The 113,236-nt window shown below is 66.8% G+C and carries 101 protein-coding genes, 1 tRNA gene and 1 pseudogene (2 of these 103 running past the window's edge); 57 read left to right on the plus strand and 46 right to left on the minus strand.

Features of this window, described 5'->3' with window-relative positions; all coding sequences use genetic code 11:
• The 8 genes in view from AC1DDA_RS19415 to AC1DDA_RS19450 are tightly spaced (at most 51 nt apart) and all read left to right on the plus strand, a layout consistent with a single transcriptional unit that may run on beyond the window.
• Positions 1-1,020, plus strand: the 3' portion of a protein-coding gene (locus AC1DDA_RS19415; RefSeq protein ID WP_476796991.1) for a DUF917 domain-containing protein. Its footprint begins 78 nt before the window's first position; 1,020 of the gene's 1,098 nt are visible here — the last part of the coding sequence; its start codon lies beyond the left edge, outside the window; the stop codon is at positions 1,018-1,020.
• A gap of 51 nt (positions 1,021-1,071) precedes the next feature.
• Positions 1,072-2,421 carry a dihydroorotase gene (locus AC1DDA_RS19420; RefSeq protein ID WP_476796992.1) on the plus strand — a complete coding sequence of 450 codons (1,350 nt, stop codon included), beginning with the start codon at positions 1,072-1,074 and terminating at the stop codon, positions 2,419-2,421.
• Positions 2,422-2,426: 5 nt separating this feature from the next.
• Positions 2,427-3,671: a hydantoinase/carbamoylase family amidase gene (locus AC1DDA_RS19425; RefSeq protein ID WP_476796993.1), complete on the plus strand. Its 1,245-nt coding sequence runs from the start codon at positions 2,427-2,429 to the stop codon at positions 3,669-3,671.
• A gap of 4 nt (positions 3,672-3,675) precedes the next feature.
• Positions 3,676-4,338: a flavin reductase family protein gene (locus AC1DDA_RS19430; protein ID WP_476796994.1), complete on the plus strand. Its 663-nt coding sequence runs from the start codon at positions 3,676-3,678 to the stop codon at positions 4,336-4,338.
• Complete coding sequence (locus tag AC1DDA_RS19435) at positions 4,335-5,018, plus strand: aspartate/glutamate racemase family protein (RefSeq protein ID WP_476796995.1); 684 nt, start codon at positions 4,335-4,337, stop codon at positions 5,016-5,018. The genes AC1DDA_RS19430 and AC1DDA_RS19435 overlap by 4 nt, the downstream gene beginning before the upstream one ends.
• A gap of 3 nt (positions 5,019-5,021) precedes the next feature.
• Positions 5,022-6,446 carry an FAD-binding oxidoreductase gene (locus AC1DDA_RS19440; protein ID WP_476796996.1) on the plus strand — a complete coding sequence of 475 codons (1,425 nt, stop codon included), beginning with the start codon at positions 5,022-5,024 and terminating at the stop codon, positions 6,444-6,446.
• Between the two features lie 8 nt (positions 6,447-6,454).
• Positions 6,455-7,384, plus strand: a complete 930-nt coding sequence (locus AC1DDA_RS19445; RefSeq protein WP_476796997.1) for a dihydrodipicolinate synthase family protein — start codon at positions 6,455-6,457, stop codon at positions 7,382-7,384.
• On the plus strand, positions 7,384-8,169 hold the full coding sequence (locus AC1DDA_RS19450; RefSeq protein WP_476796998.1) for an SDR family oxidoreductase: 786 nt from the start codon (positions 7,384-7,386) through the stop codon (positions 8,167-8,169). The genes AC1DDA_RS19445 and AC1DDA_RS19450 overlap by 1 nt, the downstream gene beginning before the upstream one ends.
• 201 nt (positions 8,170-8,370) lie before the next feature.
• On the opposite strand, the gene AC1DDA_RS19455 is transcribed toward AC1DDA_RS19450, so the two are convergent.
• Positions 8,371-8,445: transfer RNA gene (locus AC1DDA_RS19455), tRNA-Gly, on the minus strand.
• A gap of 235 nt (positions 8,446-8,680) precedes the next feature.
• Between AC1DDA_RS19455 and AC1DDA_RS19460 the strand changes: the two genes are divergently transcribed.
• The 4 genes from AC1DDA_RS19460 (at position 8,681) to AC1DDA_RS19475 (ending at position 12,275) form a co-directional block, all read left to right on the plus strand.
• Entirely contained in the window at positions 8,681-9,205 is a 525-nt protein-coding gene (locus AC1DDA_RS19460) for a prolyl-tRNA synthetase associated domain-containing protein (RefSeq protein ID WP_476779545.1), read from the plus strand.
• An 81-nt stretch (positions 9,206-9,286) separates the two neighbouring features.
• Positions 9,287-10,186 (plus strand): thioredoxin, encoded by a 900-nt coding sequence (gene trxA / locus AC1DDA_RS19465; protein WP_476796999.1) that lies wholly within the window; start codon positions 9,287-9,289, stop codon positions 10,184-10,186.
• 23 nt (positions 10,187-10,209) lie between these two features.
• On the plus strand, positions 10,210-10,881 hold the full coding sequence (locus AC1DDA_RS19470) for an LON peptidase substrate-binding domain-containing protein (RefSeq protein WP_441511657.1): 672 nt from the start codon (positions 10,210-10,212) through the stop codon (positions 10,879-10,881).
• Complete coding sequence (locus tag AC1DDA_RS19475; RefSeq protein ID WP_476797000.1) at positions 10,878-12,275, plus strand: MFS transporter; 1,398 nt, start codon at positions 10,878-10,880, stop codon at positions 12,273-12,275. Before AC1DDA_RS19470 ends, AC1DDA_RS19475 begins: the two co-directional genes overlap by 4 nt.
• A gap of 15 nt (positions 12,276-12,290) precedes the next feature.
• Here the strand turns inward: AC1DDA_RS19475 and AC1DDA_RS19480 are convergent, their stop codons facing one another.
• From AC1DDA_RS19480 to AC1DDA_RS19495, 4 genes are all read right to left on the minus strand, one after another.
• Positions 12,291-13,727: a homospermidine synthase gene (locus AC1DDA_RS19480; RefSeq protein ID WP_476797001.1), complete on the minus strand. Its 1,437-nt coding sequence runs from the start codon at positions 13,725-13,727 to the stop codon at positions 12,291-12,293.
• Positions 13,728-13,878: 151 nt separating this feature from the next.
• On the minus strand, positions 13,879-14,415 hold the full coding sequence (locus tag AC1DDA_RS19485) for a GNAT family N-acetyltransferase (RefSeq protein WP_476797002.1): 537 nt from the start codon (positions 14,413-14,415) through the stop codon (positions 13,879-13,881).
• 233 nt (positions 14,416-14,648) lie between these two features.
• Positions 14,649-15,794: a type III PLP-dependent enzyme gene (locus tag AC1DDA_RS19490; protein WP_441511653.1), complete on the minus strand. Its 1,146-nt coding sequence runs from the start codon at positions 15,792-15,794 to the stop codon at positions 14,649-14,651.
• 793 nt (positions 15,795-16,587) lie between these two features.
• Positions 16,588-17,148: a glyoxalase superfamily protein gene (locus AC1DDA_RS19495; RefSeq protein WP_441511652.1), complete on the minus strand. Its 561-nt coding sequence runs from the start codon at positions 17,146-17,148 to the stop codon at positions 16,588-16,590.
• A gap of 278 nt (positions 17,149-17,426) precedes the next feature.
• Here AC1DDA_RS19495 and AC1DDA_RS19500 point away from each other — a divergent pair, with 278 nt between their 5' ends.
• Together AC1DDA_RS19500 and AC1DDA_RS19505 are read left to right on the plus strand one after the other, a co-directional pair.
• Positions 17,427-19,046 (plus strand): OpgD/OpgG family glucan biosynthesis protein, encoded by a 1,620-nt coding sequence (locus AC1DDA_RS19500; protein WP_476797003.1) that lies wholly within the window; start codon positions 17,427-17,429, stop codon positions 19,044-19,046.
• 16 nt (positions 19,047-19,062) lie between these two features.
• Positions 19,063-19,335 (plus strand): GNAT family N-acetyltransferase, encoded by a 273-nt coding sequence (locus tag AC1DDA_RS19505; RefSeq protein WP_476779553.1) that lies wholly within the window; start codon positions 19,063-19,065, stop codon positions 19,333-19,335.
• Between the two features lie 24 nt (positions 19,336-19,359).
• Here the strand turns inward: AC1DDA_RS19505 and AC1DDA_RS19510 are convergent, their stop codons facing one another.
• Positions 19,360-19,827: a Fur family transcriptional regulator gene (locus tag AC1DDA_RS19510; RefSeq protein ID WP_441511649.1), complete on the minus strand. Its 468-nt coding sequence runs from the start codon at positions 19,825-19,827 to the stop codon at positions 19,360-19,362.
• A 154-nt stretch (positions 19,828-19,981) separates the two neighbouring features.
• Positions 19,982-20,989, minus strand: coding sequence for an LLM class flavin-dependent oxidoreductase (locus tag AC1DDA_RS19515; protein WP_476797004.1), 1,008 nt, complete (start codon positions 20,987-20,989; stop codon positions 19,982-19,984).
• A 190-nt stretch (positions 20,990-21,179) separates the two neighbouring features.
• On the opposite strand from AC1DDA_RS19515, the gene AC1DDA_RS19520 reads away from it, so the two are divergent.
• Positions 21,180-21,356, plus strand: a complete 177-nt coding sequence (locus AC1DDA_RS19520) for a hypothetical protein (RefSeq protein ID WP_476779556.1) — start codon at positions 21,180-21,182, stop codon at positions 21,354-21,356.
• An 18-nt stretch (positions 21,357-21,374) separates the two neighbouring features.
• On the opposite strand, the gene serA is transcribed toward AC1DDA_RS19520, so the two are convergent.
• The 4 genes from serA to AC1DDA_RS19540 all read right to left on the minus strand — a co-directional run bounded on the left by serA (position 21,375) and on the right by AC1DDA_RS19540 (position 25,952).
• Positions 21,375-22,634 (minus strand): phosphoglycerate dehydrogenase, encoded by a 1,260-nt coding sequence (gene serA / locus AC1DDA_RS19525; protein ID WP_476797005.1) that lies wholly within the window; start codon positions 22,632-22,634, stop codon positions 21,375-21,377.
• A gap of 107 nt (positions 22,635-22,741) precedes the next feature.
• Positions 22,742-23,188, minus strand: coding sequence for an NfeD family protein (locus AC1DDA_RS19530; protein ID WP_476797006.1), 447 nt, complete (start codon positions 23,186-23,188; stop codon positions 22,742-22,744).
• Between the two features lie 7 nt (positions 23,189-23,195).
• Positions 23,196-24,176, minus strand: coding sequence for an SPFH domain-containing protein (locus tag AC1DDA_RS19535; protein ID WP_476779558.1), 981 nt, complete (start codon positions 24,174-24,176; stop codon positions 23,196-23,198).
• A 774-nt stretch (positions 24,177-24,950) separates the two neighbouring features.
• Positions 24,951-25,952 (minus strand): DMT family transporter, encoded by a 1,002-nt coding sequence (locus tag AC1DDA_RS19540; RefSeq protein ID WP_476797007.1) that lies wholly within the window; start codon positions 25,950-25,952, stop codon positions 24,951-24,953.
• Positions 25,953-26,507: 555 nt separating this feature from the next.
• Here AC1DDA_RS19540 and AC1DDA_RS19545 point away from each other — a divergent pair.
• Both AC1DDA_RS19545 and AC1DDA_RS19550 read left to right on the plus strand, forming a co-directional pair.
• Positions 26,508-27,005 carry a c-type cytochrome gene (locus AC1DDA_RS19545; RefSeq protein WP_476797008.1) on the plus strand — a complete coding sequence of 166 codons (498 nt, stop codon included), beginning with the start codon at positions 26,508-26,510 and terminating at the stop codon, positions 27,003-27,005.
• Between the two features lie 178 nt (positions 27,006-27,183).
• Positions 27,184-28,236 carry an acyltransferase family protein gene (locus AC1DDA_RS19550; protein WP_476797009.1) on the plus strand — a complete coding sequence of 351 codons (1,053 nt, stop codon included), beginning with the start codon at positions 27,184-27,186 and terminating at the stop codon, positions 28,234-28,236.
• A gap of 99 nt (positions 28,237-28,335) precedes the next feature.
• Here AC1DDA_RS19550 and secA read toward each other — a convergent pair whose 3' ends face one another.
• On the minus strand, positions 28,336-31,119 hold the full coding sequence (secA, locus tag AC1DDA_RS19555) for a preprotein translocase subunit SecA (RefSeq protein WP_476797010.1): 2,784 nt from the start codon (positions 31,117-31,119) through the stop codon (positions 28,336-28,338).
• Between the two features lie 370 nt (positions 31,120-31,489).
• Here secA and AC1DDA_RS19560 point away from each other — a divergent pair, with 370 nt between their 5' ends.
• The 5 genes from AC1DDA_RS19560 (at position 31,490) to mutT (ending at position 35,669) form a co-directional block, all read left to right on the plus strand.
• Positions 31,490-32,347 carry a peptidylprolyl isomerase gene (locus AC1DDA_RS19560; RefSeq protein ID WP_476779563.1) on the plus strand — a complete coding sequence of 286 codons (858 nt, stop codon included), beginning with the start codon at positions 31,490-31,492 and terminating at the stop codon, positions 32,345-32,347.
• 233 nt (positions 32,348-32,580) lie between these two features.
• Positions 32,581-33,831, plus strand: a complete 1,251-nt coding sequence (gene argJ / locus AC1DDA_RS19565; RefSeq protein WP_476797011.1) for a bifunctional glutamate N-acetyltransferase/amino-acid acetyltransferase ArgJ — start codon at positions 32,581-32,583, stop codon at positions 33,829-33,831.
• Positions 33,812-34,741: a DMT family transporter gene (locus tag AC1DDA_RS19570; RefSeq protein WP_476797012.1), complete on the plus strand. Its 930-nt coding sequence runs from the start codon at positions 33,812-33,814 to the stop codon at positions 34,739-34,741. The genes argJ and AC1DDA_RS19570 overlap by 20 nt, the downstream gene beginning before the upstream one ends.
• Positions 34,742-34,782: 41 nt before the next feature.
• Positions 34,783-35,253, plus strand: a complete 471-nt coding sequence (locus tag AC1DDA_RS19575) for a carboxypeptidase regulatory-like domain-containing protein (RefSeq protein WP_441511636.1) — start codon at positions 34,783-34,785, stop codon at positions 35,251-35,253.
• Positions 35,254-35,264: 11 nt separating this feature from the next.
• Positions 35,265-35,669, plus strand: coding sequence for an 8-oxo-dGTP diphosphatase MutT (gene mutT, locus AC1DDA_RS19580; protein WP_476797013.1), 405 nt, complete (start codon positions 35,265-35,267; stop codon positions 35,667-35,669).
• Between the two features lie 12 nt (positions 35,670-35,681).
• Here the strand turns inward: mutT and AC1DDA_RS19585 are convergent, their stop codons facing one another.
• The 5 genes from AC1DDA_RS19585 to AC1DDA_RS19605 form a co-directional block, all read right to left on the minus strand.
• Positions 35,682-36,380: a DUF930 domain-containing protein gene (locus tag AC1DDA_RS19585; protein WP_476797014.1), complete on the minus strand. Its 699-nt coding sequence runs from the start codon at positions 36,378-36,380 to the stop codon at positions 35,682-35,684.
• A 103-nt stretch (positions 36,381-36,483) separates the two neighbouring features.
• Entirely contained in the window at positions 36,484-37,686 is a 1,203-nt protein-coding gene (locus AC1DDA_RS19590; protein ID WP_476797015.1) for a winged helix-turn-helix domain-containing protein, read from the minus strand.
• A gap of 198 nt (positions 37,687-37,884) precedes the next feature.
• A complete protein-coding gene (locus tag AC1DDA_RS19595; protein ID WP_476797016.1) occupies positions 37,885-38,409 on the minus strand; it encodes a CAP domain-containing protein in 525 nt (174 codons plus the stop codon).
• 4 nt (positions 38,410-38,413) lie between these two features.
• The gene (locus AC1DDA_RS19600; RefSeq protein ID WP_476797017.1) at positions 38,414-41,026 is read right to left on the minus strand and encodes a DUF3772 domain-containing protein; all 2,613 of its coding nucleotides are present in this window, start codon (positions 41,024-41,026) and stop codon (positions 38,414-38,416) included.
• A 220-nt stretch (positions 41,027-41,246) separates the two neighbouring features.
• Entirely contained in the window at positions 41,247-42,344 is a 1,098-nt protein-coding gene (locus AC1DDA_RS19605; protein WP_476797018.1) for an ROK family protein, read from the minus strand.
• 182 nt (positions 42,345-42,526) lie between these two features.
• Here AC1DDA_RS19605 and AC1DDA_RS19610 point away from each other — a divergent pair, with 182 nt between their 5' ends.
• On the plus strand, positions 42,527-43,003 hold the full coding sequence (locus AC1DDA_RS19610; RefSeq protein WP_476797019.1) for a DUF2938 domain-containing protein: 477 nt from the start codon (positions 42,527-42,529) through the stop codon (positions 43,001-43,003).
• A gap of 102 nt (positions 43,004-43,105) precedes the next feature.
• Here AC1DDA_RS19610 and AC1DDA_RS19615 read toward each other — a convergent pair whose 3' ends face one another.
• The 3 genes from AC1DDA_RS19615 to gloB are packed head-to-tail and all read right to left on the minus strand — an operon-like array spanning position 43,106 to position 45,094.
• Positions 43,106-43,864 (minus strand): GNAT family N-acetyltransferase, encoded by a 759-nt coding sequence (locus AC1DDA_RS19615; protein ID WP_476797020.1) that lies wholly within the window; start codon positions 43,862-43,864, stop codon positions 43,106-43,108.
• A 1-nt stretch (position 43,865) separates the two neighbouring features.
• Complete coding sequence (locus AC1DDA_RS19620) at positions 43,866-44,321, minus strand: cupin domain-containing protein (RefSeq protein WP_476797100.1); 456 nt, start codon at positions 44,319-44,321, stop codon at positions 43,866-43,868.
• 8 nt (positions 44,322-44,329) lie between these two features.
• Complete coding sequence (gloB, locus tag AC1DDA_RS19625) at positions 44,330-45,094, minus strand: hydroxyacylglutathione hydrolase (RefSeq protein WP_476797021.1); 765 nt, start codon at positions 45,092-45,094, stop codon at positions 44,330-44,332.
• A 160-nt stretch (positions 45,095-45,254) separates the two neighbouring features.
• Here gloB and AC1DDA_RS19630 point away from each other — a divergent pair, with 160 nt between their 5' ends.
• From AC1DDA_RS19630 to AC1DDA_RS19645, 4 genes are all read left to right on the plus strand, one after another.
• The gene (locus tag AC1DDA_RS19630) at positions 45,255-46,022 is read left to right on the plus strand and encodes a class I SAM-dependent methyltransferase (protein WP_476797022.1); all 768 of its coding nucleotides are present in this window, start codon (positions 45,255-45,257) and stop codon (positions 46,020-46,022) included.
• A gap of 102 nt (positions 46,023-46,124) precedes the next feature.
• The gene (locus AC1DDA_RS19635; RefSeq protein ID WP_476797023.1) at positions 46,125-47,078 is read left to right on the plus strand and encodes an acetyl-CoA carboxylase carboxyltransferase subunit alpha; all 954 of its coding nucleotides are present in this window, start codon (positions 46,125-46,127) and stop codon (positions 47,076-47,078) included.
• A 198-nt stretch (positions 47,079-47,276) separates the two neighbouring features.
• Entirely contained in the window at positions 47,277-48,689 is a 1,413-nt protein-coding gene (locus AC1DDA_RS19640; RefSeq protein ID WP_476797024.1) for a L,D-transpeptidase family protein, read from the plus strand.
• A gap of 213 nt (positions 48,690-48,902) precedes the next feature.
• A complete protein-coding gene (locus AC1DDA_RS19645; RefSeq protein ID WP_441511623.1) occupies positions 48,903-49,808 on the plus strand; it encodes a TorF family putative porin in 906 nt (301 codons plus the stop codon).
• A 75-nt stretch (positions 49,809-49,883) separates the two neighbouring features.
• On the opposite strand, the gene AC1DDA_RS19650 is transcribed toward AC1DDA_RS19645, so the two are convergent.
• The 4 genes from AC1DDA_RS19650 to AC1DDA_RS19665 are packed head-to-tail and all read right to left on the minus strand — an operon-like array spanning position 49,884 to position 56,970.
• Positions 49,884-50,555, minus strand: a complete 672-nt coding sequence (locus tag AC1DDA_RS19650) for an AroM family protein (protein WP_476797025.1) — start codon at positions 50,553-50,555, stop codon at positions 49,884-49,886.
• 59 nt (positions 50,556-50,614) lie between these two features.
• The gene (locus AC1DDA_RS19655; protein ID WP_476797026.1) at positions 50,615-52,285 is read right to left on the minus strand and encodes an OPT/YSL family transporter; all 1,671 of its coding nucleotides are present in this window, start codon (positions 52,283-52,285) and stop codon (positions 50,615-50,617) included.
• 54 nt (positions 52,286-52,339) lie between these two features.
• On the minus strand, positions 52,340-56,188 hold the full coding sequence (locus AC1DDA_RS19660) for a hydantoinase B/oxoprolinase family protein (RefSeq protein WP_476797027.1): 3,849 nt from the start codon (positions 56,186-56,188) through the stop codon (positions 52,340-52,342).
• Entirely contained in the window at positions 56,185-56,970 is a 786-nt protein-coding gene (locus tag AC1DDA_RS19665; protein WP_476797028.1) for an IclR family transcriptional regulator, read from the minus strand. The genes AC1DDA_RS19660 and AC1DDA_RS19665 overlap by 4 nt, the downstream gene beginning before the upstream one ends.
• 203 nt (positions 56,971-57,173) lie before the next feature.
• On the opposite strand from AC1DDA_RS19665, the gene AC1DDA_RS19670 reads away from it, so the two are divergent.
• Positions 57,174-58,142 (plus strand): ornithine cyclodeaminase family protein, encoded by a 969-nt coding sequence (locus AC1DDA_RS19670; RefSeq protein ID WP_476797029.1) that lies wholly within the window; start codon positions 57,174-57,176, stop codon positions 58,140-58,142.
• A gap of 2 nt (positions 58,143-58,144) precedes the next feature.
• Here the strand turns inward: AC1DDA_RS19670 and AC1DDA_RS19675 are convergent, their stop codons facing one another.
• A complete protein-coding gene (locus AC1DDA_RS19675) occupies positions 58,145-58,573 on the minus strand; it encodes a DUF1810 domain-containing protein (RefSeq protein WP_476797030.1) in 429 nt (142 codons plus the stop codon).
• A 131-nt stretch (positions 58,574-58,704) separates the two neighbouring features.
• Between AC1DDA_RS19675 and AC1DDA_RS19680 the strand changes: the two genes are divergently transcribed.
• A complete protein-coding gene (locus AC1DDA_RS19680) occupies positions 58,705-59,742 on the plus strand; it encodes a DmpA family aminopeptidase (protein ID WP_476797031.1) in 1,038 nt (345 codons plus the stop codon).
• Between the two features lie 134 nt (positions 59,743-59,876).
• On the opposite strand, the gene AC1DDA_RS19685 is transcribed toward AC1DDA_RS19680, so the two are convergent.
• Together AC1DDA_RS19685 and AC1DDA_RS19690 are read right to left on the minus strand one after the other, a co-directional pair.
• Positions 59,877-61,127, minus strand: coding sequence for an aminopeptidase (locus AC1DDA_RS19685; RefSeq protein WP_476797032.1), 1,251 nt, complete (start codon positions 61,125-61,127; stop codon positions 59,877-59,879).
• 107 nt (positions 61,128-61,234) lie between these two features.
• A complete protein-coding gene (locus AC1DDA_RS19690) occupies positions 61,235-62,125 on the minus strand; it encodes a GntR family transcriptional regulator (protein WP_476797033.1) in 891 nt (296 codons plus the stop codon).
• A gap of 82 nt (positions 62,126-62,207) precedes the next feature.
• On the opposite strand from AC1DDA_RS19690, the gene AC1DDA_RS19695 reads away from it, so the two are divergent.
• The 3 genes from AC1DDA_RS19695 (at position 62,208) to AC1DDA_RS19705 (ending at position 66,752) form a co-directional block, all read left to right on the plus strand.
• Positions 62,208-63,350, plus strand: coding sequence for a C45 family autoproteolytic acyltransferase/hydolase (locus AC1DDA_RS19695; RefSeq protein ID WP_476797034.1), 1,143 nt, complete (start codon positions 62,208-62,210; stop codon positions 63,348-63,350).
• 213 nt (positions 63,351-63,563) lie between these two features.
• Positions 63,564-65,117 (plus strand): ABC transporter substrate-binding protein, encoded by a 1,554-nt coding sequence (locus AC1DDA_RS19700; protein WP_476797035.1) that lies wholly within the window; start codon positions 63,564-63,566, stop codon positions 65,115-65,117.
• Between the two features lie 93 nt (positions 65,118-65,210).
• Positions 65,211-66,752 (plus strand): ABC transporter substrate-binding protein, encoded by a 1,542-nt coding sequence (locus tag AC1DDA_RS19705; RefSeq protein WP_476797036.1) that lies wholly within the window; start codon positions 65,211-65,213, stop codon positions 66,750-66,752.
• A 19-nt stretch (positions 66,753-66,771) separates the two neighbouring features.
• Here the strand turns inward: AC1DDA_RS19705 and AC1DDA_RS19710 are convergent, their stop codons facing one another.
• Entirely contained in the window at positions 66,772-67,437 is a 666-nt protein-coding gene (locus tag AC1DDA_RS19710) for a GntR family transcriptional regulator (protein WP_441511610.1), read from the minus strand.
• 107 nt (positions 67,438-67,544) lie between these two features.
• Here AC1DDA_RS19710 and AC1DDA_RS19715 point away from each other — a divergent pair, with 107 nt between their 5' ends.
• From AC1DDA_RS19715 to AC1DDA_RS19735, 5 genes are read left to right on the plus strand one after another with little or no spacing between them, the layout of a single operon-like run.
• The gene (locus tag AC1DDA_RS19715; protein WP_476779593.1) at positions 67,545-68,429 is read left to right on the plus strand and encodes an alpha/beta hydrolase family protein; all 885 of its coding nucleotides are present in this window, start codon (positions 67,545-67,547) and stop codon (positions 68,427-68,429) included.
• Positions 68,430-68,458: 29 nt separating this feature from the next.
• The gene (locus AC1DDA_RS19720) at positions 68,459-70,000 is read left to right on the plus strand and encodes an ABC transporter substrate-binding protein (RefSeq protein WP_476797037.1); all 1,542 of its coding nucleotides are present in this window, start codon (positions 68,459-68,461) and stop codon (positions 69,998-70,000) included.
• Positions 70,001-70,060: 60 nt separating this feature from the next.
• Complete coding sequence (locus AC1DDA_RS19725; RefSeq protein ID WP_476779595.1) at positions 70,061-71,005, plus strand: ABC transporter permease; 945 nt, start codon at positions 70,061-70,063, stop codon at positions 71,003-71,005.
• A gap of 50 nt (positions 71,006-71,055) precedes the next feature.
• On the plus strand, positions 71,056-71,874 hold the full coding sequence (locus AC1DDA_RS19730) for an ABC transporter permease (RefSeq protein WP_441511862.1): 819 nt from the start codon (positions 71,056-71,058) through the stop codon (positions 71,872-71,874).
• Complete coding sequence (locus AC1DDA_RS19735; protein ID WP_476797038.1) at positions 71,871-73,589, plus strand: ABC transporter ATP-binding protein; 1,719 nt, start codon at positions 71,871-71,873, stop codon at positions 73,587-73,589. Before AC1DDA_RS19730 ends, AC1DDA_RS19735 begins: the two co-directional genes overlap by 4 nt.
• Positions 73,590-73,694: 105 nt before the next feature.
• On the opposite strand, the gene AC1DDA_RS19740 is transcribed toward AC1DDA_RS19735, so the two are convergent.
• Genes AC1DDA_RS19740 through AC1DDA_RS19750 form a run of 3 tightly spaced genes read right to left on the minus strand, consistent with a single transcriptional unit; the run spans position 73,695 to position 76,694 of the window.
• Positions 73,695-74,888: an extracellular solute-binding protein gene (locus AC1DDA_RS19740; protein ID WP_476779597.1), complete on the minus strand. Its 1,194-nt coding sequence runs from the start codon at positions 74,886-74,888 to the stop codon at positions 73,695-73,697.
• Between the two features lie 31 nt (positions 74,889-74,919).
• The gene (locus tag AC1DDA_RS19745; protein WP_476797039.1) at positions 74,920-75,954 is read right to left on the minus strand and encodes an N-acetylglucosamine-6-phosphate deacetylase; all 1,035 of its coding nucleotides are present in this window, start codon (positions 75,952-75,954) and stop codon (positions 74,920-74,922) included.
• Between the two features lie 2 nt (positions 75,955-75,956).
• Entirely contained in the window at positions 75,957-76,694 is a 738-nt protein-coding gene (locus AC1DDA_RS19750; RefSeq protein ID WP_476797040.1) for a glucosamine-6-phosphate deaminase, read from the minus strand.
• A gap of 125 nt (positions 76,695-76,819) precedes the next feature.
• Between AC1DDA_RS19750 and AC1DDA_RS19755 the strand changes: the two genes are divergently transcribed.
• From AC1DDA_RS19755 to AC1DDA_RS19805, 11 genes are all read left to right on the plus strand, one after another.
• A complete protein-coding gene (locus tag AC1DDA_RS19755; protein ID WP_476797041.1) occupies positions 76,820-78,004 on the plus strand; it encodes an ROK family transcriptional regulator in 1,185 nt (394 codons plus the stop codon).
• 149 nt (positions 78,005-78,153) lie between these two features.
• Complete coding sequence (locus AC1DDA_RS19760) at positions 78,154-79,329, plus strand: extracellular solute-binding protein (RefSeq protein WP_476779601.1); 1,176 nt, start codon at positions 78,154-78,156, stop codon at positions 79,327-79,329.
• Between the two features lie 2 nt (positions 79,330-79,331).
• On the plus strand, positions 79,332-80,354 hold the full coding sequence (locus tag AC1DDA_RS19765) for a Gfo/Idh/MocA family protein (protein ID WP_476797042.1): 1,023 nt from the start codon (positions 79,332-79,334) through the stop codon (positions 80,352-80,354).
• Positions 80,355-80,366: 12 nt separating this feature from the next.
• A complete protein-coding gene (locus AC1DDA_RS19770) occupies positions 80,367-81,377 on the plus strand; it encodes a Gfo/Idh/MocA family protein (protein WP_476797043.1) in 1,011 nt (336 codons plus the stop codon).
• Positions 81,378-81,544: 167 nt separating this feature from the next.
• On the plus strand, positions 81,545-83,071 hold the full coding sequence (locus tag AC1DDA_RS19775) for a xylulokinase (protein ID WP_476797044.1): 1,527 nt from the start codon (positions 81,545-81,547) through the stop codon (positions 83,069-83,071).
• Between the two features lie 12 nt (positions 83,072-83,083).
• Positions 83,084-83,896: an SDR family NAD(P)-dependent oxidoreductase gene (locus AC1DDA_RS19780; RefSeq protein ID WP_476797045.1), complete on the plus strand. Its 813-nt coding sequence runs from the start codon at positions 83,084-83,086 to the stop codon at positions 83,894-83,896.
• Between the two features lies 1 nt (position 83,897).
• The gene (locus AC1DDA_RS19785) at positions 83,898-84,854 is read left to right on the plus strand and encodes an ABC transporter permease (RefSeq protein ID WP_441511596.1); all 957 of its coding nucleotides are present in this window, start codon (positions 83,898-83,900) and stop codon (positions 84,852-84,854) included.
• 32 nt (positions 84,855-84,886) lie between these two features.
• Positions 84,887-85,849, plus strand: a complete 963-nt coding sequence (locus AC1DDA_RS19790) for a sugar ABC transporter substrate-binding protein (RefSeq protein WP_476797046.1) — start codon at positions 84,887-84,889, stop codon at positions 85,847-85,849.
• A 159-nt stretch (positions 85,850-86,008) separates the two neighbouring features.
• On the plus strand, positions 86,009-86,773 hold the full coding sequence (locus tag AC1DDA_RS19795) for an ATP-binding cassette domain-containing protein (RefSeq protein ID WP_476797047.1): 765 nt from the start codon (positions 86,009-86,011) through the stop codon (positions 86,771-86,773).
• Positions 86,774-86,925: 152 nt separating this feature from the next.
• Entirely contained in the window at positions 86,926-87,855 is a 930-nt protein-coding gene (locus AC1DDA_RS19800) for a nucleoside hydrolase (protein ID WP_476797048.1), read from the plus strand.
• Positions 87,856-87,866: 11 nt separating this feature from the next.
• The gene (locus tag AC1DDA_RS19805; protein WP_476797049.1) at positions 87,867-88,388 is read left to right on the plus strand and encodes a hypothetical protein; all 522 of its coding nucleotides are present in this window, start codon (positions 87,867-87,869) and stop codon (positions 88,386-88,388) included.
• A gap of 27 nt (positions 88,389-88,415) precedes the next feature.
• Here the strand turns inward: AC1DDA_RS19805 and AC1DDA_RS19810 are convergent, their stop codons facing one another.
• Positions 88,416-90,236: an ABC transporter ATP-binding protein gene (locus AC1DDA_RS19810; RefSeq protein ID WP_441511591.1), complete on the minus strand. Its 1,821-nt coding sequence runs from the start codon at positions 90,234-90,236 to the stop codon at positions 88,416-88,418.
• Positions 90,237-90,356: 120 nt separating this feature from the next.
• Here AC1DDA_RS19810 and AC1DDA_RS19815 point away from each other — a divergent pair, with 120 nt between their 5' ends.
• Together AC1DDA_RS19815 and AC1DDA_RS19820 are read left to right on the plus strand one after the other, a co-directional pair.
• Positions 90,357-91,493: a DSD1 family PLP-dependent enzyme gene (locus tag AC1DDA_RS19815; RefSeq protein ID WP_441511590.1), complete on the plus strand. Its 1,137-nt coding sequence runs from the start codon at positions 90,357-90,359 to the stop codon at positions 91,491-91,493.
• A 66-nt stretch (positions 91,494-91,559) separates the two neighbouring features.
• Positions 91,560-92,336, plus strand: a complete 777-nt coding sequence (locus tag AC1DDA_RS19820) for a hypothetical protein (protein ID WP_476797050.1) — start codon at positions 91,560-91,562, stop codon at positions 92,334-92,336.
• A 133-nt stretch (positions 92,337-92,469) separates the two neighbouring features.
• Here AC1DDA_RS19820 and obgE read toward each other — a convergent pair whose 3' ends face one another.
• Together obgE and AC1DDA_RS19830 are read right to left on the minus strand one after the other, a co-directional pair.
• Positions 92,470-93,513, minus strand: coding sequence for a GTPase ObgE (gene obgE, locus AC1DDA_RS19825; protein ID WP_476779613.1), 1,044 nt, complete (start codon positions 93,511-93,513; stop codon positions 92,470-92,472).
• Between the two features lie 147 nt (positions 93,514-93,660).
• Positions 93,661-94,527, minus strand: a complete 867-nt coding sequence (locus AC1DDA_RS19830) for a LysR family transcriptional regulator (protein WP_441511587.1) — start codon at positions 94,525-94,527, stop codon at positions 93,661-93,663.
• Between the two features lie 166 nt (positions 94,528-94,693).
• On the opposite strand from AC1DDA_RS19830, the gene AC1DDA_RS19835 reads away from it, so the two are divergent.
• Positions 94,694-95,596, plus strand: a complete 903-nt coding sequence (locus tag AC1DDA_RS19835) for a DMT family transporter (protein WP_476797051.1) — start codon at positions 94,694-94,696, stop codon at positions 95,594-95,596.
• A 9-nt stretch (positions 95,597-95,605) separates the two neighbouring features.
• On the opposite strand, the gene AC1DDA_RS19840 is transcribed toward AC1DDA_RS19835, so the two are convergent.
• Positions 95,606-96,163: a dihydrofolate reductase family protein gene (locus AC1DDA_RS19840; protein WP_476797052.1), complete on the minus strand. Its 558-nt coding sequence runs from the start codon at positions 96,161-96,163 to the stop codon at positions 95,606-95,608.
• 98 nt (positions 96,164-96,261) lie between these two features.
• Here AC1DDA_RS19840 and AC1DDA_RS19845 point away from each other — a divergent pair, with 98 nt between their 5' ends.
• The 3 genes from AC1DDA_RS19845 (at position 96,262) to AC1DDA_RS19855 (ending at position 98,617) form a co-directional block, all read left to right on the plus strand.
• Positions 96,262-96,765, plus strand: coding sequence for a winged helix-turn-helix transcriptional regulator (locus AC1DDA_RS19845; protein ID WP_476797053.1), 504 nt, complete (start codon positions 96,262-96,264; stop codon positions 96,763-96,765).
• Positions 96,766-96,833: 68 nt separating this feature from the next.
• A complete protein-coding gene (locus AC1DDA_RS19850; RefSeq protein WP_476797054.1) occupies positions 96,834-97,955 on the plus strand; it encodes a hypothetical protein in 1,122 nt (373 codons plus the stop codon).
• An 83-nt stretch (positions 97,956-98,038) separates the two neighbouring features.
• Positions 98,039-98,617 carry a hypothetical protein gene (locus AC1DDA_RS19855; protein WP_476797055.1) on the plus strand — a complete coding sequence of 193 codons (579 nt, stop codon included), beginning with the start codon at positions 98,039-98,041 and terminating at the stop codon, positions 98,615-98,617.
• 4 nt (positions 98,618-98,621) lie between these two features.
• Here the strand turns inward: AC1DDA_RS19855 and AC1DDA_RS19860 are convergent, their stop codons facing one another.
• The 3 genes from AC1DDA_RS19860 to AC1DDA_RS19870 form a co-directional block, all read right to left on the minus strand.
• Positions 98,622-101,843, minus strand: a complete 3,222-nt coding sequence (locus tag AC1DDA_RS19860; protein ID WP_476797056.1) for an efflux RND transporter permease subunit — start codon at positions 101,841-101,843, stop codon at positions 98,622-98,624.
• An 11-nt stretch (positions 101,844-101,854) separates the two neighbouring features.
• Positions 101,855-103,042, minus strand: a complete 1,188-nt coding sequence (locus AC1DDA_RS19865; protein ID WP_476797057.1) for an efflux RND transporter periplasmic adaptor subunit — start codon at positions 103,040-103,042, stop codon at positions 101,855-101,857.
• 76 nt (positions 103,043-103,118) lie between these two features.
• A complete protein-coding gene (locus AC1DDA_RS19870) occupies positions 103,119-103,757 on the minus strand; it encodes a TetR/AcrR family transcriptional regulator (RefSeq protein ID WP_441511579.1) in 639 nt (212 codons plus the stop codon).
• A 247-nt stretch (positions 103,758-104,004) separates the two neighbouring features.
• On the opposite strand from AC1DDA_RS19870, the gene AC1DDA_RS19875 reads away from it, so the two are divergent.
• Both AC1DDA_RS19875 and AC1DDA_RS19880 read left to right on the plus strand, forming a co-directional pair.
• Complete coding sequence (locus AC1DDA_RS19875; RefSeq protein ID WP_476797058.1) at positions 104,005-104,808, plus strand: glutamine amidotransferase; 804 nt, start codon at positions 104,005-104,007, stop codon at positions 104,806-104,808.
• Complete coding sequence (locus AC1DDA_RS19880) at positions 104,805-106,046, plus strand: NAD(P)/FAD-dependent oxidoreductase (RefSeq protein WP_476797059.1); 1,242 nt, start codon at positions 104,805-104,807, stop codon at positions 106,044-106,046. Before AC1DDA_RS19875 ends, AC1DDA_RS19880 begins: the two co-directional genes overlap by 4 nt.
• A 267-nt stretch (positions 106,047-106,313) precedes the next feature.
• On the opposite strand, the gene AC1DDA_RS19885 is transcribed toward AC1DDA_RS19880, so the two are convergent.
• The 8 genes and pseudogenes from AC1DDA_RS19885 to AC1DDA_RS19920 form a co-directional block, all read right to left on the minus strand.
• Positions 106,314-107,111, minus strand: a complete 798-nt coding sequence (locus AC1DDA_RS19885; protein ID WP_476797060.1) for a succinate dehydrogenase iron-sulfur subunit — start codon at positions 107,109-107,111, stop codon at positions 106,314-106,316.
• Between the two features lies 1 nt (position 107,112).
• Positions 107,113-107,358: a hypothetical protein gene (locus AC1DDA_RS19890; RefSeq protein ID WP_476797061.1), complete on the minus strand. Its 246-nt coding sequence runs from the start codon at positions 107,356-107,358 to the stop codon at positions 107,113-107,115.
• Positions 107,359-107,390: 32 nt separating this feature from the next.
• The gene (sdhA, locus tag AC1DDA_RS19895; protein ID WP_476797062.1) at positions 107,391-109,223 is read right to left on the minus strand and encodes a succinate dehydrogenase flavoprotein subunit; all 1,833 of its coding nucleotides are present in this window, start codon (positions 109,221-109,223) and stop codon (positions 107,391-107,393) included.
• A gap of 4 nt (positions 109,224-109,227) precedes the next feature.
• A complete protein-coding gene (gene sdhD, locus AC1DDA_RS19900; RefSeq protein WP_441511574.1) occupies positions 109,228-109,620 on the minus strand; it encodes a succinate dehydrogenase, hydrophobic membrane anchor protein in 393 nt (130 codons plus the stop codon).
• Between the two features lie 11 nt (positions 109,621-109,631).
• The gene (gene sdhC, locus AC1DDA_RS19905; RefSeq protein WP_476797063.1) at positions 109,632-110,033 is read right to left on the minus strand and encodes a succinate dehydrogenase, cytochrome b556 subunit; all 402 of its coding nucleotides are present in this window, start codon (positions 110,031-110,033) and stop codon (positions 109,632-109,634) included.
• Between the two features lie 151 nt (positions 110,034-110,184).
• On the minus strand, positions 110,185-111,246 hold the full coding sequence (locus tag AC1DDA_RS19910; protein ID WP_476797064.1) for a MaoC family dehydratase: 1,062 nt from the start codon (positions 111,244-111,246) through the stop codon (positions 110,185-110,187).
• Between the two features lie 93 nt (positions 111,247-111,339).
• Positions 111,340-112,293, minus strand: coding sequence for a threonine/serine dehydratase (locus AC1DDA_RS19915; protein ID WP_476797101.1), 954 nt, complete (start codon positions 112,291-112,293; stop codon positions 111,340-111,342).
• A 135-nt stretch (positions 112,294-112,428) separates the two neighbouring features.
• Positions 112,429-113,076, minus strand: a pseudogene (locus AC1DDA_RS19920) (DUF429 domain-containing protein); the annotation flags it as partial.
• A gap of 91 nt (positions 113,077-113,167) precedes the next feature.
• Here AC1DDA_RS19920 and AC1DDA_RS19925 point away from each other — a divergent pair.
• A protein-coding gene (locus AC1DDA_RS19925; RefSeq protein WP_441511570.1) for an HpcH/HpaI aldolase/citrate lyase family protein crosses the window boundary here: on the plus strand, positions 113,168-113,236 show its beginning. 807 nt of this gene lie beyond the right edge of the window; the window shows 69 of its 876 coding nt (coding positions 1-69); the start codon lies at positions 113,168-113,170; its stop codon lies off the right edge, out of view.

The following is a 113,236-nucleotide window of genomic DNA, read 5'->3' on the forward strand; positions in this document are numbered from 1 at the left end:
TGGGCCGATCACGGCCGCATGCTCGGCACCGCAGCCGTCAATACCGGCAAGCCCGAGCTCGTCACCATGGACGAGATTCCCGACGACGCGATCATCGCCACCGCCGCCGCCATCGGCGCGCCCGCCGGCACGACCGAATGGGAGATGTGGGGCATCGACTACGTCAAGGCGGTGCAGCTCCTGCAGGAGGCGTTGGGCAAGCCGATCTACGGCCTGATCATCGGCCAGAACGGCATGTCGAGCACGCTGAATGCCTGGCTCCCCAGCGCGATCCTCGGCGTGAAGGTGGTCGATGCGGTCGGCGACATCCGCGCCCATCCCACCGGGGACATGGGCTCGATCGGCCTCGCTAACAGCCCGGAAGCGACGATCCAGGTCGCGGTCGGCGGCAATCGCGCGAAGAACCAGTATATCGAACTGGTGACGCGCGGCGCGACGGCCAAGGTCTCGCCGATCCTGCGCACGGCGTCTGACATGTCCGGCGGCTTCATCGCCTCCTGCCGCAATCCTGTCTCGGCTGCCTATGTGCGCAAGAACGCCGCGCTCGGCGGCATCTCGATGGCGCTGGCGCTGGGCGAGCGCATCCTCGATGCCAAGCCGAAGGGCGGTACGGCCGTCATCGACGCCATCTGCGACCAGACCGGCGGCTCGATCATCGCGCGCGGCCCGGTTGCCAAGAAAGATGTGCGCTACACCAACGAGGCCTTCGACATCGGCACGATCCAGGTCGGAGCCGGCGCAGCCGCACGCGTCATCCATGTCATGAACGAGTACATGGCCGTCACCGATCTCGATGGCGCCCGGCACGCCTGCTTCCCGGACGTGATCACCACCCTCGGCTCCGACGGCCAGCCGGTCAGCGCCGGCCATGTCCGCGAGGGCATGGATCTTTCGGTGCTGCGCGTGCCCAAAAGCAAGATCCCGCTGAGCTCCAGCGTGACCGATCCCAGCGTCTATCCGATCGTCGAGAAGGCGCTCGGCATGAATTTCACCGACTACGCGCTCGGCCGCGCAGACTAGTCGGCGCTCGCCCTTCCGCACACCCCGCAGGATCGACCGGATACCCCGACCATGAGCGATTTCGATCTCGTCCTCCGCGGCAACATCGTGCTGTCCGACCGGATCATCGAGGACGGCTATGTCGCCGTCACCGGTGGCAAGATCAGCAAGGTCGGGTCCGGCGCGCCGCCCTCGGCTCGCGAGACCCAGGATTTCCGGGGCCAGTGGATCATGCCGGGCGTCATCGACGGCCAGGTCCATTCCGGCAGCCAGGCCGACCACGAGGGCATCGGCATGTGCTCGCGCGCGGCGGCGGCCGGCGGCGTCACCGTCATGGTCGACATGCCCTATGACGAGCCGGAGCCCGTCACCAGCGCCAAGCTCTTCAACGAGAAGGTCGCGGTGGTCGAGCGCGACGCCCATGTCGATGTCGCGCTTTACGCCACGATCACCATCGAGAACGGCCTCCATGCCATTCCCGGGCTGGTCGAGGCCGGCGCCTGCGCCTTCAAGTTCTCGACCTTCGAGGCCAATCCGACGCGCTTTCCGCGTATCGGCGACGACACGCTCTACGAAGCCTTCAAGTTGATCGAGCCGACCGGCCTGCTCTGCGGCGTCCACAACCAGGACCAGGAGATGACCCGGCGCAATATCGCGAGGCTGATCGAAGCCGGCGATACCGGCCCCGACGCTTTCCTACGCGCCCATACCCCGCTGATCGAGAACCTCGCCACCGCCCGCATCTACGAGATCGGTGCCGAGACGGGCGCGCGCGCCCACGCCGTCCACGTCTCGACCTCGCGCGGTTTCGAGATCTGCAACATGTACAAGCGCGCGGGCACCAAGGCGACGGTCGAGAGCTGCGTGCAGTACTTCATGCTCAATGCCGAGGAGCACGGCCCACGCTTCGGCGCCAAGATCAAGCACTATCCGCCGATCCGCCCGAAGGCCGAGAGCGACCTGCTCTGGAGCCACCTCGCCGCCGGCCATTGCGACTTCATCTCGTCCGACCACGTCTCCTGGGGTCTGGAGAAGAAGGGCGATCCGATGATCTTCAAGAACACCTCGGGCGGTCCGGGCATCGAGACGCTGCTGCCGGCGCTCTGGACCGGCTGCGAGGAGCACGGGCTTTCGCCGACCATCGTGGTGAAGCAGCTCTGCGAGGGGCCGGCCAAGGCCTTCCTGCTCGCCGACAAGGGCCGGCTCGAAGCCGGCGCCGATGCCGACATCACCGTGCTGGAGCCCGGCCGCTTCATCCACGACCCGAGCAAGAGCCTCGCGGCGGTGAAGTGGAGCTCCATGGAGGGCCGCGAGTTCCGCGTCCGCGTCGCCGCAACTTACGTGCGCGGCCAGCTCGCCTGGGATGGCCAGCAGATCCGCAACAAGGCCGGCGACGGCCGCTTCCTGCGCCCGGCGGCGTGACCGCCATGGCGATCGATCAGGACCGGCTCTGGCGGCGCATCGAGGCGCTCTCTGGGATTACCGACCCGGAGCGTCCGTGGACGCGCCGTTCCTTCACCTCGCGCTTCCTCGAAGGACGAGAATGGCTAGCCGCGGAGTTCCGCGAGGCCGGGCTGGAAACAGAGCTCGACGCCGCCGGCAACCTGATCGGCCGGCTCGCGGGCGCCGATCCCACGCTGAAGCCGATCCTGATCGGCTCGCATTCGGACACTGTGCCCTCCGGCGGCCGTTATGACGGCATCCTCGGCGTGCTCGCCGCGCTGGAGGTGGCGCAGAGCTTCAGCGAGCGTGGCGACAGGCTGCGCCACACGCTGGAGGTCGTCGATTTCCTCGCGGAGGAGCCGAGCGAATTCGGCCTCTCCTGTATCGGCAGCCGCGCGCTCGCAGGCGCCCTGAACGAGCAGCATCTCGCCCTCGCCCGCCCGGACGGCATGACATTGCGCGAGGGCATCGCCTTCGTCGGCGGGCGGCCCGAGGAATTGGCCTCCGTCAAGCGCACTGCCGGCGACGTCGCGGCCTATGTCGAAGTCCATATCGAGCAGGGCCGCGTGCTCGAAAATGAGCGCATCCCGGTCGGCATCGTCTCCGACATCGTCGGCATCCGCCGCGAGCGCATCACCGTGACCGGCCGGGCCGACCATGCCGGCGCGACGCCGATGCCGCTCCGGGCCGACGCGTTGGTCGGCGCCGCGAGGCTGGTCGAGGCCGCCTATAAACGGGCGCTCGCGACCGCGCGCGACAACCAGCCGCTGGTCGCCACCTTCGGGCGCATCGAAGTCAGCCCCAATGCAGCGAATGCCGTCCCCGGCGAGGCCGTGCTGACGCTGGAAGTCCGCTCCGGCAACGAAGCGGCGGTGAAGACCTTTGGCGAAGCGCTGGTGCGCGACCTCCGCCCTGCCCTTGAGGAGTTGCGCCTCACCATCGCGGTCGAGCCGATCAGCCATGTCGCGCCAACGGCCTGTGCGCCTGAAATCCGTTCGGCCATCGCCAATGCCGCGACCTCGCTCGGGCTCGCCACGCGCGACCTGCCGAGCGGCGCCGGGCATGACGGTGTGCAAATCGCCCATATCGGTCCGGTCGGCATGATCTTCGTGCCCTGCCTCGACGGGCGCAGCCATGCGCCCGAGGAATCGATCACGCCCGAGCAGGCCGGAGACGGCGCCCGCGTGCTGGCCGAGACCGTGCGTCTGCTCGATGTGAGCCTGGGCTGAGCCGATGGACTGGGCTGCGGGCGACCTCAAGGAACGCGATCTCTACAAGCTGCTCGTCAACACCGTGCTGCCGCGCCCGATCGCGCTCGTCACCACCGTCGATGCGCAAGGGCGCGCCAACGCCGCGCCCTTCAGCTTCTTCAACGTCTTCAGCCACGCGCCACCGCTGGTCGTGCTCGGCATCGAGGGGCGTGATGGCGCGGTTTCGCCGCTGAAGGATACGATGCGGAACATCCGCGACACCGGCAGCTTCGTCGTCAATCTCGTCGATCGTGCCATGGTCGAGGCGATGCAGGTCTGCGCGATCGACTTTCCCGGCGAGGTCGACGAGATCGAGGCCGCTGGGCTCACGACCGCGCCGAGCGCCGCGATTGCAGCGCCGCGGCTCGCCGCCTCCCCCGTCCAGCTCGAATGCCGCGAGACGGTCTCGCTCTCGCTCGGCACGCGGCATCGCAATCTCGTCGTCGGCGAGATCGTCCATCTCCACATCCGCGACGGCATCGTCGACGAGCGCCTGCATGTCGATGTCGACAAGCTCGACCTCGTCGGCCGCCTGCATGGCGCCGACTGGTATGTCGGGCTGCGCGATCGTTTCCAGGCTCCGCGCCAAACGCTCGCAGGCTGGCGCGAACGGACGCGGTCCACCCCGGAAGGAGAGGCGTCGTGAGCGGCACGATCTACGTCATCAATCCCAATTCGACCGAACGCGTGACGCGGGAGATCGACGTCGCCGTCGCGCCGCTGCGCATGGCCGGCGGACCCGCCATCGAATGCCTGACTCTGGCCGAGGGACCGCCCGGCATCCAGTCCCAGCGCGATATCGACGGGCTGATCCCGGCCCTGCTGAAGCGCGCCGCCGGGCTGGAGAACGAGGCGGCGGCTTTCGTCGTCGCCTGCTTCTCCGATCCCGGCATGCATGCGCTGCGCGAGCAAAGCGAGAAGCCGGTGCTCGGCATCGCCGAATCCGGCGTGCTGACGGCGCTGACGCTGGGCCAGCGCTTCGGCATCGTCGCCATGCTCCAGAACTCGATCCCGCGCCATCTGCGCTATCTCGGCGCGATGGGGATGACGGACCGCTTCGCCGGCGACCTGCCGGTAAACCTCACCATCGCCGAGATGGCCGACGACGAACTCACGCTTGGCCGCATGATCGGCGTCGGCCGCAGCCTGCGCGATACGCATCATGCCGATGTGCTGGTCATGGGCTGCGCCGGCATGGCGCGCTTCCGCGAGCCGCTGGAGCAGGAACTGGGCATTCCCGTCGTCGAGCCGACGCAAGCCGCGGTGACGATGGCGATCGGGCGCGTGCGTTTGGGCTGGGGCGGGCGCCCCCTTCGCAAAGGCTGAACCATGGACGATCTGATCGCCGAACTCGCCGGGGTTCTCGGCGAGGCGAATGTCTTCGTCACCCCAGAGGACCAGGCGCCTTTCCTCACCGACTGGCTCGGCAAATATCATGGCGCCGCGCGAGCCGTCATTCGGCCGGGCTCGACCGAGGAGGTCGCCGCCGCGATGCGTCTCTGCGCCCGCCACGCCGCGCCCGTCGTTCCCCAGGGCGGCAACACCAGCATGTCGGGCGGTGCGACGCCGGATGAAACCGGCAAGGCCGTCGTCCTCTCGCTCGCACGGCTGAACAGCATTCGCGACATCGACGCTGTCGGCAACACGATCACGGTCGATGCCGGCGTAATTCTGGCGAAGGTGCAGCAGGCGGCCGACGCAGCCGGGCGCTTCTTCCCGCTCAGCCTCGGCGCCGAGGGCAGCTGCACCATCGGCGGAAACCTCGCCGCCAATGCCGGCGGCGTCGCCGTGCTGCGCTACGGCACCATGCGCGAACTCACGCTGGGCCTGGAGGTCGTCCTCGCCGATGGCCGCGTCTGGGACGGGCTGACGGCGCTGCGCAAGGACAATACCGGTTACGCCCTGCGCGATCTCTTCATCGGCTCGGAAGGCACGCTCGGCGTCATCACCGGAGCGGTGCTCAAGCTCTTCGCCCGACCGCATGCCCGCGCCAGCGCATTCGTTGCCGTTGCGGACGCTGCCGCCGCTCTCTCGCTCCTTGGCGCGGTGCGAGACCGCTGCGGCGACCGGCTGACGGCCTTCGAGTTCATGACCGGCGATTGCCTGTCGCTGATCCTGCGCCATATCGGCGACGCGCGCCTGCCGCTCGCAGCGATGCCGCCGGCTGCCGTGCTGATCGAGCTCTCCGGCCAGGACGATGAATCCGGACTGCGCGAACGTCTCGAAGCGGCGCTCGCCGACGGCATTGAGGCGGGTCTCGTGCTCGACGCCGCCATCGCGCAGGACGGCGCGCAGGCCAAGGCGTTCTGGCGCATCCGCGAGGGCGTGTCGGAAGCGCTGGTGCGCGAAGGCAAGGCCGCCAAGCACGACGTCTCGATGCCGGTCTCCGCCATGGCCGATTTCGTCGCCGCGGCCGATGCCGCCGTCCACGCCGTGGCGCCCGGGATCAGGCCGATCGTCTTCGGCCATCTTGGCGACGGCAACCTGCACTACAACCTCTTGCCGGCCGAGGGACAGGATCCCGCAGCCTTCGCGGCACTTGCACCCGAACTCACCCGCATCGTCCACGACGAGATCGGCCGGCGTCGCGGCTCGATCAGCGCCGAGCACGGCATCGGCCAATTGCGCGTCTCCGAGATGCCGCGGCGCAAGGCGCCGCTGGAACTCGAACTGATGCACCAGCTCAAGCACCTGCTCGATCCGGCAGGTCTGCTCAATCCCGGCAAGCTTCTGCCGCCATCCACCAAGAACTGAGGACGATCATGGCTCTGCTCGATGAAACCGCTGAGGGCGTTTACGTCATCGCGGTGACGCCCTTCACCGAAACCGGCGCGCTCGACCTCGACAGCACCGACCGCATGGTCGATTTCTATCTGGAGAAGGGCGCGACCGGCCTCACCGTGCTCGGCATGATGGGCGAAGCACCCAAGCTGACCGCCGACGAAGCCCGCATCTTCGTGCGCCGCGTGCTGGCGCGGGTGCAGGGCCGCGTCCCGGTCGTCGCCGGCGTCTCCGCGCCCGGCTTCGCAGCGATGCGCGAGCTCAGCGACAGCGTGATGGATGACGGCGCCGCCGGCGTCATGGTCGCACCGCCCTCCAACCTGCGCACCGACGACCAGATCGCCTCCTACTACGCCATGGTAGCCGAGACGCTGGGGCCGAAGACGCCCTTCGTCCTGCAGGATTTCCCGCTGGTCACCCAGGTTCAGATCACCCCGGCGGTGATCCTCAAGATCGTCGCTGCCCATCCCAGCTGCGTCATGCTCAAGCATGAGGACTGGCCGGGCCTGGCCAAGATTTCTGCTCTGCGCGCGGCCAGCGACCAGGGCGGCCGGCGCATCTCGATCCTCGTCGGCAATGGCGGGATGTTCCTGCCGGAAGAGCTCTCGCGCGGCGCCGACGGCGCCATGACCGGCTTCGCCTATCCCGAGATGATGGTCGATGTCTGGAAGGCGCATGCCGCCGGCAACGTCGAGCGGGCGCATGACCTGTTCGACGCCTATCTGCCGCTCGCTCGCTACGAGCAGCAGCCCGGCCTCGGCCTCGCCATCCGCAAGCACATCCTGGCGAAGCGCGGCGCCATCGCCTCCGGCGCGCTCCGCAAGCCCGGCGGAGCATTGTCGAAGGCCGATATCGCCGATATCGAGCGGCTCATCGCGCGGCAGGAACTGCGCCTGAAGGAGATCGGCTGATGGATCTGGGACTTGTCGGAAAGCGCGCGCTCGTGCTGGGCGCCAGCCGCGGCCTCGGCGCGGCGATCGCACGGACGCTCGCCGCGGAAGGCGCGACCGTGATCGCCGCAGCCCGCAGCGCCGATGTGACGGAAAGCTGGATCGCCGGCCTGCCGCCGGACCAGCGCGGCCGCGTCAGCGCCGTCAAGCTCGATCTCGCCGATCTTGCTTCGGTCGACGCACTCTCCGACCGCCTCGTCGCGGAAGGCGGGGTCGACATCCTGATCGGCAATTCCGGCGGCCCGCCGCCCGGCGAGGCGCGGGACGCCAAGCGCGACGACTGGCTGAAGCATTTCGAAGGCATGGCCGCGAATCTCTTCCATCTGACGCAGCGCATGCTGCCCGGCATGGCGGAGCGCGGCTGGGGTCGCATCGTCACCATCGCTTCCTCCGGCGTCGAACAGCCGATCCCGCGCCTCGCTCTCTCCAACGGCATCCGCGCCGCCGTGATCGGCTGGTCGAAGACCCTCGCCTCGGAGGTCGCCGGTAGTGGCGTCACGGTCAACGTCGTCCTGCCCGGCCGCATCCACACCGAGCGCGTCGACCAGCTCGACGATGCCGCGGCCACACGCAGCGGCGGGACACGCGATTCCGTCGCGCAGGCGTCGATGGCGACGATCCCGGCCGGGCGCTACGGCAAGCCGCAGGAATTCGCCGATGTCGTCACCTTCCTCGCCAGCGAGCGGGCAAGCTACGTGACCGGCGCGAAGATCCGCATCGATGGCGGCCTGATCAGAGGCATCTGAGTGCGCCCGTCTGCGTCAGCGACAAGAGCGCTGGCGCAGATTCAAGGACATGACGCCCCCATATCGGTCGGCGGGATGGCATATCGGTGGCTCGTCGCCGGCACAGGCGCGAATGGCCTCACCCGCCCCGACACAGCGCCCAAAAAGCAAAAAGCGCCGGAAGATCCGACGCTTGCATGCTTCTCAAGGCTTGAGATTGTCTGGAGCGGGCGAAGGGATTCGAACCCTCGACCCCAACCTTGGCAAGGTTGTGCTCTACCCCTGAGCTACACCCGCATCCGAGACAGTCGCGCCGTGGCGGCGCGGTCGGGTTATTGCCCCAAAGCGCGGCGGAGCGCAAGCACCTGGCGAAAGTTTTTTGCCGGCCGTTGATAACTGCCCCACCGACAGGGCAGCTTGCCGTCGGCCAGAGGCGAGGCTAGGCATCCCAAATAGCGCCGCCTCCCGCTCCAGCGGCGGATAAGCGCCATGCCCGACCTGTTCCGACGCTTGCGACCACCGGCTTGCCATGATGAACACGCCCATCACGCCCGCTCAGCTCTGCCAACATCTGTCCGAGCGCGGCATCGCCTTCCACCGCACCGATCATCCAGCCGTGTTCACCGTGGCCGAAACGGCGCCGCACCGCGACGAGATGATCGGCCACCACACCAAGAACCTGTTCCTCAAGGACAAGAAGGGGCGGCTGTTCCTGGTCTCGGCCGAGGCTCACGCGCGCATCGATCTCAAGCGGCTGCACGAGACGATCGGCGCCAGCGGCCGGCTCTCCTTCGGCTCCGCCGAGCTCTTGATGGAGAAGCTCGGCGTCACGCCGGGCTCGGTCACCGCCTTCGCCGTGGTCAACGACCGTGCCTGCGACGTCACCATGGTGCTGGATGCCAATCTGATGACCGGCGAGGACGTCAACTTCCACCCGCTGATCAATACGGCCACGCTCAGGGTCGGCCGCGACGATTTCCTCGCTTTCCTCAGGCAGACCGGCCATGACCCGCTGATCGTCGATTTGCCCGTCCCGCCCGATGGACAGAACGGCTGAAGCATCCCATCTATGGGGCAACTGCGCAGGCGCCCGTTCCGGCGCGCCGGCGCCTCTACGAAGCATCACGAAGGGCGACCCATGCTGGTCAATGGCGAGGCGGCCGAGCAACCCGGCCTGATCAAGGACACCACGACGCAGGGCTTCCGCGAGGACGTCATCGCCGAATCGATGAAGCAGCCGGTGCTGATCGATTTCTGGGCGCCCTGGTGCGGCCCCTGCAAGCAGCTCACCCCCGTCATCGAGAAGGTGGTCAAGGCTGCCGGCGGCAAGGTCAAGCTCGTCAAGATGAACATCGACGATCACCCGCAGATTCCCGGCCAGCTCGGCATCCAGTCGATTCCGGCGGTCATCGCCTTCAAGCAGGGCCAGCCCATCGACGGCTTCATGGGCGCCCAGCCGGAAAGCCAGGTGAAGGCCTTCATCGAGCGCCTCGTCGGCCCGATGGGCCCCGGCGCGACGGAGGAACTGATCACGGCTGCGCAGGCCGCCATCGAGGCCGGCGACCCGGCCGGCGCCAGCGAGCTCTATGCCGGCGTGCTGCAGGTGGAGCCTGACAATCTCGCCGCCATCGCCGGGCTGTCGCGGCTGCATCTCGACAACGGCGATATCGAAGGCGCCAAGGGCATCCTCGCCATGGCACCGCAGGACAAGGCTGCGGACCCGGCCATCACGGCCCTGCGCGCCGCGATCGAACTCGCCGAGCAGGCTGCCTCGCTCGGCGACACCGCCGAGCTCGAGGCGAAGGTCGCGGCCAATACGAAGGATCATCAGGCCCGCTTCGATCTGGCGCTGGCGTTGAATGCCCGCGACAGGCGCGACGAGGCGGTCGACCATCTGATCGCCATCATCGGGGCCGACAGGAAGTGGAACGATGATGGCGCGCGCAAGCAGCTCCTGCAGTTCTTCGAGGCCTGGGGCCCGATGGACGACGCGAGCGTCGCCGGCCGCCGCAAGCTGTCGACCTTGTTGTTCTCCTGACCGCCGAGAGGACGGAACCGCACATGGGCATAAACGCCGTCTATGAGGGGGCCGGGGATTGCCCTGAGGTGATCCCGCTCTTCCCCTTGAGCGGCGCGCTGCTCCTGCCGCGCGGCCAGATGCCTCTCAACGTCTTCGAACCGCGCTATCTTGCCATGATCGACGACGCACTGAAGAGCGAGCGCGTCATCGGCATGATTCAGCCCGAGCCAGAGGTTGGCCGCCAGCCGGAAATCCCTCCTCTGCTCAAGGTCGGCTGCCTCGGCCGGATCACTCAGCTCGCGGAAACCGGCGACGGGCGCTACATCATCACCCTGACCGGGATCAGCCGGTTCCGGCTGCTGGATGAATTGTCGGTCACAACCCCCTACCGGCAGGCACGCGTCGATTACGAGCCCTTCGCCGCGGATTTCGTCGCCCGCACCGGCGAGGAGGAGGTCGATCGCAAGGGCCTGCTCAAGGCGCTCAAAGACTTCGCCAAGGCGAACGACCTCAAGATCGACTGGAAGGGCGTCAACGAGGCTCCCAATGAGGCTCTCGTCAACGCGCTCTCGATGATGTGCCCGTTCGGGCCGCGCGAGAAACAGGCCCTTCTCGAGGCGCGGACGCTGAAGGATCGGGCGGAGGTGCTGGTCGCGATCACCGAGATCGAGCTGGCCCGCGGCGGCAGCGACCCGGACACCACCCTGCAGTGACCGTCGCCACGCCACCTGCCGAAGCTCCGCCGACAGTCTGGCCGCCGCGCCGCGCGGTCGTGGCGTGGATCTTCTTCGACTGGTCGGCGCAACCTTTCTTCACGCTGATCACCACCTTCGTCTTCGCGCCGTTCTTCGCCTCAGTGCTGACGAGCGATCCGGCGGAGGGGCAGGCGCTGTGGGGCTATGCGACCGGGCTAGCGGGCCTTTGCATTGCTCTGCTCTCGCCCCTGCTCGGCGGCATCGCCGACCGGACAGGGCCGCGCAAGCCCTGGATCGCGGCTTTCGGGGCGCTGCTGGTGATCGGCTCGGCGATGCTCTGGTTCGCGGTGCCGGGCTCGGCCTTCGCGGTGACGATCGCACTCGCCGGTTTCGTCATCGCGACGATCGGCGCCGAGTTCGCGACGACCTTCAACAACGCGATGATGACGCGGCTCGTGCCGCCGGAGCGGCTGGGCTGGCTCTCCGGCACAGGCTGGGCCGTAGGCTATCTCGGCGGGCTCTTGTCGCTCGCGATCACGCTCGGGCTGCTTGCGGCCGATCCGCATACCGGCAAGACGCTGGCAGGCATCGCGCCGATCTTCGGGCTGGACGCGGCCGCGCGCGAGGGCGACCGCTTCTCCGGCCCGCTCACGGCGCTATGGTTCGTCATCTTCGTCACGCCGATGTTCCTGCTCACCCCGGATTCGCGCAAGACGGGCCTGAGCCTCGCCGAGGCGGCCAGCGGTGGCGTCGGGCGGCTGAAGGCGACACTGGCCGAGCTGCCGAAGCTGCCCTCGCTCGGCCGCTTCCTGCTCGCCAACATGATCTACCAGGATGCGCTGGTCGCGCTCTTCGCCTTCGGCGGAATCTATGCGGCCGGCGTCTTCGGCTGGCAGACCATCGAGCTCGGCGTCTTCGGCATTCTGCTCACCCTCACCGGCACGCTCGGCGCCTGGCTCGGCGGCAAGCTCGACGACGCCATCGGAGGCAAGCCGGTTATTCTGGGGGCGATCGCCTGCCTGCTCTTTGCCTGCCTGGGCATCCTCTCGCTGAGTGCCGACCATATCCTGTTCGTGATCCCGGCCACCCCGCACGCTCCCGGCGACGGGCTCTACGCTTCGCTGCCGGAGCGGGTCTATCTCGGTCTCGGCCTGCTGATCGGCCTCGTCGCCGGCCCGTTGCAGGCGGCTTCCCGCAGCCTGATGGCGCGGCTCGCGCCGCCCGGCCGCATCGGCGAGTTCTTCGGGCTCTTCGCCCTGTCGGGCAAGGTCACGTCCTTCATGGGCCCGACGCTGGTCGCAATGGCGACGAGCGTCTTCGCCAGTCAGCGGGCTGGGCTTGCCGTCCTGATCGTCTTCTTCCTGGCAGGCGCGGCGTTGCTCGCCGGCGTCACAGTGAAACGGGCGCCGTAGCGCCCGTTCTGGTCGTCAGCGAACCAGGATGTTCCTGAACTGCCAAGGATCGCTCTCGTCGATATCCTCCGGGAACAGCCCCGGACGGCCATCGAGCGGGGTCCAGTCGGTGTAATAGCCGTTCACCGGCCCGAGATAGGGTCGTTGGATCTCGAGGCAGCGGTTGAAGTCGAGCTCTTCGACCTCGACGATCCCGGCGCGCGGATTCTCCAGCGCCCAGACCATGCCGGCGAGCACGGAAGAGGTCACCTGCAGACCGGTCGCGGTCTGGTAGGGCGCGAGCGAACGCGCCTCCTCGGTCGAGAGCTGCGAGCCGAACCAGTAGGCGCCCTTCTCATGGCCGTAGAGCAGCACGCCGAGCTCGTCGATGCCGTCGACAACCTCGTTCTCCTCGAGGATGTGCTGCTCCTCCTGCGGGCGGCCGGCATTGCCGAACATCTCGTGCAGCGAGAGCACGGCATCGTTCGCCGGGTGGTAGGCGTAATGGCAGGTCGGCCGGAAGATGGCCTTGCCGGTCTCGTCGCGCACAGTGAAATAGTCCGCGATCGAAATCGACTCGTTATGCGTGACCAGGAAGCCATACTGCGCGCCCGGCGTCGGGCACCAGCTGCGGACCTTGGTCTCGGCCCCGGCCTGCATCAGATAGATCGCCGCCTGCGAGCCTGTCTCGTGGCCATGCGCATTCGCCGGCATCCACTTCTCGTGGGTGCCCCAGCCGAGTTCTGCGGGCTGCACGGCTTCCGCGATGAAGCCCTCGACCGACCAGGTGTTGACGAAGACGCCCGGCGGCTTGGGGTTCTTCGAACGCTGCGTATCGCGCTCGGCGATATGGATGCCCTTGACGCCGACGCGCTGCATCAGCGCCGCCCATTCCTCACGGGTGTTCGGCTGCGTCGCATTGAGACGCATATCGGCGGCAAGGTTCGTCAGTGCCCGCTTCACCAGCGAGGAGACCATGCCGGGATTGGCGCCGCAGCAGGAGACGGCCGTCGGGCTGCCCGCCGGGCGCGCCCGCTTGGCGGCGAGCGTCATCTCGCGCAGCGCGTAGTTCGAGCGCTCGGCCGGGCCCTTGCTCTCGTCGAAATAGAAGCCGAGCCAGGGCTCGTTGACCGTATCGATATAGAGCGCACCGAGGCTGGAGGCGAGTTCCATCAGATCGCGCGAGCCGGTATCGCAGGACAGGTTCACGCAGAAGCCCTGCCCGCCGCCGGCGGTCAGCAGCGGCTCCAGGATCTCCTTGTAATTAGCCGGCGTCAGCGCTTCCTGGATGAAGCGGATGCCGCGCTCGTCGAGCAGGTGGCGATTGGAATCATCGGGAGCAATGACGACGAAGCGGCTCTTGTCGAACTTGAAGTGCCGTTCGAGCAGCGGCAGCGTACCGCGGCCGATCGAGCCGAAGCCGATCATCACGATCGGGCCGGTGATCTCGCCGTAGACGGGCCAATTCGTCATTCTCTGTAACTCCTGGGTTCTGGGGGCAAAAAAGGTCGAAAGGGTCGTATGGGCGCAAAATCGCGCCGTCAATCGCCGGAACGCCTTCCATGCGGGTGAGCGCATGGAAAGCGCCGGGCGATGACGGCGCGATGACGATGGATGTGAAGCGTCAGGCGGCCTGCGCCACCTCGTCCGCTTCCACGGCCGCTGGGATCATGGCACCGCCGGCTACGAGCACGCCGCTTGCACCGTCGAGCGCGCCCTCGCGCAATTCGATGGCGAGGAAGCGCTCGCGCTCGACCGGGCCGGGCATGGCTAGGTCGCGGGTCAACGCCGCATCGAAGCCGAACCGTGCGTAATAGGGCGCGTCGCCGACGAGGATGACCGCGCCATGCCCGCGGCAGGCCGCACGCCAGAGCGCCTCGCGCATCATCGCCTTGCCGAGCCCCTCGCCTTGGAGTTCCGGCTTGACCGCGAGCGGGCCGAGCAGCAGCGCCGGCACGCCATCGGCTTCCACATGCCAGAGGCGGACCGTCGCCAGCAGCTCGCCGTCACGCTCGGCGGTCAGGGCAAGCCCCTCCGCCGGCAGACGGCCCTCGCGCAGGCGCTCGCTGGACTTGGCGGTGCGGCGCTCGCCCAGGCACCGGTCGAGCAGCGCCTCGCGGGCGGGAATGTCGTTGGCGATCTCGTCGCGGATCGTGATCATGACGCACCTCCTGCCGGAGCGCCTGCGCTCACGCAGACCTTCCCGGCGCCGCGCGAGCGCGGCCACAAGCGGATGGATTGTGTGGAAGGGGATCCGGCGGGAGCCACGCCCGCATCTCCGTTCTGGAGATACGAACGCTCCACCCGACTGGCGTCGGACAGCCTGCCATGCGGCAGGGCGCTTCGCCGGACCCGATTGGCATGGGGGCGGCGGAAGCCGCCCCGTACTTTCCGTCAGATGACGTACTGCTTCAGCGGCGGGAAGCCGTTGAAGGCGACGGACGCATAGGTCGTCGTATAGGCTCCCGTGCCTTCGATCAGCACCTTGTCGCCGATCTCCAGCGAGAAGGGCAGCATGTACGGGGTCTTCTCGTACATGACGTCGACAGAGTCGCAGGTCGGGCCGGCGAGCACGCACGGGACGGTCGCATCGCCGTCGCGCGTCGTGCGGATGGGGTAGCGGATCGCCTCGTCCATGGTCTCGGCGAGACCATTGAACTTGCCGATGTCGAGATAGACCCAGCGGACCTCGTCCGACTCGGCCTTCTTCGAGATCAGCACGACCTCGGCCTCGATCAGGCCGGCTTCGCCGACCATGCCGCGGCCCGGCTCGATGATCGTCTCGGGCAGCTGGTTGCCGAAATGCTTCGACAGCGCCCGGAAGATCGCGTCGCCATAGGACGGCACGCCCGGAATCGGCTTCAGGTAGCGCGCCGGGAAGCCGCCGCCCAGGTTGACCATCGACAGCGAGATGCCGCGGGTGGCGCACTCCTTAAAGATCGCCGAGGCCGAGGCCAGGGCGGAATCCCAGGCGTTCACATTCGCCTGCTGCGAGCCGACATGGAACGAGATGCCATAGGCCAGCAGGCCGAGGCGATGGCCGTGCTCGAGCACGTCCGCGGCCATTTCGGGCACGCAGCCGAACTTGCGCGAGAGCGGCCAGTCGGCGCCCGCGCCGTCGCAGAGGATACGGCAGAAGATGCGCGCGTCCGTCGTGCCGGTCTTCTCGGCAGAACGAGCGACCTTCTCGACCTCGGCCGTGCAGTCGACGGCGAAAAGACGCACGCCGAGCTCCATGGCGCGCACGACGTCGCGCTCCTTCTTGATGGTGTTGCCGAAGGAGATGCGGTCGGCGGTGGCGCCGGCAGCGAGCGCGAGCTCGATCTCGACGACCGAAGCGCAATCGAAGCAGGAGCCGAGCTTGGCCAGCAGGGCGAGCACTTCCGCCGCCGGATTAGCCTTCACCGCGTAGAAGACGCGGGTGTCGGGCAGCGCGCGGGCGAAGGCATGATAGTTCTCGCGCACGACATCGGTGTCGATGACGACACAGGGCCCGTCCTCACGTCGGGTGCGAAGAAACTCACGGATGCGGTCGGTCATGAGACGCGACTCCCCTACGACGCAAGCGGCGTCGATGCGATGTATCGCCGAATGAATCGCTGTCATCGCAAGGCGCTGTGGAGACGCCTTCGACAACGGACGAAACGTCCGGACCCGAAACACCGTTCGATTGGGGAAGACCCCGCACGGCCGGCAATGAAGGACAAGCCTCTTCGGTGCCGGCCTGTGGAAAGCCGGCGAGACCAAAAAAGCCCGCTCCGTCGTTGCTTTAAGCTGCGTCCCCCGTGGAGATTCGGGGTTCGCCGGTTTTGCCTCCGGCTGCTGGTCTGTGTCGGGGAACGCCTCTCTTGCGAGAAACGGGAAGCGTGATTTGAGGGATGTCCATCCCCTCCATCCGTCTTCCAACCCCTGGCGGCTGTCCGGCCTCTTGTCCGGATGCCCACCGACCAGCACGCGGCCACAGGCACGTGCGAATTGGGTGAACGCGATATACGGATGCCGGCCCCGGACCACAAGTGTTTTGTGCACCCTGAGCCGCATTTTTTTGCAGGGTCGATCCGAGCCCATTCGGGAACGGATTAACGGCAAAAAGCTCTTCGCCGGCTATGGGTTAGCATGTGCCATGTCGATGCGGAATTCATGCCGTGCGCTCCGGGCTTCGCTGAGAGAGAAGCACGGAGTCTATGAACACGTCCCTCCGGTCATGGTCGGGCTTGTCCAGACCATCCACGTCTTCGCTGGTCGAACACCGGGTTCAAGACGTGGATGCTCGCCAGAAGGGCGAGCATGGCGGTGCGGTGCGCGCTTCGGCACCGATCATTCGTCGAACGCGTCAGCCACGCTTTTCGCAGAACCGGATTCGGTTGCCGAAGGGGTCCGGCACCTGCAGGGTGCGCCCGCCCGGCCCATCCTCCTCGATGCCCGGCTTCGAATAGGTATAGCGCTTGCCGATCAGCTCGGCATGGAGGGCATGGATCCCCACCATCCAGACGAAGACGGTCGATCCGGGGCTGGCGTCGCCGTGATGCTCGGAGAGATGGAGCTGCAGGCCGGAGCGCGACACCTGCATATAAAGCGGCATGTTCGGTCCGAAACGATGGTCCCAGTCCATCGTGAAGCCGAGGAAGTCGAGGTAGAACTCCTTCGCCTTGGCCTCGTCGAAGATCCTGAGGACCGGAATCCCCATCTGCAGACGTACGGCCCCGTCGGTCGCCGCAGCCGGCGCATCGGGCGCGGTGTCCCCGATCTTCGCCGCCAGCACGTTCCAGTCGTCATAGCCGAACTGGCGCGCCACGATTTCGAGGGTTTCGGAATGGGAGAGCGTCACCTGCCTCGCGGCCATGGTCTCGCGCAGGCTCTTCGCCATCTGCTTCGCATCGCGGAAGCTACGCATCGTCGTGATCCTTCTCGCTGCGGACGGGAGTGATCGGGGCTCGCCTTGCCGATATCCGTCCACGAGTCGATCGGGATCAGGACAGGGACTTCATCTGGATGCGTTCACCTTGCCCCTTCGGGGCGCGAGCGGCTGGCCGCATCCGGCCGGTCGCGAAGGTTGCGATATCTTCATCTCCTGTCAATGGCGGATGCCCTAGACCGGCCCCATTTGATGGCCTTAAGTCTCGGCTGCTGCTCAATTTCGCGGACAGCCGCGACGGGGAATACGGACCACGCATGACCATGACAGATCGCCGCCGGGTTTTGGGGGGACTCTCAGCCGCGCTCTGCCTTTCGGCAGCGCCCTCCGTCCTTCTGGCGCAGCAGCCGCGGCCTCAGACACCGCCGCAAGGCCAGCCCCAGCCGCCGCCGCCTCAGAGCGCGGCGCCGCAGCCGCGCTTCAGCTTCGAGGACGTGCAGCGCCGGGCGCGCGAGATCGCCGCCGTCGCCTATGAGCCGAGCGCGAGCCTGCCCGAGGCGCTGGCGAAGCTCGACTACGATGCCTGGCGCGACATCCGCTTCCGGCCCGAGCGGGCATTGCTCGCTCAGAACGGCTCGCCCTTCCGCATGCAGATGTTCCATCCGGGCTTCCTGTTCACCCGGCCGGTCACGGTGAACGTAGTCCGCGACGGCGTGCCGACCCCTGTGCCCTATGCCGCCAACCTGTTCGATTACGGCAAGGTCAAGTTCGACAAGCCGCTGCCTGTCAATCTCGGCTTCGCCGGCTTCCGGCTGCACTATCCTCTCAACGACCCCCGCGTCTTCGACGAGCTGATCTCCTTCATTGGAGCGAGCTATTTTCGCGTGCTCGGCCGCGGCCAGCGCTACGGCCTCTCGGCACGCGGGCTTTCGATCGGCGCCGGCACGGCAAACGAGGAATTCCCGGTCTTCCGCGAGTTCTGGATCGAGCAACCCACGGCCGATGCCGAGCGCGTCATCATCCACACGCTGCTCGACTCCCCCTCGGTGACCGGCGCCTTCCGCTTCACCATCTATCCCGATCTCGACACGGTGATCGATGTTGCGGCGACACTCTATCCGCGCGTCCCGATCGAGAAGCTCGGCCTTGCGCCGCTGACCTCGATGTTCTTCACGGGGGAGAACGACCGCCGCTTCTTCGACGATTTCCGCAGCGAGCTGCATGATTCAGACGGGCTGATGATCCATTCCGGCAGCGGTGAGTGGATCTGGCGCCCGCTGCGCAATCCCAAGCAGCAGGCCGTCTCTTCCTTCGTCGAGCGCAATGTCCGCGGCTTCGGCCTGATGCAGCGCGACCGCACCTTCGAGCACTATCAGGATCTCGACCTCGCCTATGAGCTGCGCCCGTCCTACTGGATCGAGCCACAGGGCGACTGGGGCGAGGGCGTCGTCGAGCTGATCGAGATGGCGACCTCGGACGAGACCAACGACAATGTCGTTGCGCTCTGGGCGCCGAAGACGCCGCTCGAACCCGGCAAGGAATTCTCTTTCGCCTACAAGCTCACCGCCATGCTTGACTCCAGCGATCTGCATCCGGGCGGGCGGGTGATCAACACTTACCAGGCCAAACCGAAGGCGCTGGGTTCGGGCGAGCCGGTGACGGAGGGCGCCCGCCGCTTCATCGTCGACTTCGCCGGCGGCGACCTCGACTATCACGTCAAGCAGCCGGAAAAGGTCGAGATCGTGCCCTCGATCGCCTATGGCCGCATCGATCGCGCCTTCATCGTGCCGAACCAGAAGACCAAGGGCTTCCGCGCCTTCATCGATGTCGTGGTCGAGCCCGGCCAGCTCGCCGAGATGCGCGCCTTCCTCAAGAGCGGCGGCAAGGCCCTGACCGAAACCTGGAGCTACCCCTGGCGTTCGGACGCGCAAGGCTGATCTGAAGGAGCCGACCATGGACGTCGTCGAGAGACCCGAACAGAACCGATTCGAACTGGCGCTCGATGGCGGCACGGCCCTCGTTGCCTACAGGCTGGACGGCGATCGGGTGGTGCTTGTTCATACCGAGGTGCCCGAGCAGTTCGCCGGGCAGGGCGTCGGCTCGCGCCTGGCGAAAGGCGTCTTCGAGCTGCTCCGCGCGAGCGGACGCAAGGCCGTGGTCCGCTGCGAGTTCCTCAAGGGCTGGATCGCGAAGCATCGCGAATACGACGACGTCATCGACGGCTGAAGCATCGGCCCAGGCCGGAGCGCGTCAGCTCTGCTTGCGGCTCTTACGCTGCGCCGGCGTCTTGGCCGGCGGCATCTTGCGACCATAGAGCTCCAGCCGATGCCGGACGAGCTCATAGCCGAGCTCGGCAGCGATACGACGCTGCAGCTCCTCGATCGCGTCCGAGGAGAATTCGATCACCTCGCCGGAATCGATGTCGATCAGATGGTCGTGATGTTCCTGGCCGGCATGCTCATAACGCGAGACGCCGTCCTCGAAGGCGTGGCGTTCGATCGCCCCTTGCGACTCCAGCACCTTCATCGTGCGATAGACTGTCGAGAGCGAGAGTGTCGGATCGAGGGCGAAGGCGCGCGTGAAGATGCCTTTCGCATCGGGGTGATCATCCGCCTCCGCCAACACGCGCAGGATCAACCGCCGCTGCTGCGTCATGCGCAGCCCGGCCCCCTTGAGCTGGTTTTCGAAAACGGCGACGCGCCGGTCCACTTCGATCATGTCACGGAGATACCGCGAACGGGTGATTTTGCAAATTCACCTATATGATAATCACTCTCATTTGCATTATTATTGCAAATGATTTTCTATTGCAATAGCTGCCGCGGCCGTCATGTTGCGCAACATGACGGACCATCCGGCAGATTTTCCGCTCTCAGGCTGCGCTCCGCGCCGCGCGGAGATCAGCCGCGATTCCCGCCACCAGCTCGAAGGAGCGCTTGCGCTTCTCGTGGTCGAAGATCGGCGCGGTGATCATGATCTCATCGGCGCCGGTCTCACGGATGAAGGCGCCGAGCGAACGCTTCAGCGTCTCCGGCGAGCCGATGAAGGCATAACGCAGCATCTGCGAGACATGCGCCTTCTCCGCCGGTGACCAGTACTGCTCGATATCGTCGATCGGTGGCTGGAGCTTGCCACGCGCGCCGCGGACCATTCCGACGAAACGCTGCTGCAGGGAGGTCGCGAGATGGCGCGCCTCCTCGTCGGTCTCGGCGGCGACGACATTGATGCCCGGCATCGCATAGGACGTTGCAAGCTGCTCGGAAGGCTTGAAGCGTTCGCGATAGACCGCGAGCGCCTGCAACAGCGCATCGGGCGCGAAATGCGAGGCGAAGCTGTAGGGCAGGCCAAGCTCCGCCGCGAGCTGCGCGCCGAAGAGGCTGGAACCGAGGATCCACAGCGGCACGTTCAGCCCCTCCCCCGGCACGGCGCGGATCGCCTGGTTGGGACCGGCCGGCGCGAACAGCGCCTGCAGTTCCAGTACGTCCTGAGGGAAGCTGTCTGATGACATCGGGCTGCGGCGCAGCGCCCTGAGCGTGAGCTGGTCGGTGCCGGGCGCCCGGCCGAGACCGAGATCGATGCGCCCGGGGAAGAGCGCTTCCAGCGTGCCGAACTGCTCGGCGATCACGAGCGGAGCGTGGTTCGGCAGCATGATGCCGCCGGCGCCGATGCGCATCGTGCTGGTCGCCGCCGCGAGCTGGCCGATCACGACCGAGGTCGCCGCGCTGGCGATGCCGACCATATTGTGGTGCTCCGCCACCCAGTAGCGGGTGTAGCCGAGCTTCTCGGCATGGCGCGCCAGATCGATCGACTTGAGCAGCGCCTGGCGCGGCCCCTCCCCTTCGACGACTGGAACGAGATCGAGGACGGAGATCGCGACCATGACGGCCCCTGCTGGCTGGCGCCGGACGAAGTGCCGGCGGGAAGGCTGAGCTTCACCAGATGGGAAGGCTGCGCGCCCTGGTCCAGAGGCAGGCGCGGCTCGTCATGGCGCGCCTGCGCTGACGTTATGGCGGAACGCCCCTCGCCCTGCGGAGTTGATTTGCAAAGCCACCCACGCCGAAGGAGCGACCATGACCACGACCGCCAATCCGGCCAAGGAAAGCCTGCGCAAGGAGCAGAAGGAACAGCGCAAGGCTGAGCGCAAGCACGGCAAGGACGCCGATCTCAACCAGGCATTGAAGGACACCTTCCCCGCCAGTGACCCTGTCGCCTTGGAAACGCCGACCAAGCCGGGCGGCCGCGACTGAAATGCCTTCCCCGGCGTGTCAGTCGCGCTGATAGAGCAGCCGGGCGCGGATCGTGCCGTCGAGGGCACGAATCTCGCGCAGGATGTCGCGCGCCTCGGTGATCGAGACCTTGTCGGCCTCAATGACGACATAACCGACCTCGCCGTCGGTATGGTAATTCTGCGCGGCGATGTTGACCTGCCGGTTCGCGAAGACGTCGTTGAGGCGCCGCAGCATGCCCGGCACGTTTCTCTGGACATGGATGAAGCGCGTGCCCACAGCGCGCACAGGGATCTGCACCTGCGGAAAGTTCACCGCGCCGACCGTCGAGCCGACATCGGAATAGTCGACAAGTTTGCGTGCGACCTCTGCGCCGATACGCTCCTGCGCCTCCTCGGTCGAGCCGCCGATATGCGGCGTCAGGATCACGTTAGCGCAGCCTTGCAGCGGCGAGACGAAGCGTTCCGCGTTGGAGGCGGGTTCGACCGGGAAGACATCGACCGCAGCCCCCGCAAGATGACCGCTCTTCAGCGCCGCCGCGACCGCGTCGAGATCAACGACGGTGCCACGCGAGTTGTTGATGAGGTAGGCGCCCTGCTTCATCTTGGCGACCTGGGCGGCGCCCATCATGCCGGCGGTCTGCGGCGTCTCCGGCACATGCAGCGAAACGATGTCGGCGGCGCCGAGCAGGGCGTTCAGGCTCTTCGTCGGCTCGGTGTTGCCATGGCGCAGGCGGTCGGTGTGATCGTAGTAGATCACGCGCATGCCCATCGCCTCGGCCAGCGTCGAGAGCTGGCTGCCGATATTGCCGTAGCCGATGATTCCGAGCGTCTTGCCGCGCACCTCGAACGAGCCGTTGGCCGACTTGTCCCAGCCGCCATCATGCGCCGAACGCGAGCGGTCCGGAATGCGCCGGAGCAGCATCACGATCTCGCCGATGGTCAGCTCCGCGACGCTGCGGGTGTTGGAGAACGGCGCATTGAACACCGGCACGCCTTGCTGGCGCGCCGCCTCCAGATCGACCTGATTGGTGCCGACCGAGAAGCAACCGACGGCGAAGAGCCGGTCGGCAGCGGCGAAGACCTCCGGAGTCAGTTGCGTGCGCGAGCGGATGCCGAGCACATGCACGCCCTGGATCGCCTTGAGCAGCGCCTCGCGATCGAGCGCCTTGGGCAGCCGCTCCAGATTGGAGTAGCCGGCCTGCTGCAGCAGTTCGACGGCGGAATCGTTGATACCTTCCAGCAGCAGGACCTTGATGCGGTCCTTCGGAAGGGAAAGGCGTTCGCTGAGGCTGGTCATGGCTGCTGCGCTCGTGAGGGAGCGGTTGCTATAGTCCTCGTGGCGCGCGAGGCCAACGCCTTAGACGCAACGCCGACGCGAAAAACCCCGCATCGGATGCAAAAACCTCATGCCTTCTCCACGACCAGCGTGGAGCCCTCAACGCGCACGACCTTGATCTCCGTCCCTGCCAGCAGCTCCGGCCCGATGATCCGCCAGGACGAATCGCCGACGCGGATACGGCCCTCGCCGGCGGTCATCGTCGCCTCCAGCCGGAACACCTTGCCGATCAGCTGGCGGCCACGGTCGTTGAGGCCGGTCGCGGCATCCGGCTCCTCGCTCCGGCGGCGGGTCAGCAGACGTCCGGCGAGGACGCAGATGACGGCGAGCACAGCGAAGACCAGCATCGCCGCCTGCCAGCCCATGCCGGTGAGGCCGGCGAGAGCACCGGTGACGAGCGCGGCAAGGCCGAGCCAGATCAGGAAGACGCCGGGCGCCAGCATCTCGCCGCCGATCAGCAGCAGGCCGAGGATCGCCCAAAGCCAGCCGCTATGGTTCATCAGCCACTCCGGCATGGCCGCCTCAGCCGCCCGTCCGGCTCGCGGCCGGCACCGAACCCGAGCCGCGGCGCTGCGCCACCGCCTCCTCGCCGAACACGGCCTTGGTGAGCTGGGCGATGCCACCGACCGTGCCGGCGAGCGCTGCGGCCTCGATCGGCACGATCACCACCTTGCTGTTGTTGCTGCTGGCGATCGCCTTCAGCGCATCGGTATAGCGCTCGGCGATGAGGAAATTGGCGGCCTGGATGTCGCCGCGGCTGATCGCCTCCGAAACCATGGCGGTCGCGGTCGCCTCCGCCTGGGCCAGCCTTTCGCGCGCCTCGGCGTCGCGCAGCGCCGCTTCCTTGCGGCCCTCGGCGGCGAGGATCTGCGCCTGCTTCTGGCCCTCGGCCTTGAGGATCTCGGACTGCCTCTGCCCCTCGGCCTCCAGCACGGTGGCGCGCTTCTCGCGCTCGGCCTTCATTTGCCGGTTCATCGCGCCGGCGATGTCGGCCGGCGGCAGGATGTCGCGGATCTCGATGCGCGTGACCTTGACGCCCCAGGGCGAAGCGGCGGCGTCCATGACGCGCAGCAGCCGCTCATTGATCTCGTCGCGGTGGGAGAGGAGCTGGTCGAGGTCCATCGAGCCGACGACGGTGCGGATATTGGTCATGGTCAGGAGCATCAGCGCATCGTGGAGCGCGGCGACCTCGTAGCTGGCTTTTGCCGCGTCGAGCACCTGGAAGAAGGCGACGGCGTCGATGCGCACGCCGGCATTGTCCTTGGTGATCGCCTCCTGCGAGGGAATGTCGAGCACCTGCTCCATGACATTCACCTTATGGCCGATACGGTCGATATAGGGCACGATCAGGCCCAGCCCCGCGCTCAGCGTGCGCGAATAGCGGCCGAAGCGCTCGACGGTGTAATTGTAGCCCTGCGGAACGGTGCGGACGCCGCGCGCGATCGTCAGGATGACCAGCGCCACGACGACGACGACTGCGATATTGTAGCCCGACAGATCCATCCCATACCCCTCGCGGCGCTGTCGGCGCCGGCCCTGCCCGTGACAGCGCCCAAACTGGCGGTTGCCGCGAGCGGATGCAAGGAGGGCTGGCAGCCAAACGCTGCCTTCCGCTGGCCGGCCTGCGCCATCGAACGGAACACCACCGTCATGCTCGCCCTCGTGGCGAGCATCCATGTCTTGCGCGCGTCGATCGGCAGTCCGGTTCTAAGACGTGGATGGTCGGGACAGGCCCGACCATGACGGCAGCGCCTCCCGCCCATAGGTCTTCACCCGCCCGTGCTCGCGCGCGGTCGTTTCAATCTGAGGGGCAGCGGAGCGCCGCGAGGCGCGTGGGTATCGGGCCGCTTCCATTGAGCCAGGATGCGGCGCGGAAGGATCGAGCCACCTTCCGCACGCCCCGTGGCGCTCCGCTCATCGGCGATTTCTGACTCCGGGCCGCGCTTATACGGCTGGGGCACTCGTGCCCGGCGCCTCGCGGATCAGTTCGGCTCATCGCCTTGTCATCCGTTCCGCGCCAGACCCTGGTTGCCCCAACCTTCCAGCGAGCTCCTCGCACAGGGGCCGTAGTACCCCCAGGGCGGTGCCCCGAAGCCTCCCGGGAGTGGATCGTAACTCCACCCGCAGGCGCCGAACCTCCTCCCGCCCCTGGCATACCTCCGGATGGCCGCCCCTCGGGGATGAGGTGGGCCGAGCATAGGCATGGATTGTGAGGGCGAGGATAAGTTCGTACGAAAACCACCGCCATGGTCGCACAGTGGGAGTCCGCTTTCGACCCTAAGCGGACAGCTGCCCCTTCCGCTTCGTCGCCACCGTGAGCGTCAACCCCGCGAGCACGAGGACGACACCGACGATGAAGAGCGGTCCCAGCCGGTCCCCGAAGATCAGGGCGGCGGCAGCCACGCCGATGATCGGCTGGAGATATTGGATGCTGGCGGCAATCCGGGCAGGAAGCGTGCGTAGCAGATGTAGCCAGAGGAAGAGCCCGGCAACCGTGACCATGACGCCGAGATAGAGAGCGGACGACACTCCGACGACCGTCAACTGGAACGGCACTTCTATCAATTCCCAGATCGTCCAAGGCGAGAGTGCGAGGAAGCCGAACAGCGTGCTCCACGCAGCGACGACAACTGTGCCGTGCCGCTCCGACAGTTCGACACTCCAGACATAGTAGAAGGCGATCGTCAGCGCTGAAAGCAGTACGAGCGCGGCACCGGACAGGCTCGTTTGCGTCGCGGCCGAGGAAGCGTCACCGCGCCCCCAAGCGACAAAACCGATGCCGATGAAGGCCGCGGCAATGCCGAGCGCCTGCACGATCGTCACCGGTTGCCGCAACCGCAGGGCCGCGAAGATGACGACGAAAGCCGGGATAGCCGCCGAGATCGTCGTGCCCACCGAAGCAGATGTACCGGCTACGCCGAATGTTTGTGCGACTTGGCCGATGCCAATGCCAAGAATTCCCAGCGCCGCTACGCGAGGTAAAGCCTTCAAAGGCAATCGCTGCTTCCCGACTACGAGAAGAAACATCAGCGGTATCGCAATCAGGAACCGCAGCCCGGTAAGAACGAGCGGCGGCAAGGTCAACAGGCCCAACTTCGTGATCGGGATCGACAAGCCCCACATGACCGCGAGCAAAAGCGCGGCCCCAAGGCTCCGTGCGGAGACGACGGAGGCAGATACAGAGGCATCGTTCATGAGGGGCAGTCGCCGGTGGCAGGATGATCCGAGCGTTATCGCAGGCCAGTCGCTACGCCAACAGCATGGCAGCTCCCGACTCAAACCGGACCTCGGTCATGTCTGCTCTCGATTGTCACCGTTGCGCGCCTGCCATCATGCGACAGCGAAATTCGATCTCCTGTCGCAGATCGTCCCAAGGGACAGCTTTCCAGCTTCAAGGCGTACGAATAATAGGAGAAATGCGGAGCGCTCCGAAGAAGGCGCCTGGCGCTGGTTCCGAAATGTAACGATGGAGTTCGCCGTGCTGAAACTTTGTGTCGCCGTGGTGCTCATCCTTCTCGGGCCAGTCGGTTGCGTCACGCAAGATACCGTTCCCAGCAAAAGGGCGGACGGGCCGGCCTATATGCAGCCGGGCATTGGTGCGCCGGCTCGTCAGACAGATATGTTCGGGAATGCCTTTCGTTAGTTGAGGAGCGCAATCTGCCCGCCCCGGACGGTGAAAGCCAGTCGCGGGACAATTCTGACAACGATGAAGCCAGCCTCGGCCGGCAGGCGCTGTTCGCCCCTCCATCATTCAGGTAGCATCGATCAGCCGCAGCATAACGGTCGCCCGGCGACGAAGCGACAGCCGGGCCGCATCCCGCGCGGGAGGGCGCCATGCGATTCATCGCCGGTTTCGTCTCAGCCTTCATCCTCCTGGCCATCGCCGGCCTCGCCGTCGTCTTCGGCGGCTTCGTCAATATCGCCGCCCGCGAGCCACACAGCGCTCCGGTTTTCTTCCTGCTGAAGACCGCCATGCGCCAATCGGTGGCTCGCCAGGCGGCCAGCGTGCCCGCGCCGGCACCGTCCACCGACATGGCCCGCGGGTTCCGCCTCTACAACGAGACCTGCGTTTATTGCCATGGCGGCCCCGGGAAAGACCCGGTCGATATCGGCAAGGGCCTCAATCCAGAGCCACCATTCCTGCCTGACACGATCCAGCGCTGGAGCGCTGCCGAGATCTTCTGGATCGTCAAGAACGGCGTTCGGATGACGGGGATGCCGGCCTTCGCCGAATCCCATAGCGACGAGGACCTGCGGGCCGTCGTCGCCTTCGTGCAAAAGCTTCCGGGCATGTCGGCCGAGCAATATGCCGCCTATGAGAAGGAGCAGTGAGCACAATCCCGGCCGGATTGTCGGCTCGAAGCGGCCGGGCCATCCAAGCCGTGTCTGCCCCTCACAAGGCTGCTCGCCACCCTTGCTGGAAGCTTAACGGCACCCGATCCTGTCCGGCAGCGATGCTAACCCCCCGCTAATCCGGCCGTGCCAAGCTCCGCTTGGAGGAACCGGCATCATGGCTGACACGACTGCAACGCCCCATCGCCCGGCCAGCCGCATCGGCTGGGTCGATACGGGCAAGGGCATCTGCATCATCCTGGTCGTGCTGATGCATGTGGCCGGCGGGCTCGAAGGCGCCACGGGGCAGGAGAGCTGGATCGACCCGCTGATCGCCTGGGCGAAGCAGTTCCGCATGCCCGGCCTGTTCCTGCTCTCGGGCCTGTTCGTGCCACGTCTCGTCGGGCTCGGCTGGAACGCCTTCCTCGACCGGAAGATCGTGCCGCTGAGTTACTTCTACCTGCTCTGGTTCTCCATCAACGCGCTCATGCGCTTTCCGCCCTGGGGCGAGGCAGGCTTCTCCGGTTTCGCGCAGGATTATGCGCTCGGTCTCGTCGATCCCTTCGGCGTGCTCTGGTTCATCTATCTGCTCACCGTGTTTTTCGCCGTTGCCAAGGCCGTCTGGCGCTGGCGCCATGCGGCGCTGATCGCGGCCGCGCTGCTGGCGCTCGCCCCGCTGAGCACCGGCTGGATGGTGCCCGACCAGTTCACCGCCTATTTCGTCTTCTTCCTGGCCGGAGCCGTGTTCTCGGCGCAAATCCGCGCCGCCGCGGACAGGGCCGCTGACCATCCCCGCAAGACCTTCGCGATCTGGGCCGGCTGGTTCGCCCTCAGCGCGCTCGCTACGCCCTTTCTCGGCCACGACGTCCAGAATGCGGCGCCGGGCGTGCACCTGCTCCTGGGCATCGCCGGAGTGGCCGGGATCCTGCTCAGCGCGGTGCTGCTGGCCGGGCAGCTGCCCTGGCTCGACTATTGCGGACGCAACTCCTTACCGATCTATCTCGCCTTCTTCCTGCCGATGGTAATCGGGCGGGCCGTGCTGCTGCGCTCCGGCATCCCGCTCGACCCCGGCGTCGCCGCGCTGCTGCTGACCGCGATCTCAGTTGCCGTGCCGCTGCTGCTGCACCGGCTGGTCAGGGGCACGCCGCTGGCTTTTCTTTTCGCACGCCCGGCATGGCTCGGCACGCGGCCCCGCTCGGCGAGACAGCAGGAGATCGGCTCCTCGCTCTGATCGGCGGCAAATGTCGCCACGAAACGTCGCAAGCGGCCCTGAAACGCATTGCGCCCGGCACAGGGCCGGGCGCGGGGATCGTCAGCGGGAAAAGCTGCCTCAGACGAACTGGCCGTGGCAGTGCTTGAACTTCTTGCCGGAACCGCAGGGGCAGGGCTCATTGCGGCCGACCTTGCCCCAGGTCGCCGGATCGGCCGGGTTGCGGTCCAGAACCTCCGTATCGGCATCGACCGCGGCGAACTGCACGCCGCCGCCCCCGTAGTCGCCGCCGCCGAAGCCCGACCCGGCACCGTCCTGCGCGAATTGCTGAGCCTGCTGATCTTCCGGCTGCTCGAAGCGGACCTCGACGCGCGAGAGATGGCCGGTGACCTGCTGGCGCAGCTGGCCGATCAGCCCGTCGAACAGCTCGAAGGCTTCCTGCTTGTATTCCTGCAGCGGGTCGCGCTGGGCGAGGCCGCGCCAGCCGATGACCTGCCTGAGATGGTCGAGCGTGACCAGATGCTCGCGCCAGAGATGGTCGAGCGACTGCAGCAGCACCTGCTTCTCGACATAGGTCATGACCTCGTCGGTGTTGCGCTCGATGCGGCCGGCATAATCCTCGTCGGCGAGCTTGCGGATGCGCTCGCGGATCTCGCTGTCGGCGATGCCCTCTTCCTTGGCCCAATCCTCGACCGGCAGGTCGAGGTTGAGGGACTGGATCACCTCCTGCTTGAGGCCGGCAGTGTCCCACTGCTCGGGATAGGCGTCTTCCGGGATGTGACGGGCGACGACATCCTCGACCACGCCGTGGCGCATGTCGTCGATCGTCTCGCGCACGCTGGCCTGGCGCATGAAGTCGCGGCGCTGCTCGAAGACCACCTTGCGCTGGTCGTTCATGACGTCGTCGTACTTCAGGATGTTCTTGCGGATGTCGAAGTTGCGCGCCTCGACCTTGCCCTGCGCCTTCTCGACCGCCTTGTTGATCCAGGGGTGGACGATCGCCTCGTCCTCCTTGAGGCCGAGCTTCGTCAGCATGCCGTCCATCCGGTCGGAGCCGAAGATGCGCATCAGATCGTCCTGCAGCGACAGGAAGAACTTCGAGCGGCCGGGGTCGCCCTGGCGGCCGGCGCGGCCGCGCAGCTGGTTGTCGATGCGCCGGCTCTCATGGCGCTCGGTGCCGACGATGTAGAGACCGCCGGACTTCAGGACGCGCTGCTTGAAATCGGCCACCTCGGCGCGGATCGCTGCCGCCTTGGCGTCGCGCTCCGGGCCCGGCTCGATGCCGGCAAGGTCGTGATTGATCCGCATATCGGCATTGCCGCCGAGCTGGATGTCGGTGCCGCGGCCGGCCATGTTGGTGGCGATGGTGATCGCGCCAGGCACGCCGGCCTGCGCGACGATATAGGCCTCCTGCTCGTGGAAGCGGGCGTTCAGAACGGCGAAGGCCTTTGTCGTCTTGCCCTCGCGCGCCGCCTGGTAGACCGGCTCCAGCGCTGTCGGGTCGGTGAAGTCGAGCAGCTTGTAGCCCGCCTTCTCCAGCATGCCGGCGACGAGCTCGGAGCGCTCGATCGAGGTGGTGCCGACCAGGATCGGCTGGCCGTTGGCCTGCGCCGCCTGGATCTCGCGGATGATGGCGCGGACCTTCTCCTCGAAGGTGCGGTAGACCTCGTCGTCCTCGTCCTTGCGGGCGATCGGGACGTTGGTTGGAATCTCGACGACCTCGAGCTTGTAGATCTGGAAGAACTCGTCGGCCTCGGTCGCCGCCGTGCCGGTCATGCCCGCGAGCTTGCCGTAGAGCCGGAAATAGTTCTGGAAGGTGATCGAGGCCAGCGTCGCGTTCTCGGGCTGGACGGTGACCTGTTCCTTGGCTTCGAGCGCCTGGTGCAGACCTTCCGAATAGCGCCGCCCCGGCATCATGCGGCCGGTGAACTCGTCGATGATGACCACCTCGTCATTGCGGACGATGTAGTCCTTGTCCCGGGTGAAGAGCGAATGCGCGCGCAACGCCTGGTTGACGTGGTGGACCAGCGTGACGTTATGGGCGTCGTAGAGATCGCCCTCCTTCAAGATCTCGGCCTCGCGCAGCAGCTCCTCGATATGATCGTTGCCGGCCTCGGTCAGTGCCACCGTCCGCTGCTTCTCGTCGACCTCGTAATCGCCGGCGACGAGGCCCGGCAGCACCTTGTCGATCGCGACATAGAGTTCGGACTTGTCGTCGAGCGGGCCGGAAATGATCAGCGGCGTGCGCGCTTCGTCGACCAGGATCGAGTCGACCTCGTCGACGATGGCGAAGTGGTGGCCGCGCTGGCTCATCTGCGCGACGTCGTACTTCATGTTGTCGCGGAGATAGTCGAAGCCGAATTCGTTGTTCGTGCCATAGGTGATGTCGCAGGCATAGGCCCGCTGGCGCTCCTCGTCGTCGAGGCCGTGCACGATGATGCCGACCGTGAGTCCGAGGAAGTTGTAGAGCTTCGCCATCCACTCGGCGTCGCGCCGGGCGAGGTAGTCATTGACGGTGACGACGTGGACGCCCTTGCCTTCGAGCGCATTGAGATAGGTCGGCAGGGTCGCGACCAGCGTCTTGCCTTCGCCGGTCTTCATCTCGGCGATGGCGCCCTCGTGCAGCACCATGCCGCCGACGAGCTGGACGTCGTAGGGGCGCTGGCCGAGCACGCGCTTGGCCGCCTCCCGAACGGTGGCGAAAGCCGGCACGAGCAGGTCGTCGAGCTTGGCGCCATTGGCAAGCTGCTGCCTGAACTCGTCGGTGCGCGCCTTCAGCGCCTCGTCACTCAGCGCGGCGATCTCGTTCTCGAGGGCGTTGATCGCGGCGACGCGGGGCTGGTAGCCCTTGACGCGGCGGTCATTCGACGAGCCGAAGAGTTTCTTTGCGAGCGCGCCAAGCATGTTGGGCCTTTCAGGTGATGCTTGAGCCCCCGGCCGGCGCGGACCTCTTTCGCGCCTGGGTCGGAAGCCCGGTATTCTCGAAATGCGACCGCGTGTTTAGACGCGTGCGCGGGCAGGGTCCAGCGTGCGTTTCGTCCAATCGGCAGCGAAACGGCAAGTGAATTCGGCTCTGGATGTGGGTGTTTTCCCGGCTGCTTCCAAGGGCGGAAGCTTGAGATCGCACGACGTTGCGGCATCGCGCGCCCCTCCGGGCGGTGCAAAGCTGCGTGATCGGTCGCTGCAATCGCTTGAACCGCCTTGCCTTTGCCGCGTTCAGCTGGCAGTGCAGCCGCCAAAGCGTCTCGGGTTTTCCGACGAAAGGCCGTCACTCATGAACTCAGCCCGTCTCATTGCCTTCCTCGGCTTCGCGCTGCTGACTGGACCGGCCTTCGCCCAGGCCGACAAGGTCGTCGCCAAGGTCGACGGCATCGCGATCACCGAGAAGGACATCCAGCTTGCCAGCGAGGATCTCGGCGAGCGCCTCGCCCAGCTCCCCGATGACCGCAAGCGCGACGAGGTCATCAACTATCTCGTCGACCTCAAGCTCGGGGCCAGGGCCGCGGCCGACGCCAAGATCACCGATACGCCCGATTTCGCGGCCCGCCTCGCCTATTATCGCGAGAAGGTGCTGCTCGACGAGTACCTGACGCGCGAAGGCAAGAAGGCCGTCACCGCCGACGCCGCCAAGAAGCTCTTCGACGAGACCACCAAGGCGATGACGCCCGAGGAAGAGGTTCATGCTCGCCACATCCTCGTCGAGGACGAGGCCCAGGCCAAGGCCGTGGTCGAGCGGCTGAAGAAGGGCGAGGATTTCGCCAAGGTCGCCGCCGACGTTTCGAAGGATCCCGGCTCCGGCAAGGAAGGCGGGGATCTCGGCTGGTTCACCAAGGACCGCATGGTGCCGGAATTCGCCGAGGCCGCTTTCAAGCTGAAGAAGGGCGAGGTCTCTGAGCCGGTGAAGAGCCAGTTCGGCTGGCACGTCATCAGGCTCGAGGACAAGCGCTCCAAGCCGCTGCCCGACTTCGCCTCGGTGAAGCCGCAGATCGACCAGTATCTCGAGCGCAAGGCCCAGCAGGACCTCGTGCTTGCCATGCGCGAGAAGGCCAAGATCGAGCGCCTCGACAAGCCGGCGGTGCCCGCCGCTCCGGCCCCGGATGCCGCCAAGCCTGCCGAGCCGAAGAAGAACTGATCCGACGTCGTCATTCTCGGGCGAGGCAAAGCGCAGACCCGAGAATCTCCGGGAAGAGATGCGCGGGTCGAGCCCGAGCATGGCGCAAACCCTCAATTTTGCGGGCGGCCCTTGCGGCCGCCCTTCTTGTTTTCGTCATCGGCCTGCGGCAGACGGCTTCTGAACGAGACGCACTGCCCCGGCGAGCAAACGATTCGCCGGTCTTCGAGCAGTGCTCCGCAGGAGGAGCTCCGATGGCCGGCAAGGATGTCCCCGTTTCCCCGCTCGCGCCGAAGCGCCAGCCCAAGGTGCCGCCGGTTCCGGGCGTGCGCTTCGCCACCGCCGAGGCGGGCATCCGCTACAAGGGCCGCCAGGACGTCTGGTTCGCGCTGCTCGACGAAGGCACCCAGGTCGCCGGCGTCTTCACGCGCTCGAAATGCCCGTCGGCCCCGGTCGATTGGTGCCGCGAGAACCTCGCGCAAGGCTCTGCCCGCGCCGTCGTCGTCAATTCCGGCAACGCCAATGCCTTCACCGGCCTGAAGGGGCGTGACGCGGTCAAGCTCACCGCCGAGATCGCCGCCAAGGCTGCGGCTTGCAAGCCGCAGGAGGTCTTCATCGCCTCGACCGGCGTGATCGGCGAGCCGCTCGACGCGACCAAATTCAAGGGCGTGCTCGACGATTGCGCCAAGCGTGCCGCTGAGGGCCCCTGGATCGACGCCGCCAAGGCGATCATGACCACCGACACCTTCCCGAAGGCGCTGACCCGCAAGGCCAAGATCGACGGCAAGGAAGTGGTCATCGCCGGCATCGCCAAGGGCGCCGGCATGATCGCGCCGGACATGGCGACGATGCTCTCCTTCGTCTTCACCGACGCGCCGATCGCCGCCCCGGTGCTCCAGGCATTGCTGTCGAAGGGCGTGAAGGGTTCGTTCAATGCGGTCACCGTCGACAGCGACACCTCGACCTCGGACACCCTGATGCTCTTCGCCACCGGCAAGGCGGCCGAGCGCGGCGTGCCCGCCATCACCGAAATCAACGATTCCCGGCTCTCCGGCTTCAAGCGGGCGCTGAATTCGATCCTGCTCGAACTCGCCCATCTCGTCTGCAAGGACGGCGAGGGCGCGCGGAAATTCGTCGAGGTGCGCGTCAGCGGCGCGGCCTCGGCCCGCTCGGCCAAGCGGGTCGCGCTCTCGATCGCCAATTCGCCGCTGGTCAAGACCGCCATCGCCGGCGAGGACGCCAATTGGGGCCGCGTCGTCATGGCCGTCGGCAAGGCCGGCGAGCCGGCCGATCGCGACAGGCTCGATATCGGCTTCGGCGACATCGTCGTGGCGAAGCAGGGCGCGCGGGCTCCGTCCTATGACGAGCAGGCGGTGTCGGACTACATGAAGGGCGACAGTATCGTCATCACCGCCGATCTCGGCATCGGACGCGGCAAGGCCACGGTCTGGACCTGCGACCTGACCAAGGCCTATGTCGAGATCAATGGCGACTATCGCTCCTGAGGCCGCGCCGCAGCAGGAACCCAGCCGCAGCTTCATCGCCGTCAACCTCGCGATCTGCTCCCTGCTCTGGGGGTCGAGCTACCTGTTCATCAAGCTGATGAGCGGCGAGGTTTCGGCGCTGGCGATCGCCGCCAGCCGCGGCCTGCTCGGCGCTGCCGTGCTGTCGCTCTGGAGCCTAGGGCGGGGGCGCAGCCCCTTGCCGCGGCGCGCCGAAATCCTGCCCTGGTTCGTGCTGGGCACCACCAATGGCTGGCTGCCGAACGTGCTCGTCGGCTACGCGCTGATCCAGCTCGCCAGCGGGCCCGCAGCGATGATCCAGTCGGCGGGGCCGCTCGTCACCGCGCTTGCCGCCCACCTCATCTTCTCCGAGGAGCGGCTGAGCCGGCGTCGCTTCGGCGGCATCCTGCTTGGAATGACCGGCGTCGCGCTGCTGATCGGCCCTCGGCTGTTCGAGGGCGGCGGCACCGCGCTGAGCGTCCTCGCCATGATCGGCGCGACGCTGAGCTACGCCGTCGCCAATCTCTATGTCCGCACCGTGCCGACCGCGACGGGCGATCCGGCCCGGCTCGCATTGGGCCAGCAGATGTTCTCCGGCACCATCGCGACCGCGCTGACGCTCGTCGTGCTTGGCCCCGCGGCCTTCGTCCCGCTTGGCGGCCATCTGCCGGCGATGCTGGCCCTCGGCATCGTCGCCACCGCTATCCCGGTGACCGTCTTCATGCGGCTGATCCGGGCGGCGGGGCCGACGCGGGCCGCGATGACCGGCTATCTCGTGCCAACGGTGGCGGTGATCCTCGGCGTCATCGTCCTGCATGAACACCTGGGGTTGCGTCAAATCCTGGGCGGTTGCATCATCCTGGCCGGCGTCTTCCTCGTCACGACGGCGCCGCGCAAGGTGGGGGCCTCATGAGGATCGGGACTATCGCGGCGGCCATCTTGGCTGGAGCCGCCATGGCTGGCTGCGTCGAGCGCCAGCCGGCAACTGTGGCGTTCTCCACGGACGAGGCTGCCGTCATCAAGAAGCCGGGCAACGGCGTCATCGCCGGACATGCCTTCCGCACCAAGCCGAGCGGCACGGTGGTCAACGCCGCCGGCCAGGTCGTGCGCCTCATCCCCGCCACCGGTTTTGCCCGCGAGCGCTTCGCCAATCTCTACGGCCAGGGCAAATACGTCCCGCATCACGCCTACCCGGCTGCTGACACGGTCGATCCGGCCTATGCCGAATACACCCGCACGACCAAGGCCGAGGCCAATGGCCGCTTCGCCTTCGACAAGGTCGCGCCGGGCTCCTATTTCGTCACCACCCAGGTGATTTGGGGCGATGAGAACGCCTTCACGCGGGAGGGCGGCTTGGTCTATGACAGCGTCACGCTGACGGGCAAGGAAACCGAGCCCGTCCAGGTCATCCTCTCCGGCAACTGAGTCCCACCTCCGTGAAGCTGCTCCTCGTCGTCGCCTGCGCTTTGATCGATGCCGACAACCGCGTGCTCGTCACGCGGCGCCCCGAGGGCAAGGCGCTCGCTGGCCTCTGGGAATTCCCCGGAGGCAAGCTCGAAGCGGGCGAGCGGCCGGAGCCGGCGCTGATCCGCGAGCTTCATGAAGAACTCGGCATCGCCGTGAAGGAGGACTGCCTCGCGCCGCTGACCTTCGCCAGCTACGCCTATCCCGAATTTCACTTGCTGATGCCGCTGTATATCTGCCGGCGCTGGGAAGGCAGCGTCGCCTCCCGCGAGGGCCAGGCTTTGAAATGGGTCCGCCCCGGCAAGCTGCGCGATCTCGCCATGCCGCCGGCCGACGAGCCGCTGATTCCGCCGCTGATCGACTTGCTGGGCGCCTGACGACGCGCTGCCTCAGTGCACGGCCGGCAGGCCGAGCGCCTCCCAGCGGGCCTGCGGAATCGGATCGCCAACCTGGAAGGCGAACGCCGTCACCCGCTTGAGATCGGGGGAAATCGTGCACTCGAAACGCAATCCGTACCAGCGACGCCTGCTACGGAAAGCCGCCCCCTCCGCCCGCATGATATGGCCGGCATAGCGGGTGTCGGCCGTTGCATAGGCACTGACGCGGTCGGGCTCGTAGCTGCGTTGCCAGGCATGGATCTGGCCCATCGCCTCCAACCCGCAAAGCTGCTCGGCGCGCTCATCTGGCGCCAGCCGCGGCAGCAGCGCCAACGCCTCCCGGCTGCGCGGATCGGCCAGAACCTGCTGCGACAGCAGGCGCCGCGGCCGGACCAGCCCGTCCGTTTCGGCCGAGGCCCGCGGCTCCGCGGGTGCCGGGGCTGACGGCAGGGGCAGTTGCGGAGCCGGCTGCAGCACCGGAGCAGGCTCGGCCGGCGGCGCGGGTGGCGGCGGCGGCGGGCGCATCATCGCCTCGAACTGCTCGGGCGTCTGCAGCTCGACATCGACGCTCTGCTCGACGAAGGCCGGCATCTTGTCGAACTGCTGGATAGCGACGGAGGCGAGCCACGCCAGCAGCGCCGCATGGACGAGCAATGCGGTTGGCAGGCCGGGATCGGGCATCGCCCGGCGCATGCGGCTCGCGGCCGGCATGGCTCAGGCCGCAGCCCGCGGCGGCACGAAATCACCGGTCCGGAAATTCGCCGTCATCCGCTCGTTTCGCGCCTTCCGCCCCCGATGGGCGCAACAGCGCCGATCAAGCCGACATTTTTGTGATCTCGGGCAGCGCCTCCAGCTCGGCTTCGCCCCGCCCGAGCTGGAAGCGCTCGAAGCGCTGCAGCTCCTCCTCGATCGCGGCCTTCAGCGCCGGCGTCTCACAACCGTCGAGCCAGCTCCATTGCTGCATCAGGAGCTTGCCGGCGGCGCGGTCGGTCTTGAGGTCGAGCACCGCGACGATACGGTCCCCCGCCAGTACCGGGAGGCCGAAATAGCCGTAAACCCGCTTCTCCTTCGGCAGATAGGCCTCGAAGATATGGGCGTAATCGAAGAAGAGCTTCGCCCGCTTGCGCTGGATCATCAGCGGATCGAAGGGCGAGAGGATGTGGATCAGCGTCTCTTCCGGCGCCTCCGACAACTCCAGCGATGCGGGCGTCGCCCAATGCTGCGTCTTGCCGGCGCCCTCCACCGCAACCTCGACAAGTTCCCTGCGCTTGACGCGGGCCGCGATCAGCTCGGCCACCGCCTTCTTGCTGGGCGCGTCGAGATGGCAGGCGGAATCGAGGCTGACGAGCCCCTGCGCGCTCAGGGCACGGTCGAGCTTGTAGGCGGTGACATGCCGCTCGCTCGCCGGTGTCGGCTTTTTCTCCCACTGGAAGTGCCGGTCGAACAGCTCATAGGTCTTGAGCATGCCGGAGCGCGCGGAAATCGCGAGCTCGCCATCGTAGAAGGCGCGCTCCAGCAAGCCCTTGGACGGCTTCTTGCTGGCCCATAGATGCGCCTTCTCGATCAGCTCCTCCTCGATGTCGCGGATCGTCAGCGCACCGTCCCTGCGGATGCGGCGCAGGAGCTTGCGCGTCTCCTCGCGCGCGCCGACTGCCGACCAGCGCTTCGGTTCCGCGCGATGCGCCTTCATCTCCGGCAGCAAATAGCGGATGTCGCGGGTCGGCACGTAGGAGAGGGCGTGCGTCCAGTATTCGAAGACGCTCTTCTCGACCGATTGCAGATGGGCGAGATCGGCCCGGCGATAAGCGGGAATGCGGGCATAGAGAATGTGGTGGTGGCAGCGCTCGATCACGTTGATCGTGTCGATCTGCACATAGCCGAGTTGCTCGACTGCCGCCCGCGCCGCGGCAGGCCCGGCCCCGAAGGGCTCGCGCGTATCAAGACGCTGGGCGTGCAGCCAGATGCGCCGGGCCTGTTGGGTCGTCAGGGAAAGGGGCTTGCGGGGTCGTGGAGGCATGATCCGCAGGCTAGCCTCGTCCGCGCCGCGCCGTAAGGGGCGCAGCCCGCAGCCGCTGACAGCCCGTGGCGGGAGCGAGAGCCCCCGACGCCAGAGCATTTTCGAGCGAAGCGAACGCCGGTTCGCGTGAAGAAAATGCAGCAAAATATAGAGATGGAGCACGTCCACGCTTCTGCGAAACGTGGAAGTGCTCCTGCGTCACGGCGCGACGATCAGCGCCCAGTAGACCTGATATTTCGAGCCCGGCGCATAGGCGGTCGCGATGCCCATGCGCTTGGCCCTGGCATCCTTCATGACGCGGTCGTGCTGGGGCGAGTCCCGCCAGCCGGAGAAGGCTTCGGCGAGGCGCCGGTAGCCGGCGGAGAGATTGGCCTCGGCCCCCGGTTGGCCTTCCCTGGCAAGCCGGGCCTTGACCGCATCGGCCTGCACCGGCTTGTCGGAGGCGGCCATCGCCGCCGCCTCGCGCTGCGCAGCCTCCACCAGCGCCGGGTCGAGCTTCAGCGTGCCGAGCCCGGCATTGAGACGATAGGCCGAGATCATCGCCCGCGCCTGCTCCGAATCGACCTGGGCCGAGGCGGAACCGAGGTCGCGATAGAACGCCGGCTGGCCCTGGCGCTGCGGCTCGGTGCAACCGGCTACACCGAGAAGGGCGAGCGCGCCGACCAGCGCGGCCGGGCAGGTCATCGCGCGCCGGCCGGCGGCGTGGCGCAAAAGGCTGGGCATCCGATCATTCCTTGCTGTCTTCTTTGGCGGATTCGTGCACAGGGAGCGGGGCGGGCTTCGCCGCTTCGGCGGTCTCCTCCTCGCTCTCCCCGGCCTCGGTCGGCTTGCGGGAACGACGAGCAGCGGCAGACGCGGCCGGCTTCACCGCCGCCCGCTTCGCCTGCCCGCCCGCATCTCGCCCGACCGCCGTAGCGATGCTGTCGAGGGAGTGCTCGACGCCTTCCAGCCCGCGCACGATCAATTCAGGCGTGGCGGCCGCCGGCTCCATATCGGCGAGGCGCTTGTGGATGGCAAAGTTCAGGTCGCTGGTCACGCGCCCGACGATTTCGACATCTCCCACCACGCAGACCAGCTCGAAATCCATCGTCGTGGTGCCGAGCTTCTTGAACTGCACGACCGGCGGCGGCTTCTGCATCACGTCGCCATGGTTCGCGGCGACCTCCGACAGCATAGCCCGCACCTGCCCCGCCTCCAGGGTGCGCGGAACGGAGAGCGCGATCAGCACGCGGCCGGTCCGGTCATTGCGGACGCGGTTGCGCACCACGCCCGAAATCAGGTTCGAGTTCGGGACGATCACCGTCGAGCGGTCGAAGGTCGCGATCTCGGTCGAGCGGACATTGATGCGTTTGACGATGCCTTCGATGTCGCCGACCAGGACCTGATCGCCGACGCGGATCGGCCGCTCCCAGAGCAGGATCAGGCCCGAGACGAAGTTCGACACCACCGACTGCAGGCCGAAACCGATACCGACCGAAAGTGCCGAAGCGACGAGCGTCAGACGCTCGAGACTCAGGCCCACCGCCGAGACCGCGATCGCCACCGCGCCGATATAGCCGACATAGCCCGCCGCCGTGCTGATCGAATTGCGCGACCCGGGATCGAGCGCCGTCGTCGGCAGGAACTGATTGTCGAGCCAGCGCTGCAGCCCCCGCGTCGCGGCGATGCCGAGCCCGAAGACGAAGGCGAAGACGACGATGGTCGAGAGCGAGATCGTGACGCCGCCGACCTGGAAGCCGAAGAAGGCGGCGCGCAGCGAAACCAGAAAATCGGTCGATTCCAGCCCCCAAGGCGCGAGCACCATGAGAACCGTAACGACGATCAGCAGGAGCTTCAGGACGCCGACACTGATAACCGCGACCTTGTCCAGCGTGGTGCTGCGCAGCCCCATGCCGGCCCTCAACGTCAGGGCGAAACGGCCCTTGCCCGTCAGGAGCCGTGGAAGGCCGAGATCGATGAACTGGAAGGCCAGCAGGAACAGGCAAGCGACGACGCCGATCCAGAGCGTCTGCTCGGCCAGGAAGGCGGCGAAGACGACATAGCCGCTGAGCGCCGAGGCGATGATCAGGAAGCCGATGATCCAGCCGAGAATCCGGACCGGGCCGAGGCTTGCCCCGTCCACCGGCACATAGGGGCCGAGGCAAGCCTCCTGCTCGACCTCGTCGTCATCGCGAATCTGGTAGAGCCCGGCGATCAGCGTCAGGGCGAAAAGAATGGCGAACAACGCCTTGACGATGATCGAGATTGCGAGGCCTGCGGCGATCGCCTGGAGCCAGGCCTCGAAGACCTTGCCGACCGACATCACGAGCGCGAGCGAAGAAGCGATCCAGACGACACTGCGGGCCGTCGGGTCGAGAACGCGGACCAGACGACGCTGCGGGCTGGACGGCGCGAACAGGGCATCGGCCAGCGCCTGGACGAAGGCGAAGAAGGCGAGGCCGACAACCAGGGCCCAGATCACCGGCTGGATGCGCGGCGGCAACAGCCCCGTCGTGCTCAGCGCCTTGTAGATCAGCCAGCTGGCCAGCACCGGCGGCGCCGCGCCCGCGACGATATGGGCGAGCGCTATATAGAGGCAATTCAGATTGCCGGCGTCCTGCGTGTTGCTGTAGCGCGCCTTGAAACGCGGCAGATAGCGTGCCCGGGCGACGTAGAGCAGGACGGCGCCGAGCAAAGCCAGAGCGACCACACCACCGCGCGTCCCGGAGAAGGCGTCCGTCACCCCTTCCAGCCAGCCGCCGAAGATGTAACCGGACGCCCGCAGATCCTCAGGCGCCGTCGCGACCGCGTTGCTCCAGACCTCCGGATTGGCGATGGAGGGCCCAGCGGCGAATAGAGTCTTGGCGAAGATTTCGCGGCGCTTGTCGCCGATTGCGCTCTGGAGCTGCTCCGCCTGAAGCAACGACGCCTTGGCGATCTTCAGCGTCTCGTCGGCGTCGGCATAGGCCTTGGCGCGGGCCTCGCGGTCACGCGTGATCTCGGCGCTTTCGGGCGGCGCATTGGCATCGGGCTTCGGGCCGAGCTGATCGAGGCGAAGCTTGGCCTGCTCGACCCGCGGCGTCTGTTCGGCGATGATGACGCGCAGCTGATCGAGCGAGGGCTGCAGGCGGATCCGCTGACGCTGCAGCTCCGTATCGCTCGCTTCCGGAGAGGCCAGCGTCGTCTCAATTTGCGCCAGCTCGGTGCGGACCGCATCGAGCCGCGCCCGTGCGCTGTTCGGATCGGCAGGGGTCGCAGCCGTCTGGGCAAAGGACGGCGCCGCGGCCGCCATAACCAGCGCGAGGAGCAGCAGGCAGGCGGCCAGAAGCCGCTGCAGGCTATGGAACGGTGCGTGTGCCATGCGCCCTGCCATGGTGGTGCAGCCCTGCTCCCCGGGATGATTCGGCTCGGGATCGACCCTCGGCACAGCCTTGCGCGCAAGGCAAGACGGAGAGCGGAATTCGGCGGCCGGCAAAGCGGATGCTCCTCGGATGGCAAGCGGACATGGCAAGCCAGATCGCGGCTGCGGCCCGCTCATCGCCGCAAAACACGACCTGAAGATGGCATGACCTATGCCGGGATCAGCGTTTGCCTGCTGCTTTGCCGGTTTCCTTGGCACTCGTGCGATTGCGATAGCTCGCATTGCCGAGCCCGGTCCCGATCGTCAGCACCGCCCAGTTTTCGACGTCCTGCATCGCCGGCATCTCGCTCAGTCCCTGGATGACGGCATCGTTGTGCATCACGATTTCCGTCTCGTGATCACCGATCTCCGGCACGAGTTCGCGGATGCTGTCGACGAGGTTGAAGCGGCTGCTTTCCCAGTTCCCTGGCAGGTTCTGCGCGCCGCGCTCGATCGCCCCGTCCGGCTGGATCAGGCCGGGACAGCCCACGCCGATGAAGGGCGCGACGCGCAGGCCCTCCTTCTCGGCATTCGCGATCTGGTCCCGCAGCATCTTGCCGAGACGCTTGATCGCCTCATCGCGGCTCGGCTGCTCATCGGCATGGCGCCAGAGCTCCGATTTCCAGACACGGGCCTTGCCCAGATCGGGCGCCTTCTGCTGCCGGAGCTCGACGATGCCGGCGCGGATGTTCGAGCCGCCGATATCGACAGCGACGAGGCTGTCGAAGGCCTCGAAGATCCATTTCGGCGCAAGATGCGCGCTTCCGACCAGACCCGCCTCGTCCGGATGATGGCTGACGGGCACGAGATCGAGATCGCGGCCATCGGTACGCAGGATGATCGCGGCCCGCGCGATGGCGAGCTCGCCGACGCGGCTCTCGCGGAAGCCCCCGCCGACGACGATGCGCTCGACAGCGGCCCAGCTCTTCAGGCGCGCGAAGCGGCGGATGACGAAGGCAAGCGATTGGGCGAAGCCCTCGACAGCGCTCAGCACCAGAGCGGCTTCGGCGGCCTCGCCCTCCTTGATCAGCGCATCGAGCTCCTTCTTGCTGATCTCGGCGGTCTTGCCCTTCAGCGGATCGTCGCCGTTGCGTTTCAGATGGCTGCGCAGCGCATCGAGATGCTCGACGAAAGCACCGCGGCTCGCCTTGTCGCCGACGAAGCCATCATCGTCCCGCACCTCCAGATTGTAGCTGGTGACGGTGACCGAGGGCAGCTCGGCAGCGCCATGCGGCCCGGTCCCGGCATTGCGTGGTTGTTCGGCATTCGCTGTGGCCATGAAGAATCTCCCCCGCGGTTTCGCGAAGGCAACCCGGCAACGGCGCGCGGGGTTCCGACGCCAGGGCGATGCGCCACATGCAGCCCGCACCCCGCGCAGACAGGTAGGCGCTGCAGTTGACCGCCGCCACAATCGCCGCTCCAACAGGCAAGAGCCGCGGCAGGCGGCCTTGGGGGCGGAACGTGTCTGATCTGATTTTGCGCATGATCGTCATCGGGGCAGGCGCGACGGCGCTCACCGATCTCTGGGCGCAGCTGCTGCGACTTTTCGGGCTGCCCAAGCCGAACTGGGCGATGCCGGGGCGCTGGTTCGCCCATCTGCCGCGTGGCCGCATGTGGCATGCCGACATCGCCAAATCCGAACCGGTGGCAGGCGAGCTCGCCATCGGCTGGATCTGCCATTATCTCGTCGGCATCGCCTTCGCGGGCGTCGTCCTCGCGATCTGGGGCGCGGACTGGGCCCGCAACCCGACCTTCCTGCCGGCGCTGATCGTCGGCTGGGCCACGATCGGCTGCGGCTGGTTCATCCTGCAGCCCGGCATGGGCATGGGTGTCGCCGCCTCGAAGAAGCCGAATGCCGGTCAGATCCGCCTGCTCAACTTCGTCAGCCACACCCTGTTCGCCGTCGGGCTCTATGGCACGGCGCTGCTGATCCGCTGAGCTGCTCGCCGTCATGCTCGGGCTTGAGCCGAGCATCTCGTGACACGAAGGCTCCGGCGTCTCCGGCCAGAGATTCTCGGAACAAGCCCGAGAACGACGGCTTCAGTCGAGCAGACGGGTCTCGTAGCTATAGAGCTGGCGGAAGCCGAGGCTGCGGTAGAGATTGATCGCGACGGCGTTGCTCTGCTCCACCTGCAGATAGGCATCGCCACAGCCCATCGCCCCGGCCCAGCCCAGCAGCCCCCTGACGATCTTGCGGCCATAGCCATGGCCGCGATGATCGGGGTGAACGCAGATCAGGCCGATCTCGGCCATGCCACGCTCGGCCACGCTCATGCCGAAGGCGACGGCCTCGCCCTCGACCAGCCAGGTGGCGAAGGCAGCCGGCAGCCTGACTTTCTCGACGATCGCGGCGAGATTGCCGACATGGGTCTTGATGCCGCTCTGGAGAGCGGCGACGCCGGCGGTCCATTCCAGGCTCGGCCGCGCCTCGATCTGCAATTCGGGCTCTTCGGAAACGTCGAGGCCGGCGAGCGGCGCGATGAGGCCGAAGGACTTGTCCTTGACCCGATAGCCGCGCTCCAGCACTGCAGCGCGGGTCGCCTCGGTGACGAGCGGCGTCAGCCGGATGCTCGGCGCCAACCCATCGGCGCGATAGAGTTCCGCGATCAGATCGAGCGTCGCATCGTCGAGCTCGGCGCCATAGACCAGCGGCGTTGCCGAATTGGCCCGGCCGGAATAGCCATTGGCGAAACGCAGCGCCCAGTCTCCGACGATGAGCGTCGACAGGGCTGGCCAGGCATTGATGATCCGCCGCTCGCAGCCGAGCACGAGCGCGCTGTCTTCCGTCTTCGTCAGCATCTCATCCCTCCGCCGGCTTGCGCGGCGTCGGCCGCCAGCCCGGCGGCGCCATCTCGAAACCCGAGAACTCGAAGCCTGGCGCGACCGTGCAGCCGACCAGCGTCCAGGCGCCGAGCGAGGTCGCACTCTGCCACCAATCGGCGGGCACCACGAATTGCGGCCTTTGGCCGGCGGCAAGCTCAGTGCCGAGATAATGAGCCGAGGCGTCGTGGCCATTCGACGAGACCGTGATGACCAGCGGCGCGCCGGCATAGTGATGCCAGATCTCGGCGGCATCGACGCGATGCCATTCCGAGGTCTCGCCAGTGTCGAGTAGGTAATAGATCGCGGTCGAGAAGCCCCTGCCCTCCGGCCCGGCCGGATCGCGGAAGGTCTCGCGGTAATGGCCACCCTCGGGATGGGGCTTCAGTTCGAGGAGCCGGATGACCTCCGCCGCCGTCAGCCCGTCCAGCTGCATCGGCATGGTCAGAACCGGTTCTTGGCTTCGCGCAGGGCCGCGAAGACCTTGTCGGCCGAAGCGCCCGCCAGCCCGACGGAAGCGGCGAGCGCGCCCTCGCCGGCCCGGAAGAACGGGTTGGTCGCCTGCTCGTCCGCCACCGTGGTCAGCGCCCAGAAGCGCCCCTCCGCCTTGGCCTTCTCGGCCTCGGCGAAGCGCGCCTTGAGCGCCTCGTTCGCCGGATCGACCGACCGGGCGAAACGGGCATTGGCCAGAGTGTAGTCATGGCCGCCGAGCAGGCGCGTATCGCCCGGCAGCGCCATCAGCCGCGACAGCGAGGCCCACATCCTGTCCATCTGCCCCGGCTGGACCCGCCCGCAGCCCATGACGAAGACGACGTCGCCGACAAGCGCGAGCTTCGCGCCGCGCCCGACATAGCTGAGATGGCCGTCGGAATGGCCGGGCGTATGCCAGGTCTCGAAACGCTCCCCGCCCAGCGCGACGACATCGCCCTCGCCGACCACCGTGTCGAGCGGCGCACTGGCGCGGGCGTCAGCCGGGCCGATAACCTTGGCGCCGGTTGCCTGCTTCACCTCCGCGACGCCCTGCGTGTGATCGTGATGCGCGTGGGTGATGAAGATGTCGCTGATCGTCCAGCCCTTCTGCCGGGCCGCGGCCAGCATCTCGCCGGCATCGGGCACGTCGATGGCTGCGCAGGCGCCGGTGCCGGGATCGTGGAGCAGCGCGCCGGCGTTGTCGCTGAGCGTGCGGAAGATGTGAAGGTCGAGCGGCATGGCTTCCTCCGGCAGGGTCGGCCCGACGGGCCGATGAATGATCGTCTTCTTGAATGGGCCATGCCCGGCGCCCGATCAACCCGCAGCAACGCAGCCGGCACCTGCCGCTGCTGCCACGCGGCCCTTGCGTTCGGCCGCCGCGCGTTCCATCTCAAGCGCCATGCCTCTCGACGTCGTCGATCTGCGCGCCTTCTATGCCAGCCCGCTCGGCCATGTGGCCCGGCGCTTCATCGGCCGGACGATGCTGCGCTTCTGGCCGGACTGCTCGCGCCAGCGGCTCCTCGGCCTCGGCTTCTCGACGCCCTATCTCTCCGTGCTCGGCATGCAGGCCGAGCGGACCATCGCCTTCATGCCGGCGGCGCAGGGCGTCGTGAACTGGCCGACGCCCGGCCTCTCCGCCTCGGCCCTGGTCGAACCGACGCTCTTGCCGCTGCCGACCGCCTCGATCGACCGGGTCGTCCTCGTCCATGCGCTCGAGGAGACGGAAAGCCCGGACGACCTGCTCGACGAAGTCTCGCGCGTCCTCAGTCCCGGCGGGCGGATGATCCTGGTCGTGCCCAACCGGCGCGGGCTCTGGGCCCGGATGGACGGCACGCCCTTCGGCCAGGGCCGCCCCTTCAGCCGCCGGCAGCTCTCCGCCCTGATGCGCGCCGCCGAATTCTCGCCGGAGCATTGGACGGAGGCGCTTTATGTCCCGCCGCTGCAGCGGCGGCTCCTGATGCGTTCCGCCCCGGTCTGGGAACAGATCGGGGCCGGCCTCTCGCTGCCCTTTGCGGGCGTGCATGTCATCGACGCGACCAAGCAGTTCTACCGGCGCGCGCCCCTGCGCGCGACGCGGCGCAGCTTCGCGTTGCGGCCGGTCCTGCTGCCGCAGCCGGCTCCCACGCCGCGCGCAGCGGCCGCGCCGACGGAAAGCCGAACGGGTTGACATTTTCGCCGGGTCGCGGCCAAGGTCCGCCGCCTTTCGCGCCGGTTGTGCCGTAAACCGCTGTTCCGCCCGATTTTCGCGCGGATTCTGAACTGGATCACGATGCGTAGCTATCTGGATTTCGAGAAACCGGTCGCCGAACTGGAGGCGAAGGCGGATGAATTGCGGGCACTCGAGGCACGCGGCGACGGCATTTCCCTGTCGGAAGAGATCGGCAAGCTCGACGCCAAGGCCAACCAGGCTCTGAAGGACATCTATGCGGCGCTGACGCCCTGGCAGAAGACGCTGGTGGCGCGCCATCCGCAGCGCCCGCACTTCAAGGATTACTGCGCCGGGCTGATCGAGGAATTCACGCCTCTCGCCGGCGACCGCGCCTTCGGCGAGGACGAGGCCATCGTCGGCGGCTTCGGCCGCTTCCGCGGCGAGCCGGTCTGCATCATCGGCCAGGAAAAGGGCGATTCGACCGAGACCCGCATCCGGCACAATTTCGGCATGCCCAAGCCCGAAGGCTACCGCAAGGCGGTGCGCCTCGCCGAAACGGCCGACCGCTTCGGCCTGCCGGTGCTGAGCTTCGTCGACACCGCCGGCGCCTATCCCGGCATCGAGGCCGAGGAGCGCGGCCAGGCCGAGGCCATCGCCCGTTCGACCGAGACCTGGCTCGGGCTGCGCAGCCCCAGCGTCGCGCTCGTCATCGGCGAGGGCGGCTCGGGCGGCGCCATCGCCATCGCCGCCGCCAGCCGCGTGCTCATGCTGGAGCATGCGATCTACTCGGTGATCTCGCCGGAAGGCGCGGCCTCTATCCTCTGGCGCGACACCGGCCGCGCGCAGGACGCGGCGACCGGCATGAAGATCACGGCGCAGGACCTGCTGAAGTTCGGGATCATCGACCGGATCGTGCAGGAGCCGACGGGCGGCGCCCATCGCGACGCGCACGCGGCTATCAGCCGCGCGGGCGATGCGATCGCAGCTGCGCTCGGCGATCTCGCCGGCCTCGGCGGCGAGGATATCGTTGCAAAACGCGCCGAAAAATTCCTCGCGATCGGGCGCAATCTCTGAGCAATCTTTGCGCGCGATATCTCGCACCGGCGAAAGCAGGATTCTTTACCGGCCGTTGACCATGTGGCCAGACGGGGCAAGCCTATGGTAAGGAACCCTCAAGGCTAACGCTTCTACAACGAGTCGACGGGCACAATTTGGCCCTCTTGCGAAGTCACAGGTCGCACTCTGGGCCTGCCGTTCGATGGGAATGACGACGTGGCAATCAAGCAACTCGCGCTAGTGGCTTTTGTTGCATTGACGCTGGCGGCCTGTGAGGAGGAGCGTTATCGCGGCTCCGCCCGGCACAACATCCCGATCCCGACCGCGACCTACGCGCTGATGTCCGAGAAGGGCATGAGCAAGGATCAGCCCATTCTGATCCGCTCCTACAAGAAGGAGTCGGAGCTCGAGGTCTGGAAGCGCAAGGCCGACGGCCAATACGCCCTGCTCAAGACCTTCCCGATGTGCCGCTGGTCCGGCCAGCTCGGCCCGAAGGTGCGCGAAGGCGACCGCATGGCGCCCGAGGGCTTCTATGCCATCGCGCCCCAGCAGATGAACCCGAACTCGTCCTATTACGTGTCGTTCAACATGGGCTACCCCAATGCCTATGACCGGGCGCATGGCCGCACCGGCGCGCATCTGATGGTCCACGGCGCCTGCTCCTCGGCCGGCTGCTACTCGATGACGGACGACCAGATCGGCGAGATCTACGCGCTGGTGCGCGAGGCGCAGAATGCTGGCCAGCGCGCCGTGCAGATGCAGGCCCTGCCCTTCCGGATGACGCCTGAGAACCTCGCCAAGCACCGTCTCGACCCGAACATCGCCTTCTGGAAGAACCTGAAGGAAGGCACGGACTATTTCGAGGTCACCCGGAATGAGCCCGCCGTCGCCRTGGCCGGCGGTCGCTATGTCTTCAACGGCGGCTCGGCTCCGGCCGCCGTCGCCGCGAAGCGCCAGCAGGACGAGGTCCAGGTCGCCTCGCTGGTCGCCAAGGGCACGCCGGCGATCCGGCTGATCTATGATGACGGCGACCAGCACGCGTCCTTCAAGCAGACGCTGCTCTCCGGCGGCTCCGACGCGCTCAACCGCTCCGCTTCCTGGGCCTCGAAAGATGTCGGCGTCAGCCGCGCCGACGCCCTGTCGATCGGCCCGCGCGTCGTCGTGCTCGACGACAAGGGCCAGGCGAAGGCCACTATCCGCGCCGCTTCGGCCGACAATGACGCCGTTCTCGCCGCCATCGCCGCCGCCCCGGCGGAAGTGGCCGCCAAGCCTGCCGCCGCGCCGCGCCCGGCAGCAGCTCCGGCTGCGACCCAGCTGGCCAAGGTCGCGCCCGGCAACGCCCTCCAGGCGCCGGTTCTCGCAAGCGCGGGTTCGACGCCGGTCGCGACGGTGGCTCCCGCAGAGGAAAAGCCCCTGCTGCAACGCGCGCTCAGCTTCATGCCGGTCTTCGGCGGCGGCTCCAGCGCTACGGCCGACCAGGGTGTCGGCAGCGCGCCGATCGCATCGGTCGTTCCGGCGACGCCGACAGCCACCAGCGCCCCGCTCCCGCCGCGCCGGGCCAATGGGCTCAAGACGTCCAGCCTGGACCAGTCCACGGCCGGCTATGCAAGTCAGGCCGCGACGCGCTGACCCATCGAAAACAGTCACTGGTCGCGTGACGCAAATGCAACAGCGCAACGGATAAAACAGGCTTGCTTATTTCGCAGGCGCGAAGGCCCTCCTTTCGGGGGCCTTTGCTTTTTGCGTGGGCGAAGCGCCCAAAACCTCGTCTTGCCCAAGTCGGTCTCGTCCGCTTGCTGGGACGACAGCGCAAATCAATGCGCGGCAAGGGGGTTCCTGCAGATGTCCGTTCGTTTCCGTTCCTCGATTCTAGGACTGGGTCTGGCCGCCGCTGTCGGCGTGGCACAGGCCTCAGACCTGCCGAGCAAGAAAGGCCCGCCGCCCGCCCCGGTCGTTCCGGCGATCACCTGGTTCGATATCGCCCTCAGCGTGAAGGGCATGACCGACTACAATTTCCGCGGCATCTCGCAGACCGATCGCAAGCCGGCTATCCAGGGCGGCGCCGAGCTGCAGATCTACAACAATCTGTTCTATCTCGGCGTCTACGGCTCCAACGTCGATCTCGCGACGAGCCCGACCGCGGAGATCGACTTCTACGGCGGCATCCGGCCGAAATTCGGCGACCTCTCCTTCGATTTCGGCGTCTGGCAATATTACTATCCCGCCGAAAAGCAGTTGATCGACGGCGCCGGCGTGTTCTGGACGCCGAAGAACACCGACTTCACCGAAGTCTACGGCAAGGTCTCCTACACCTTCGCCGAGAGCCTGACGCTCGGCGCCAACGTGTTCTACGCCTGGGATTGGCTCGGGACCGGCGCGAGCGGCACCTACGCCTCGCTGACGGCCAAGTACAGCCTGCCCTTCCTCGAGGGTCTCTCGGTCTCCGGCGAGCTCGGCCATTACTGGCTCGGCACCACCAACCTCGCGATCTGGTCGACTGTGCCGCCGACCAACCTGCCCGACTACACCTACTGGAACGCCGGCGTCTCCTATACCTGGAAGAACGTTACCGCCGACCTGCGCTACCACGACACCGACCTGTCCAAGAACAACTGCTTCCTGCTGACGGCCGATCCGCGCGGCATCGCCACCGGCACGGGTCGTTCCAACTGGTGCGGCGCCGCCGTCGTCGCGACGCTCTCCTTCGACATCACCGCCAGCAGCCTCGGCGTCTTCGCCGCAAAGTAAGCCTCCAAGCGGCCCAGCCCCAAGAAAGGCCGCCTCACAGGCGGCCTTTCTCATTCTGGCAGGACGACGGCGCCGTCAGACGATCTCGGACACCAGCTTGGCGATCAGGCTGTTGGAAAGGATCACCGGCAGGCCGGCCTCCGCCGCCTCGTGGCGATGACGCTCGACGAAGCCCATGCAATCCATCAGCAGGATTTCGGCCCCGCGTCCGGCCAGTTCGCGCGCGGCTTCCGCAACCGAAGCCCCCGCGCCGCCATAGGGGGAGGCAGCGGCATAGAGAGGCGCCCGGCCGAGCGGCGCCCATTTGCCGGCCTCTGACGAAATCTGTTCGGCCAGAGGCACGATGATCCCCAGCTGCGCGCCCTGGGTCAGCGCCGCCACGGCCGGCGGCAGGATGCGGTCCGGCTCGACGAGCCACGCCTTTTGCGTGCTCAGGCTTTCGAAATGGCCGGTGCAGAGCATCAGGATAGTGCCGCAGCCCTCGGCCTCCAGCAGCGCGAGCTTGCGCTGCGCCGCCTTCTCGGTCCGGGTGCGGTCGATGACGACTGCGCTGCCGTCGAGCAGCTTCGTGATCAACACCGGCTGGCCGGGCACTGCGGCGAAATCGCGTTCGATCTCAGCCCGGCTGAGACCGTCCAGCACGCCGGCATGGCGTTGGGGCAGGTCCGCATTGAGCACGGCATCCAGGATCGGCGTGATGTCGGCCCGCGGCGCCTGGCCGATGGTGAGGGTTCCGAGCTTGCTCATGGTCTCGTCCTGCACAGAAGAAAAAGGCCCGGGCGGTTTCTCGTCCGGGCCTCGGTCCCTCAACGCTTCCAGAAATTCTTCGAGACGGAGTCGAAGAAGGAGAAGATCGCGTCGCCGGCGATGACGCCAGCGGCAAAGACCTCCATATCGCCCTCGCCGCTCTTGCCGCGCAGCTTTTCCCAGACCACGCGGCAGAGGATGCCGGCCAGCACCGCCCAGCCCGCCATCGGGAAGCTGATCAGAAGGCCGGTGGCAAAGAGTACGCCGATCTGCCGCTTCGGCCCGCCGATGAACTGCAGGATCGCGCCGGGAATCGCCCAAAGGAAGAGCTGCCAGGCGACGCCATCAGCAACGCCGGCCTTGATCGTCGCGGCATAGACCTTGTTCACGGGGGCGACGAGGTTCTGGTCGAAGAAGGACTGGTACGAGAACAGCACGACCGCGCCGGCGACGACGAAGGCGAACATCGCGGCGAAGAGCTGCTGGCGGCGGCCATCAAGCTCGAAGGCCGGGTCGGCGCCATTGCCGCGCAGCAAATAGCCGGCCTTCAGATCATAGCCCATATCGGCGAAGGCAGGCCCGGTCGCGGCCGAGAAGCCGACGAGCAAAGCCAAGGCCGGCATCGGGAAGCCGATGAGCATGCCGATGATCAGCGTGATCAGCGCGACCGCGAAAGCCGGGAACCAGCCGGAATGCATCGCGGCGAGGCCGACGATCAGCTCATGCACATAGGCCGCGAAGGCGGCGTAGAGCACGAACAGGATCAGCATGCCCACTGACATCTCGCTCATCAGACCGCCAACCAGCGCAATGAAGATGGCGATGGCAAGATAGCCGATCGTGCCGAGGCCGAGCGCACGGCGCACCTCCGCATCGCCAACGCCTGCCTTTGGCTCGTTCTTCTTGGCATCGCTCGGTCGCAACAGCAGCAGCGCGACCTGCAGCAGCGCGACGAGGCCGGCGCCGATCATGAAGCCGTGCGGGATATAGGCGGCCATCAGGTCGCCCTTGGGAATGATGGTCTCGAAGAGCGGGCCCCCGAACAGCTGGCCGGAATAGCCGCGCAGCAGCAGCCCGACGCCGAACATCGTGAGCGCCCAGACATTGCCGATGAAGGCGACGCCGAAGGCCGACATCGGGATGCCGGTGACGGCGGCCGAGCCGGCGAAGCCGATCCAGGCCAGCGGGATCTTGATGAAGGAGGCGACGACGCCGGTGCCGAAGCCGATGCCCATCAGCACCGCCTTGCGGCCGCCCTCGTCGCCGGCCTTGATCGCCTCGGCGGCGGCGACGCCCGGAGGCCAGGCGCCCGTCGCCGGGAAGACGCGGGAATCGAACATCCGGTAGAGCAGATAGGCATCGAGCAGCATCGCGAAGAAGGCGCCGGCCAGCATCGGCAGCACCAGATCCGGCCGGCCGAGCAGCCAGGGAATGCCGACCGGCAGGAGCAGGCTGTTCGCCGCGCCAAAGGTGGCCGAGGAGATCGCGCTCTGAGCCAGGTTCTGCACATGGATCGAGCGGTAGCGGGCAAAGATCGCGAGCGGCACGCGCGCAAGCGCCATGGCCGCGAGCGCGCCGATCAGCGAGGTATTGGCGGTGATGCCCAGCGACACCAGAAGCTGCATGCCGATGATCGCGCCGAAGACGCAGAGCACGGCGATGAGCAGCAGCGTCGCCGGCTCGAACAGGCTGGGGTGCCGCCGAGGCACCCCTTCAGTCGGATTGTTCATGCCTCGGTCCCCATAATCGCCCCTTGCGGGCTGTTTGCGTTTCGATGCAGCCCGTCAGGCAACCAGGATGCCGGCCTTGGCCTCGCCGACGTCCTGCGTGGCATGCGCTCCCTGCACGCCGTAGTCCCGCTTGGCCGCGTCGGGCGAGACAAGGCCGAGCGCGATGTCGCGGGCGATCGCCTCCCGCGAGCGTTCCGCGGCCGGGCCGTAGCCGGCGCCGCCGGCGAGCACGAGTTCGACGATCTCGTGCGGCTGCTTGACCTGGACGAGCTCGCCGGTGCCGACGTCCTTCAGCACATGGCCCTGCTCGTCGATGACCCGGCCCGAGGCGCCGCCGCCGGCCTTGCCGCCGAACAGGCCGGGGATCGGGTTGTTGACCCCTTCCGGATAGAGCGAGACCAGCGTCGGCAGCCCGTCATCGGAGAGCTTGCGCAGCCGCACGCGCTGACCGAGACCGCCGCGATGCTGCCCGGCGCCGCCGGAGTCGGTGAGATAGGTCTTTTCGACCACCAGAACCGGCACGCGCGACTCGAAGGTCTCGATCGAGGTGTTCGCCGCCGAGGTCGGGTAGAGCAGTCCCGACTTGCCGTCGCCATGGGCCGAGCCGCCCTGGCCGCCACCGACGAAGAGCATGTCGGAATAGGTGTCGCCGGCCTGGTCGCGGCCATAGACGCTCGCCGCGACGGGCAGGCCGGTGAAGGCCTGCACCTGCTTCGGCGCCGCCTTGGACAGCGCGCGGAAGATGTTCGGCGCCAGATACCAGCCGGTGCGGGTGCGCAGGTTCACCGCCAGCGGCTTGTCGCAGTTCAGGATCGAGCCCTTCGGCGCCTCGATCGAGAAGGCGCGGTAGCAGCCGGCATTGCCGCGCACTGATGGCGTCAGCATGCATTTCAGCGGATAGGTCGCATGCGCCATCGTGTAGTTGAGCGTGCAGTTCAGCCCGCCCTGCGGGAGCTGCGGCGGCGCGCCGGCGAAGTCGAGATGGATCGTGTCGCCCTTCACTGTCAGCGCCAGCGGATAGGTCATCGGCGTGCCCAGCGGGTTGTTGGAGACGGTGCCGTGATAGGTTCCATCAGGCAGCGCGCGGATCGCCTCGCGCATCGCCCTTTCCGAGCGGCTCTGCACGACATGGGCGAGGGCCCTGAGATCCTGCATGCCGTAATCGGTGAGGAAGGACTGCAACCGCTCGGCGCCGATCGCGTTGGCCGCGACGAAGGAGTGGAGATCGCCGAGTACCTGCTCGGAGTTGCGCACGTTCTCAGCCAGCAGGCGCACCAGCGTCTCGTTGATCCGGCCGGCCTCGTAGAGCTTCATCGGCGGGATCTGGAAGCCTTCCTCGTAGATCTCGCGAGCCCGCAGCGAGTCCTTGGTGCCGCCGATGTCGGAGACATGGCCGACGGTCCCCATCAGCCCGACGACGCGATTGCCGAGGAAGACCGGCGTCACCACCGCGATGTCGAAGAGATGGCCGGCGCAGAGCCAGGGATCGTTGGTGATGAGCACGTCGCCGGGCTTCAGCGTCTGCGCCGGATAGCGCTCCAAGAGCGCCTTGACCGCGCGCGGCAGCGTCAAGTTGAACACCGGCATGGCGCGGGGCGAATGCGCCAGCGTCTCGCCTTCAGGGTCGAGCAATTCGCAGGCGAAGTCCTGCGCTTCCGAGATCACCAGCGAGAAGGCGGTGCGGCAGACCGTCAACCACATCTCCTCGACGACGTTGATCATCCGGCTCCACATGATCTCCAGCGAGATCGGATCGGCCTCGATCCGGCGCGCGGCCTCAGCCAGCGGCATGTCGGCGGTGATCGTCGTCTCGGCCGCGTTGGGCTGGGCGACATGGATGATGAGGTTCAGGACGTCGTCGATGGCGACGCTGTCGCCGGGCGGGACGATCGTGGTCGCCTCGCGCTCCTCGATGATCGCCGGGCCCTTGACGGTGTCGCCGGAACGCAGGGCGTAGCGATCATAGACCACCGCGTCGCTCCAGCCGCCCTCGAACCAGGCGCGGCGGCTGCCCTTGATCTTGGCGGCCGCATTGCCGCCGCCGGCCGCGCCGGAGAGCGAGAGCGTCGGAACCGGACCGGCGCAGCGGACGCGGAAGTTGATCGCCTCCAGCCGCGCGCCCTCATAGACCGAGGTGTAGCGGGCGGAATAAGCCTTGCTGAAGGCCGCGCGGATGGCATCCAGGCTCGACGCATCGATGGTGCCTGATGGCAGCGGCACGGAGATGTCGTGCATCTGGCCGACAAGGCGCATATCGGCCGTGCGTTCGACCGTGACGTCGCCGGGCTTCACCCCTGCTTCTATCAGGTGCTTGCGACCTTCCGTTTCGAGCTGGCCGAGCATCGCGTTGACCGCGGCGGCATCGAAGCCTTCCGAGAACTCGACGGGCAGCGAGCGCACCATGTCGAAGGAGAGCGGCGCGGCAAGGAAGCCGAGCGCCGAGGCCGCGCCGGAGGCCGGCGGGATGATGACCTGCTTGACGCCGAGCACGCGGGCGACGTCGACCGCATGCGCCGGGCCGGCGCCGCCGAAGCCGACCATGGCGTAATGGCGGGGGTCCTTGCCCTTCTCGACGAGATGGACGCGGGCGGCTGCGCCCATGCTCTCGACCACGACCTTGTGGATTCCCCAGGCGGCTTCCTCGACGGAAAGGCCAAGCGGCGCGGCCACTGTCGAGACGGCCTTGCGCGCAGCCTCCAGATCGAGCGCCATGCGCCCGCCAAGGAAGAATTTCGGATCGTAATAGCCGAGCACGAGATTGGCGTCGGTCACGGTCGGCTTCACGCCGCCCATGCCGTAGCACGCCGGACCGGGATCGGAACCGGCCGAATGCGGGCCGACCTTGAGCAGGCCGACCTCGTCGATGGCGGCGATCGAGCCGCCGCCGGCGCCGATCTCGATCATGTCGATGACGGGGGCCTTGATCGGCAGGCCGGAGCCCTTGGCGAAGCGGTTGACCCGGCCGGCTTCGAGCATCGGCGCGATCTCGGCGCGGCCATCCTCGATCATGCAGGCCTTGGCCGTGGTGCCACCCATGTCGAAAGAGATCACGTCCTTGTGGCCGGCGAGCTCACCGAACAGCGCCGTGGCGAGGCCGCCGCCAGCCGGGCCGCTTTCGAGCAGACGGATCGGGAAGGTGCGCGCCGTCTCGGGCGAGACGAGACCGCCGGCCGAATGCATCAGCCGGAGCGCGCCGGTGAAGGAGCGGGCCGCAAGCTCGCGCTCCAGCCGCTGCAGATAGCGGCGCATCAGCGGCTGGACATAGGCATTGGCCGCCGTGGTGACGAAGCGCTGGTATTCCCAGATTTCGGCGACGACCTCGCTCGACAGCGAGACGGTGAGTTCCGGGCAGGTCTCGCGGACGATGCGGCCGGCTTCCTGCTCATGCGCCGGATTGCGGTAGCTGTTGAGGAAGCAGATCGCGATCGCCTCGCAGCCAGCAGCTTCGAGCTCGCGGGCGGCCTTGCGCACCGCTTCCGCATCGAGCGCAGTCACGACCTTGCCGTCGCGGTCGATGCGCTCGGCCACTTCGAGGCGATGCTCGCGGGAGACCAGCGGGTCGGGGAAGGTTAGGAACAGGTCGTAGATGTCGTAGCGCTGCTCGGTCCCCATTTCGAGGATGTCGCGGAAGCCCTTGGTGGTGATCAGGCCGAGCTTGGAGCCCTTGCGCTCGATCACGGCGTTGGTGACCAGCGTCGTGCCGTGGACGATGTCGCCGACATCGGCGAGCGTGATCCCGGCCATATCGACGAGCTCGCCGAGGCCGATCAGCGCGGCTTCGGAGGGATCGTGCGGCGTGGTCAGGCGCTTGTGCAGCCGGACCGAGCGCTCCTGCGAGTCGTAGAGGATGAAATCGGTGAAGGTGCCGCCGATGTCGAAGCCGATGCGCCAACGATTGCTCATGGAGCGGTCTCCGCGATGGGAAGGTTCAAGGGAAAGAAGCGCTTGTCCTGGGTCAGGGCCGCGATCTCGGCGCCGCCCTCCCCCAGCGAACGGATGATGGCGAGGCGCTCGGCCGGCTCCACCGTGGCGGCTGGGAAGGAGATGCAGATCGCCACCTCGTCGCCGCTGACGGGATCGCCGACGGCGACCGAGATGGCTCGCACGCCGCGCACCGCCTCGTCATGGGATTCGGCAAAGCCCGCGCTGCGGACGACCGCGAGGCGCGCCAGAAGCTCGTCCATGGTCTGCGGTGCGGTCTCTGAGGGCGCGGTGAAGCCGGCCGGATAAAGCGCGCGAACCTCGTCGTCCGAGAGCCGAGCGAGCAGGGCGCGGCCGGTGCTGGAGGCGAAGGCGGGGATGCGGTCGCCGATCGCGGTGACGACGCGCAGCGCATGGCTGCCGGGATGGGCGGTGACGCCGACGATCTCGTTGCCGCGCCGGACGCTGATATAGCCGGTATGGCCGATCTGATCGGAGATTCTGCCGACCACAGCATCGGCGCGGTCGATCAGCGAGGCCGCGAAACGATAGAGATGCCCGACCTGATTGAGCAGCAGCGAAGGGCGATAGCGCTTGCTGTCGCCGACGGTTTCCAGCAGCCCCTCGTCCCGCATCGCCCGCAGCAGCCGCGAGGCGTTGCTCTTCGGCATGCCCAGCAGCGACACGAGATCGGTCACCGTCACATCGTGACGCGTGCTGGAGAAGCAACGAAGCACATCCACGGCCGACGACAGGATGGACATCGGGATCGGTCCTAAAAGTTCCATTAAACGGAACTTGAGTTGCAATAAAAGGAACGATACGCCGGTTAATGAAGATGTCAATCCTGTGATCCCGCCCGATCGCAACGCGCTCGGCCGTCTCGACGCCGGCCAAGCTCGGCTGTATCCCCCCGTTTACGCGGGTTTTTCCCGCCGCCGCGCCTTGCCGTTACGGAGCTCTCGGGATGAGCGAAACCCTGCTTTATCTGTCGCGCGAGAACGTCCGGGCGCTGTCGATCCCGGCGGCCGCGGCGCGCGAGGCCGTCCTCCAGGGATTTCGCGACCATGGCGCCGGCCTGAACCGCAGCCTGCCGAAGAGCACGCTGACGCTCGGCCCCGGCCATGGCTTCCAGGCGATGACAGCCGCCTCCTCGGCGCAGGGGATCGCCACGGTGAAATGGGTGGCGATGGCGCCCGTCGCTGCCGGCTCACCGCTGCCGGCCGTGAGCGCGCTGATCTGCGTCAGCGACTATGAGACCGGCCAGCCACTCGCCGTCCTCGACGGCGACGAGATCACGCTGATCCGCACCGCGGCGATCAGCGCCGCCGCGGCATCGCTACTGGCACCCGCTGCGCCGCAGACCATCGGCTTCGTCGGCTGCGGCCTGCAGGCCCACGCCCATCTCGCCGCCTTCCGCGATCTCTATCCCGGCCTGACCCACGCGCTGATGCTCAGCCGCAGCCGCTCCTCCGCCGAACGCCTCGCCGAAGCGGCACGCGCAGCCGGGCTCGCCACCGAAATCCTCGACGAACCTGATGCGCTGCTCGCCTGCAGCGACATCGTGATCTCGATGGTGCCGGGCGCGGCGGGCATGACGCCCTTCCTCGATGCGCAGCGCCTTAAGCCGACCGCCCTGGCAGTAGCAGTCGACACCGGCCGCAGCTGGAAGCCGGAGACGCTGCCGGCTTTCGACCTGCTCGCAACCGACAGCCTCGAACAATCGCGCGCGCCCTACGGCGCCGACGGCACCCCCGTCACGACCGTCGCCTTCCAGCACGATTTGATCGGATTGGCCGCTGCACCGCAGCCGAACTCGGCGGTGGGGCGCTCCCTCTTCGCCTTCCGCGGCGTCGCCTTCGCCGACCTCGCCCTCGCCCATCTCGCCGTCGCGCAAGCCCGCGCGCAGGGGCTCGGGACGGTGCTGCCGCGCTGAAGCTAGGTCTTGCCAAGCAGTTCCAAGGTGCGTGGATCGGGACCGTCGAAGAAGCGGCTCAGCACCGCGCGATAGGCGTTGGCGCCGTCCCCGCTCGCGGCATCGAACAGCGTCATCGAGGAGCACAGCTTCCTGTCGTCGGGCGAGCCGAAGATCGCGTTTGCACTGCGTCCCTCATGCGCAAGCACCGCCTCCACGATCGCTGCGAGCCTCGGCCCCAGAACCGGATGTGCCAGATAGGCCCGCGCCTCGTCGAGCGAGCCGATGCCGTAGAACTCCGAATTCGGGGACAGGCCGAGCCCGCGCATCTGCGGAAACACGAACCAGATCCAGTGGCTGCGCTTGCGCCCGGCCTTCACCTCGGCGAGCGCATCGTCCCAGACGGGCTCTTGCGCATCGAGAAAGCGCTGCAGATGGAACGGATCGGACATCGGCGCACTCCCTGCTTCGCCATCTCAAACGCGCGGACTGCCCTGCCGTTCATTCCGCCCCGCGCCTGACGCGCTTGAGCCGGCACGCGCCCATGCTATTCCCGCCGAACGATCCATCGAGACCCGGCACCATGACCCAGCGCCTGCGCGATTTCGGCCTTTCCTGCGGCATCATGCAGCCGGGCCCGCTCAATGCCATCACCGACGTGGCGGGGGTGAAGCTCGGGCACTGCACCCTGCGCGACGGCGACATCCTGACCGGCTTCACGGCGCTGTTGCCGCATGACGGCAACCTCTTCCGCCGCAAGATGCGCGCGGCGGTCGAAATCATCAACGGCTTCGGCAAGAGCGCGGGGTTGATGCAACTCGCCGAACTCGGCCAGATCGAGACGCCCCTCCTGCTCGGCAACACGCTGAGCGTCGGCACCGGATTCGACGCGCTGGTGACGCGCGCGCTCGCCGACAATCCCGACATCGGCCGCGAGACCGGCACGGTCAACCCGATCGTGCTCGAATGCAATGACGGCTATCTCTCGGACATCCGCGCCCGCGCGCTGACGCAGGTGCATGCCTTCGCCGCGCTCGACGCTGCCACTTCAGGCCCAGTCGCGGAAGGCGCGGTCGGCGCCGGCACGGGCATGAGTGCCTTCGGCTTCAAGGGCGGCATCGGCACAGCCTCGCGGTGCTTCGATCTCGACAGCGCCGATTACACGCTCGGCGTGCTCGCGCTGGCGAATTTCGGCAATGCGGGCGATCTCGTCCTGCCCGACGGGCGCCGCCCCGTCCCGCCGGAGGCCAAGCCGCAGAGCGAGCGCGGCTCCGTCATCCTCGTCATCGCGACCGACGTGCCACTGGAATCGCGGCAGCTGCAACGGGTCGCGCGGCGTGGCGGCGCCGGTCTCGCCCGGCTCGGCGCCTTCTGGGGCAATGGCAGCGGCGACATCGCGGTCGCCTTCTCGACGGCTGATCCGATCGACCACGATCAGCCGAACGATCTCGTGCCGCTTCGCGCCCTCAACGAGAACCGCATCGACACGCTCTTCCGCGCAGCCACTGAAGCGACGCAGGAAGCCGTGCTCAACGCGATGGCCGCCGCCCCCGCCACGACCGGTCGTGACGGTCAGCATCGCCCGTCGCTCGGGGATTGGCTCAGGACGAACCCGGCCTGACGAGGAAACACACCGTCATGCTCGCCCTTGTGGCGAGCATCCACGTCTTGAACACCGCATTCCACGAAGGGAGACGTGGATGGTTGGGACAAGCCCGACCATGACGGAAGGTGCGTCGGCTAGACGTTCGCGCTTCAGGCCCACTCGCCCTTGCGGAACACCGGCACGCGCCGGCCGTCAGCATGCACACCGTCGATATCGACCTCGCCGGAACCAATCATCCAGTCGATATGGATCAGGCTCTTGTTGCCGCCTTGCGCCGCGATCTGCTCCGGCGTGAGGTTCGCGCCGTCGACGAAGCATTTCGAATAGCACTGGCCGAGCGCGATGTGGCAGGAGGCGTTCTCGTCGAAGAGGGTGTTGTAGAACAGGATGCCGCTCTTCGAGATCGGCGAGGAATGCGGCACCAGCGCCACCTCGCCGAGACGGCGCGCGCCCTCGTCCGTGTCGAGCACCTTGTTCAGGACCGCCTCGCCGCGCGAAGCCTTGGCCTCTGCGATCCGGCCGCCCTCGAAGCGCACCTGGATGCCGTCGATCAGCGAGCCCTGATAGGAGAGCGGCTTGGTGCTCGAGACATGACCCTCGATGCGGCGCGCATGCGGGGTGGTGAAGACCTCCTCGGTCGGGATGTTCGGGTTGCAGACGACGCCGTTCTTGGCCGGCGAGGCGCCGCCCTGCCAGTCATGGCCGTCAGCGAGCCCGACGACGAGATCGGTGCCCGGCCCGGTGAAGTGCAGAGAAGCGAAGCGCTGGCCGTTCAGCCAGTCGCGGCGGGTCCGCAGTGCCGCGTTGTGCGCCGCCCAGGCGGCCACCGGATCGGCCTCGTTGATGCGCGAAGCGGCGAAGATCGCCTCCGCCAACTTGCCGACCGCCACCTCCTCGGCATCATCCGGGAAAACCTGCTTCGCCCAGGCCGCGCTGGGATAGGCCAGGATGTTCCAGTTGATGTCGAAGCCGGCGATCTTCTCCAGCGCCGGCTGATAGGCGACGGAATTCGCCTTGCTGGCGCGCCCGACCTTGGCCGGGTCTTCGTTCGCCAGCAGCATCGGATTGTCGCCGACCACGGCGAGCCGCGCGGTGTTGGCGGAGAAGGCCTTGGCGACGCCCTCATAGAGCCAGGCCGGCGCCTTGTCGAAGCTCGCATCCGGCGCATAGCGATAGCGCGCGAGCGTGATCTCCTCGTCGGCAAGCATCGGCGTCACGATGCCGGCGCCGGCCTTGTAGGCGTGCTCGGCGATGCGCCGGACCAGCGGTAGCGCCGCGACCGGCGCGGTCAGGAACAGGTCCTGCCCCGGTTGCAGATTGAGGCCGACGCGGATGGCGACCTCGGCCAGCTTGTCGAGCTTCGCGGGATCGATGGCTTGCGGGCGCTGGTGAACAGTCATGGCACTCGACCTGTCGGATTCGGGATATCGGCCATTGCGGGCCCAAATCGCGGCCGGGTCAACCGCCTCGGCGGCAGGGCAGCCATCTCGGGCCCGGACAGGCTGGCTCACTCGGCCTCATCGACCTGTCGCGTCCCCAGCTTGAGCTTACTGGCCCGGAACAAGTGGCTCCGCATCAAGGCTGAGGCGACTTCGTTCTCTCCTGCTTCCAGATGGTCGAGCATGGCCAAATGCTCCGTGCAATTCACCTGCACGCGCTCGAAACCGAGACCCCAGTCATAGTTCGAGAGGCGCCGGAGCTGGTTCTGGCGACGCACGGCAGAGTGGAAGTAGCGATTGCCCGTCGCCCCGGCCAAGCCTTCATGGAAAGCGGCATTCATCTCGTAGAACGCGATGCTCGAAGACTCGCGCCACGGGCTTTGCAGATATTCGAGATGGCGCGCCCGCATCTCGGCGATCCAGCCGGGCTCGAGGTGAAAGCCCGGTTCGAGCATGCACATCGGCTCGATGACCAGACGGAAGCGATAGCTCTCGTCGCGCAGACGCTTGTCGCGCGGCTCGTGCAGGAAGCGCCAGCCATAGCCCGGCTTGCGCTCGACCATGTCGAGATCGGCGAGGCGCGCAAGCAGCTTCTGCGCCTCGGGCCGGCCAAGTTCATAGCGCCGCATCACTTCGAGTTCCGAAACCTCGTCGGGCAGCAGCCCGTTCTCGCGCTCATGCGCCAGCCGGATCATGGCGAGGTCGATCGCCTCCGGCGGCAGAGCGCTATCGCTCGCGGCCGGCAGCTTCACGATCTCGATGCCCTTGTTGAGATGACGGCGAACGATGCCCTGCTCGGCGAGATGGTCAAGCGCTGCGCGCACTGGCGTGCGCGAGACGCCGAGGCGGCGGGCCGTCGCATTCTCGTTCAGCCAGGCGCCCGCGCCGAGCGCATCATCCCGCACCAGTTGCAGGATGCGCCCGGCAATCTCCTGCTGCAACCGGGTCGGAACGGTCATCGGAAAGCCCTTGCTTGTTTTAGTTGACGATGAAATACATTACAGATCAATGTCACGCCAGCATATCGGAAAGTTGCGCGCCATGGTCCACCCCTGCCCCTTCGTCGACGTTTCGGGCTCGCCCTATGAGCGCGGCCGCCAGCACGGCGCGGCCGTGCCTCAGCGCGTGAAGCGCTCGATCGAGCTCTATGGCGGCCAGCTTGGCGACCTCGGCTACGACGCCAAGGCCAAATCCGCCCTGATCGGCGAGTTCGCCAGCGAGATCGAGGCCTTCGGCGCGCATTACATCGAAGAGATGCGTGGCATCGCCGACGGCGCCGGCGTCGCGCTCGAAGACATCATCATGGTCAACGCCCGCACCGAGGTCATCGCCAAGGCGCGGATGGTCAAGAACAAGCCGGTCGAGGCAACCGAAGAACTCGACGATGGCTGCACCGGCGCCATCATCCTGCCCGAGCGCAGCGCCTCGGGCGAGCTTATCCACGGCCAGAACTGGGACTGGCGTGCCGAATGCGCGGAGACCGCGATCGTGCTGCGTGTGCGCCGCGACGACGGTCCGGATTTCCTGACCTTCGTCGAGGCCGGCGGCCTCGCCCGCTGCGGCATGAACGCGGCCGGCATCTCGATCACCGCCAACTATCTCGAATGCGAGCGCGACTTCACCCAGACCGGCGTGCCGCTCGCCCTGATCCGCCGCAAGGTGCTGGAGCAGGAGCACCTCGCCTTCGCGATCAAGGCCGTGGCCGCGACGCCGAAGGCCTGCTCCAACAACATGATGCTCTCGACCGTGAAGGGCTTCGGCATCGACTTCGAATGCGCCCCGGACGAGGCGTTTCCGATCTATCCGGAAGACGGCATGATCGTGCACGCCAACCACTGGGTCGGGCAGGTCGCGCTGACCAAGGTGAAGAACACCAGCATTCCGCGCGTGCCTGAGAGCTTCTACCGCGACTGGCGGGTGAAGAAGCTGCTCGACGAGGCCGGCCGAAAGCTGACGGTCGACGATCTCAAGCAGGCTCTCTTCGACGATTTCCTCTCGCCCTATTCGGTCTGCCGGCCGGCCCGCCCGAACGAGCAGGGCAACCTCTCGGCGACCGTCGCGATGGTGATCATGCAGCCCGCCAAGGGGATCATGGAGGTCGCACCGCTGCCGGCCGAGAACCGCGTCTTCACCCGCTACAGCCTGACCGAGGAGCCCGTCCTGCTCGCCGAAGCGGCGGAATAAACAGACGACAAAGGCTGCTTGGAAGCCCACTCAGCCCTCATCCTGAGGAGCCATTCCCGAGGGAACGGCGTCTCGAAGGATGGTCCAGGAGACTCGGGAGATATCTGGAACTCCCTTCGAGACGGCCCTGACGGGCCTCTTCAGGATGAGGTCTCACATTGAAGAACGGCCTCCGGGCACCGCGTCACAACCGAATAAAAACAGGGGAACATGATGCGTCGAACCACTACCACCGCCCTCGCCGCCGCGCTGTTGTGCGGCGGCTTGGTCCAGGCCGCCGAGGCCAGCACGCTCAAGATTCAGCTGCGCGCCGACATCCGCTCGATCAATCCCGGCGTCAATCGCGACGCCAATACTGACGGCGTCGTCGTTCAGATGGTCGAGGGCCTCGTCGCCTATGGCGAGGACGCGCTGCCCAAGCCCTTGCTGGCCGAGAAGGTCGAGATCTCGCCGGACGGCAAGAACTACACCTTCACGCTGCGCCCGGGCGTGAAGTTCCACAACGGCGCCCCCCTGACCGCAGCCGATGTGCTGTGGAGCTGGAATCGCTACATGGACCCGAAGACCGACTGGCGCTGCCTCTCGGAGTTCGACGGGCGCGGCCAGGTCAAGGTCGAGAAGGTCTCGGCGCCGAACGAGAAGACCGTTGTCTTCGAGCTCGACAAGCCCAGCGCGCTCTTTCTTTCCGCGCTCGCCCGCACCGATTGCGCCATGACCGGCATCATCCACAAAGACTCGGTCAAGACCGATGGCAGCTTCGACAAGCCGATCGGCACCGGCCCGTTCAAATTCGGCGAATGGAAGCGCGGCGAGTACATCAAGCTCGAGCGCTTCGCCGACTACGCCTCGCTGCCCGGCAAGATCGACGGATTGACCGGGGCCAAGAAGCCGCTGGTCGACGAAGTCCACTTCCTCATCATCCCCGACAACGCGACCGCCAAGGCAGCGCTGCTGCGCGGCGACATCGACATCGTTCCCGACATCGCCAATACCGACATCGCCGAGCTGAAGAAGAACGACAAGGTCAAGACCTCCGTCGTCACCAGCATGGGCCTGGTCGGCCTGATCATCCAGACGCGCGACCCGCTGCTGCAGAACGTCAAGCTGCGGCAGGCGATCGCCGCCGCGGTCGACACCAAGGAGCTGGTCGCCGCCGTCAGTGACGGCATCGGCACGCCCAACAACTCGATCGTCCCGGCGCTCTCCGCCTATTACGGCCCGGTGCAGAAGCAGGGTTGGAAATACGACCCGGCCGCCGCCAAGAAGCTCATCGCGGAAGCCGGCTACAAGGGCGAGAAGATCGTGATGCTCGCCAACAAGCGCTATCCCGAGAGCTTCGATGCCGCCGTGGTCGCCCAGCAGATGCTGCAGGCGGTCGGACTCAACGTCGAGATCGAAGTCCTGGAATGGGCGACGCAGCTCGACCGCTACAGCAAGGGCAACTACCAGATCCAGGCCTTCCCCTATTCCGGCCGCATGGACCCCGCGCTGAGCTACGAGTCGATGACCGGGCCGAAGGACAAGCAGCCGCGCAAGCTCTGGGACAATCCCGAAATCCAGGCGTTGCTCGACAAGTCGATGGTGGTGAACGACCGCTCCGGGCGTCAGGCGATCTTCGACGAGTTGCACAAGCGCTTCCTCGGCGAGGTGCCGATGGTGATGCTCTATAACGGCATCGTCGGCGGAGCGATGGGCGCCAAGACCAAGGGCTATGTCTCGACCGTCAGCTCGCTGCCGCGGGCCTGGGAAGTCACGGTCGACGAATAGCGATCGAACCGCTCCATCTTCGGGATCTCCCGCGACATCGAGGCATGCCCGCACAGGGCGTGCCCTGACGGCATAACGGCAAGGGGAACGAGAATGATCCGCATTTCGGCGCCTGCTCTCGCACTCGCGCTCATCGGCGGCGCGGTCCAGGCGCAGACGATCAATGTCGCGCTCAACGCCGACATCCGCTCGACCAATCCGGGCGTCAACCGCGACGACAACACCGACGCCGTGGTGCTGCACATGGTCGAGGGCCTGGTCGGGTATCGCGAGAATGGCGCCGTCGCGCCGCTGCTCGCCGAGAAGATCGAGATCTCGCCGGACGGGCTGACCTACACCTTCCACCTGCGCAAGGGCGTGAAGTTTCACAACGGCGCCGAGATGACCTCAGCCGACGCGCTGTGGAGCTGGAACCGCTACATGGACCCGAAGACGGACTGGCGCTGCAAGCCTGAATTCGACGGCCGCCTCGGCCTCAAAGTCACCGAAGCGACCGCCCCGGATGCCAGCACCTTCGTGATGAAGCTGGAGAAGCCGAGCGCGCTCTTCCTCGACACCATGGCCCGCACGGACTGCGCGATGGTCGCGATCATCAACAAGGACTCCGTCAAGGCCGATGGCGGCTGGGACAAGCCGATCGGCACCGGACCGTTCCAGCTCGCAGACTGGCGCCGCGGCGAATTCGTCCTGCTCAAGCGCTTCGACAGTTACGTCTCGCCTGTTGGAGACAAGCGCGACGGCTATGTCGGCTCCAAGCGCCCGCTTGCGCAGGAGGTCAAGTTCCTCGCGATCGCCGATGGCGCGACCGTCAAGGCCGGCCTGATGTCGGGAGCGCTGGATGTCGCCGACGTTCCGGACGAGGACGTGCCGGAGATGAAGAAGAGCGGCCTGCAGGTGCTGACCGCGCCGAGCGCCACCAAACACACGATCCTGCTCCAGACCCGCGACCCGGTTCTGAGCGATGTGCGCATGCGCCAGGCGATCGTCTCCGCACTCGATCTCGACGAGATTGTCGGCGCCGCCTCGAGCGGCCTCGGCAAGACCAACAACTCGGCGGTCTACATCACCTCGCCCTTCTATGACGAGGTCCAGAAGAGACGCTACAGCCACGACCTCGCCCGCACCAGGAAGCTACTCGCCGAAGCCGGCTACAAGGGTGAGACGATCAGGCTGATCGCCAACAAGCGCTCGACCGTGCCAAGCTATCCCGTCGCGATCATGGCGCAGGCGATGCTGCAGGCCGCCGGTATCAAGGCCGAGATCGAGATCCTCGAATGGGCGACGCAGCTCGACCGGTTCTCGAAGGGCAACTACCAGATGATGTCCTTCAGCTATTCCGCCCGCATCGACCCCGCCCAGAGCTACAATCAGTTCTCCGGCCCGAAGGACAAACTGCCCTCGAAGGTCTGGGACAATGCACAGGCCAACGCCCTCATCGAGAAGGCGACGCTGGTCAATGACGAGGCCGAGCGGAAGAAGATCTTCGACCAGTTGCATGTGATGATGCTGGCCGATGCGCCGCTGGTCTTCCTCTACAACCAGGTCGATACGGCGGTGGTCTCCAAGCGCCTGCAGGGCTTTTCCCCCTGGGTCGCCTCCAAGCCGCGCCTCTGGGAGGTCGGCATCGCCAAGTGAACCTTGCGGGGCGAGGCGATCAGCCCGGCGCCGCTGCCGCCAGCCCGCGTGTGCCGCCCGTCAATATGTGGTCCGCGATCACCTTGGCGAGGCGCGGCGCATCCCCGGCCTTCAGGGCCTCGATCATCGCATAGTGCTCGCGGTCGCTGCGCAGGAGCGATTCATGCGAGCTCCAGACCGTCATCTGCGTGCCGCGCTCGCGGTCGCGCAGCCCCCAGATCATCTCCTCCAGCACGGCATTGCCGCAGAAGGAATAGAGCAGTTGATGGAAGGCACGGTTGATCTCGCTCTGCTCGGTGCGGCTGCCGGTGAGCACAACGGCGGAGAATCGTTCCGCGGCCTCGGTCAAGCGCGCGACCGCCGCCGTGTCGATACGCGCGGCGATGCCGTCCGCCGCCGCCGTCTCCAGAACGATCCGCGTTGCCTGGATCTCCCTGTAGGTCTTCATATCGACTTCGGCGACGCGATAGCCCCGGTTGGGGACATGCTCGATCGTCTTCCGCACGGCGAGCTCGTCGAGCGCGCTGCGCACGTCGAAGCGCGTCGCCTGGAAGCGTTCCTCCAGGTCGATTTGGCGCAGCCACTCGCCCGGCCGGAATGCGCGCAGCCGGATCGCCTGCGCGATCTCGTTGGCGAGGATGGCCCGCCGGGTGCCGGCGTTTTCGCGTTTCCGCTGGGATGTCATGGTTGGCTCTCTAGCAGGATTCGGGCGGCGCGACAGAAGTTGGTTGCGAAGCCAACCATAACATGCAACAAAATTGGCGCCAATAATTTCGCCAGAGGAGAGAGCCCGTGAGCGCCGTGGCAGAACAGACCGCTAAGCCGGAAATCGAGGCGGCCGCGCGCGCCAAGGCGCTTTACGAATACGGTCCGACCTCGATCTACGCCGCGAAGCACGATCCGCGCTTCCCCTATTGCCTCTATGTCCCGCCGAGCCTCGGCGAAGGCGGCGAAAAGCCCGAGCTGATCGTCGCGATGCACGGCACCGGTCGCGGCTTCACCGGCTATCGCGACGCCTTCTCCGCCTTCGCGCGCTGGAACAACTGCATCATCCTGGCGCCGCTCTTCCCGATCGGCGTGATGGGCGACGGCTATCGCGACGGCTTCAAATACATGCGCGAGGGCAAGCTCCGTTACGACCATGTGCTGCTCGCCATCGTCGAGGAGGTTTCCGAGCGCTATGGCATCGCCTTCGACCGCTTCGGCCTTTTCGGCTATTCCGGCGGCGGGCACTTCGCCCACCGCTTCCTGATGCTCCAGCCGAACAAGCTCTGGGGCGTCTCGATCGGCGCGCCGGGTTCGGTGACCTTGCTCGATCCGACCCGCGACTGGTGGGTCGGCACGCGCGACTTCGCCACACTCTTCGGCCAGGAACTCGACATCCCCGCAATGCAGAAGGTCGCGGTCCAGATGGTCGTCGGCGCCGCCGATCTCGAGACCTGGGAGATCACCCATAAGCCGGGCGGCCGCAACTGGATGCCCGACGCCAACCATGCCGGCGCCACCCGCCCCGAGAGGCTGGCCAAGCTGCGCGACAACTTCGCGGAGAACGGCATCGCCGCGCGCCTCGACCTCGTGCCGAACACGCCACATGACGGGGTCAAGGTCGTGCCGGTCGTCGAGGATTTCTTCGCCGGCGAACTCCGCCGTATCCGCGCCGCCCGCAAGGCCGGCTGAACGATCACAACGACAACAGGGGAACCATCATGAAGCGCCTCCTTGTCTCCGCCGCTACGCTCGCCCTCTCGGCCGGCGCCCTGCAGGCCCAGACGCTGACCGCCGTGCTCAATGCCGACATCCGCTCAACCAACCCCGGTGTGAACCGGGACGGCAATACCGACGCGGTCGTGCTGCATATCGTCGAGGGCCTCGTCGGCTATGCCGAGGACGGCTCGGTCGGCCCGCTTCTGGCCGAGAAGGTCGACCTCTCGCCCGACGGCAAGACCTATACCTTCCGCCTGCGCAACGGCGTGAAGTTCCACAACGGTGCCACGATGACCTCGGCCGATGTGCTGTGGAGCTGGAACCGCTACATGGACCCGAAGACCGATTGGCGCTGCCTGTCCGATTTCGACGGGCGCAACGGCCTCAAGGTCGTCTCGGCCACGGCCCCGGATGCCAACACCTTCGTCATGGAGCTCAACGCGCCGAACGGCCTCTTCCTCGACACGCTGGCCCGGGCAGATTGCGGCGGCACGGCCGTGATCCACAAGGATTCGGTGAAGGCCGACGGCAACTGGGACAAGCCGATCGGCACCGGCCCCTTCATGCTCGGCGAATGGAAGCGCGCCCAGTCGGTCCAACTCCTCGCTTTCGACCAGTACACCTCGCCGAAGGGCGACAAGCGCGACGGCTATATCGGCTCGAAGCGGCCGCTGGTGAAGGAAGCGCGCTTCATGGTCATCCCCGACGCGGCGACAGTGAAGGCGGGTTTGCTTGCAGGTTCGCTCGACATGGCGCTGATGCCGGAATCCGATGTGCCCGACCTCAAGGGCGCACCCAACGTCGCGCTCGCAATCGCGCCTAACCCGGTCCGGCACAGCCTCATCATCCAGACCCGTGATCCGGTGATGAAGAACCAGGCCCTGCGCCAGGCGATCGCCGCCGCGATCGACTTCCCCGAACTCGTCGCCAACGTCTCCAACGGCCTCGGCAAGCCCAACAACTCGCCGGTCTACACGACCTCGAAATACTATGGCGACGTCGAGAAGCAGGGCTTCAAATACGATCCCGCCGCGGCCAAGGCCCTGCTCCAGAAGGCCGGCTACAAGGGTGAGAAGATCGTCATCCTCGCCAACAAGCGCTCCAGCGTGCCGAGCTTCAACACCGCCGTCATCGCCCAGGCAATGATGCAGGCAGTGGGCATCAACGCCGAGATCGAAGTGCTGGAATGGGCGACGCAGCTCGACCGCTACAACAAGGGCAACTACCAGATGCAGGCCTTTTCCTATTCGAGCCGCTTCGACCCCGCTCTCGGATTCGAGCAGATCGCCGGCCCGAAGGACAAGCAGCCGCGCAAGGTCTGGGAAGACCCGGAAGCGCTCGCCCTGATCGACAAGTCGATGGTTGTGACCGACCCGGCCGAGCGCCAAAAGCTCTTCGATGAGCTGCACAAGCGCTTCATCGACCAGGTGCCGACCATCTTCACCCATAACGACCTCGACATCATCGCCCATTCCAAGCGCCTGACCGGTGTGACGCCGTGGGCGTCGCAGCTGCGGCTCTGGGAGGTTGGCGTCGCCAAGTAAGGGGGCGCCTCCGGCCCTGGCTTTGGCCGGGGCCGGTATTGAGGCTTGGGAGGGCCTTCGATGTTTCGTTTCGCGCTGACGCGGATCGCAATGGCGTTGCCGACGCTGCTGATCGTAGCAGTCTCGGTCTTCGTCCTGATCCGCCTGATCCCTGGCGACCCCGCGCAGCTAATGCTGGGTGATCTGGCGACGCCGGCAAGCCTCGCCGATCTGCGGGCCCGGCTCGGCCTCGACCAGAGCCTGCCGGCGCAGTTCGGCATCTGGTTCGGCAAGGTGCTGACCGGCGATTTCGGCCAGTCGATCTCGTCGCAGCAGGCGGTTCTGCCGCTGATCCTGCAGCGCTTCGCCGTCAGCGCCCAGATCGTGCTCGTCGCGGTGCTGCTGGCGAGCCTCGTCGCGGTGCCGGCCGGCGTGATCGCCGCCTGGAAGCAGGATACCCCGGTTGATCTCGGCCTCGTCGCCACCGCGACGCTGCTGCTCTCGATCCCCACTTTCTGGCTCGGCCTGCTGCTGCTGCTGTTCTTCGGCCTCAAGCTCGAATGGCTGCCGGTCGTCGGCTATGTCTCGATCGCCGAGAACCCCTGGGCCGGCATCCTCTATCTGATCATGCCGATCATGACGCTGTTCCTGCACGAGATCGGCGTGATCCTGCGCATGGCCCGCGCCTCGACGCTCGAGGTGCTCCGGCTCGACTACATCACCCATGCCCGCGCCAAGGGCCTCTCGGAGAGCGCCGTGCTCTGGCGCCACGCCTTCAAGAACGCCTTCGGCCCGACCTGGACGCTGATCGGCCTCGTGCTCGGCAATCTGCTCGGCGGCATCGCGGTGGTCGAGACCGTCTTCACCATCCCGGGACTGGGGCGCCTGCTCGTCGATGCGATCTTCGCCCGCGACTATCCGGTGATCCAGGGCTGCATGCTCTTCGTCGCCTTCACCTATGTGCTGGTGAACCTCGTCATCGACCTCTGCTACCCGGTCTTCGATCCAAGGGTGACCGCGCAATGAGCAGTGACAGCACCATGAGCACTGGCGGCTCCGTGAAGAAGGCCAGCCGCATGAAGCTCCCGGCTCCCAACGCGATCGTCGGCGGCACGCTGATCGGCATCCTGCTCGCGACCGCCGGCACCGGCGCGCTGTGGACGCCCTACGACCCGCTCAAGCTCTCCTTCCGCGAGAAGCTGGCGGCGCCGAGCGCCCTCCACTGGCTCGGCACCGACGAGTTCGGCCGCGATGTGCTCTCGCGCCTGATGGCGGGCGCTGCGACCTCGGTCTGGATCAGCCTGCTCACCGTTACGCTCGCGGTCGTGCTGGGCACGCTGATCGGCCTGTTCTCCGGCTATATGCGCGGCTGGACCGACCGCATCATCATGGCCTTCAACGATGCGCTGCTCGCCTTCCCCGGCATCCTGCTGGCGCTCGGCCTGCTGGCCGTCGTCGGTGCCAACAAATACGGCATCATCGTCGCGCTCGGCATCGCCTACACGCCCTCGGTCGCTCGCGTCGTGCGCGGGGCCGTGCTCTCGCTGCGCGAGCGCGAGTTCATCGCGGCCTCCCGCGTCATGGGCAATTCCGAAGCCTTTACCATGGCCCGCCACATCCTGCCGAACTGCATCGCGCCGCTGACCGTGCTGGCGACCTCGATGTTCGGCTATGTCCTGCTGGCGGAAAGCGCGCTCTCCTTCCTCGGCCTCGGCGTACCCCCGCCGGCCCCGACCTGGGGCAACATGCTCGCCGGTTCCAGGCCCTATATCGGGCAGGCGGTCTGGCTCGGCATCTTTCCGGGCCTGTGCATCTCGCTGACCCTGCTCGGCATCAACCTGCTCGGCGACGCCGTGCGCGACAAGCTCGACCCGCGGATGAGGGGCTCGCGATGACCAAAGCGTCTTCAAGCGCAGTGGACACCGGTTCGCGTCAAGAAAGCGCGTCGAGCAAGACTGCTGCCCCGCTTCTCGATGTCGCCAATCTCACATTGAAGATCGGCGGCTCCGGCCGCACCGTCGTCAACGACGTCTCCTTCCAGGTCTTCCCCGGCGAGATCGTCGGCATCGTCGGCGAATCCGGCTCTGGCAAGACGCTGGCCGCCCGGGCCGTGATGGGCTTCATCCCGCCCGCGGTCGCGCTCACCTCCGGCACGATCCGCTTCGACGGGCAGGATGTGATGGCGATGTCGGGCAAGGATCTGCGCGCCATGCGCGGCGCCAAAGTCGGCATGGTCTTCCAGGAGCCGATGACCTCGCTCAACCCGTCGATGCTGATCGGCCGCCAGCTCGACGAGGGCCTGGCGCTGCATCGCAAGCTCGACGCACCCGCCCGCCGCGCGCTGATCCTCGACATGCTCCGGCGCGTCGGCCTGCGCGATCCGGAGGGCGCGCTCGCCGCCTATCCGCACCAGTTCTCCGGGGGCATGCGCCAGCGCATCATGCTGGCCTCGGTGATGCTGCTGAAGCCCGCCCTGCTGCTGGCCGACGAGCCGACGACGGCGCTCGACGCCGTCGTCCAGCGCGACGTGATGGAGCTGATGGTCGAATTGACCCAGGCCAACAACACCGCCGTGCTCTTGATCTCGCATGATCTCGGCATGGTCGCGCGCTATTGCAGCCGCATCGTCGTGATGTGCCAGGGCGATGTGGTCGAGCAGGGCAAGGCCGAGGACCTGCTCGCCCGGCCGCAGCACCCCTATACCCGCAAGCTGCTCTCGGCGATGCCGCATCGACTGCCGGCGCGATTGCTGCCTGTGGCCAAGACGCCGATCGTGGCGGTGCGCGACCTCGTCGTCGAATATCCCGGTCGGCAGGGCTTCTTCCGCAAGGAGCAGGCGAAGCGGGCGCTACACGGCATCAGCCTCGACGTGAAGCCGGGCGAGGTCGTCGCCGTGGTCGGTGGGTCCGGCTCGGGCAAGACCACGCTCGGCCAGTCGATCGCGGGCCTGGTCAAGCCGGCCGGCGGCGAGATCCGCTTCAACGGCAAGCCGATCACGAAGAGCGAGACGGCCTATTGGGACTACCGGCTCAACTGCCAGATGGTGTTCCAGGACCCCTACTCCTCGCTCGACCCGCGCATGACGATTCAACAGCTCGTGGCCGAGCCGCTGCGCCTGGTGCCGGACATGACCCCGGCCGACCGGAAGGCGCGCGTCGCCGAGGTTCTGACCGAGGTCGGCCTGAAGGACGGCTTCGCCGAGCGCTATCCGCACGAGCTCTCCGGCGGCCAACGCCAGCGCATCGCGATCGCCCGCGCGATCGTGCGCCGCCCGAGCTTCGTCATCGCCGACGAGCCGGTCTCGGCGCTCGACGTCACGGTCCGCGCGCAGGTGCTCGAGCTCTTCGACGAACTCCAGAAGAAGCACGGCTTCTCCTGCCTGTTCATCAGCCATGATCTCGGCGTGGTCGAGCAGGTCGCCGACCGGGTCATCGTCATGCAGGATGGCCGCATCGTCGAGGAAGGCCCCCGCGACGACATCTTCGACAATCCGCAGCACGCCTATACCCGCAAGCTCCTCGCCGCGGTGCCCGGCCTCGAAAGCACTGGCGACGGCGGTGTCCGGCTCTTCTGGAGGCTCGGCGAGGCCGAAGCTCCGATCCCGGCCTGATTGCCCGCAACGGAAACGGCCCGGAATCCATCGTCGGTGGCGGCACCGTGCGATGGCTTCCGGGCCTCTCTCGCTCCACGGAGTGAGAGTTGATCGCACGTTCCGTCAGCGCTTGCGCTTGGCGCCGACCAGCTCGTCCCATTTGCGGAAGGCGACGACCATCTTGTCGGGCTTCAGCGGCAGCTCGATCGGGTTCTTGGCGATGAGATCGGCGTATTCCGGCCGGCCGAACTCCGCGATCACCTCTTGGCTCCGCTTCGGCGCCAGCGAGAGCGGCACATCCTTCACCGCCGGCCCCGGATAGAGATAGCCCTCGTCATAGGAATAGGCCTGCATCTTCGGCGTCAGCACATGCGCCATGATGTCGAGCACGACGGCGAGGCGATCGTTCGGGATGCCCTTCGGCACGCACATGAAGAAGGCGTCCGAGACCCAGTGGAAGCCCTTCAGCGTCTGGATCTTCGCTTCCTTCGGCACGATGCCGAGCGCGCGCGGGTTGATGTCCCAGCCCGTGGTCGAGATGATGATGTCGCGCGAGCCGTCGCCGAACTCCTTCATCGTCGCGCCGGTGCCGGCCGGGTAGTATTCGATGTGCTCGCCGAGCTCCTGCAGATAGGCCCAGGTCTTGTCCCACCCATTGACCGGGTCCTGCGGGTCCTTGTCGCCGAGGATATAGGGCAGGCCCATCATGAAGGTGCGGCCGGGGCCTGAGTTGGTCGGGCGCGCATACATGAACTTGTTGGGATTGGCCTTGGCCCAGGCCAGCAGCTCCTCGGCCGTGGTCGGCACCTGCTTGACGCGGTCCGGCATGTATTCGAGCAGCGGGCCGGACGGATAGTAGTTCACCACCGTGCCGAAGCCGGCGCCCTGGACCTTGTGCAGGTTGAGCGCCGCCGGCTCGTAGTTCTGCTCGATGTTGGGGAATTTCTCGGCGAAATCGGGGAAGATCTTGAGCCAGAGATTCTGCTCGAGACCGGCCGCGAGGCCATCCGAGCCGGTCAGCACGAGGTCGAGATCGGCGCGGCCGGCATCCTGCTGTGCCTTGATCTTGCTCGCCAGCTCCGGTGCCGGCGCCTTCACATAGGTGATGCGCGAGACCAGCTTGGGATTGGCGTTGCGGTAGTCGTCGAAGGCCTGCTGCATCAGCGCCAGAGCACCGCCGACATCGATGATGTTGATGCCGACCGGGGCCGAGGGCAGCGGCGGCGCGGCGGCGAAGGCGCCGCTTCCTCCGATGGTCAGCGCGCCGAGACCGCCCAGGACGGTGCGGCGATCGACGCCTTTCGAGAATTCGCTCATTGTTTTCCCCTCTTGCTTGTTGGTGAGGTCGTCAGGCTGCTGCCCCGGCGGCGAAATCGCGGCGCTCGTTGCCGATGCGCACGCCGCGGATGCGGAGTTCCGGCGACCATTCGATCGCGTTCTCCGGCAAGGTGATACCAGCGGCGACCAGCGCCCCGGCGATGCAGGCAAGCGCATGGGTCGAGGCCATGGCGATCGCTTCCTCGGGCGAGGCAATCCCCCAGGCCACGAGATTGCGCACGGCATCGTCGAGCTTGAGCGCCGAACCCGCCAGCGAGGCGCCGCCCGGCTGGCGCACCGAGCCGTCCGCGGCGAGATCGACCGGCATGCCGGCGAAGCTATAGCGGCCGGGCGCGGCGCCCGCCGCGACCACCGCATCGGTGACGAGGATCGAGCGCTCAAAGCCCTTCGCCCGGATCAGGCTCTTCAGTGCCTTCGGGTGAATATGGATGCCGTCAGCGATGAAACCGGCCATCAATCGATCCTCGGCGAGCTGCGCGAAGAGCGGATTGACGAGCTTGTGCATCTGTTGCGGCAGGCCGTTGCCGAGATGGGTCGAGAGCGTCGCGCCTGCATCGGCAGCGGCGGCGACGGTCCCGAAATCGGCGGCGGAATGGCCGATGGCAACGACCTTGCCCATGCGAGCAAGTTGACCGGCGAGCGCGACGCCGCCTTCGACCTCCGGCGCCAAAGTCACCATCAGGATCGGCCGCGACAGCAGCTGGTCAAGATGCGCGACCAGTTCGGCCGTTGCTGCCGTCATCGCCTCCGGCGGGTGGCAGCCGGAATAACCTGCGGTCGGATTCAGGAACGGGCCTTCGAGATGGTAGCCCGGGCACATCAGCGGCCCGAGCCGGCTGCCGCTCACCGCTGCGTCGAGCGCGCGGAAGCGCTCTTCCAGCTCATGCGGATGCGCGGTGATGATCGTCGGCAGGCAGGTGGTCACGCCCGTCGCCAGCATCGCCTCCAGCGCCCGGTCGAGCTCATCAGCCGTGATCGTGCCGGAGTTGAAATCCACCCCGGCGAAGCCGTTGACCTGGAGATCGACGAGACCGGGCGTGCGCATCGTCAGCCCTTCCGGCTCAGCAGCGACGCGGCCGGCGGATCGATAAACAGCACCGTGCGCTTGTGCGTCTGGAGGATGGAGGCCGGCGCCAGGTTGCTGACCGGCCCCTCCAGCGCGGCCTTGGTCGCCTCGGCCTTGCGCGTGTCGGAGACGGAGAGGACGATCAATTCGCTCTTCAGGATCTGGCGGATGCTCATCGAGATCGCCTGCTGCGGCACGTCCGCGAAGCTCGGGAACCAGCCCTCGCCGAATTGCTGGCGCCGGCAAGCCTCGTCCAGATTCACGATGAGATAGGGATCTTCCGCGTCGAAATCGGCCGGTGGATCGTTGAAGGCGAGGTGGCAGTTTTCCCCGATGCCGGCAAAGCAAACGGCGATGCGCTTGCCGGCGATCAGCGCGTTGAGCTGCTTCACCGCCGCCGCGGCATCGCCCTCACCATCGACGGGGATGAAGGTCGGCGCGTTCTTGAGCGGCGCCATGAAGCGCTCGCGCAGATAGCGGCGGAAGCTCGCCGGATGGCTCTCGGGCAGGCCGACATATTCATCAAGATGGAAGGCCGTGACCTTCTTCCAGTCGATACCCTCGGCCACCACGAGATGGCTCAGCATCTCGAACTGGCTCGCCCCGGTCGCTACGATGATCGTCGCTTCGCCATGGCGGGCAAGCTCCTCGCGGATCGCCTGTGCGCCAAGCGCTGCCGCCTGCCGGCCGAGCCCGTCTTTGTCAGAGGCAACATGCATCTCGATCATCAATTTTTGAACCTTTTCCGTCAAAAAATTTCCGATATTCTGCTACCGAGCTTATGAAGCTTCGGCTGAAACGCAACGATTAATTTTGAACGCAACCGTTCTGAATAGAGCCTGCCTTGTCCCTGCTGACGATCGACGAAAGCCGCCTTGCGCTTGCCCATGACCGGGACTGCGCCCGCATCTACCGGCTGATCCTGAACGGCGAGGCTCATTCCCGTGCCGATATCGCCCGCATCCTCCAGCTCCGCTCGACCAGTGTCTCGCGCGTCGTCGGCGAGCTCATCGCCCGCCGCCTCGTCATAGAGACGGTCGGCGAAGCAAGCGGGCGCGGCCGTCCTCCCGCGATCCTCGTCGCCCATACCCGCCGCATCGGCGCCTCCGTGATCTATGTCTCCAGCCAGTCGCTGTCAGGCGCGCTGGTTGATCTGAATGGTTATCTCGTCGCCGAGCGCCGCCGTCCCATTGCGAGCGATGCCGACAACGCAGCCATCGCCGCGGCGATGGCTGAACTGGCGCGAGACCTCCTCGACGCGATGCCGCCGGGCATGAGCCACGCCGGCACCGCCGTCTCGCTCTCCGGCCTGATCGACCTGAAGCAGGGCCAATGGCTGCTAGCCTCGCGCTGGCCGCGCATGCGCGGGCTCGACATCGCCTCGATCCTCGCCCCCGTCGCCGGACCCGTCACGGTCTGCCGCAATCTCGACGCCGAACTGCGCGCCCGGGCCGCCCGCGAGCCTGAGAATTTCACGGGCGGCACCATCCTGCTGCATTGGGGTTGGGGCGTCGGGCTCGCCTATGCGATGGACGGCGAGCCCTTCGCACCGACCGGCTCCTTCGGCGAAATCGGGCATTGGCGGCTCGCCGCGCTGCAAGATCGCCCTTGCGGCTGCGGCAACACCGCCTGCCTCGAAACCGGCGCCGCGCTCTGGTCACTGCTCCCGGCGCTGCGCCGGCACTGGGCCGATCTCGATCAGGATGAGATCCGGCTTGCGCGGCAGCTTGCCGGGCTGGACCTCCTGTCCTTGCCGGAAATCGACATGGCAGCGCAGCTGCTCGCCCGCGCGCTCGCCAATGCCTGTCGCCTGCTCTTTCCCGCCCGCATCGCGGTGAGCGGTCCCTTCTCCGCCAACCCGCAGCTCTGGGCCCGGTTCAACACGCTGTTCCGGGCGGAAGGCACGATGGACGGCTTTGCCGTCCCGGACCTCTCCGGCGCGGCCGCCAGCCACCTTTACGAGATCCACGGCGCGGCCTCGCCGCTGCTCAGCCGCGCGGCGGAGTCGCTCCTCCTCGAACAAGTCTGATCCGCCCGTTCATCGCATGCTCCGAAATGGTGCCGCCCATGCCAGCGAATGCGCTGGCGTGCCACAACGTGGTGCACTAGTATCCCAGGCAAGAGCTCCTGATGCCGATCATGGCACGCCAAAAGAGAGCCAAACCCCAGGGAGAGACCATGAACCATCCGACACGCCGAACCATCATGGCCGGAGCAGCCGGCCTTGCCGCATTGAAAGCCGGCGGCGCGCTGGCACAGAGCGCCCCGGTCGCGCTCAACATCATCGACGTCGCCGGCAATCTGCAGCTGACGCAGGTCGCCATCGAGCGCTTCGCCAAAGAGAATCCGAAGCTGATCTCGCGGCTGAACTTCTCGCGCGCGCCCTCGCCGGAGCTGCCGGCCAAGCTCAAGGCGCAGCAGGCGGCCAACCGCGTCGACATCGACCTTGTGCTGACCGGCCCCGGCGCCATGTCGGACGGCATCCAGCAGGGGCTCTGGGTCGATGTCTGGAAATCCCACGCCAAGGACCTGCCGAAGCCGGAAGAGGTCTATCACGAGCAGGCGCTGATGATGCAGCGCAACTTCGGCCAGAACGAGGGCGTCGCGGTCGTCTATTCCCCCTCCGGCCCGCTGTTCGAGTACGCGCCGGAGCGTCTCAAGGCCGTTCCGAAGACCGCCGAGGAGCTGCTGGCCTATGTCAAGCAGAACCCGAAGCGCTTCACCTATGCCCGCCCCGTCAATTCCGGCCCCGGCTGGACCTGGCTGCAGGGCCTGCCCTACATCCTCGGCGACGCCGACCCCACCGATCCGATGAAGGGCTGGGACAAGAGCTGGGCCTATCTCAAGGAGCTCGGCACCGGCATCGACTACTATCCGGGCGGCACCGCCGCGACGATGAAGGAGCTTGGCGAAGGCACCCGCGACGTCATCGTCTCGACGCTGGGCTGGGACATCAACCCGCGCGTGCTCGGCATCGTGCCGAAGGAGGCCAAGGTCTTCGTGCTCGCCAACACGCACTGGATCCCGGACACCCAGTTCATGTGCATCCCAAGGGGCGTGACGGCCGACAAGATGCCGGCCCTCGTCGCGCTGATGGCCCATATGCTCAAGCCGGAGGCACAGGCCGTGACCTACGACAAGGGCTATTTCTATCCCGGCCCGGCCGTGAAGGGCGTGACGCTCGCCATGGCGCCGCAGGAAAGCCGCGATGTCCTCGCCGAATATGGCCGGCCGGAATATGACGGGCTGATCACCAGCCTGCCGACCAAGCCGCCACTGACCCCGGAGCGCCTCGTCGCTGCCTTCCGGCGCTGGGATCAGGAGATCGGCGTCGGCCACGGGGCGCCGCAATAGACATGCGCTTCGCCGCCATCGGCCTCGACCACCGCCACATCTACCATATGGTCGGTGGCCTCCTCGAAGCCGGCGCGACCTGCGTCGGCTTCGATCCCGCGACCAGCGACGAGCGCGTCCTCGCCGGCTTCCGCGAGCGCTTCCCGGACCTGCCGGAAAGCACGGCCGAGCGGCTGATCGACGACCCGTCGGTCGAGCTGATCGTCTGCGCCGCCGTGCCGGCGGACCGGGCCGCCATCGCCATCCGCGCCATGCAGGCCGGCAAGGACGTGATGGTCGACAAGCCCGGCGTCACCAGCTTCGACCAGCTCGGCGCAGTGGAAAAGGCGGTCGCCGAGACCGGCCGCATCTTCTCGATCTGCTTCTCCGAGCGCTTCATCGTTCCCGCGACGATAATAGCCAGCAAATTGATTGCCGACGGGGCAATCGGCCGCGTCGTTCAGACGCTGGGCATGGGCCCGCACCGCCTCAACCGCGGGATCCGACCCGGCTGGTTCTTCGATAACAGCCACTTCGGCGGCATCCTCACCGACATCGCCTCGCACCAGATCGACCAGTTCCTGCATTTCACCAGCTCGAATGATGCAGAGATCGTGGCCTCAGGTGTCGGCCATTTCGGCGGCCCCGACCTGCCCGATTTCGAGGATTTCGGCGAGGTCCTGCTGCGCAGCGACAGGGCCGGCGGCTATATCCGCGTCGACTGGTTCACCGCCGACGGCCTGCCGACCTGGGGCGACGGCCGCCTGACCATCCTCGGCACCGAAGGCACGATCGAACTGCGCAAATATGTCGACATCGCCGGCCGCCCCGGCACCGACCATGTCTTCCTCGTCGACAAGAACGGCACCCGCCACATCGACGCCTCACGCGAGCCGCTGACCTATTTCCGCGACCTGATCGCCGACATCGGCGCCCGCAGCGAAACCGCGATGAGCCAGCGGCACGCCTTCACCGTCTGCAGGCTCGCGCTGGAAGCCCAGGCCAAGGCCGCCTGGCTGCCCGCGAAACCTGCTGCTCGTGCCTGAGGATCGCCTGACATGAGACGCAAACTCGGTATCGCCGTGATCGGGCTCGGCCCCGCCGCCCTGCCGCACTCCAAAAGCCTTCTCGATCTCGCCGACCGTGCGGATGTTTGCTGGGCGGTGAGCCGGACGCCCGATCGGGCCAAGGCCTACGCCGCCCAGTTTCCCTTTCCGACGACCACCGATCTCGACGCCGTTCTGACCGATCCTGCGGTTGACGCCGCCATCGTGCTGACGCCGCCGAGCAGCCATCTCGACGTTTCCGCCCTGTGTCTCGAAGCCGGCAAGCATGTTCTCGTCGAGAAGCCGCTCGAATTGACGAGCGAGCGCGGCCAGCGCCTCGTCGACACCGCCCGCCGGACAGGCAGGACCTTCGGCGTCGTGCTGCAGCATCGCTTCCGCCCCGCCAGCCTGCGCCTCAAGGCCGCGCTACAATCGGGCGAACTCGGTACCATCGAGGCCGCCTTCCTCTCCGTGCCCTGGTGGCGCCCGCAGAGCTACTATGACGAGCCCGGCCGCGGCACGCTCGCCCGCGACGGCGGCGGCGTATTGCTGACCCAGGCGATCCACTCGCTCGACCTGTTTCGCTCGCTGGTCGGCGTCTCCAGGGTCGTCGCGGCTCAATCCCGCACCACTGCCCTCCACCGCATGGAGACCGAAGACTACGTCTCCGCGCTGCTGGAGACCGGCGACGGCGCCCCCGCCACGCTGGTCACGACCACCGCCGCCTATCCCGGCTATCCCGAGCGCATCGAGATCACCGGCGCGAAAGGCTTCGCGGCCCTGATCGGCGGGCGGCTGCGCCTCGCCTTTCTCGACGGGCGCGAGGAGATCGTCGAAGCCGAGGGCTCGACCGGCAGCGGCGCCAATATCATGGACTTCCCACACGACGCCCATCGCGCCGTCATCGCCGATTTCCTCGACGCAATAGAACAAGGCCACGACCCGGTCGTCACCGGCGAGGAAGCGCTGGCGTCGCAACGCCTCGTCGACGATATCCTCAAGGCTGCACGCGGTGCGGCCTGACGGCGTCCGCCTCCTTGACTTCGGCGCGATTTGGCTGCCGATGACCCGACCGCCGTCCTTCCGGGCTTGACCCGGAATCCATCGTAGAGCACCGGAGCCCGTCGGTGGATTCCGGATCGACGCCGCCAACGCGGCTTGTCCGGAATGAGGGGTGTGGTTCTATCCTCATGCAGCAGATCAGCGTCGTCCTCGCCTGCGATCTCGGCGGCAGCAGCTTCCGCGCTGCGCTGATCGATCCGAATGGCGCGGTTTTGGCCGAAAGCGCCGCCGCCGGTCCCGCTCTCGACGATCGCCTCGGGCATTCGCAGGTCGCGGCCGAGGGCTGGTGGACGCTCCTCCTCGAGACCGCCGGCGATCTGGCGCGGCAGGAGCCCGATCTTTTCGCGCGGATCGAAGCCATCGCGATCTGCGGCGTCACCCGCACGCAGATCTTCCTGGGCCATGACGGCAACGAGCTTCGCCCGGCATTGACCTGGAAGGATGCCCGCTCGGACGCGGTCGCAACGAAACTTCGGGAAGCGCTGGGCAGCCATTCGGAAGCAGGGCGCATCAACGCCTTCCATCCGCTCGCGCGGCTCGCCTGGCTGGCGGAAGCGGAGCCGGAGAATTTTCGCGCTCTCGCCCGCGTGCTCGAACCGAAGGACTATCTGAATTACCGCCTGACCAGCCGTCAGGCGAGCGACCCGGTTTCGATGGCGCGGCTTATCACCTGCGCGGAAACGCCCGACGAGGCCTCGGCGCTCGACGCCATCGGTCTGTCGCCGGCCGTGATCCCGGCGATCCTCGAACCCTGCGACGCCGTCGATCCCGTTCGGGCCGGCTTGCCCGCGCCATTCGATCGGCTCGCCGGTATTCCGGTCTTCTGCGGTTGCAACGACACCTGGGCAGCAGTGGCCGGGCTCGGCGCCCTGCGCACGGGCTATGCCTACAACATTTCCGGCACGACCGAGGTGCTCGGCGTGCTCGGTCCGAAACAGGCCGAGGCCGAGGGCCTCATCACCGTCGACTGGCGCGGCCTCTGGCATCTCGGCGGCCCCAGCCAGAACGGCGCCGACACAGCCGCCTGGCTGGTCGATCTGCTCGGCGGTTCGGATAGCGTCGGCGGCAGCATCGATCGCCTGCTCGCCGGCGAGCGTCATCCCCAGCCCGTCATCTTCCTGCCCTATCTGCAGGGCGAACGCGTGCCCTACTGGAACCCGAACCTGCGCGGCGCCTTCATCGGGCTCGGCCGCCGGCATGGGCCGACCGACCTCGCCTATGCCGTGCTGGAAGGTGTCGCCTGCCAAAATCGCCTCGTTCTGGAGCGTGCAGAAGCGGCGCTCGGCAGCCGTGTCGGCGAGATCCGTTTCGGCGGCGGCGCGGCTGCCAATCCGGTCTGGGCGCAGATTAAGGCCGATCTCTGCGACCGCCCGATCGTGGTCGGCCGTGCCGGGGAACCCGGTCTGCTCGGCGCCGCGATCATCGCCTGGACAGGACTCGGGCGCTTCGCTTCGCTGGAAGCGGCCCAGGATGCGCTGGTCGAGGTCTCCAGCCGCTACGAACCGGATCCCGCCCGGCGCGCAGCCTACGACGCGCTCTACCGCCTCTATCGCCGCAGCGAGGAAGCGCTCGCCGCGATCTCGGCTGACCTTACGGCGCTGGCGCAGACCTCGGCTGCGTTGCCCGGCCTTACCAACCCGAAATCGACCCCGTAAGAACGCTTCCCCATGCCGACGCGACCCGCCATGAACAGCCCGCAGCAAAGCGCTCCCATCACGCTCCTGACCGGCGCCTCGGGAGGCATCGTCGGTGCGCTTGCCGTAACTCTCGCACGCGCTGGCCACAGGCTGGTACTCTCCGGTCTCGACCAACCTGGTCTCGACGCAGTGGCGGCGGACGTCGCGGCAGCCGGCGGCGAAGCGGTGACGCTTGCCGGCGATGTTCGCGAACGCGATCTCGCCCAATCCCTCGTCGATCTCGCCGTGTCGAAATTCGGCCGGCTCGACCATCTCGTCACCGGCGCCGGCGCCTCGCGGCCGGTGCCTATGGTCGAAATGGAGGACGAGGAGTGGGACCAACTGGTCGACGTCAATCTCTCGGCAGTGTTCCGCATCTCCAAAGCCGCCGCGCGCCGGATGATCGCCCAGAGCGAGGGCGGTGCGATCGTCCATATTTCCTCGATCGCCCACAGCAATGGCGGCGCCAATCTCGCTTATGGCTCGGCCAAGGGCGGCGTCGCGACGCTGACCTACGGCATGGCCCAGCAGCTCGGCCGGCATGGCATTCGCGTCAATGCGGTTGCGCCCGGCATCATCGATACGCCAATGGTACGAAACGGATTCGCGCAGCAGTTCAATGCGCTGGTCGAGGGTGCGGCGGTGCGCACGCCGCTGGGGAGGCTGGGACGGCCCGAGGATGTCGCCAACGTGATCGCATTCCTGCTTTCGGACGGCGCCGCCTTCGTCACCGGCGCCCTGATCCCGATCACCGGCGGCATCGAGATACTCCAGCCGATCTCCACCATCGCCAGGGGAGCCTGAGTTGGGCCGCATCGACCCACGCGAACTGATCGGGCGCTATGGCACGGCGATCGCCGGCCTGGCGCTGATCCTGTTCTTCCTGATCTTTGCGCAGAACTTCGCCAGCGCCACCAACATCGTCAACGTCCTCAAGGATACGAGCTTCCTCGCCATCCTCGCGCTCGGCTTCGCGCTCGCCTTCACCGTGGCTGAACTCGACCTCTCCGTCGCGGAAATGGCCAGCCTCGCCGCCGTCGTCTGCGGCTGGCTGGTGCAGCTCCAGTACCCGCCGGCCGTTGCGGTGGCGGCGGCGCTCGGCGTCGGCATCGTGCTCGGCTCGCTGAACGGCTACGGCGTCACCGTTCTGCGCATCCCCTCCCTGATCATGACGCTCGGCACCGCCGCCATCGCCAAGGGCCTCGCCTTCATGATCACCCAGGGCGTCGCTTTCGTCGGCCGCTGGCCGGTCGGATTCACCGGGCTCGCCCGCGGCTACACCTTCGGCATTCCCAATCTCGTGCTCTGGATGGCCGGCGCCACGCTCTTCGCCTGGGGTCTCGTCAAATGGACCCGGACCGGCGCCCATATGGTCGCGACCGGCGAGGCGGACGAGGCGGCGCGGCTCGCCGGCATCGCCACGGCTCGGATGAAGCGCATCGGCCTGCTGCTGGCCGGCGTCTTCGCCTCCATCATGGCCGTTCTGCTTGCCGCCAACCTGTCCTCGGCCGCCCCGAATATGGCGGGCGATTATCTGCTCTATGCCATCGCCGCCGTGCTCCTCGGCATGACCATGTTCGATCCCGGCAAGCCCAACGTGCCCGGCACGGTCTTTGCGGCGCTGGTGCTCAAGGTGCTCGGCAACGGCTTGGTGCTGCTCGGCGCGCCCTACTACATTCAGGACATCGTGCTCGGCGCGATCATCATCGGCTCGGTCGCCTTCTCGGCGAGCGCGATGAAGAAGGCGGCGTTCAAGGTCTAGGCGATACAGAACAACAACAGGGGAGAGTTCACATGTTCGGCAAGAATGGGTTCGGCCTGAGGAAGATGCTGCTGGCCGCCGCCGCGCTCGTCGCGCTCGGCCAGTCGTCGGCTGAAGCCTTCGAGGTCGGCATCATCGGCTTCCAGTTCTCGTCGGAGACGCACGCACGCGTCGCCAATGCCGCGGCCGCCGCCGCCAAGGCCAAGGGCTGGAACGTCACGCTGCTGAACTCCGAAGGCGCGCTGCCCAAGCACGCCGAGCAGTTCGATGCGCTGATCGCCAAGAAGGTCGACGCGATAATCATCGCCATGGGCAAGCCGGTCGAGGCCGACGCGCAGTTCAAGGCCGCGAAGGATGCCAAGATCCCGGTCATCACCGTGCAGTCCGGTGCGAGCCCGCATGCGCTCTTCGACATCCAGACCAACGAGTACAAGGTTGGCGCCGACGCCGCGCTCTACCTGCTCGGCCAGCTCGGCTACCAGGGCAACATCGTCTCGGCCCGCTTCGATCTCAACGTCGCCTCGCGCATCCGCGGCCGGCTGCTCGATGCCGTCCTCGCCGAGAACCAGGCGGTGAAGGAGCTCGGCAAGTTCTCGATGGCCCGCACCCAGAGCTGGCGCGACGACGTCCGCGCCGGCATGCAGGCGCTGCTGCTGCAGAATCAGGGCAAGATCAACGGCATCTGGGCTTCCTTCGACGGCCAGGCCTATATCATCGACGACCTGCTGCAGGCTCAGGGCGTGAAGAAGGGCCAGATCCCGCTGATCTCCGTCGATGGCGGCAAGGAGAGCTATGAGCGCATCGCCGATCCCGCCTCGACCTTCGTCGCCACGGTTGCGATCCCCTTCGAGGAGATGGGCAAGCAGGCGGTCGACGCGATCCAGGCGATCGTTGTCGAGAAGAAGCCGAAGGAGAGCATCACCTCTGGCCCCTATCTCTTCACGGAAGCCGTACTGGTCGACAAGAACAACGTCCAGCAGTTCCTGAAGAAGTGAGGGCGTGCGCCCTTTCCGCGTCATGGTCGGGCTTGTCCCGGCCATCCACGTCTTCCGTGATCGAAGACCATGTTCAAGACGTGGATGCTCGCCACAAGGGCGAGCATGCCGTGGCGCCAACCATTCGGACTCTTGACAAGCGCTGAAGCCATGACCGGAATGACCACTCCTACCCCTCTCCTCTCGCTGCGCGGCATCGGCAAGAGCTACGGCCCGGTCGTCGCCGTCAGAGACGTCGATCTCGACATCTTCCCGGGCGAGGTCGTCGCGCTCTGCGGCGACAACGGCGCCGGCAAGTCGAGCCTGATCAAGGTGATCTCCGGCGCCGAGGACGCGACGAGCGGTACGATCAGGCTGCGCGGCAAGCCACTCACCTTCAGCTCGCCGCATGATGCGCTGGAGAACGGCGTCGCGACGATCTATCAGGACCTCGCGCTCGCCCCGCGCCTCTCCATCGCCCAGAACGTCTTCATGGGCTCGGAGCTGACGAAGCCGGTGCTGCTGCCCTTCCTGCGCATTCTCGACAAGAAGAGGATGATCGCGGAGTCGCAGCGCTACCTCTCGCAGCTCTCCGCCGCCGTCACCGATATGACCCGCCCCGTCGAACGGCTCTCGGGCGGCCAGCGGCAGGCGGTCGCGATCTCCCGGGCGCTACGCTGGAACGCCGAGATCATCATCATGGACGAGCCGACCGCTGCGCTCGGCGTCAAGGAGAGCGCGCTCGTCCTCGACCTCATCCGCAAGCTCAAGGCCGACGGGCGCACCGTCATCCTGATCAGCCACAACATGCGCGACGTCGTGGCATTGGCCGACCGGGTCGTGATCATGGGCGCCGGCCGCAAATACGTCGACCGGCCGCTCGGCGATCTCGCCGCGGACGACATCGCCCATATGATCATGGCCGGCAACGCCAAGGCGGCCTGACATGCGACTCCATTTCTCAGCCCTCATCCTGAGGAGCGGGCACAGCCCGCGTCTCGAAGGATGTTTCGGGAGGCTCGGGAACCATCTGGAGCATCCTTCGAGACGCCGCTGCGCGGCTGCTCAGGATGAGGGCTGAGTTGGTGGAAATGGGTATGCACGAACCGATCATCATCGACACCGATCCGGGGCAGGACGATGCCGTCGCCTTGCTGCTCGCTTTCGCCAGCCCGAGCGAAATCGACCTCAAGGCGATCACCACCGTCGCCGGCAATGTCCCGGTTGGGCAGACGACGGCGAACGCCCTGCGTATCCGCGACCTCGGCAAGCGCCGCGACATCCCGGTCTATCGCGGGGCCGAGGGACCGCTCGTCTTCCCGCTCGAAACGGCCGAATTCGTTTGCGGCCCGGATGGCCTTGCGGGCGCGGGCCTTCCCGCCCCCACGAGCGAGGCGGCACCTGGCCATGCCGTGCAGGCCATCATCGATCTCTGCCGAGCGGCTCCCCCGGATGGCATCACGCTCTGCCCGCTCGGGCCGCTGACGAATCTCGCACTGGCTTTCCGGCTCGCGCCGGACATCCTGCCCAAGGTCAAGCGTATCGTCCTGATGGGTGGCGCCATCGGACTCGGCAACATCACGCCGGCCGCCGAATTCAACGTCCATGTCGACCCGCATGCGGCGGCGATCGTCTTCGGCTGCGGCCGGCCGATCGTGATGTTCGGCCTGGGCGTCACCCTGCAGGCCATCGCCAGCCACGCCCAGATCGCCCGCATCGGCGCGCTCGGCAACGCCGCCGGCCGTTCTGTCCACGGCATGCTGACCCGCCCGCGCCCCGGCGGACTCGGCAGCGACGGGCATCCGATGCATGACCCCTGCGTCATCGCCTATCTGCTCTGGCCGGAGCTCTTCGAGGGGCGCGACTGCTTCGTCACGGTGGAAACCGATGACGGGCCCCTGCGCGGACGTACCACCATCGACTGGAATGGCCGCCTCAAGCGCGAGCCCAACACCCATGTCGTCGCGTCCGTGAAAGCCCAGGAGCTGTTCGAACGGATGATCGAACGGCTCGCCACCCTGCCCTGAAGGATCGCCCCATGCCGCATTTCGTCGAAGCGCTGCAGCAGGAGGCGGCCGAGGCCATCGCGCAGATGCAGGAGGCGGCGCTACGCGCCCGCCACGCCCATGCTCGCGCCGAGCTGATGCGCCACATGCTAACCACCGCTCGCAAGGTGAAGGACAAGCCCAAGGCGGAGGCGGTCGAGACGGTCGTACGCGAGTGGATGGACGCCTGGAACCTCGCGCGCACCGACTGGCCGCATATCGCCCGGGAAATGGAAGCGTTCACCGAGGCCTTCCACGATTATGCCAATGATCCGAGCGACGCCCATGACGAGCGGCTGCGCGCGATCTGCGCAGCGCTCGACATCGTCCTGGAGAAGGAAGGCACCTCGATCTCCGACCAGATGGCCTTCCGCTCGCAATGCGCCCATGGCTGGTGGGAGCTGGTGAGTCCGGTCCCCGAAAACCTGCCCGGCCGCAAGCCGCGGCCCTCGATTCCGCCGCTTGAATCCGGCAAACCATTCTGGGAAGCCGGCTGCGCCGCATTCTGCCGCTAGGCTGCGACCGCCGGTCTGGCCAGCGTCTCAGCTTTCGAGGAACTGCATCCGGTGCAGCCGGGCATAGGCGCCGTCGCGCGCCAGCAGTTCGTCATGGCTGCCGGTCTCGACGATTTTGCCTTCGTCCATCACGACGATCAGGTCGGCCTCGCGGATGGTCGAGAGCCGGTGTGCGATGACGATGGTGGTGCGGCCCTTCATCAGCTTCGCCAACGCCTGCTGCACGAGGCGCTCCGACTCTGTGTCGAGCGCACTGGTCGCCTCGTCGAGCAGCAGGATCGGCGCGTCCTTCAGCATGGCGCGGGCGATGGCGATGCGCTGGCGCTCGCCGCCGGAGAGCTTGTGGCCGCGCTCGCCCACCGAGGCATCGTAGCCGCCCGGCATCGCCATGATGAAATCATGCGCCGCCGCGGCCTTGGCGGCCGCGACGATGTCATCATGCGTCGCGCCGGGGCGCCCGAAAGCAATGTTGGCGCGCACGCTGTCGTCGAAGAGCACCACATCCTGGCTGACGACGCCGATCTGATGGCGCAGGCTTTCGAGCGTCACGCTGCGCAGATCCTGTCCATCGATCTCGATCCGCCCGTCGATCGGATCGTACAGGCGCGGCACCAAGGCGAGCAGCGTCGACTTGCCGGAGCCGGAACGGCCCACCAGCGCGGTCGTCTTGCCGCCGCGGGCGACGAGATCGATGCCCTCCAGCGCACGCTGGTCCTCGCGATAACGGAAGCGCAGATGCCGAAATGCGACTTCGCCGGCCGTGATGGCCAGAGGCTTGGCAGTCGGCCGGTCGACGATGCGCGGCTTCTCGTCGAGCAATGCGTAATAGCGCTTCAGCGAGGCACCGGCCTCCTGGACGATGGCGTTGAGGTTGCCGAGCGAGCGCATCGGCTGTGCCGCCAGCAGCAGCGCCGAGACATAGCCGGTGAAATCGCCCACGGTGGAGGCGCCCGAGGTGATGCGCACGCCGATGGCAGCGAGCACGCCCGCGACCGCGATGCCGCCGGCGACCTCAAGCAGCGGGTCGAGCCGGCCACGGGCATTGGCCGCCTTGACCTTCAGCGTCCGGATCGTCTCGAAGGCGCTGGTCGCACGCTGCTTCAAATAGGGCTCGAGGGAATCCGTCTTGGCCACGCGGGCGCCCTGCAGGCTCTCCGTGACGAGGCTCGCCATGATGCCCGTCTGCTCCTGCTGCGAACTCGCCATGCGCCGGAGCTTCTTGCCGATCCGGCCGATCGGATGGGCGATGACCGGCGCGATCAGCACCACCACCAGCGTCATCTGCCAGTCGATCCAGAACAGCGCGCCGACGAGCGCGAGCGCCGTCACCACGTCGCGGATCGCGATATTGACGATGCGCGTCAGCGCCTCCTTCACGAAAGTGAAATCGGTGGTGAAGCGCTGGGTGAGAGAGGCGGGATTTTCCTTCTGGAGCTGCGCCAGATCGGCATCGATCAGATGCCCGTAGAGCGTCGACTGCATGTCCGCCTCGATCCGGCTGACGACCTTGTTGGTCATCACCGTCTGGGCGAGCAGCGAGAACCCCTTGATCGCAGTGACGATGACCACGACCGTCGCGACCGCATTGACGACCCCGATCTCGTAGCCGATCGACTTCGAGACCAGCCTCTCCATGCGGCGCACGAAACCGGTCGATTCGGCCGTCAGCGGATCGGCGAAGGCATCGAAGGCCGCCTTGATCAGCAGCGGATAGAAGCTCGTCGTCGCGGCGATGACCACGACGAGACCGAGAATCATCAGCATCTGCGGAAGGTAGGATTTGATCTGCTCGCGCCAAACGCGGGCGAAGAGCGCGAGGGTATCGTCGGTGACGCGGCCGATCTTCATGGGCCGCGCCTATCACGGCAAGGCGGCAAGCGCCACTGGCGCATGGCCGCATCCAGAAGGCAGGCCTTGCTCAGGACACGAAGCTGTCCTCCCATGGCCACAACCGACTCAGGAGACTCCATGTCGCTATCGCCGCCGGCGCAGCCCGGTCAAAGCCTCGCCGAAATCGAGACACCCTCCCTTGTGCTCGATCTCGATGCCTTCGAGCGCAACCTTGTCGCCATGGCAGCCTTCACCCAGGCCCATGGCGTCAGGCTGCGCCCCCATGCCAAGACGCATAAGAGCCCCGAGATCGCCCTGCGGCAGATCGCCAACGGCGCCGTGGGACAGTGCTGCCAGAAGGTTGCGGAGGCTGAAATCCTGGTCGCGGGCGGCGTCGGCGACGTGCTCGTCACCAACGAAATCGCGAGCCCCGCCAAACTCGACCGGCTGGCGCGTCTCGCCCGCAGCGCCCGCATCGGCCTCTGCGTCGACCATCCCGACGGCGTGCGCGACGCGGCCGAGGCTGCCGCGCGCAACGATGTCGTGCTCGATGTCCTCGTCGAGATCGATGTCGGCGGGCGGCGCTGTGGCGTGGCGCCCGGCGAGGGCGCGGTCCGGCTGGCGGAAGCTATCGCCCGCTCCAACACGCTGCGCTTCGCCGGCATCCAGGCCTATCACGGGTCCGCCCAGCATATGCGCTCGATCGACGAGCGGCGCGAGGCAATCGAACGCGCTGGATACGGCGTGCGCAACACTGCCGAGCGCCTCGCCCAGGCCGGCCTCAATTGCGAGATCGTCAGCGGCGCCGGCACCGGCACCTACGAGCTGGAAACGCAATCCGGCATCTGGAACGAGATCCAGGCCGGCTCCTACATCTTCATGGACGCCGACTACGCCCGCAACCGCCAGGCCGACGGCACGCCCTTCCGCAGCTTCGAGCACGCACTCTTCGTGCTCGCAGGTGTGATGAGCAAGCCGGTGCCGGACCGCGCCATCGTCGATGCCGGCCACAAGGCGGTCGCCATCGATTCCGGCATGCCCGTCCCGTTCCGACGCGAAGGCGCGATCTACACCAAGCCCTCGGACGAGCACGGCATCCTGACGGGCGAGCCTATCGCCCTGCCGCATCGCGGCGACCGGCTGCTGCTAATACCCGGTCATTGCGACCCGACGGTCAATCTGCACGACTGGTATGTCTGCGTGCGCGGCTTGCACGGTCCCGACGCCCATGTCGAAGCAGTCTGGCCGGTGGCGGCGCGCGGCGCGCTGATCTGACGCAACGGTCCGAAAAGTGAGAACCGGTTTTCGGAAGCAGTCGATGCCAAGCGCTGGCGCATAGCCATGCTGGCGGAACTGGCCTTGCATCTGGCGACACCGGCCTCGCGCATGACCCGCCAGCTCGGCCTCGTCGGCGAGAGCGTCGCGCTCTGGTCGCGCGGCCTTCGCCAGCGCCGGGCCTGGGCCGGGCATCACGCCCGCTGCCGGGACATCGTCGCGCAGGCCGTCGCCGAGCTGCCGGAGCGGCGGACTGCCGTCATTCTGGGGTCCGGGCTGCTGCGCGACATCCCGCTCGGCCTGCTCGCGGCCAGTTTCGAGCGCGTGCTGCTGGTCGATGCCGTGCACCTCCCGCAGGTCCGGCTCCGCATGCACCTGCGCGGCAACGTCGCATTGCTCACCCGCGACCTCACTGGCGTCATAGGCTGGCTCGCCGGCGAGAGTGGCGGCCGGAGCGATCCGCTCGCCGACCTCATCGCCGATCCGGCAGTCGATCTCGTCGTCTCCGCCAACCTGCTCTCGCAGCTCGCCTGGCCGATCGAGGATTGGCTTGCCGACAATCCCGCCGAAGCCGCGCAATTGCCGGCCGATCTGCCTGCCCGCTGCATCGCCTGGCATCTCGACGATCTCCGCCGCTTCCACGGCCGCGTGATCTTGCTCAGCGATGTCGAGATGATCGAGCGTGATCGAACCGGCAAGATCACCGACCGGCTCGACCTGATGCGCGGCGCCGCGCTGCCCAACCCCGACGAGGGCTGGGACTGGCCGGTCGCGCCCTTCGGCGAAGCCGCGCGCGACCTGGAGAGCATCCACCGTGTCGGCGCCTGGCGGGATTTCCGCTAGATAGCGGCCTGCTCTTGCGTAGCGACGCGAGTCATTCCGGCCGCAGCGCAGCGGAGAGCCGGAATCCATGCCCGAGCTTTCACAGGCGTCGTTCCACAAAAAACAACAGCCTCAAGCACCGAGGCCACCTGGCTCAGGGGTGCCAGCCGGTCTCCGCGGCCGGAGCGTTCTCGCGCTCCTCCTCGCGCCGGGCTTCCTCGACCACGGCGAAGAGAGCCCTCAGCGCCGCATCGACCCCCTCGCCCGAGGCGGAGGAGAGGATGATCGGCATGCGCTTCGCCGCACGCTTCAGCCGCGCGACCTGCTCCTTGAGCACTTCCGGCGTCAGCGCATCGACCTTGGAGAGCGCGACGATCTCCGGCTTGTCGGCCAGCCCCCCGCCATAGGCCTCCAGCTCCTCGCGCACGGTCTTGTAGGCCTTGCCGGCATGCTCGCTGGTGCCCTCGACGAGATGCAGCAACACGCGGCAGCGCTCGATATGGCCGAGGAAGCGATCGCCGAGGCCGTGGCCCTCATGCGCGCCCTCGATCAGCCCGGGAATATCGGCCAGCACCATCTCGCGCGCGTCGACGCGCACGACGCCGAGGCCGGGATGCAGCGTGGTGAAGGGATAATCCGCGATCTTGGGCTTCGCCGCCGTGACGGTGGCGAGGAAGGTCGACTTGCCCGCGTTGGGCAGGCCGACGAGCCCGGCATCGGCGATCAGCTTCAGCCGAAGCCAGACCCAGCGCTCCTCGCCCGGCAGGCCGGGGTTGGCATGGCGCGGCGCCTGGTTGGTCGCGGTCTTGAAATAGGCATTGCCGAAGCCGCCATTGCCGCCCTTGCACAGCACGAAGCGCTGACCGGGCTCGGTCAGGTCGGCGATCTTGGTCTCGCCGTCCTCGTCGAGGATCTCGGTGCCCGGCGGAACCTTCAGCACGATCGCCGGCGAATTCGCGCCGTGGCGATCCTTGCCCATGCCGTGCTCGCCGGTGCGGGCCTTGAAGTGCTGCTGGAAGCGGAAATCGATCAGGGTGTTCAGCCCCTGCACGCATTCGACGACGATGTCGCCGCCGCGCCCGCCGTCGCCGCCGTTCGGCCCGCCGAACTCGATGAATTTTTCGCGGCGGAAGGAGACGCAGCCCGCGCCGCCGTCACCCGCCTTCACATAGATTTTGGCCTGGTCGAGGAATTTCATGAGATCGAATCGTGTCTGAAACCGGAAGCTGAGACAGGCCGCCATCCCGGGCACCACGCATCAGTGGCGCCGAACCGGGATCCATGCCTGAAGGAAAGAAGTCCCCTTGGCTTTAAGCCCGCGCGCGCTTTTGGGCAATGCGCTGCGTCAGGCTGCGTGCCTCAGCAGGCTCATTTCCTCGCGCAGGGCGTCGGCGAAGCGTCGCGCGGCGAGATCGGGCCGCGGCGCCATGATCAACCCCACAGTGAGTTCGAAAAGCGGCGGCAAGCCTTCTGCCGGGCCGATCCGGCGCAGTGAAGGCGGCACGGCGCTCTCGGTGATCGCCGCCACGCAGAAGCCCGCCTCCACCGCTGACAGCACGCCCGACGTGTGCGAGCAGGAGAAGACCAGCCGGTGCGCCTTGCCGGCCGTGTTGAGCGCGGCGAGAATGCGCGGGCGCGCCCGACACCCCTCCGCGAAGAGCGCGAGCGGCAGCATCTCCTGCAGCTCCGGCCGGTGGCCCCGAGCCGCCACCCAGACCAGCGGCTCGCGGCGCAGCACCTCGCCCATCGGCTTGTTCGGATCCTGCGTGACCACGGCAAGGTCGAACTCGCCCGCCAGCAGTGCCGGCTCGATGCGCTTAGACAGGTCGCAGCGCACTTCGAGCTCCACCTTCGGATGCTCGGCGGCGAAGCGCGCGATCAGCGGCCGCAGATAAGCGTCCATATAGTCGTCGGGGATGCCGATGCGCAGCCGGCCGGAGGGCGTGTCGCCGGCGAGATCGGCGAGCGCCTCGCGTTCGACCGCAAGGAGACGCCGCGCATGGGCAATCAGCCGCTCGCCGGCATCGGTCGGCGTGACACCGCGCCGCGAACGTTCGAGCAGCTTGTGGCCAAGCTGGTTCTCCAGATCCTGGATGCGCACGGAGATCGCGGATTGCGTGCGGCCGAGCCGCGCGCTCGCCGCGGTGAATCCCCCGGTTTCCGCCACCGCCACCAGCATGCCGAGGGCGGCAAGGTCGAAATGAACAGTCATGCGGTGCCTCCTCGGAACGCGCAACATCGATCGATTTTAAGAATGGTTAAATCAGAATAATCCGTTTTTCCGATGCAAGGAAGGGCCCTATATCCGCCCGTGAACGAGGCTGAGCCGGCCGCGCCGCCGCGACCGGAGCTGGCCATACCATCCGTCAGAAAACACCATGTCCGCTCCCGCTATTCCCGTCCGGCCCGCATCGCCCGCTCTCGCGATGTTCCTCACGCTGCTTGCCGGCGCGACCTTCATCGGTTTCTCCGGCATCTTCGTGCGCCTTGCCGATGTCGGCCCGGCTGCCGCCGGCTTCTGGCGCATGCTCTTCGCCCTGCCGGTCCTCGCCGTCTGGACGGCGTTGGAGCAGCGCAAACCGGTGGGCGGCAAGGTTCGTGGCGGCGCCTTCGGCGCGGTCGCACTGGCGGGCCTGACCTTCGGCATCGACGTTACGCTCTACAATGCCGCGCTCGGCCATACGACGATCGCCAATGCGTCGCTGCTCGGCAATCTCGCTCCGGTCGGCGTCGTGCTCGGCGGCTGGCTGCTGCTCGGCGAGCGCCCGTCACGGCGCATTCTCGGCGCACTGATGCTGGCGATCGCCGGCGCGCTCCTGCTCGTCCTGCCGAAATTCACCGGCGGGGCGCAGGTCTCGGGCAATCTGCTCGGCGACAGCCTCGCCGTCGGCGCCGCGATGTCCTACGCCACCTATATACTCGCCGTTCGCCGTGCCCGCGACCGGGCCGATGCCGGCTATGTCAGCCTCGTCTCCAGCATCGTCTGCGCCGTGTTCTGCCTCGCGGCTGCGCTTGCGCTCGGCGAGGTCGTCGTCCCCGCGAGTCTGCAGGGCTGGTTCGCTGTCGCCGCGCTCGGCCTCGTCTCCCATGCGCTTGGCCAGGGACTGATCACGCTCTCGCTCGGCAGCTATGGCGCCAGCGCCGCCTCGCTCGTCATGGTCTGGCCGGCGCTGGTCAGCGTGCTCGCCGCCTGGGCACTCTTCGGGGAGCAGCCGACGCCTGTGCAGGCCTTCGGCGGCGTCGCCATTCTCGCCGCCGTGCTGATGGTCCGGCGCGGCTGAGCCGCGCGCTTAAGCTGACTTGACGCCATAGTGCAGGATCACGGTGCCGTTCTTCAGTGGGCGGGCCGCAACCAATGTGAAACTGCGCTTCTCCGCGCTCGCCTTGAACAAGGGCGTGCCCTGCCCGATCGTGACCGGCGCGACCGCGAGCATGATCTCGTCGACCAACCCGGCCGCCAGCAACGACTCCGTCAGTTCCGCGCTGCCGAAGACATAGATGTCCTTGCCCGGCGCGGCCTTGCGGCGCGCGATTTCCCCGGCGATGTCCGCGGTCACGGTGGTGTTGTTCCAGTCCGAGCCGGTCAGGCTGCGTGAGGCGACGAGCTTCGGCAGGGCGTTCATGAAGACTTTGGTCTCGCCCTCTTCCTGGGCCGACGTCCAATAGGCTTTCATCCCCTCATAGGTGACGCGGCCAAAGACCAGCAGCCCGGCCTTGCGTCCGAATTCGCTGCTCAGCTCAGCCAGTTCCTCACCCCAGGCATCGCCGTGGAAACTGAGATCCCACTTCTCCTTGCCTTCGAAGAATCCTTCCAGCGTCATCACATTCCAGACGATCACCTTGGCCATCCCACCCTCCTGTCAGGCTCGTTTAGCTAGTTGTGAATTGCAATCGGTTGCTGACACGTCGAACCGATTTTATATTGCAAGCAGTTCTGGAGACAAGCATGCGCGAGACCGGCCGTTCGGGCTGTCCGATCAATCTGACGCTTGAGATATTGGGGGATCGCTGGAGCCTGATCGTCCTGCGCGACATCATGTTCGGCAACCGCCGGCATTTTCGCGAGCTCATGGCGAAATCGGACGAAGGCATCGCCTCCAACATCCTCGCCGACCGCCTGAAGCGCCTCGTCGAGAAGGGCCTGCTCTCGCGCCGCGACGACGCCAGCCACAAGCAGAAGGCGATCTACAGCCTGACCGAGATGGGCATCGCACTCGTGCCCGTCTTCGCCGCGATGGGCGACTGGGGCCGCCGTTTCCTCCCGGTCACGGAAGAGCTCTCGATCCGCGCCGAGTTGCTGAGCGAAGGCGGCCCGGCGCTATGGGAGCGCTTCATGCAGGAGCTGAGACACCTGCATCTCGATGCGCCCAAGCCCGAGCAATCGGTGCTGGACGAGCTGACGCAGGCCTATCGGGACGCGCTGGCGCGCCGGCAAGCCATGGCGAAGTGATGCCCACGCGAACTTATCCCCCCATGCCGTAGCGGCACGACACTTGGGCTCCCCGTCAGGAGCCCCTCATGCCGATCCTCCATCGCCCATCCGCCGATCGCGAGCTTCGCGCCGCACGGCTTCGCTTGTTGCGGCTGCGCGACGAGCTTTGCCTGATCCGGCGTGACCATCTCCTCCGCAAATACAACCCGAACCAACCGCGCGTGCCCTCCGGCAATGTCGGCGGCGGCCAATGGACCAGCGGCACAGGCGGAGGCGGTGGCTCAGGCGGCGGAAATCCGGATTCGCCCGATGGCACCTCGCTCGACGCCGATACCGGCTGGTCCTCGTTGGGCGAAGGCTGGAACGAGGACGGCTCCATCTTCGAGCAGGCCGTCACCGACGGCGCGGGCACGACGATCCAGTCGGAATATGCAGCCTCGCGCGCCGCCGGCKTCGACGAACGCCAGACGGTCATCGAGCCCAATGGCCAGACCACAAGCTTCGAGACCACCGCCGACGTCCAGACGATCCGCGATCGTGGGCCGGATGGCGAGGTCATCAGTCAATCGGTCTGGAGAGAAAACGGACCTGAGTCGACCGCGGAGGTGGTCGAGGCCAGATGGCGGCGCGGCCGAGGAACAGGCGGCTCCCCGTTGCAGGCGGCCGGCAAGCTATTCGATTGGTTGAACAGCCTAGGCGAGGCGAATGGCCCTCCGCCTATCCTCGGATTTCGCGCCCATGATTACACTCCCGGGAAGGTCGATTCGTTCACCACGTCGTGGGTCGGCACAGTCGAACGCGACGAGGTCGAAAAAGCTTGTCCGTACATGCCGAAAATTCAAGAGATGCTCGATGACGCAGCACGCGAAGCAGGGCCACCGAGCAACTTCCCTTCGATGCAAGCGTACGGAACGGTTGTTCATCTTGGAGTCAAGAAACGCGTCGATACCTGGAATAACCCTGATGTCCAAGCAGAACGATCATACTTCAAAGAACTGCGAGAATATGGAGAACAGGTTTACGGAACCCTCGGAACCGCACGATTCGATGTCATGGAAAAAGGGCGCGATGGTACTCGCTGCCTTTATGATATAAAGGTCGGTCGCCCGTTGTCCCGATCGCGCTCAGATGTACTTGCGGATGCAGGTCTTCGCATCCGAGGACTTGTAAGCCGGCTTCTTGTGATCGAAATGAGGCCACGATTTTGACAACCAGGCGGCAAGTCGACGACCTGCTTCGGCCTTATCGGCCATGCGAGGGTCTTTGGATCCGTGGGCATGAGGTTTACCTCGTGCCTATCCATCACGTCGTCCGCGGGTTCAGAATTTATCGGACGAGCGAAGCCGATCGTTTCGACATTGGCTTGTTCGTCGGCACGAGCTTTGATCCGCAATTAGGTTCGCCACGAGCAGTGTCAGAGGTTTTTCGGTACGAAAACTGGCTGGCCCGCTGGACGCAACCCAACCTCCGGCAGCAATTCGAACGCATTCTCCGAGAATACGCGTTGCCGTCACTGCGACCTTTGAGTCTGCAGGCGCTGGTTCTCAAAGAGAATCCGCTCGTGCAAGGGCCGGAGCTCCCATTCGAGGAATCGTTCAGGCCAGGGCATATGAGGGCCTTGCTTCACACGGCACTCGGTAACTTCGATGAGGCCGCTGCAAATCTGGATCTTCTCACTGACCTCCCGCGCGACCACCGCATAATGGGGCCTCTCCTGCTCCTTCTAGACGATCTTCGGCCGCTTATTCTGGCCAACGACCGTGCCGCTGTCGCCGCAATGCTGCACGCCTGGGAAGCCGGCTCGATCGCGCGTTGGGGATTGTCCGAGCATCACGAACGCACGCCCTTCCCGCTCGAACTCCAGCCCTGACGCCTCACTCCGCCGCCAGCCGCGGCGCGGCCGGCTTCGACATCGCTTCCGCCGTTGCGATCGCCGGTGCTGCGTGTTCGTCGATCGGCTCCCAGCTGCTTTCGTCTTCGGCCTTGCCGAAGAAGCGGCCGAAGAGCCAGCCCGTCGCCCGCGAGAGATCGTCCATCACCATGTAGAAGGACGGCACGAAGATGAGCGAGAGCACGGTCGAGACGAGCAGGCCACCGATCACCGCGATCGCCATCGGCGCGCGGAACTCGCCGCCATCGCCGACGCCATAGGCCGAGGGCAGCATACCCGCCGCCATGGCGATGGTCGTCATCAGGATCGGGCGGGCGCGCTTGCGGCCGGCTTCCAGCAGCGCCGTCATCCGGTCCTTGCCGCGCCCGACCTCCTCCACCGCGAAATCGACCAGCATGATCGCGTTCTTGGTGACGATGCCCATCAGCATCAGAAGGCCGATATAGACCGGCATCGAGACGGCGTTGCCCGTCGCCAGCAGCGCGATCACCACACCGCCGAATGAGAGCGGCAGCGAGAGCAGGATGGTGATCGGCTGGAAGACCGAGCCGAAGAGCAGGATCAGCACGGCCAGCACCAGCATCAACCCGGTCGTCATCGCGGTGAGGAAGCCCTGGACGACCTCTCCCTGGATTTCCGCGTCTCCGGTCGCAGCGATCCAGACTCCATCAGGCAGGCCGACTTCCTCGACGATGTCGTGGAATCTGTCCTGCGCGGTGCCGAGCTCGAAGCCGCGCTTGAGGTCGGCGCCGATCTGGGCGCGGCGCACGCGGTCGTAGCGGTCGATGGAACTCGGGCCTTCGCCGAAGCCGATATCGGCCACGGCAGTCAGCGGGATCGAGACGCCGTTCGTGTTGGTCACGCGCAGCGCCGCGATGTTGCGCATGTCGGTACGCGCGGCTTCGTCGAGCTGGACGCGGATCGGCACCAGCCGGTCGCCGGCATTGAACTTGGCGAGGTTGGCGCCGACATCGCCGATGGTGGCGACGCGCACGGCCTCCGAGATCGCCTCCGGCGTCACGCCGAGATTGGCGGCTTCCTCCAGCTTCGGCGTGACGCGCAGCTCGGGGCGGCTGAGCGAGCCTGCCGTCGCGACGTTGAGATAGCCGTCGACCTGGCGCATCCGCGCCTCGATCTTCGCGACGGCGGCATCGAGCGCCTCGCCGTTCTTCGACAGGATCGAGAAGGCCATCTCGCGCTCGCCGCGTTCATTGACGTACCAGGCGCGAACGTCCGGCACGCTGGCGAGCTTCTCTGCGATGGTGACCTTGAGCTCCTTCTGCTTGATGTCGCGCTCGGCCTTCGGCTTGAGCAGGATGAAGACCGCGGCGCGGCGCACCTCTCGCTGGCCGGTCGGCGATGCCCCGCCGAGCACGAAGACGTCGCGCACTTCCGGAATGGTCTTCAGCGCATCGACGAGCTTGTCGGTGGTGACGCGCGTGTCCTCCAGCGTCGATCCCGGCGGCAGCTCGACCGAGGCGACGACGCGAGAGGTGTCCTCGTCCGGGATAAAGCCGGTCGGCAGCATCTGCGTCGCCTGAATCGAGCCGATCAGGAACATGAAGCCGACCACCAGCGTCGCATAGGCCGTGTTGAACGGCATGCTGCGCCAGCGCCCCGTACCGTCGAAGCGCGGGAAGAACGGGATGCGCCGCTTCTTCAGCGTGCCCTTCAGCAGGCCGACATAGGCGCCCATGATCAGCCCGTCCTTCGGATCGGCATGGTCGACCGGCTTCATCAGATAGGCCGCCATCATCGGCGTGATCAGCCGCGCGACCAGCAGCGAGAACAGCACCGCGGCTGCGACGGTGAGCCCGAACTGGCGGAAATACTGGCCGGCAACGCCGCCCATGAAGGAAACCGGCGCGAAGATCGCGACGATGGTCAGCGTGATCGCGATGACCGCGAGGCCGATCTCGTCTGCCGCCTCCATCGCGGCGCGATAGGGCGATTTGCCCATCTTCATGTGCCGAACGATGTTCTCGATCTCGACGATGGCGTCGTCGACCAGGATGCCGGTCACCAGCGTGATGCCGAGCAGGCTGACGAGATTGAGCGAAAAGCCCATCAGCTCCATCGCCCAGAAGGTGGGGATGGCAGAGAGCGGCAATGCAACCGCCGTGATCAGCGTCGCGCGCCAGTTGCGCAGGAACAGGAAGACGACGATGACGGCGAGCCCAGCACCCTCCAGCAGCGTTTCCATTGCTGCCTTGTAGTTGCCGTAGGTATAGGCGACGGCGTCGTCGATCGGCGTGATCTTGATGTCGGGGAAGCGCTTGTTGAGATCGGCCACGCGCTGCGCCACGACATCCTTGACCGAAAGCTCGCTCGACCCCTTCGAGCGGAAAACGGCGAAGGTCACGACCGGGCTCTTGTTCAGCCGGCCGAAGGCGCGCGGCTCCGAATTCGAATCCTCGACGCGGCCGAGTTCCTTCAGGCGTACCTCGCGCCCTCCGGTCAACGTGATCTTGGCCTCGGCAAGGTCCGCGACGGTGCGCGCCCCGGCAAGCGTTCGGATCGCCTGCTCCTGGCCGCCGACCTCACCACGCCCGCCGGCGAGATCGACATTGGTCGCGCGAATCTGGCGGTTGACCTCGCCCGCGGTGATGCCGAGCGCGAGCAGCCGGTCCGGATCGAGCGAGATGCGGATCTCGCGATCGACGCCGCCATAGCGCTCGACGCGGCCGACGCCCTTAAGCCCCTGCAACTCGCGCGCGACGACATCGTCGACATGCCAGGAGAGCTGCTCCAGCGTCATGCCGGCCGAGGCCGCGCCATAGGTCAGGATCGACTGGCCCTCGACGTCGATGCGCTGGATCACCGGCTCGTCGATGGTGCGCGGCAGGTCGGCCCGGATCTTGGCGATGGCGTCCTTGACGTCGTTGACCGCGCGGTCGGTGTTGGTCTCGAGCCGGAACTCGATCAGCGTCAGCGATTGGCCGTCGGTCAGGGTCGAGGTGACATGCTTCACCCCGGTAATGTTGGCGACGGTATCCTCGACGCGCTTGCTGACCTGGCTCTCGAGCTCGGCCGGCGCCGCGCCGGACTGCGTCACGGTGACGGAGACCAGCGGGATGTCGATGTTCGGAAAGCGCGTGACCGGCAGCTTCGAGAAGGCGAGCAGCCCGAGCACGCAGAGCACGACGAAAAGCAGGATCGCCGGAACCGGCTTTCGGATCGACCAGGCGGAGAAATTCACATTCATGGCCGCACCCGTCAGTTCATCGCGACGGGGGTAACGAGGTCGCCGTCGCGCACGAAGGTGCCGGCACGCGCCACCACGGTCTCACCTGCCGCAATGCCGCTGGCGATCTCGGCGCGTCCGCCTCCGACAAGGCCGAGCGTGACCGGCTTGGTTGCGACGCGGCCATCCTTGACCGTCTGCACGCTCGGGCCCGAGCGGCTATAGGTGATGGCCGAGAGCGGCAGGGTCACCGCGCGCTTGCGGCCAGTCTCGATGATACCGCGCGCAAAGGCGCCGATCGCGACCGGCGGATTGCCGTCCAGCGCGACGCGGACGCGGCCAAGCCGCGAGGCCTTGTCGACCTCCGGCGCGATCAGCCGGATCGTGCCGGCAAGCGCGTCCTTCGCCCCGGCCGGCAGCACCGAAACCGGCTGGCCGACCTTGAGGCCCGGCAGCTCGACCTCGGCAACCTGCGCTTCGAGCTCGATGGCGCCATCGGCGATGATGCGGAACAGCGGGTCCGACGTCGGCAACATGCTCGCCGTCGCGCCCAGCCTGGCCGTCCGGCGGCTGACGATGCCGGCGCGCGGAGCCTTGATCTCGGTCCGGGCGAGCCTGACCGCAATGTCCTTGCCCTGCGCCTGGGCGAGCGCGAGATCGGCGGTCGCGATCGCCAGCAGCTGCCGAGCGGCATTGGCGCGTGCCTGGCCGGAACGCGCGGCGGCAGCGCGCTGATCGAACGTCTCCATGCTGGCATTGCCACTGTCGCGCAGCGCCTTGGTGCGGTCGAAGGCGTTGTTGGCCTGGACCAGATTGGCGTCGGCCTCGGCGATCTGGGCGTTGGCCTGAGCGACCGCAGCCTCGGCGCGGGCGATCTGGGCGTCGTTCTGGATCTTCTGGACTTCGAGCGTCGTCCGGTTCAGGCGCGCGAGCACCTGGCCCTGCGCGACCTTGTCCCCTTCCTCGGCCAGAAGCTCGATGATCGACAGGCCGTCGACCTCGGGAGCCACCAGGATCTCATCGCGCGCAACCATGGAGCCGGACACGACGACGCTCTGGACGATCTCGGTCTGCTCGGCCTGTGTGACCGTGACGGAGGGGCCTGCAGCGGGCGCGGCGGCAGGTGACGCCTTTGCCTGGGTCTGCGCGGCGAGCGGCAGCGGCGCCGCCAGCGCCGTGGCAAGCGCCAGCGAGGCAGCCGCCAGACGCGGAACGGTCATGCGAACGATCATCGGAAACGATCCTGTTGCGGCGTTGAAACCGAAAGAAATGGGAAGAGCCCGGCGGGAGCAGAGATCACGGCTGCATCTCCGTTTCAGGCAGGAGCATGGTCCGGGCGAGCTGGCGCATACCGGCGAAGAGCGTTTCCGCGGCAACGGCCTCGTCGAAGTTCGGATCCATCGCCCGCCGGCAGAAATAGCCGTCGGCCATCATCGAGACCGCCAGCAGGAAGCGGTGCTCATCGAGCCGCGGCGGCAATTCGCCATTGCGCTTGGCTTCGCTGATCGCGGCCGCCAGCCCCTCGATCACGGTGCCGTCGATATCGGCACACATGCGGGCCATCGCGGGATTGCGCGCGGCCTCGGCCCAGATCTGCACGGCGATCACGGCCTTCTCCCGCGGCTGGCGGACCAGATGCTTGCGGCCGAGCTCCTCGAGTTGGTCGAGCAGCGAGCCGTTATCGGGACAAAGGCTGCCGAAATCCTCCGCGATCAGGCTGCGGTCCCGCTCGGACATGCCGGCGATGATCGCGTCCTTGGAGCTGAAATAGCGGTAGAGATTGCCCGGGCTCATGCCCGCCTCGGCCGCGACATCCTGCATCGTCGCGGCGTGGAACCCCGCTCGCGCGAAGACGCTCTCGGCCGCATCGAGGATGCGGATATGGCGCTCCGACAGGGCGGAATCGGACTGCGATGCGGGAACCAGAGGTGGCATCAGAACTCGGCACAATGAGAATGAACGTTCATTCTCATCTCAGATCGGCAACCTAAGGTCAAGCGAAACGCCTCCATCGCCTGCCCGATCCGGCATGATCGAACAACCTTGCCCGATCATTGCAGCGTTTCCGGCGCATAAATTGCTTGCTTCGTCCCGTCTGGAACCTCATTCTGAAGAGCGACCTGTCATGGCTTGGCGTGCCTTTCTCCCGCCTGCCGGTGCGCGAGCGATTTTGAAGCCCGTGATGAACGACCACGCCTTCGCCCTCCGCGCTGCCCGCAGAACGCGCTCCCCCCTCGCCGCCCGGCCGAGCCTCCCGGCACCCAAGCCGGTGCTCGTCGTGCTGCATCAGGAGCATTCGACCTCCGGCCGCGTCGGCCGGCTGCTGCAGGCGCGCGGGCATGCGCTCGACATTCGCAAGCCGCGCTTCGGTGATCCCTTGCCGCAGACCATGCGAGGCCATGCCGGCGCCCTGATCTTCGGCGGCCCGATGGGCGCCAACGATCCCGAAGATTTCATCAAGGCCGAGATCGACTGGATCGGCACCTGCCTGAAGGAGGATGCCCCCTTCCTCGGCATCTGCCTCGGCGCGCAAATGCTGGCTAAGCATATGGGCGCACGCGTCTACACCCATGGCGAAGGGCGGGCCGAGGTCGGCTACTATCCCCTTGCCGTGACCGAAGCCGGCGCAGCCCATGCCGACGCCGCGCAATTCGTCTGGCCAGGCACGGTCTATCAATGGCACCGCGACGGCTTCGACTGCCCAGCCGGCGCCGAATGCCTCGCTACGGGCGGGGATTTCCCCGTGCAGGCCATTCGCGCCGGTTCGAAGGCCTATGGCGTCCAGTTCCATCCCGAGGTGACGCCGGCGATGATGTATCGCTGGTCGGTGCGCGGCCATGAGCGCACGCTGATGCCCGGCGCCCAGCTCGGCCACACCCATCTGCCGGGCTGGTTTCAGCATGACCCGGCAGTCAGGCTCTGGCTCGACGCATTTCTCGATCACTGGCTGGAGGAGCCGGCCGCAGCCGGCCTGCAACGCACTTGACCCGCATAGCTCTTGTCCTCGGCGCCGGCATGGTCGGCGTCTCCTGCGCGCTTGCCCTGCAGAAGCGCGGCATCGCCGTCACGCTCATCGACCGCAAGGAGCCGGGGTGCGAGACCTCCTATGGCAATGCCGGGGTGCTCGCCAGTTCCTCGATCCTGCCGCTCAATAACCCCTCGCTCTACGCGAAGATCACGGATTATCTCGGCAATCGGCACCCCGCGCTCAATCTGAGCTGGCGCCGCGCCCTGGCCCGGCCGGGCTGGCTGCTGCGCTTTCTCTGGGAGGCCCGCCCCTCGCAGGCGTCCGCCCGCATCGCCGCGCTCGCATCGCTCACCGCCAGCACGGTCGAGCGCCACCGAGCCCTGATGAACGAGGCGGGAGTCGCGCATCGCCTGCGCGAAACCGGCACGCTCAAGCTCTGGCGCACCGAAGCCGGCCACGCGGCGGCCCAGGCCGAGCATGATTTCCTGAAGCGGCACGGCATCAAGTCGCAGATCCTCGACCGGCAAGGCCTCTCCGCCGTGGAGCCGAGCCTGAACCCGATCTTCCCGGTCGCGCTGCTGATCCCTTGCGTCGGCTCGGTCGATTCCCCCGGCGCCGTCACCGCTGCCTATGCCGCGCTCTTCGCCGGCCGCGGCGGGCGCGTCGAGCAGGCCGCGGTCACCGGTCTCGCCCGCCACGGCGCCGGCTGGCGCGCGAACACCGCGAAGGGCAGCTTCGACGCAGATATCGCGGTGGTCGCGCTCGGCCCCTGGAGCGGCGATCTGCTGAAGCCGCTCGGGCTCGATCCCTGGCTCGACGTCGAGCGCGGCTATCACCGCCATCTCAAGCCGGGTGCCGGCACCCGGCTGTCGCGGCCGGTCTATGATGTCGACGGCGCCTATTACATGGCGCCGATGGAGCAGGGCTTTCGCATCACCAGCGGCGTTGATCTCGCGTTCCGCGATGCCCCGGACGACCACCGCCAGATCGACAGCGCCACGGCATCGGCCCGCGAGGCCTTTCCGCTCGGCGAGGTCGTCGGCGAGACCTGGCGCGGCGCGCGGCCGACCTTGCCGGATTCCTTGCCGATGATCGGCGAGGCACCCCGCAATCCCGGGCTCTGGCTCGCCTTTGGCAACCAGCATATCGGCTTCTCGACCGGCCCGATCACCGGCGAGATGATCGCCGCCATGGTCTGCGGCGAGACACCCCCCGCTGATCCGAAGCCGTTCAGGCCGGAGCGGTATATCTCCTGACGGCTGCCCCTCCGTCATGGTCGGGCTTGACCCGGCCATCTCTGGCCGAAGGAGGCTCCAGCGCCTTCCTTCATGAGATTCTCGGGTCTGCGCTTCGCTCCGCCCGAGAACGACGCCTCATCGGCCGCCAATGAGGCGCAGCGAAAATTCGCCAGCGTGAGTCAACTGGCGTGATCGGAGAGAACCGGAGCGGAGCGGGCTTCCGTCCGCGAGCACCGGAAGCGCAGCCGATCGTGTCAGACGGCCGCGCTCGCGGATTTTCGCGCCTCAGACCTGGCGCGCCACCATCATCTTCTTGACTTCCGCGATCGCCTTGGCCGGGTTCAGCCCCTTCGGGCAGGCGTTGGCGCAGTTCATGATGGTGTGGCAGCGATAGAGCCGGAAGGGGTCCTCCAGATTGTCCAGCCGCTCGCCGGTCGCCTCGTCGCGGCTATCGATCAGCCAGCGATAGGCCTGTAGCAGCGCGGCCGGGCCGAGATAGCGGTCGCCGTTCCACCAATAGCTCGGGCAGGAGGTCGAGCAGCAGGCGCAGAGGATGCACTCATAGAGGCCGTCGAGCTTCTCGCGATCGGCCTTGGCCTGGCGCCATTCCTTCTCGGGAGCCGGCGTCGTGGTCTGCAGCCAGGGCTCGATCGAGGCATGCTGGGCGTAGAAGCGCGTCAGGTCAGGCACGAGGTCCTTGACCACCGGCATATGCGGCAGCGGGTAGATCGCGACCCTGCCGGCGTTCTTGCCGGTGCCGCCGCACTCGTCGATGCCGGTGGTGCAGGCGAGACCGTTCTTGCCGTCCATGTTCATGGCGCAGGAACCGCAAATGCCCTCGCGGCAGGAGCGGCGGAAGGTCAGCGTCGGGTCGACCTTGTTCTTGATCCAGATCAGCGCGTCCAGAACCATCGGCCCGCAATCGTCGCGGTCGACGTAATAGGTGTCGGTGCGCGGATTGGCGGCGTCGTCCGGATTCCAGCGATAGACCTTGAACTCGGTCAGTTTCTTGGCGCCGGCCGGCTTCGGCCAGGCCTTGCCCTCGGTCACGCGGGAGTTCTTCGGAAGATTGAATTCGGCCATATCAGATTGCCTTCATCGACTGGCGTGTGCGCATTCGAGAGCGCGCCAAGAAAATGAGGAAGCCGCTCACACCACCGACGGCGAAGCCAGCAATCCCGATCTTTGAATAAAACTCTGCTCTCGCGGCCTGCTCAACCCCCTCATCAAGCGGGTATTGAAGAGGAAAAACTACTTCCCCAACAAATCCGCTGATGTTTGCCGCAAGCAGCGCGCAAGCCAAACCGGCGCCGAAAGTCCACATGCTCAACGCAAGAACTGCCTGCACCCGCCGCCCTAGCATCAGTACACCCGCGCTTTGGGCTTGATGTACTCGATATCGTTGGACATCGTGTAAGTGTGCACCGGCCGGTCATCGAGGGTGACCGTGCGCTTCTCGTCGTCGATCCAGGCCAGGGTGTGCTTCATCCAGTCCTTGTCGTCGCGGTTCGGATAGTCCTCGCGGGCATGCGCGCCGCGGCTTTCCGGACGGTTCAGCGCCGAATCCATGGTAACGACCGCCTGGGTGATCAGGTTGTCGAACTCCAGCGTCTCGATGAGATCGGAGTTCCAGATCAGCGAGCGATCCTTGGTGCCAATGTCGGTGATGCCGCCCCAGACCTCGTGGATGAGCTTGTGGCCCTCTTCCAGCGTGTCGCCGGTGCGGTAGACAGCGCAGTTGTTCTGCATCGTCCGCTGCATCCGGTCGCGGAGCTCCGCAGTCGGCGTCTTGCCCGCAGCGTTGCGGTACTTGTCGAGGCGTGTGAGCGCCAGATCCGACGAATTCTTCGGCAGTTCCGGCTGCTTCTCGCCAGCCGTCACCGTATCGGCGCAGCGCAGGCCGGCCGCGCGGCCGAACACCACGAGGTCGATCAGCGAGTTCGAACCGAGGCGGTTGGCGCCATGCACCGAGACGCAGGCCGCTTCGCCCAGCGCCATCAGGCCGGGAACGACCGTGTCCGGATCGCCGCCGACCTTGGTCAGCACCTCGCCGTGATAGTTCGTCGGGATGCCGCCCATGTTGTAGTGGACGGTCGGCAGCACCGGGATCGGCTCACGCGTCACGTCCACCCCGGCGAAGATCTTGGCGCTCTCCGAGATGCCGGGCAGGCGCTCGTGCAGGATCTTCGGATCGAGATGGTCGAGATGCAGGTAGATGTGGTCCTTGTCCTTGCCGACGCCGCGCCCGGCCCGGATCTCCATCGTCATCGAGCGTGAGACGACGTCGCGCGAGGCGAGGTCCTTGGCCGAGGGGGCATAGCGCTCCATGAAGCGCTCGCCTTCGGAGTTGGTGAGGTAGCCGCCCTCGCCGCGCGCGCCCTCGGTGATCAGGCAGCCGGAGCCGTAGATCCCGGTCGGGTGGAACTGCACGAATTCCATGTCCTGCAGCGGCAGGCCGGCGCGCAGCACCATGCCGCCGCCGTCGCCGGTGCAGGTATGGGCGGAGGTCGCGGAGAAATAGGTGCGGCCATAGCCGCCGGTGGCCAGGATCGTCTGCTGGGCGCGGAAACGGTGCAGCGTGCCGTCATCGAGCTTGAGCGCGATCACGCCGCGGCAATGCCCGTCCTCGTCCATGATCAGGTCGATGGCGAAGTACTCGATGAAGAACTCGGTGTTGTAGCGCAGCGCCTGCCCGTAGAGCGTGTGCAGCATGGCATGGCCGGTGCGGTCGGCCGCCGCGCAGGTGCGCTGGGCCGGCGGGCCCTCGCCGAATTCAGTGGTCATGCCGCCGAAGGGGCGCTGGTAGATGCGGCCATCCTCGGTGCGCGAGAACGGCACGCCCCAGTGCTCGAGCTCGTAGACGGCGGCCGGCGCGTTGCGCACGAGATATTCGATGGCGTCCTGGTCGCCGAGCCAGTCCGACCCCTTCACGGTGTCGTACATGTGCCACTGCCAGGTGTCCTTGCCCATATTGCCGAGCGAAGCGGCGACGCCGCCCTGGGCCGCGACGGTGTGCGAGCGGGTCGGGAACACCTTGGTGATGCAGGCCGTGCGCAGGCCGGCCTGCGAGCAGCCGACGGTGGCGCGAAGCCCGGCGCCGCCGGCGCCGACGACGACGACGTCGAAGGTGTGGTCCGTGATCGGATAGGCGGTGCCGGTATAGGCCGGGACCGGGCGGGACTTGGTGATCGCCATCGGATCAGCCTCCAAAAGACAGCTTCAGCACCGCGTAGACGCTGGCCGCGCCGACCGCGATGGCAAAGAAGGTGTTGGCCATGACGGCGAGGATCTTGGGCCCCTCCTCATGGATATAGTCCTCGATGATGACCTGCATGCCCAGCCGCATATGGATGCAGGCCGAGAGGATGAAGAGCAGCATCAGGATCGCGACGCAGGGGTTCGTCAGCAGCGCGACCGCAGCCGGATAGGGCCGGCCGACGAGCGCGATGACGACGCCGATGAAGATCACCGTCAGGATCAGGTTCGAGACGGCGGTAACGCGCTGCAGCCAGAAATGGCCGGTGCCGGACTTGGCGGAACCGAGGCCGCGAACGCGGCCGAGCGGGGTGCGCATCGAGGAATTGGACAGCATGGACGTGCTCCTCAGCGCAGGACCAGGGCGACGATCCAGACCAGGACCGTCAGGCTCGCCGAGGCGACGAGCGAGAACTTCGCCATGTTCATCCGGGTCTCGGGTTCGTAGCCCTTGCCCATGTCCCAGACGAAATGCCGGAGGCCACCGACCATATGGTGGATGAGCGAGAAGCTGTAGAGGAACAGCACGAGGCGGCCGAGGAAGGAGCCGGCGACCGCCTGTGCCGTATCGAAGGCGGCGGGGCCGGAAGCGGCGGCCACCAGCCAGCCGGCGATCAGCAACGTGCCGAGATAGAGCCCCGTGCCGGTGACGCGATGGGCGACGGACATCGCCATCGTCCAGGACCAGCGATAGATCTGAAGGTGCGGCGAAAGCGGGCGAGCCGCGGGCTTGACCTCGGCCAATATCATTCTCCGATCAAGCGGCCCGCAAAAGGAGGCGGACCCAATTGGGATCATTCTAGAGTGACTGGTTCTCTAACGAAACCGTTCCGGCGCTGCAATGCGGCACGCGCAGAACGAAGTTACAGATTCTGAAAATCGTCATTTCGTTACAAAAAGCTTAGCGCGGCAGCAGCACCCAGTAGTCGAAATCGAGGATGACGCTGGGATCGTACTGATCTCCTGCCTTCAGCGGATGGTCCGCGCAAGGCCGGTTCTTGACCGCGACGAGCCTGAGCCTGACAGCACCGACATCGCTGCGCCCCGGCAATTCCGCACTCGCCAGCACCTCGCTCCAGGCATAGACGGTGTCGCCGGCGAAGAGCGGCGCGACATGCCGCCCGCCATTGATCGCGGCAATGTGGAAGGCGTTGCCGAGGCCGTTGAAGGAAAGCCCACGCGCCAGGCTGATGACGTGGCCGCCATAGATCAGGCGCTTGCCGAAGCGGCTGCTCTGCGCGGCATGAGCGTCAAAATGAACCTTGGCCGTATTCTGGTAGAGCCGTGTCGCAATCTGATGTTCGGCCTCCTCGACGGTCATGCCGTCGACATGGTCGATCCGTTCTCCGACGTCGTAGTCGCTCCAGCGGAACGAGGAACCGGCCAACGCATCGTCATAGGCCGAGAGTTCGACCGCGGGGCAGCCTTGCCCCAGTTCTTCCGGCTGCACCGCCCTCGCCAGCTCCGGCACCTGTTCGGCATGGGCTGGCGTGCCCGGGCTGCGCTTGCGCACCAAGACCCAGCGCGCATAGCTCAGCACGATCTCGCCATGCTGGTTGCGCCCGATCGAGCGGACATAGACGATGCCGGCATCCCCAGCGGAAGCCTGCTTCAGCCCGATCACCTCCGAGGTGGTCGAGAGCGTGTCCCCCGGGAAGACCGGCTTGAGGAAGCGGCCGTCGGCATAGCCGAGATTGGCGACGGCATTGAGCGAGACATCCGGCACGGTCTTGCCGAAGACGATGTGAAAGACGAGCAGATCGTCGACCGGCGCTGCCGGATACCCGATCGCGCGGGCGAAAGCCTCCGAGGACTGCACGGCGAAGCGCGGTCCATAGAGGGCCGTATAGAGCGCAACGTCGCCGACCGTGACCGTGCGCGGCGTCGCATGGACGATGACGTCCCCGAGCTGGAAATCCTCGAAGAAACGGCCGGAATTGGTCTTGGGCGCGGAGCCTGACATGCATCGCCTCCTGATCGCCTGCGATTTTGCGCTGCAACGAAGGCGATCGTCCAGCCCCGACGAAAGCAGGAGCGTCCGCGATCGACGGTGGCGTCAGCCCACGATGGCGGCGAGTTTCGTCAGGTCGACATTGGCGCCGCAGACCAGCACGCCAAGCCGCTCGCCCTGCGCGGGCTTGTAGGCGCCACACAGAAGCGCGCCCAAGGCCGCCGCCCCGCCCGGCTCGACCGCGAGGCGGAAATCGCGCCAGAGCACGACCTGCGCCTCGGTAATCGCCGCATCAGGCACGAGCGCGACATGATCGACGCTGTTCTTCGTCACGTCGTAGACGAGCTGGCCGACATTGCGGGCGCCCAGCGAATCCGCCGCGACCGACGCGACCTTGACCTCGATCGGCCCCTTGGCATCGAGCGCCGCCTGCAGGGCGCGCGAACCCTCTGGCTCCACGCCAACGACCTTGACCTTGCTACCGGCGAACCAGCTCGCAATGCCAGAGATCAGGCCGCCGCCCCCGACCGCGACCAGCACGGTATCGAGATCCGGCTCCTGCAGATCCCATTCGCGACCGAGCGTGCCCTGCCCCGTTATCGTCTCCTTGGCCGCGAAGGGATGAATCTTGAGCGCGCCGGTCTGGGCAACGAAACGATCGCAGGCGGCCTGCGCATCATCGTATTGCGCGCCGCCGATGATAACATCGGCACCGAAGCGCTTGATCGCCTCGACCTTAGCCGCCGGCGAAATCTCCGGCACGAAGATGGTCGCCTTCACGCCACGCTTCATCGCGGCATAGGCTACTGCCGCACCGTGATTGCCGCCCGAGGCAGCCGAAACGCCAGCGGCCGGAACCGGCAGCGACAGCAGGTTGTTGAAGGCGCCGCGCGTCTTGAACGAGCCGGCATGCTGCAGGCATTCGAGCTTGAGCGAGATATCCGCAGCGGAGCCGAAGGCGCCGGTGCCCAGCCGCATCACGGGGGTGACCCGGGCATGGCCGGCGATGCGCGCTGCCGCTTCCTCGATCATCGGACGGGTGACGGGGCGTGCGCTCATGGCGATATCCTGACGAGGCTCGGAGACTGGACGATAGGTCCAGATCGCAATCGGAAGACCGTGGCTATCGCGTCCCGGCGGATCGGGAAAGGGGCGCCCACGCCCCGCAGCAATGTGCCGGGCGACAACCAGCGCCGCCAGCGCATCGAGCAGGTCGTCTCGTTTTGCACCTTTGGGGACAGGTCCTTCGGCTGCGGCCAGACAAACTCCTTGCGAGACGAGAAGTCGGGTGCGTTCGGCCGAACCCTCTACGGTCTTCTTCGGAAAATCGAGCGGCCGTTCGCCGTTCATCGACCAGAAGGCTACTTCCGGGTGAATCTCCCGCGTCCGCTCCTTAATCAAAGAATCGTTCCGAAGAAGGGCGTCGATCTCTCGGATTTTGGGGAGGATCATGAAAGCTTGGCGGCTGAACCCCGCTGCAGGCATCGAGCTCTGTCGGGCGATATCGCAGGCATATGCGTGGGAACGATCAATATCGTCCATGCCGACAACGGGACGGCTCACGGCATAGACCGCAGCTCGCGAAGGAATGCTGAAAACGGAAGTCCCGCGCTGGCCGAGAACAGCCCTTGCAGCTTCCTCAGGCCCACGCCCTCGTCCCTGTATCCTGTCGGGTAAGCCGATCGGCATATCCACGGCGACGATGGCAGGTCTCGTTTCATGCATCAGAATGCTCTGAAAATCGCGAAACACCTGAACGGTTGGAGATCCCCTGAATTCCGTATCGCAAAAGGCGGCGATCCAGCCGCCCTTGCAGCCATCGACGCCGGCAAGCCACGCCATCCCGTTTCCTCCGCCTTTCGCAGCGCTGGTATTGCGACTGCGTTGCTCTACTGTGCAGCGCAGCACAAGCAGGCCCGTGTCAGGAGAGACGATGACCACGATACGCCCCCGCCGCAGCGCCCTCTACATGCCCGGCTCCAACGCCCGCGCGCTCGAAAAG

This window comes from Allobosea sp. 10N428 (genome assembly GCF_056394545.1).

Excerpts from the sequence above, each read along its gene's own strand:
- AC1DDA_RS19420 (WP_476796992.1), top strand. The coding sequence starts at position 1,072 with ATGAGCGATTTCGATCTCGTCCTCCGCGGCAACATCGTGCTGTCCGAC.
- AC1DDA_RS19425 (WP_476796993.1), top strand. The coding sequence starts at position 2,427 with ATGGCGATCGATCAGGACCGGCTCTGGCGGCGCATCGAGGCGCTCTCT.
- AC1DDA_RS19430 (WP_476796994.1), top strand. The coding sequence starts at position 3,676 with ATGGACTGGGCTGCGGGCGACCTCAAGGAACGCGATCTCTACAAGCTG.
- AC1DDA_RS19440 (WP_476796996.1), top strand. The coding sequence starts at position 5,022 with ATGGACGATCTGATCGCCGAACTCGCCGGGGTTCTCGGCGAGGCGAAT.
- AC1DDA_RS19445 (WP_476796997.1), top strand. The coding sequence starts at position 6,455 with ATGGCTCTGCTCGATGAAACCGCTGAGGGCGTTTACGTCATCGCGGTG.
- AC1DDA_RS19450 (WP_476796998.1), top strand. The coding sequence starts at position 7,384 with ATGGATCTGGGACTTGTCGGAAAGCGCGCGCTCGTGCTGGGCGCCAGC.
- AC1DDA_RS19460 (WP_476779545.1), top strand. The coding sequence starts at position 8,681 with ATGAACACGCCCATCACGCCCGCTCAGCTCTGCCAACATCTGTCCGAG.
- trxA (WP_476796999.1), top strand. The coding sequence starts at position 9,287 with ATGCTGGTCAATGGCGAGGCGGCCGAGCAACCCGGCCTGATCAAGGAC.
- AC1DDA_RS19470 (WP_441511657.1), top strand. The coding sequence starts at position 10,210 with ATGGGCATAAACGCCGTCTATGAGGGGGCCGGGGATTGCCCTGAGGTG.
- AC1DDA_RS19480 (WP_476797001.1), bottom strand. The coding sequence starts at position 13,727 with ATGACGAATTGGCCCGTCTACGGCGAGATCACCGGCCCGATCGTGATG.
- AC1DDA_RS19485 (WP_476797002.1), bottom strand. The coding sequence starts at position 14,415 with ATGATCACGATCCGCGACGAGATCGCCAACGACATTCCCGCCCGCGAG.
- AC1DDA_RS19490 (WP_441511653.1), bottom strand. The coding sequence starts at position 15,794 with ATGACCGACCGCATCCGTGAGTTTCTTCGCACCCGACGTGAGGACGGG.
- AC1DDA_RS19495 (WP_441511652.1), bottom strand. The coding sequence starts at position 17,148 with ATGCGTAGCTTCCGCGATGCGAAGCAGATGGCGAAGAGCCTGCGCGAG.
- AC1DDA_RS19500 (WP_476797003.1), top strand. The coding sequence starts at position 17,427 with ATGACCATGACAGATCGCCGCCGGGTTTTGGGGGGACTCTCAGCCGCG.
- AC1DDA_RS19505 (WP_476779553.1), top strand. The coding sequence starts at position 19,063 with ATGGACGTCGTCGAGAGACCCGAACAGAACCGATTCGAACTGGCGCTC.
- AC1DDA_RS19510 (WP_441511649.1), bottom strand. The coding sequence starts at position 19,827 with ATGATCGAAGTGGACCGGCGCGTCGCCGTTTTCGAAAACCAGCTCAAG.
- AC1DDA_RS19515 (WP_476797004.1), bottom strand. The coding sequence starts at position 20,989 with ATGGTCGCGATCTCCGTCCTCGATCTCGTTCCAGTCGTCGAAGGGGAG.
- AC1DDA_RS19520 (WP_476779556.1), top strand. The coding sequence starts at position 21,180 with ATGACCACGACCGCCAATCCGGCCAAGGAAAGCCTGCGCAAGGAGCAG.
- serA (WP_476797005.1), bottom strand. The coding sequence starts at position 22,634 with ATGACCAGCCTCAGCGAACGCCTTTCCCTTCCGAAGGACCGCATCAAG.
- AC1DDA_RS19530 (WP_476797006.1), bottom strand. The coding sequence starts at position 23,188 with ATGCCGGAGTGGCTGATGAACCATAGCGGCTGGCTTTGGGCGATCCTC.
- AC1DDA_RS19535 (WP_476779558.1), bottom strand. The coding sequence starts at position 24,176 with ATGGATCTGTCGGGCTACAATATCGCAGTCGTCGTCGTCGTGGCGCTG.
- AC1DDA_RS19545 (WP_476797008.1), top strand. The coding sequence starts at position 26,508 with ATGCGATTCATCGCCGGTTTCGTCTCAGCCTTCATCCTCCTGGCCATC.
- AC1DDA_RS19550 (WP_476797009.1), top strand. The coding sequence starts at position 27,184 with ATGGCTGACACGACTGCAACGCCCCATCGCCCGGCCAGCCGCATCGGC.
- secA (WP_476797010.1), bottom strand. The coding sequence starts at position 31,119 with ATGCTTGGCGCGCTCGCAAAGAAACTCTTCGGCTCGTCGAATGACCGC.
- AC1DDA_RS19560 (WP_476779563.1), top strand. The coding sequence starts at position 31,490 with ATGAACTCAGCCCGTCTCATTGCCTTCCTCGGCTTCGCGCTGCTGACT.
- argJ (WP_476797011.1), top strand. The coding sequence starts at position 32,581 with ATGGCCGGCAAGGATGTCCCCGTTTCCCCGCTCGCGCCGAAGCGCCAG.
- AC1DDA_RS19570 (WP_476797012.1), top strand. The coding sequence starts at position 33,812 with ATGGCGACTATCGCTCCTGAGGCCGCGCCGCAGCAGGAACCCAGCCGC.
- AC1DDA_RS19575 (WP_441511636.1), top strand. The coding sequence starts at position 34,783 with ATGGCTGGCTGCGTCGAGCGCCAGCCGGCAACTGTGGCGTTCTCCACG.
- AC1DDA_RS19585 (WP_476797014.1), bottom strand. The coding sequence starts at position 36,380 with ATGCCGGCCGCGAGCCGCATGCGCCGGGCGATGCCCGATCCCGGCCTG.
- AC1DDA_RS19590 (WP_476797015.1), bottom strand. The coding sequence starts at position 37,686 with ATGCCTCCACGACCCCGCAAGCCCCTTTCCCTGACGACCCAACAGGCC.
- AC1DDA_RS19595 (WP_476797016.1), bottom strand. The coding sequence starts at position 38,409 with ATGCCCAGCCTTTTGCGCCACGCCGCCGGCCGGCGCGCGATGACCTGC.
- AC1DDA_RS19600 (WP_476797017.1), bottom strand. The coding sequence starts at position 41,026 with ATGGCACACGCACCGTTCCATAGCCTGCAGCGGCTTCTGGCCGCCTGC.
- AC1DDA_RS19605 (WP_476797018.1), bottom strand. The coding sequence starts at position 42,344 with ATGGCCACAGCGAATGCCGAACAACCACGCAATGCCGGGACCGGGCCG.
- AC1DDA_RS19615 (WP_476797020.1), bottom strand. The coding sequence starts at position 43,864 with ATGCTGACGAAGACGGAAGACAGCGCGCTCGTGCTCGGCTGCGAGCGG.
- AC1DDA_RS19620 (WP_476797100.1), bottom strand. The coding sequence starts at position 44,321 with ATGCAGCTGGACGGGCTGACGGCGGCGGAGGTCATCCGGCTCCTCGAA.
- gloB (WP_476797021.1), bottom strand. The coding sequence starts at position 45,094 with ATGCCGCTCGACCTTCACATCTTCCGCACGCTCAGCGACAACGCCGGC.
- AC1DDA_RS19630 (WP_476797022.1), top strand. The coding sequence starts at position 45,255 with ATGCCTCTCGACGTCGTCGATCTGCGCGCCTTCTATGCCAGCCCGCTC.
- AC1DDA_RS19635 (WP_476797023.1), top strand. The coding sequence starts at position 46,125 with ATGCGTAGCTATCTGGATTTCGAGAAACCGGTCGCCGAACTGGAGGCG.
- AC1DDA_RS19645 (WP_441511623.1), top strand. The coding sequence starts at position 48,903 with ATGTCCGTTCGTTTCCGTTCCTCGATTCTAGGACTGGGTCTGGCCGCC.
- AC1DDA_RS19650 (WP_476797025.1), bottom strand. The coding sequence starts at position 50,555 with ATGAGCAAGCTCGGAACCCTCACCATCGGCCAGGCGCCGCGGGCCGAC.
- AC1DDA_RS19655 (WP_476797026.1), bottom strand. The coding sequence starts at position 52,285 with ATGAACAATCCGACTGAAGGGGTGCCTCGGCGGCACCCCAGCCTGTTC.
- AC1DDA_RS19660 (WP_476797027.1), bottom strand. The coding sequence starts at position 56,188 with ATGAGCAATCGTTGGCGCATCGGCTTCGACATCGGCGGCACCTTCACC.
- AC1DDA_RS19665 (WP_476797028.1), bottom strand. The coding sequence starts at position 56,970 with ATGTCCATCCTGTCGTCGGCCGTGGATGTGCTTCGTTGCTTCTCCAGC.
- AC1DDA_RS19670 (WP_476797029.1), top strand. The coding sequence starts at position 57,174 with ATGAGCGAAACCCTGCTTTATCTGTCGCGCGAGAACGTCCGGGCGCTG.
- AC1DDA_RS19675 (WP_476797030.1), bottom strand. The coding sequence starts at position 58,573 with ATGTCCGATCCGTTCCATCTGCAGCGCTTTCTCGATGCGCAAGAGCCC.
- AC1DDA_RS19680 (WP_476797031.1), top strand. The coding sequence starts at position 58,705 with ATGACCCAGCGCCTGCGCGATTTCGGCCTTTCCTGCGGCATCATGCAG.
- AC1DDA_RS19685 (WP_476797032.1), bottom strand. The coding sequence starts at position 61,127 with ATGACTGTTCACCAGCGCCCGCAAGCCATCGATCCCGCGAAGCTCGAC.
- AC1DDA_RS19690 (WP_476797033.1), bottom strand. The coding sequence starts at position 62,125 with ATGACCGTTCCGACCCGGTTGCAGCAGGAGATTGCCGGGCGCATCCTG.
- AC1DDA_RS19695 (WP_476797034.1), top strand. The coding sequence starts at position 62,208 with ATGGTCCACCCCTGCCCCTTCGTCGACGTTTCGGGCTCGCCCTATGAG.
- AC1DDA_RS19700 (WP_476797035.1), top strand. The coding sequence starts at position 63,564 with ATGCGTCGAACCACTACCACCGCCCTCGCCGCCGCGCTGTTGTGCGGC.
- AC1DDA_RS19705 (WP_476797036.1), top strand. The coding sequence starts at position 65,211 with ATGATCCGCATTTCGGCGCCTGCTCTCGCACTCGCGCTCATCGGCGGC.
- AC1DDA_RS19710 (WP_441511610.1), bottom strand. The coding sequence starts at position 67,437 with ATGACATCCCAGCGGAAACGCGAAAACGCCGGCACCCGGCGGGCCATC.
- AC1DDA_RS19720 (WP_476797037.1), top strand. The coding sequence starts at position 68,459 with ATGAAGCGCCTCCTTGTCTCCGCCGCTACGCTCGCCCTCTCGGCCGGC.
- AC1DDA_RS19725 (WP_476779595.1), top strand. The coding sequence starts at position 70,061 with ATGTTTCGTTTCGCGCTGACGCGGATCGCAATGGCGTTGCCGACGCTG.
- AC1DDA_RS19730 (WP_441511862.1), top strand. The coding sequence starts at position 71,056 with ATGAAGCTCCCGGCTCCCAACGCGATCGTCGGCGGCACGCTGATCGGC.
- AC1DDA_RS19735 (WP_476797038.1), top strand. The coding sequence starts at position 71,871 with ATGACCAAAGCGTCTTCAAGCGCAGTGGACACCGGTTCGCGTCAAGAA.
- AC1DDA_RS19740 (WP_476779597.1), bottom strand. The coding sequence starts at position 74,888 with ATGAGCGAATTCTCGAAAGGCGTCGATCGCCGCACCGTCCTGGGCGGT.
- AC1DDA_RS19745 (WP_476797039.1), bottom strand. The coding sequence starts at position 75,954 with ATGCGCACGCCCGGTCTCGTCGATCTCCAGGTCAACGGCTTCGCCGGG.
- AC1DDA_RS19750 (WP_476797040.1), bottom strand. The coding sequence starts at position 76,694 with ATGCATGTTGCCTCTGACAAAGACGGGCTCGGCCGGCAGGCGGCAGCG.
- AC1DDA_RS19760 (WP_476779601.1), top strand. The coding sequence starts at position 78,154 with ATGAACCATCCGACACGCCGAACCATCATGGCCGGAGCAGCCGGCCTT.
- AC1DDA_RS19765 (WP_476797042.1), top strand. The coding sequence starts at position 79,332 with ATGCGCTTCGCCGCCATCGGCCTCGACCACCGCCACATCTACCATATG.
- AC1DDA_RS19770 (WP_476797043.1), top strand. The coding sequence starts at position 80,367 with ATGAGACGCAAACTCGGTATCGCCGTGATCGGGCTCGGCCCCGCCGCC.
- AC1DDA_RS19775 (WP_476797044.1), top strand. The coding sequence starts at position 81,545 with ATGCAGCAGATCAGCGTCGTCCTCGCCTGCGATCTCGGCGGCAGCAGC.
- AC1DDA_RS19780 (WP_476797045.1), top strand. The coding sequence starts at position 83,084 with ATGCCGACGCGACCCGCCATGAACAGCCCGCAGCAAAGCGCTCCCATC.
- AC1DDA_RS19790 (WP_476797046.1), top strand. The coding sequence starts at position 84,887 with ATGTTCGGCAAGAATGGGTTCGGCCTGAGGAAGATGCTGCTGGCCGCC.
- AC1DDA_RS19795 (WP_476797047.1), top strand. The coding sequence starts at position 86,009 with ATGACCACTCCTACCCCTCTCCTCTCGCTGCGCGGCATCGGCAAGAGC.
- AC1DDA_RS19800 (WP_476797048.1), top strand. The coding sequence starts at position 86,926 with ATGCACGAACCGATCATCATCGACACCGATCCGGGGCAGGACGATGCC.
- AC1DDA_RS19805 (WP_476797049.1), top strand. The coding sequence starts at position 87,867 with ATGCCGCATTTCGTCGAAGCGCTGCAGCAGGAGGCGGCCGAGGCCATC.
- AC1DDA_RS19810 (WP_441511591.1), bottom strand. The coding sequence starts at position 90,236 with ATGAAGATCGGCCGCGTCACCGACGATACCCTCGCGCTCTTCGCCCGC.
- AC1DDA_RS19815 (WP_441511590.1), top strand. The coding sequence starts at position 90,357 with ATGTCGCTATCGCCGCCGGCGCAGCCCGGTCAAAGCCTCGCCGAAATC.
- AC1DDA_RS19820 (WP_476797050.1), top strand. The coding sequence starts at position 91,560 with ATGCTGGCGGAACTGGCCTTGCATCTGGCGACACCGGCCTCGCGCATG.
- obgE (WP_476779613.1), bottom strand. The coding sequence starts at position 93,513 with ATGAAATTCCTCGACCAGGCCAAAATCTATGTGAAGGCGGGTGACGGC.
- AC1DDA_RS19830 (WP_441511587.1), bottom strand. The coding sequence starts at position 94,527 with ATGACTGTTCATTTCGACCTTGCCGCCCTCGGCATGCTGGTGGCGGTG.
- AC1DDA_RS19835 (WP_476797051.1), top strand. The coding sequence starts at position 94,694 with ATGTCCGCTCCCGCTATTCCCGTCCGGCCCGCATCGCCCGCTCTCGCG.
- AC1DDA_RS19840 (WP_476797052.1), bottom strand. The coding sequence starts at position 96,163 with ATGGCCAAGGTGATCGTCTGGAATGTGATGACGCTGGAAGGATTCTTC.
- AC1DDA_RS19845 (WP_476797053.1), top strand. The coding sequence starts at position 96,262 with ATGCGCGAGACCGGCCGTTCGGGCTGTCCGATCAATCTGACGCTTGAG.
- AC1DDA_RS19860 (WP_476797056.1), bottom strand. The coding sequence starts at position 101,843 with ATGAATGTGAATTTCTCCGCCTGGTCGATCCGAAAGCCGGTTCCGGCG.
- AC1DDA_RS19865 (WP_476797057.1), bottom strand. The coding sequence starts at position 103,042 with ATGACCGTTCCGCGTCTGGCGGCTGCCTCGCTGGCGCTTGCCACGGCG.
- AC1DDA_RS19870 (WP_441511579.1), bottom strand. The coding sequence starts at position 103,757 with ATGCCACCTCTGGTTCCCGCATCGCAGTCCGATTCCGCCCTGTCGGAG.
- AC1DDA_RS19875 (WP_476797058.1), top strand. The coding sequence starts at position 104,005 with ATGAACGACCACGCCTTCGCCCTCCGCGCTGCCCGCAGAACGCGCTCC.
- AC1DDA_RS19885 (WP_476797060.1), bottom strand. The coding sequence starts at position 107,111 with ATGGCCGAATTCAATCTTCCGAAGAACTCCCGCGTGACCGAGGGCAAG.
- sdhA (WP_476797062.1), bottom strand. The coding sequence starts at position 109,223 with ATGGCGATCACCAAGTCCCGCCCGGTCCCGGCCTATACCGGCACCGCC.
- sdhD (WP_441511574.1), bottom strand. The coding sequence starts at position 109,620 with ATGCTGTCCAATTCCTCGATGCGCACCCCGCTCGGCCGCGTTCGCGGC.
- sdhC (WP_476797063.1), bottom strand. The coding sequence starts at position 110,033 with ATGATATTGGCCGAGGTCAAGCCCGCGGCTCGCCCGCTTTCGCCGCAC.
- AC1DDA_RS19910 (WP_476797064.1), bottom strand. The coding sequence starts at position 111,246 with ATGTCAGGCTCCGCGCCCAAGACCAATTCCGGCCGTTTCTTCGAGGAT.
- AC1DDA_RS19915 (WP_476797101.1), bottom strand. The coding sequence starts at position 112,293 with ATGAGCGCACGCCCCGTCACCCGTCCGATGATCGAGGAAGCGGCAGCG.